Origin of the sequence: Vreelandella halophila, from assembly GCF_019903425.1 — a bacterium.
In the GTDB taxonomy this organism is placed as follows: Bacteria; Pseudomonadota; Gammaproteobacteria; order Pseudomonadales; family Oleiphilaceae; genus Halospina; species Halospina halophila.
In genome coordinates this window covers 167,067-282,409 of sequence record NZ_JACHUZ010000013.1, presented here as the reverse complement: position 1 = coordinate 282,409, position 115,343 = coordinate 167,067, and the positions used below count along the sequence as shown (strand labels likewise).

At 62.4% G+C, this 115,343-nt stretch carries 96 protein-coding genes (2 of these 96 cut by a window edge); 55 read left to right on the top strand and 41 right to left on the bottom strand.

All coding sequences use genetic code 11. From position 1 onward, the window contains the following. Positions 1–865 carry the 5' portion of an isovaleryl-CoA dehydrogenase gene (locus H4I92_RS05520; RefSeq protein ID WP_077529656.1) on the bottom strand. It extends 821 nt beyond the left edge of the window, so the window shows 865 of its 1,686 coding nt (coding positions 1–865); the start codon lies at positions 863–865; its stop codon lies beyond the left edge, outside the window. After that, positions 862–1,494 (bottom strand): TetR/AcrR family transcriptional regulator, encoded by a 633-nt coding sequence (locus tag H4I92_RS05515; protein ID WP_077529655.1) that lies wholly within the window; start codon positions 1,492–1,494, stop codon positions 862–864. Before H4I92_RS05515 ends, H4I92_RS05520 begins: the two co-directional genes overlap by 4 nt. A gap of 311 nt (positions 1,495–1,805) precedes the next feature. On the opposite strand from H4I92_RS05515, the gene hemB reads away from it, so the two are divergent. Genes hemB through H4I92_RS05500 form a run of 3 tightly spaced genes read left to right on the top strand, consistent with a single transcriptional unit; the run spans position 1,806 to position 6,233 of the window. After that, positions 1,806–2,819 (top strand): porphobilinogen synthase, encoded by a 1,014-nt coding sequence (gene hemB / locus H4I92_RS05510; protein ID WP_281247509.1) that lies wholly within the window; start codon positions 1,806–1,808, stop codon positions 2,817–2,819. A 9-nt stretch (positions 2,820–2,828) separates the two neighbouring features. Further along, positions 2,829–4,931 carry a polyphosphate kinase 1 gene (gene ppk1, locus H4I92_RS05505; protein WP_077529654.1) on the top strand — a complete coding sequence of 701 codons (2,103 nt, stop codon included), beginning with the start codon at positions 2,829–2,831 and terminating at the stop codon, positions 4,929–4,931. Between the two features lie 3 nt (positions 4,932–4,934). Beyond that, entirely contained in the window at positions 4,935–6,233 is a 1,299-nt protein-coding gene (locus H4I92_RS05500; RefSeq protein WP_077529653.1) for a DUF945 family protein, read from the top strand. On the opposite strand, the gene ggt is transcribed toward H4I92_RS05500, so the two are convergent. From ggt to H4I92_RS05475, 5 genes are read right to left on the bottom strand one after another with little or no spacing between them, the layout of a single operon-like run. Beyond that, the gene (ggt, locus tag H4I92_RS05495; RefSeq protein WP_077529652.1) at positions 6,225–7,919 is read right to left on the bottom strand and encodes a gamma-glutamyltransferase; all 1,695 of its coding nucleotides are present in this window, start codon (positions 7,917–7,919) and stop codon (positions 6,225–6,227) included. The two genes, H4I92_RS05500 and ggt, sit on opposite strands and share 9 nt — an antisense overlap. Before the next feature lie 11 nt (positions 7,920–7,930). Next, on the bottom strand, positions 7,931–8,419 hold the full coding sequence (coaD, locus tag H4I92_RS05490) for a pantetheine-phosphate adenylyltransferase (protein ID WP_077529651.1): 489 nt from the start codon (positions 8,417–8,419) through the stop codon (positions 7,931–7,933). A gap of 18 nt (positions 8,420–8,437) precedes the next feature. Next, complete coding sequence (locus H4I92_RS05485) at positions 8,438–10,036, bottom strand: GMC family oxidoreductase (RefSeq protein ID WP_077529650.1); 1,599 nt, start codon at positions 10,034–10,036, stop codon at positions 8,438–8,440. A 31-nt stretch (positions 10,037–10,067) separates the two neighbouring features. Beyond that, positions 10,068–10,685 (bottom strand): hypothetical protein, encoded by a 618-nt coding sequence (locus H4I92_RS05480; RefSeq protein WP_077529649.1) that lies wholly within the window; start codon positions 10,683–10,685, stop codon positions 10,068–10,070. A gap of 14 nt (positions 10,686–10,699) precedes the next feature. Further along, on the bottom strand, positions 10,700–12,145 hold the full coding sequence (locus H4I92_RS05475) for a coniferyl aldehyde dehydrogenase (RefSeq protein ID WP_077529648.1): 1,446 nt from the start codon (positions 12,143–12,145) through the stop codon (positions 10,700–10,702). Between the two features lie 162 nt (positions 12,146–12,307). On the opposite strand from H4I92_RS05475, the gene H4I92_RS05470 reads away from it, so the two are divergent. Continuing rightward, positions 12,308–13,000, top strand: a complete 693-nt coding sequence (locus tag H4I92_RS05470; RefSeq protein ID WP_077529647.1) for a TetR/AcrR family transcriptional regulator — start codon at positions 12,308–12,310, stop codon at positions 12,998–13,000. On the opposite strand, the gene yihA is transcribed toward H4I92_RS05470, so the two are convergent. Then, positions 12,992–13,624 (bottom strand): ribosome biogenesis GTP-binding protein YihA/YsxC, encoded by a 633-nt coding sequence (yihA, locus tag H4I92_RS05465; RefSeq protein WP_245800853.1) that lies wholly within the window; start codon positions 13,622–13,624, stop codon positions 12,992–12,994. The genes H4I92_RS05470 and yihA overlap by 9 nt on opposite strands. A gap of 125 nt (positions 13,625–13,749) precedes the next feature. Here yihA and H4I92_RS05460 point away from each other — a divergent pair, with 125 nt between their 5' ends. The 6 genes from H4I92_RS05460 (at position 13,750) to H4I92_RS05435 (ending at position 20,159) form a co-directional block, all read left to right on the top strand. Then, complete coding sequence (locus tag H4I92_RS05460; RefSeq protein ID WP_077529645.1) at positions 13,750–14,358, top strand: c-type cytochrome; 609 nt, start codon at positions 13,750–13,752, stop codon at positions 14,356–14,358. Positions 14,359–14,448: 90 nt separating this feature from the next. Next, complete coding sequence (locus H4I92_RS05455) at positions 14,449–15,078, top strand: thiol:disulfide interchange protein DsbA/DsbL (RefSeq protein ID WP_077529644.1); 630 nt, start codon at positions 14,449–14,451, stop codon at positions 15,076–15,078. Positions 15,079–15,080: 2 nt separating this feature from the next. After that, complete coding sequence (locus tag H4I92_RS05450) at positions 15,081–15,929, top strand: endonuclease/exonuclease/phosphatase family protein (RefSeq protein WP_077529643.1); 849 nt, start codon at positions 15,081–15,083, stop codon at positions 15,927–15,929. A 93-nt stretch (positions 15,930–16,022) separates the two neighbouring features. After that, complete coding sequence (locus H4I92_RS05445) at positions 16,023–16,688, top strand: GTP-binding protein (RefSeq protein WP_077529642.1); 666 nt, start codon at positions 16,023–16,025, stop codon at positions 16,686–16,688. Beyond that, on the top strand, positions 16,675–17,898 hold the full coding sequence (locus tag H4I92_RS05440) for a sensor histidine kinase (RefSeq protein ID WP_077529641.1): 1,224 nt from the start codon (positions 16,675–16,677) through the stop codon (positions 17,896–17,898). The genes H4I92_RS05445 and H4I92_RS05440 overlap by 14 nt, the downstream gene beginning before the upstream one ends. A 14-nt stretch (positions 17,899–17,912) precedes the next feature. Then, positions 17,913–20,159: an ATPase, T2SS/T4P/T4SS family gene (locus tag H4I92_RS05435; RefSeq protein ID WP_077529640.1), complete on the top strand. Its 2,247-nt coding sequence runs from the start codon at positions 17,913–17,915 to the stop codon at positions 20,157–20,159. Between the two features lie 6 nt (positions 20,160–20,165). Here H4I92_RS05435 and H4I92_RS05430 read toward each other — a convergent pair whose 3' ends face one another. From H4I92_RS05430 to H4I92_RS17005, 3 genes are read right to left on the bottom strand one after another with little or no spacing between them, the layout of a single operon-like run. Then, positions 20,166–20,708 (bottom strand): response regulator, encoded by a 543-nt coding sequence (locus H4I92_RS05430; RefSeq protein ID WP_077529639.1) that lies wholly within the window; start codon positions 20,706–20,708, stop codon positions 20,166–20,168. 4 nt (positions 20,709–20,712) lie between these two features. Then, a complete protein-coding gene (gene nosR / locus H4I92_RS05425; protein ID WP_077529638.1) occupies positions 20,713–22,041 on the bottom strand; it encodes a response regulator c-di-GMP phosphodiesterase, NosR family in 1,329 nt (442 codons plus the stop codon). Continuing rightward, positions 22,038–23,366 (bottom strand): sensor histidine kinase, encoded by a 1,329-nt coding sequence (locus H4I92_RS17005; protein WP_077529637.1) that lies wholly within the window; start codon positions 23,364–23,366, stop codon positions 22,038–22,040. The genes nosR and H4I92_RS17005 overlap by 4 nt, the downstream gene beginning before the upstream one ends. Positions 23,367–23,655: 289 nt before the next feature. On the opposite strand from H4I92_RS17005, the gene H4I92_RS05415 reads away from it, so the two are divergent. Then, a complete protein-coding gene (locus H4I92_RS05415; RefSeq protein WP_179105629.1) occupies positions 23,656–26,061 on the top strand; it encodes an EAL domain-containing protein in 2,406 nt (801 codons plus the stop codon). A 43-nt stretch (positions 26,062–26,104) separates the two neighbouring features. On the opposite strand, the gene rpmG is transcribed toward H4I92_RS05415, so the two are convergent. The 3 genes from rpmG to radC all read right to left on the bottom strand — a co-directional run bounded on the left by rpmG (position 26,105) and on the right by radC (position 27,345). Further along, entirely contained in the window at positions 26,105–26,260 is a 156-nt protein-coding gene (rpmG, locus tag H4I92_RS05410; protein WP_077529635.1) for a 50S ribosomal protein L33, read from the bottom strand. 10 nt (positions 26,261–26,270) lie between these two features. Further along, positions 26,271–26,507, bottom strand: coding sequence for a 50S ribosomal protein L28 (rpmB, locus tag H4I92_RS05405; RefSeq protein WP_077529634.1), 237 nt, complete (start codon positions 26,505–26,507; stop codon positions 26,271–26,273). Positions 26,508–26,670: 163 nt separating this feature from the next. Continuing rightward, positions 26,671–27,345 (bottom strand): RadC family protein, encoded by a 675-nt coding sequence (gene radC, locus H4I92_RS05400; protein ID WP_077529633.1) that lies wholly within the window; start codon positions 27,343–27,345, stop codon positions 26,671–26,673. A gap of 145 nt (positions 27,346–27,490) precedes the next feature. On the opposite strand from radC, the gene coaBC reads away from it, so the two are divergent. From coaBC to argB, 4 genes are all read left to right on the top strand, one after another. Continuing rightward, positions 27,491–28,696: a bifunctional phosphopantothenoylcysteine decarboxylase/phosphopantothenate--cysteine ligase CoaBC gene (coaBC, locus tag H4I92_RS05395; protein ID WP_077529632.1), complete on the top strand. Its 1,206-nt coding sequence runs from the start codon at positions 27,491–27,493 to the stop codon at positions 28,694–28,696. Positions 28,697–28,719: 23 nt separating this feature from the next. Continuing rightward, positions 28,720–29,181 carry a dUTP diphosphatase gene (gene dut / locus H4I92_RS05390; RefSeq protein WP_077529631.1) on the top strand — a complete coding sequence of 154 codons (462 nt, stop codon included), beginning with the start codon at positions 28,720–28,722 and terminating at the stop codon, positions 29,179–29,181. A 1,387-nt stretch (positions 29,182–30,568) separates the two neighbouring features. After that, the gene (locus H4I92_RS05385) at positions 30,569–32,032 is read left to right on the top strand and encodes a phosphohexomutase domain-containing protein (RefSeq protein ID WP_143512610.1); all 1,464 of its coding nucleotides are present in this window, start codon (positions 30,569–30,571) and stop codon (positions 32,030–32,032) included. A gap of 23 nt (positions 32,033–32,055) precedes the next feature. Next, the gene (gene argB, locus H4I92_RS05380; protein WP_077529629.1) at positions 32,056–32,952 is read left to right on the top strand and encodes an acetylglutamate kinase; all 897 of its coding nucleotides are present in this window, start codon (positions 32,056–32,058) and stop codon (positions 32,950–32,952) included. On the opposite strand, the gene H4I92_RS05375 is transcribed toward argB, so the two are convergent. Continuing rightward, entirely contained in the window at positions 32,939–33,391 is a 453-nt protein-coding gene (locus H4I92_RS05375; RefSeq protein ID WP_077529628.1) for a PilZ domain-containing protein, read from the bottom strand. The genes argB and H4I92_RS05375 overlap by 14 nt on opposite strands. 181 nt (positions 33,392–33,572) lie before the next feature. Here H4I92_RS05375 and H4I92_RS05370 point away from each other — a divergent pair, with 181 nt between their 5' ends. From H4I92_RS05370 to H4I92_RS05350, 5 genes are all read left to right on the top strand, one after another. Continuing rightward, complete coding sequence (locus H4I92_RS05370) at positions 33,573–34,943, top strand: hypothetical protein (protein ID WP_077529627.1); 1,371 nt, start codon at positions 33,573–33,575, stop codon at positions 34,941–34,943. A 1-nt stretch (position 34,944) separates the two neighbouring features. After that, the gene (gene argE, locus H4I92_RS05365) at positions 34,945–36,114 is read left to right on the top strand and encodes an acetylornithine deacetylase (protein ID WP_077529626.1); all 1,170 of its coding nucleotides are present in this window, start codon (positions 34,945–34,947) and stop codon (positions 36,112–36,114) included. Next, complete coding sequence (gene argA, locus H4I92_RS05360; RefSeq protein WP_143512609.1) at positions 36,111–37,418, top strand: amino-acid N-acetyltransferase; 1,308 nt, start codon at positions 36,111–36,113, stop codon at positions 37,416–37,418. Before argE ends, argA begins: the two co-directional genes overlap by 4 nt. 95 nt (positions 37,419–37,513) lie before the next feature. Continuing rightward, positions 37,514–40,342, top strand: a complete 2,829-nt coding sequence (locus H4I92_RS05355) for a DUF1631 family protein (RefSeq protein ID WP_077529624.1) — start codon at positions 37,514–37,516, stop codon at positions 40,340–40,342. An 81-nt stretch (positions 40,343–40,423) separates the two neighbouring features. After that, complete coding sequence (locus H4I92_RS05350; RefSeq protein ID WP_077529623.1) at positions 40,424–41,293, top strand: phosphoribulokinase; 870 nt, start codon at positions 40,424–40,426, stop codon at positions 41,291–41,293. Positions 41,294–41,302: 9 nt separating this feature from the next. Here the strand turns inward: H4I92_RS05350 and H4I92_RS05345 are convergent, their stop codons facing one another. The 5 genes from H4I92_RS05345 to H4I92_RS05325 form a co-directional block, all read right to left on the bottom strand. After that, positions 41,303–42,283 carry an alpha/beta fold hydrolase gene (locus H4I92_RS05345; protein ID WP_077529622.1) on the bottom strand — a complete coding sequence of 327 codons (981 nt, stop codon included), beginning with the start codon at positions 42,281–42,283 and terminating at the stop codon, positions 41,303–41,305. Beyond that, on the bottom strand, positions 42,283–43,146 hold the full coding sequence (locus tag H4I92_RS05340) for an SDR family NAD(P)-dependent oxidoreductase (protein WP_077529621.1): 864 nt from the start codon (positions 43,144–43,146) through the stop codon (positions 42,283–42,285). Before H4I92_RS05340 ends, H4I92_RS05345 begins: the two co-directional genes overlap by 1 nt. Then, positions 43,143–44,711, bottom strand: coding sequence for a flavin-containing monooxygenase (locus H4I92_RS05335; RefSeq protein ID WP_077529620.1), 1,569 nt, complete (start codon positions 44,709–44,711; stop codon positions 43,143–43,145). Before H4I92_RS05335 ends, H4I92_RS05340 begins: the two co-directional genes overlap by 4 nt. 166 nt (positions 44,712–44,877) lie before the next feature. Continuing rightward, positions 44,878–45,669 carry an adenosylmethionine decarboxylase gene (gene speD / locus H4I92_RS05330; protein ID WP_077531671.1) on the bottom strand — a complete coding sequence of 264 codons (792 nt, stop codon included), beginning with the start codon at positions 45,667–45,669 and terminating at the stop codon, positions 44,878–44,880. A 317-nt stretch (positions 45,670–45,986) separates the two neighbouring features. Next, entirely contained in the window at positions 45,987–46,406 is a 420-nt protein-coding gene (locus H4I92_RS05325) for an OsmC family protein (protein ID WP_077531670.1), read from the bottom strand. 305 nt (positions 46,407–46,711) lie between these two features. On the opposite strand from H4I92_RS05325, the gene crp reads away from it, so the two are divergent. Both crp and H4I92_RS05315 read left to right on the top strand, forming a co-directional pair. Then, positions 46,712–47,353 carry a cAMP-activated global transcriptional regulator CRP gene (crp, locus tag H4I92_RS05320; protein ID WP_077529619.1) on the top strand — a complete coding sequence of 214 codons (642 nt, stop codon included), beginning with the start codon at positions 46,712–46,714 and terminating at the stop codon, positions 47,351–47,353. Further along, complete coding sequence (locus H4I92_RS05315; protein WP_077529618.1) at positions 47,353–47,967, top strand: glutathione S-transferase family protein; 615 nt, start codon at positions 47,353–47,355, stop codon at positions 47,965–47,967. Before crp ends, H4I92_RS05315 begins: the two co-directional genes overlap by 1 nt. An 18-nt stretch (positions 47,968–47,985) precedes the next feature. Here the strand turns inward: H4I92_RS05315 and H4I92_RS05310 are convergent, their stop codons facing one another. From H4I92_RS05310 to H4I92_RS05280, 7 genes are all read right to left on the bottom strand, one after another. Further along, positions 47,986–48,447: a group I truncated hemoglobin gene (locus H4I92_RS05310; protein WP_077529617.1), complete on the bottom strand. Its 462-nt coding sequence runs from the start codon at positions 48,445–48,447 to the stop codon at positions 47,986–47,988. Beyond that, on the bottom strand, positions 48,447–49,331 hold the full coding sequence (locus H4I92_RS05305; protein WP_077529616.1) for a DUF3034 family protein: 885 nt from the start codon (positions 49,329–49,331) through the stop codon (positions 48,447–48,449). The genes H4I92_RS05310 and H4I92_RS05305 overlap by 1 nt, the downstream gene beginning before the upstream one ends. Then, positions 49,328–51,682 (bottom strand): putative bifunctional diguanylate cyclase/phosphodiesterase, encoded by a 2,355-nt coding sequence (locus H4I92_RS05300; RefSeq protein ID WP_077529615.1) that lies wholly within the window; start codon positions 51,680–51,682, stop codon positions 49,328–49,330. The genes H4I92_RS05305 and H4I92_RS05300 overlap by 4 nt, the downstream gene beginning before the upstream one ends. Next, positions 51,682–52,347 (bottom strand): methylamine utilization protein, encoded by a 666-nt coding sequence (locus H4I92_RS05295; RefSeq protein ID WP_077529614.1) that lies wholly within the window; start codon positions 52,345–52,347, stop codon positions 51,682–51,684. Before H4I92_RS05295 ends, H4I92_RS05300 begins: the two co-directional genes overlap by 1 nt. 99 nt (positions 52,348–52,446) lie before the next feature. Next, positions 52,447–53,244 carry an indole-3-glycerol phosphate synthase TrpC gene (trpC, locus tag H4I92_RS05290; RefSeq protein ID WP_077529613.1) on the bottom strand — a complete coding sequence of 266 codons (798 nt, stop codon included), beginning with the start codon at positions 53,242–53,244 and terminating at the stop codon, positions 52,447–52,449. Next, positions 53,241–54,281 carry an anthranilate phosphoribosyltransferase gene (gene trpD / locus H4I92_RS05285; protein WP_077529612.1) on the bottom strand — a complete coding sequence of 347 codons (1,041 nt, stop codon included), beginning with the start codon at positions 54,279–54,281 and terminating at the stop codon, positions 53,241–53,243. The genes trpC and trpD overlap by 4 nt, the downstream gene beginning before the upstream one ends. 6 nt (positions 54,282–54,287) lie before the next feature. Further along, positions 54,288–54,881: an anthranilate synthase component II gene (locus H4I92_RS05280; protein ID WP_179105628.1), complete on the bottom strand. Its 594-nt coding sequence runs from the start codon at positions 54,879–54,881 to the stop codon at positions 54,288–54,290. 658 nt (positions 54,882–55,539) lie between these two features. Between H4I92_RS05280 and hsdR the strand changes: the two genes are divergently transcribed. The 6 genes from hsdR (at position 55,540) to H4I92_RS05250 (ending at position 66,390) form a co-directional block, all read left to right on the top strand. Next, positions 55,540–59,064 (top strand): type I restriction-modification system endonuclease, encoded by a 3,525-nt coding sequence (gene hsdR, locus H4I92_RS05275; RefSeq protein WP_077529611.1) that lies wholly within the window; start codon positions 55,540–55,542, stop codon positions 59,062–59,064. A 188-nt stretch (positions 59,065–59,252) separates the two neighbouring features. Next, positions 59,253–60,875, top strand: coding sequence for a class I SAM-dependent DNA methyltransferase (locus H4I92_RS05270; protein ID WP_077529610.1), 1,623 nt, complete (start codon positions 59,253–59,255; stop codon positions 60,873–60,875). Beyond that, a complete protein-coding gene (locus tag H4I92_RS17050; RefSeq protein ID WP_077529609.1) occupies positions 60,872–62,509 on the top strand; it encodes a restriction endonuclease subunit S in 1,638 nt (545 codons plus the stop codon). Before H4I92_RS05270 ends, H4I92_RS17050 begins: the two co-directional genes overlap by 4 nt. A gap of 22 nt (positions 62,510–62,531) precedes the next feature. Then, positions 62,532–64,166 carry an ATP-binding protein gene (locus H4I92_RS05260; RefSeq protein ID WP_077529608.1) on the top strand — a complete coding sequence of 545 codons (1,635 nt, stop codon included), beginning with the start codon at positions 62,532–62,534 and terminating at the stop codon, positions 64,164–64,166. Positions 64,167–64,171: 5 nt separating this feature from the next. Beyond that, a complete protein-coding gene (locus H4I92_RS05255) occupies positions 64,172–65,026 on the top strand; it encodes a hypothetical protein (protein WP_218668149.1) in 855 nt (284 codons plus the stop codon). 224 nt (positions 65,027–65,250) lie between these two features. Then, positions 65,251–66,390: an XRE family transcriptional regulator gene (locus H4I92_RS05250; protein WP_077529606.1), complete on the top strand. Its 1,140-nt coding sequence runs from the start codon at positions 65,251–65,253 to the stop codon at positions 66,388–66,390. A gap of 43 nt (positions 66,391–66,433) precedes the next feature. On the opposite strand, the gene H4I92_RS05245 is transcribed toward H4I92_RS05250, so the two are convergent. Then, positions 66,434–67,620 (bottom strand): IS3 family transposase gene (locus tag H4I92_RS05245; protein WP_143512608.1). Its coding sequence is split into 2 segments (ribosomal slippage): positions 66,434–67,362 and positions 67,362–67,620, totalling 1,188 coding nucleotides; the frame shifts between segments, so codons are not numbered across the junction. Positions 67,621–67,650: 30 nt separating this feature from the next. On the opposite strand from H4I92_RS05245, the gene H4I92_RS05240 reads away from it, so the two are divergent. Continuing rightward, positions 67,651–68,139 (top strand): DUF4411 family protein, encoded by a 489-nt coding sequence (locus H4I92_RS05240; protein WP_077529604.1) that lies wholly within the window; start codon positions 67,651–67,653, stop codon positions 68,137–68,139. 86 nt (positions 68,140–68,225) lie between these two features. Here the strand turns inward: H4I92_RS05240 and trpE are convergent, their stop codons facing one another. Next, positions 68,226–69,707: an anthranilate synthase component I gene (trpE, locus tag H4I92_RS05235; RefSeq protein ID WP_077529603.1), complete on the bottom strand. Its 1,482-nt coding sequence runs from the start codon at positions 69,705–69,707 to the stop codon at positions 68,226–68,228. Positions 69,708–70,029: 322 nt separating this feature from the next. Between trpE and H4I92_RS05230 the strand changes: the two genes are divergently transcribed. From H4I92_RS05230 to fhuB, 4 genes are read left to right on the top strand one after another with little or no spacing between them, the layout of a single operon-like run. Next, the gene (locus tag H4I92_RS05230) at positions 70,030–70,803 is read left to right on the top strand and encodes a siderophore ferric iron reductase (protein WP_077529602.1); all 774 of its coding nucleotides are present in this window, start codon (positions 70,030–70,032) and stop codon (positions 70,801–70,803) included. Then, positions 70,784–71,554 carry an ABC transporter ATP-binding protein gene (locus H4I92_RS05225; RefSeq protein ID WP_077529601.1) on the top strand — a complete coding sequence of 257 codons (771 nt, stop codon included), beginning with the start codon at positions 70,784–70,786 and terminating at the stop codon, positions 71,552–71,554. The genes H4I92_RS05230 and H4I92_RS05225 overlap by 20 nt, the downstream gene beginning before the upstream one ends. 18 nt (positions 71,555–71,572) lie before the next feature. After that, the gene (locus tag H4I92_RS05220) at positions 71,573–72,490 is read left to right on the top strand and encodes an ABC transporter substrate-binding protein (RefSeq protein ID WP_077529600.1); all 918 of its coding nucleotides are present in this window, start codon (positions 71,573–71,575) and stop codon (positions 72,488–72,490) included. Then, positions 72,490–74,493 carry a Fe(3+)-hydroxamate ABC transporter permease FhuB gene (fhuB, locus tag H4I92_RS05215; RefSeq protein ID WP_143512607.1) on the top strand — a complete coding sequence of 668 codons (2,004 nt, stop codon included), beginning with the start codon at positions 72,490–72,492 and terminating at the stop codon, positions 74,491–74,493. Before H4I92_RS05220 ends, fhuB begins: the two co-directional genes overlap by 1 nt. Before the next feature lie 56 nt (positions 74,494–74,549). Here fhuB and H4I92_RS05210 read toward each other — a convergent pair whose 3' ends face one another. From H4I92_RS05210 to H4I92_RS05190, 5 genes are all read right to left on the bottom strand, one after another. Then, positions 74,550–76,766, bottom strand: coding sequence for a TonB-dependent receptor (locus tag H4I92_RS05210; RefSeq protein ID WP_077529599.1), 2,217 nt, complete (start codon positions 76,764–76,766; stop codon positions 74,550–74,552). Positions 76,767–76,839: 73 nt separating this feature from the next. Continuing rightward, a complete protein-coding gene (locus tag H4I92_RS05205) occupies positions 76,840–78,183 on the bottom strand; it encodes a lysine N(6)-hydroxylase/L-ornithine N(5)-oxygenase family protein (protein ID WP_077529598.1) in 1,344 nt (447 codons plus the stop codon). Next, complete coding sequence (locus H4I92_RS05200; protein WP_077529597.1) at positions 78,180–79,898, bottom strand: IucA/IucC family protein; 1,719 nt, start codon at positions 79,896–79,898, stop codon at positions 78,180–78,182. Before H4I92_RS05200 ends, H4I92_RS05205 begins: the two co-directional genes overlap by 4 nt. Before the next feature lie 12 nt (positions 79,899–79,910). Then, a complete protein-coding gene (locus H4I92_RS05195; protein WP_218668148.1) occupies positions 79,911–80,888 on the bottom strand; it encodes a GNAT family N-acetyltransferase in 978 nt (325 codons plus the stop codon). Then, a complete protein-coding gene (locus H4I92_RS05190; protein ID WP_077529596.1) occupies positions 80,881–82,614 on the bottom strand; it encodes an IucA/IucC family protein in 1,734 nt (577 codons plus the stop codon). The genes H4I92_RS05195 and H4I92_RS05190 overlap by 8 nt, the downstream gene beginning before the upstream one ends. 87 nt (positions 82,615–82,701) lie before the next feature. On the opposite strand from H4I92_RS05190, the gene H4I92_RS05185 reads away from it, so the two are divergent. Then, positions 82,702–83,019: a DUF3301 domain-containing protein gene (locus tag H4I92_RS05185; protein ID WP_077529595.1), complete on the top strand. Its 318-nt coding sequence runs from the start codon at positions 82,702–82,704 to the stop codon at positions 83,017–83,019. Positions 83,020–83,078: 59 nt separating this feature from the next. Here H4I92_RS05185 and H4I92_RS05180 read toward each other — a convergent pair whose 3' ends face one another. Next, positions 83,079–83,969: a sirohydrochlorin chelatase gene (locus H4I92_RS05180; RefSeq protein WP_077531665.1), complete on the bottom strand. Its 891-nt coding sequence runs from the start codon at positions 83,967–83,969 to the stop codon at positions 83,079–83,081. Between the two features lie 208 nt (positions 83,970–84,177). Between H4I92_RS05180 and H4I92_RS05175 the strand changes: the two genes are divergently transcribed. From H4I92_RS05175 to H4I92_RS05160, 4 genes are all read left to right on the top strand, one after another. Then, positions 84,178–85,146 carry a helix-turn-helix transcriptional regulator gene (locus tag H4I92_RS05175; RefSeq protein WP_077529594.1) on the top strand — a complete coding sequence of 323 codons (969 nt, stop codon included), beginning with the start codon at positions 84,178–84,180 and terminating at the stop codon, positions 85,144–85,146. A 108-nt stretch (positions 85,147–85,254) separates the two neighbouring features. Further along, positions 85,255–87,405: a TonB-dependent siderophore receptor gene (locus tag H4I92_RS05170; RefSeq protein WP_077529593.1), complete on the top strand. Its 2,151-nt coding sequence runs from the start codon at positions 85,255–85,257 to the stop codon at positions 87,403–87,405. Positions 87,406–87,479: 74 nt separating this feature from the next. After that, complete coding sequence (locus H4I92_RS05165) at positions 87,480–88,448, top strand: ATP-binding cassette domain-containing protein (RefSeq protein WP_077529592.1); 969 nt, start codon at positions 87,480–87,482, stop codon at positions 88,446–88,448. Next, positions 88,445–89,209 carry an ABC transporter permease gene (locus tag H4I92_RS05160; protein WP_077529591.1) on the top strand — a complete coding sequence of 255 codons (765 nt, stop codon included), beginning with the start codon at positions 88,445–88,447 and terminating at the stop codon, positions 89,207–89,209. The genes H4I92_RS05165 and H4I92_RS05160 overlap by 4 nt, the downstream gene beginning before the upstream one ends. Positions 89,210–89,215: 6 nt before the next feature. Here H4I92_RS05160 and gph read toward each other — a convergent pair whose 3' ends face one another. Further along, positions 89,216–89,902: a phosphoglycolate phosphatase gene (gph, locus tag H4I92_RS05155; protein WP_245800851.1), complete on the bottom strand. Its 687-nt coding sequence runs from the start codon at positions 89,900–89,902 to the stop codon at positions 89,216–89,218. Then, on the bottom strand, positions 89,899–90,576 hold the full coding sequence (gene rpe, locus H4I92_RS05150) for a ribulose-phosphate 3-epimerase (protein ID WP_077531664.1): 678 nt from the start codon (positions 90,574–90,576) through the stop codon (positions 89,899–89,901). Before rpe ends, gph begins: the two co-directional genes overlap by 4 nt. Before the next feature lie 83 nt (positions 90,577–90,659). On the opposite strand from rpe, the gene H4I92_RS05145 reads away from it, so the two are divergent. Next, positions 90,660–91,724 carry a DUF3530 family protein gene (locus H4I92_RS05145; protein ID WP_077529589.1) on the top strand — a complete coding sequence of 355 codons (1,065 nt, stop codon included), beginning with the start codon at positions 90,660–90,662 and terminating at the stop codon, positions 91,722–91,724. Between the two features lie 197 nt (positions 91,725–91,921). On the opposite strand, the gene H4I92_RS05140 is transcribed toward H4I92_RS05145, so the two are convergent. Further along, a complete protein-coding gene (locus H4I92_RS05140; protein ID WP_077529588.1) occupies positions 91,922–93,025 on the bottom strand; it encodes an NnrS family protein in 1,104 nt (367 codons plus the stop codon). A gap of 127 nt (positions 93,026–93,152) precedes the next feature. Between H4I92_RS05140 and can the strand changes: the two genes are divergently transcribed. Together can and H4I92_RS05130 are read left to right on the top strand one after the other, a co-directional pair. Continuing rightward, positions 93,153–93,824 (top strand): carbonate dehydratase, encoded by a 672-nt coding sequence (can, locus tag H4I92_RS05135; RefSeq protein WP_245800850.1) that lies wholly within the window; start codon positions 93,153–93,155, stop codon positions 93,822–93,824. A gap of 37 nt (positions 93,825–93,861) precedes the next feature. Further along, positions 93,862–95,040, top strand: coding sequence for an MFS transporter (locus H4I92_RS05130; protein WP_077529587.1), 1,179 nt, complete (start codon positions 93,862–93,864; stop codon positions 95,038–95,040). Here H4I92_RS05130 and H4I92_RS05125 read toward each other — a convergent pair. Continuing rightward, entirely contained in the window at positions 94,991–97,645 is a 2,655-nt protein-coding gene (locus H4I92_RS05125; protein ID WP_077529586.1) for a nitrate reductase, read from the bottom strand. The genes H4I92_RS05130 and H4I92_RS05125 overlap by 50 nt on opposite strands. A 300-nt stretch (positions 97,646–97,945) precedes the next feature. Between H4I92_RS05125 and H4I92_RS05120 the strand changes: the two genes are divergently transcribed. The 12 genes from H4I92_RS05120 (at position 97,946) to H4I92_RS05065 (ending at position 112,108) form a co-directional block, all read left to right on the top strand. Next, complete coding sequence (locus H4I92_RS05120; RefSeq protein WP_077529585.1) at positions 97,946–98,572, top strand: ANTAR domain-containing response regulator; 627 nt, start codon at positions 97,946–97,948, stop codon at positions 98,570–98,572. Then, positions 98,565–99,728, top strand: a complete 1,164-nt coding sequence (locus H4I92_RS05115; RefSeq protein ID WP_179105627.1) for a CmpA/NrtA family ABC transporter substrate-binding protein — start codon at positions 98,565–98,567, stop codon at positions 99,726–99,728. The genes H4I92_RS05120 and H4I92_RS05115 overlap by 8 nt, the downstream gene beginning before the upstream one ends. A gap of 297 nt (positions 99,729–100,025) precedes the next feature. Beyond that, positions 100,026–101,405 carry a CmpA/NrtA family ABC transporter substrate-binding protein gene (locus tag H4I92_RS05110; RefSeq protein WP_077529583.1) on the top strand — a complete coding sequence of 460 codons (1,380 nt, stop codon included), beginning with the start codon at positions 100,026–100,028 and terminating at the stop codon, positions 101,403–101,405. A gap of 18 nt (positions 101,406–101,423) precedes the next feature. After that, positions 101,424–102,416 carry an ABC transporter permease gene (locus H4I92_RS05105; protein WP_077529582.1) on the top strand — a complete coding sequence of 331 codons (993 nt, stop codon included), beginning with the start codon at positions 101,424–101,426 and terminating at the stop codon, positions 102,414–102,416. 17 nt (positions 102,417–102,433) lie between these two features. Beyond that, complete coding sequence (locus H4I92_RS05100) at positions 102,434–103,285, top strand: ABC transporter ATP-binding protein (protein ID WP_077529581.1); 852 nt, start codon at positions 102,434–102,436, stop codon at positions 103,283–103,285. Between the two features lie 244 nt (positions 103,286–103,529). After that, positions 103,530–104,738: an NAD(P)/FAD-dependent oxidoreductase gene (locus H4I92_RS05095; protein ID WP_077529580.1), complete on the top strand. Its 1,209-nt coding sequence runs from the start codon at positions 103,530–103,532 to the stop codon at positions 104,736–104,738. A 33-nt stretch (positions 104,739–104,771) separates the two neighbouring features. Beyond that, complete coding sequence (gene nirB / locus H4I92_RS05090; RefSeq protein WP_077529579.1) at positions 104,772–107,309, top strand: nitrite reductase large subunit NirB; 2,538 nt, start codon at positions 104,772–104,774, stop codon at positions 107,307–107,309. Between the two features lie 11 nt (positions 107,310–107,320). Then, positions 107,321–107,686: a nitrite reductase small subunit NirD gene (gene nirD / locus H4I92_RS05085; protein ID WP_077529578.1), complete on the top strand. Its 366-nt coding sequence runs from the start codon at positions 107,321–107,323 to the stop codon at positions 107,684–107,686. A 154-nt stretch (positions 107,687–107,840) separates the two neighbouring features. Then, complete coding sequence (locus H4I92_RS05080; RefSeq protein ID WP_077529577.1) at positions 107,841–108,500, top strand: OmpW/AlkL family protein; 660 nt, start codon at positions 107,841–107,843, stop codon at positions 108,498–108,500. A 184-nt stretch (positions 108,501–108,684) separates the two neighbouring features. Next, positions 108,685–109,278, top strand: a complete 594-nt coding sequence (locus H4I92_RS05075; protein ID WP_077529576.1) for a LemA family protein — start codon at positions 108,685–108,687, stop codon at positions 109,276–109,278. A 14-nt stretch (positions 109,279–109,292) separates the two neighbouring features. Continuing rightward, positions 109,293–111,212: a M48 family metallopeptidase gene (locus H4I92_RS05070; protein ID WP_077529575.1), complete on the top strand. Its 1,920-nt coding sequence runs from the start codon at positions 109,293–109,295 to the stop codon at positions 111,210–111,212. A gap of 77 nt (positions 111,213–111,289) precedes the next feature. After that, positions 111,290–112,108: a UDP-2,3-diacylglucosamine diphosphatase gene (locus tag H4I92_RS05065; RefSeq protein ID WP_143512760.1), complete on the top strand. Its 819-nt coding sequence runs from the start codon at positions 111,290–111,292 to the stop codon at positions 112,106–112,108. A gap of 9 nt (positions 112,109–112,117) precedes the next feature. Here the strand turns inward: H4I92_RS05065 and H4I92_RS05060 are convergent, their stop codons facing one another. Both H4I92_RS05060 and H4I92_RS05055 read right to left on the bottom strand, forming a co-directional pair. Further along, positions 112,118–113,365 carry an NAD(P)/FAD-dependent oxidoreductase gene (locus H4I92_RS05060; RefSeq protein WP_077529573.1) on the bottom strand — a complete coding sequence of 416 codons (1,248 nt, stop codon included), beginning with the start codon at positions 113,363–113,365 and terminating at the stop codon, positions 112,118–112,120. A 47-nt stretch (positions 113,366–113,412) separates the two neighbouring features. Next, positions 113,413–113,571 carry a hypothetical protein gene (locus H4I92_RS05055; RefSeq protein ID WP_179105626.1) on the bottom strand — a complete coding sequence of 53 codons (159 nt, stop codon included), beginning with the start codon at positions 113,569–113,571 and terminating at the stop codon, positions 113,413–113,415. An 11-nt stretch (positions 113,572–113,582) separates the two neighbouring features. Here H4I92_RS05055 and ubiU point away from each other — a divergent pair, with 11 nt between their 5' ends. Both ubiU and H4I92_RS05045 read left to right on the top strand, forming a co-directional pair. Next, entirely contained in the window at positions 113,583–114,578 is a 996-nt protein-coding gene (gene ubiU, locus H4I92_RS05050) for a ubiquinone anaerobic biosynthesis protein UbiU (RefSeq protein WP_077529572.1), read from the top strand. Further along, a protein-coding gene (locus H4I92_RS05045; RefSeq protein WP_338072762.1) for a U32 family peptidase crosses the window boundary here: on the top strand, positions 114,575–115,343 show its 5' portion. Its footprint extends 131 nt past the window's final position; only the first 769 of its 900 coding nucleotides appear in the window; it begins with the start codon at positions 114,575–114,577; its stop codon lies beyond the right edge, outside the window. Before ubiU ends, H4I92_RS05045 begins: the two co-directional genes overlap by 4 nt.

Below are 115,343 nucleotides of genomic sequence, written 5' to 3'. Positions count from 1 at the left end.
CGCGCAGCTCCGCCTCGCTGGAGGCGTTGGCGACGTTGCCCATCTTGTTCTTGAGGCGCTGGATCTGCATCGTATTCTTCGTGCCGTCCGGGCGCCAGCGCGGCATCAGGAAACAGCTCAGGCCGCCGGGGGCCTGGGCCAGAACCAGGAAGGCATCGCACATGGGGGCGGAGACGAACCACTTGTGACCCACGAGCTGGTATGCCTTGCCTGCGCCCTCTTCCGCCAGCGGGTAGGCCTTGGTGGTGTTGGCGCGCACATCGGAGCCGCCCTGCTTTTCGGTCATGGCCATGCCGATGGTGACGGCCTGTTTTTCCGAGACAGGGACGTTGCGAGGATCGTAGTGGCGGTTGAGGATCTTCGGAAGCCAGGTTTCCGCCAGCTCCGGCTGTTTCTTCAGCGCCGGAACACAGGCAAAAGTCATGGTAATGGGGCAGCAGTGGGCCGCCTCCACCTGGCTGTGCATGTAGTAGCGGGCCGCCCGGGCGACGTGGGCGCCTTCACCGGGGTCGGTCCAGGGGGCGCTGTGCAGGCCGCCTTCCAGCGCCATGGTCATCAGCTCATGGTAGGCGGGGTGGAAGCGCACTTCGTCGATGCGGTGCCCAAAACGGTCGTGGGTATGGAACTCCGGCTTGTTGGCGTTGGCGCTGTGGCCGAGTTCGATGACATCCGAGCGGCCGGTGATGGCGCCGTAAACGTCCAGTTCGCTTTCCGCCCTTGCGGCGCCTTCGCGCCGGACCGCTTCCTGGAGGGCACGGTCCTCGCGGTAGAGGTTGTAGTCTTCCAGTGCCGGCGGCTGGTTGAACACCTCGTGGGTGTCCGCCAGAAAGGCGCCGTCCTGGTTGCTCTCGAAGGGTGCGTTCATTGTTGTTGTCCTCCCGGTGCGCGTACGGCTTGCAGGCAGAGCCGTACGACGTCATGGATCAGTTGTTCGGCGCTGTCCCTGTCGAGTCCGTCGGCGGCGGGTGACAGGGGGCCGACCAGTGCTTCGGCAATGGCACCGACCGTGGCGGCACTGCTGAGTTTCGAGTTCTGGTCCGGGCGGAAGCATCCCTCGCGCATGCCCCGGATCAGGGTCTGTTCAAAAAGTTCCGCGTAAGCTTGGCGGTAACGCAGGCGTTCCTCATCGACCAGGGGGCCCACCGGTTCAGCAATCAGCGCCCATGCCATGGTGGGCGAACGGATGGCTCTCCTGGCAAAGACTTCCAGGGCTTCAGCCAATGCCTTATCGGCAGGGGCTGAGGTATTCAGCGCCTCACCGACACGGTTGACCTCCACTTCAGTGGCGTGCCGGAAGACTTCCGCAAACAGGTCGCTCTTGGAGTCGAAATGCCGGTAGACAGAACCAATCGCAACACCAGACTCCTCCGCAACCCGCGCTACGGAGGCGGCACCGAAGCCGCCTGATGCAACCAGTTGCTGGGTAATATCCAGGATGCGCTGGCGCGTGGCTTCCTTGCGAGCCCGCATGCGTGGCGTTTCGCGATAGGCCATGAGTGCTCCTGAATCCGGGCATTCCAGAATAATTGAACTAGAGTTCAGTTCTTGCGTCAAGTTCTGTCAATCAGAAAAGGAAGCGGTAAAAAAGCCGGGCTCGGGGAGCCCGGCTGAACGGTACTTCAAGGGATAGAGGTCGGGTGCTGCAGGCAACCGGCCTGACTTTCAGTCTAGATGCGTGACTCCAGCCCGACACTGCCTGCAACAAAAAAACACATCCTCTGGCTGGCAGGAATCCTGCCCGGCTGGTGGGTGCTCTCTGGCATAATGGAATCAATAACGGGACGATCTGGAACAGGAGGCAAGCAGTGACCCACCAAAGCCGAGAATTCCCCGCAACCCGCATGCGCCGCAACCGTCGCGATGGGTTTTCCCGCCGGCTGGTGCGTGAGACGCGCCTGGGCGCGGATGACCTGATCTATCCGGTCTTCGTGTTGCCGGGAGAGGGGCAGACGGAGCCGGTTCCCTCAATGCCGGGGGTTGAACGCTACAGCATTGACCAGCTCCTGATTCATCTGGAAGAGGTGGTGGATCTGGGTATACCGGCAGTGGCGCTGTTTCCGGTCACTCCGCCGGAACTCAAGAGTGAGGATGCCGCCGAGTCCTGGAATCCTGACGGCCTGGCGCAGCAGGCGGTGCGGGCGATCAAGCAGCGCTTCCCGGAGCTGGGCGTCATGACGGACGTGGCGCTGGATCCGTTCACCAGTCACGGCCAGGACGGAATCATTGATGACAGTGGCTACGTGCTCAATGACGAGACACTGGTGGCGCTGGTGCGCCAGGCCGTTTCCCATGCCCGTGCCGGGGCGGACGTGGTGGCGCCTTCGGACATGATGGACGGGCGCATCGGTGTGATCCGCGAGGCGCTGGAAGATGAAGGTTGTGTGAACACCCGGATCATGGCCTATTCTGCGAAGTATGCCTCCAGCTACTATGGGCCCTTCCGGGACGCGGTGGGCTCAGCGGCCAACCTGGGTGGTGGTGACAAGCGGACCTACCAGATGGATCCCGGCAATCTGGGTGAGGCGCTGGAAGAGGTGGCTCTGGACCTGGGAGAGGGCGCGGATATGGTCATGGTCAAGCCCGGCATGCCCTACCTGGATGTAATCAATCAGGTGCACAATGAATTCCGGGTACCAGTGTTCGCCTATCAGGTCAGTGGTGAGTACGCCATGCACATGGCGGCCGGCGAGAAGGGCTGGCTGGACGCCGATGCGGTGATGATGGAGAGCCTGACCGCCCTGCGCCGCGCTGGCGCCGATGCCATCCTCACCTATTTCGCGGTCAGGGCTGCACGCCTGCTTAGGGGCACCAACGGATAAGGACGCATCATGAACCAGGCGGTTACCGATACCAGTGGCCTGCAGCTGCCGGACCTGAAGGCGCCGGAGAACTATTTCAATCGCGAGCTCAGCCACCTTCAGTTCAATTACCGGGTGCTGCGCCAGGCCTGCGACGAGAGTCATCCGCTGCTGGAACGGCTGATGTTCTGCTGCATCTTCAGCAGCAACATGGACGAGTTCTTCGAGATCCGCGCCGCCGGCCTGCGCCAGCAGCTCAAGTACGGCCGGGAAGTGCCGGGTCCGGATGGGCGCGCGCCCCAGCAGACGCTGAACGAGATCTCGGAGGTTGCCCACCGTTACGTAGCGGAACAGTACCGGATCCTGAACGAACGGATCATTCCCGAACTGCGCGAGCAGAACATCCACTTCGTGCGCCGCCGCGACTGGACCCGGGCCCAGGCGGACTGGGTGGCCCGCTACTTCCGGGACGAGATCATGCCGGTGGTGAACCCCATCGGCCTGGATCCCTCCCACCCGCTGCCGCGCCTGGTCAACAAGAGCCTTAACTTCGTTGTGGAGCTGGAAGGCAAGGATGCCTTCGGTCGTGAGACGGGGATGGCTATTGTACCGGCCCCCCGTTCGCTGCCCCGTCTTGTGCGGCTGCCGGACGAGGTCTGCGAGAGTGGCGACAACCTGGTGTTCCTGTCCTCGATGATCCACGCGCACGCCAACCTGCTGTTCCCCGGCATGCGCATCAAGGGCTGCTATCAGTTCCGCCTCACGCGTAACGCGGACCTGGAGCTGGAGGATGACCTGGAGGACCTGGCCTCGGCCCTGCGCGGTGAGCTGCTGAGCCGGCGCTTCGGCGATGCGGTGCGCCTGGAGGTGGCGGACAACTGCCCGCGCCACCTGGCGGATTTCCTGCTGCGCCAGTTCGGCCTCACCGAGCGCGAGCTCTACTGGGCCAATGGGCCGGTGAACCTGGCACGCCTGACTGCCGTGAGTGAACTGGTGAACCGGCCGGACCTGCAGTACGCGCCCATGACGCCGGGGCTCCCCAAGACCCTCAAGGGCCGCGACAGCACCCTGGATGCCGTTCGCCAGCAGGATGTGTTGCTGCTGCACCCCTATGAGAGTTTCTCGCCGGTGGTGGATTTCCTGCGCCAGGCGGCGCGGGACCCGCAGGTGCTGGCCATCCGCCAGACCCTCTACCGCACCGGCGCGGACTCCGAGATGGTGGAGGCGCTGGCCGAGGCGGCACGCCGGGGCAAGGAAGTGACAGCGGTGATCGAGCTGCGGGCCCGCTTCGACGAGGCCGAGAACCTGGAACTGGCCAGCCGGCTCCAGGAGGCCGGCGTAATCGTGGTCTACGGGGTTGTGGGCTACAAGACCCACGCCAAGATGATCCTGATCGTGCGCCGTGAGAACGGCCGCCTCAAGCGCTATGTGCACCTCGGCACCGGCAACTATCACGCGGGCAATGCCCGTCTCTACACCGACTACAGTTTCATGAGCTGTGACGATGCCCTGGGTGATGACGTTAACAAGATCTTCCAGCAGCTTACCGGTATGGGCAAGACCCTGCGCATCCAGAAGCTGCTGCATGCGCCCTTTACCCTGCATCAGCGAGTGCTCGAGCTGATTGAGCGTGAGACCACGAACGCCCTCGCTGGCAAGCGTGCCCGCATTATCGTCAAGGTCAATGGCCTGACCGAAGCGGAGGTGATTCGGGCCCTGTACCGGGCGTCCTGTGCGGGCGTCCAGGTGGACCTGATCGTACGCGGGATCTGCTGCCTGAGGCCCGGTGTGGAAGGGCTGTCGGAGAATATCCGTGTGGTCTCCATCATCGGCCGCTTTCTGGAGCACAGTCGCGTCTACTGGTTCGCCAATGCCGGTGAGCCGGAGGTGTACTGTTCCAGCGCTGACTGGATGGAGCGCAACCTGATCAACCGGGTCGAGACCTGCTTCCCCGTCGAGGATCGACGGCTGGCGCGACGGTTGCGGCGCGACCTTGAAGTCTACCTGCGGGATAACGCCCAGAGCTGGGAGCTGCAGCCCGATGGCAACTATCACCAGCGCCAGCCGGCGGCGGGCGAGAAGCGGGTGGCCTCCCAGCAGGCCCTGATGCAGCGCCTGACGGGGTCCAGTTGAACCATGCGCTGGCTGCCCCTGATCGCCCTCGCATTACTGGTCGGCATTGCCGTTGGTGCCCCCTACGGTGTGGGCGCGCTCACGGAGTCCGGGTTCCGCTCGATGGTGCGGGATCTGGAGGGAGAGGGCCGTGACTGGCGCCTGACCGGCCTGGATTACGAGCGTGGCTATCTCAACGCGGTGGCTCGGTATGAACTGCGCTGGCGCATGGACAATGGTGAGGAGCAGGTGCTCCCGCTGGTGACGCGCTTCAGTCACGGGCTGACGGATGTCCGGGCGATGACCCGTCTGCCGGACGAGACCCTTGAGTCCATCGCGTCCCTGATGCCCGAGGGGATGGAACCAAGGCTCCGTGTGGAGGTCGGGATTGGTGGTTCCGCAGACCTCCGGTTGCGTATTCCCGGGCTGGACTGGGGGCCGGATACGACGGTCCCGGCGCTCGCGGGTTCCGGGGGCAAGGTTGCGCCGGTTGATCTGCATGGGGAATGGTCCCCGGGCAATGAACACCGGCTGACCATGGAGTGGCCCGGGCTTTCCATGGACCTCGGGGATGCGCGCATCGAGGTGAGTTCCGTTACGCTGGACCACCGCCTCAGTCCCCTTGGCGAGCGCCTCTGGCAGGGCCAGAGCCAGCTTGATGTGGCCTCGCTGACCGTGGACCCCGTTCTGGACGATCCGATCATTGCGGACAAGGTCCGCTTCCGCTTCCATTCCGGGACACAGAAGGGCTACCTGGACGCAAATCTGGAAGCGGTGATCAGTGAGCTCCGTAACGCCGGCCGTTCCTTTGGCCGCCAGGCACTGTTGCTGAAGGCCGAGCGCCTGCACGCGGGCACCCTCGATAACGTGGTGGACAGTTTCATGGCCCTGCGCGCGGCGGAAGCGGCAGCCGGGGGCGGCAACGCGGAGCGGGGGCAGGACCTGATGGATAGGTACGAACGGCTGTCGGAGAACCTGCAGACGCTCTCTGCTCGCGGGGGGCGCCTGAGCCTGGAGGAAGTGCTGCTGACCCTGCCGGACGGCACCGTGGAAGGCGAGGGGTTCATAGAGTATCCGCGCCTGCCGGCGTCGGAGTGGGATCAGCCGGTGAGCCTGATCCGGCATGCCAGTGCCGAGGGCGTCCTCAACGTGGATCGCGGCATGGTCTGGGCGCTGCCGAGGGTGGCGCGCCGTGTACTGGCCCGGCTTGAGCGCGAGAATGTGGTGACACCCCGGGACGGCCGCTATCACCTGGATCTGCGCCTGGAATCGATGCAGCTCCGGGTGAACGACGACCGCTTCGAGGTGCCTCCCTTACTCTGAGGCCACGGCCTCGTGAATGAGTCCGGCGCTGCCGATGCCGCGCGGGTCGGCGGCGCCCCGGATGATATCCGAGCGCCTGTTCCTCTGGATCAGCTGCATATTGCCGTAGGTGCGCTCCACATCATGCAACTCATGCCCCATGGCCCGCAGCGCCTGTTTCTCGGCCGGCGAGAAGGTCTCCGGCTCGTGCTCGATCCGGTCCGGCTGGTACTGATGATGGAAGCGCCTGCCGGCGACCACGGCGTCCGGGTCCATGCCTTCCAGCACATCCAGGGCGGCCAGGAAGTTCATCGTGATGATCCGGCTGCCACCCGGTGCCCCTAGGGCCGTTACCCGTTCCGGGCTGCGGATGATCAGTGGACTCATACTCGATAGCGGGCGCTTGCCGGCTTCCACCTGGTTCGCCTTGCCGCCGACCAGCCCCCAGGCATTGGCATGGCCGGGGCGGATGCTGAAGTCGTTCATCTCGTTGTTGAGGACCACCCCGGTATCCGCGGACGTGACCCCTGAGCCGAAAGGGTAGTTGATGCTGAGGGTCGCGGAGACGATATTGCCCTCGGCGTCCATGACCGACAGGTGGGTCGTGTGACGGCCATCGGTGCCGGGTCCTCCGAGGTCGGCGCTGGGGGTGGCCCGGTCCGGGTTGAGGCTGCTCGCCAGTGTCCGCAGGTAGGCGGGATCCCGCAGCCGCTCACGGGGAATCTCGGTGTAGGCTGGGTCGCCCATGTGCACGGCCCGGTCCCGGTAGGCCCGGCGCATCATCTCGGCCAGCCAATGGACGCGGGTTACCCGTTCCGCGTCCTCGGGTACCGGGCGCTGCTCCAGCATGCCGAACAGCTGGGCCAGGGCCATGCCCCCGGAGGACGGGGCCGGCGCGGTCAGAAGGGTGGCATTGCCGTAGTCGATGCGCACCGGGGCGCGCTCGATGAGGTCGTAATCGGCCAGGTCGTCCAGGGTCCAGATGCCGCCTGCTTGGCGGGCATCTGCTACCAGCTGTTTCGCCACCGGCCCCCGGTAGAAGCCCGAGCGGCCCTCCCGGGCGAGGGTTTCCAGTGTTCGCGCCAGGGCCGGTTGCCGGATCGCATGGCCTTCTTCCGGGACATCACCATCGTCAAGGAAAAGCGCCCGGGTTCCGGGGTAATCGCGCATGACCTCCAGCCGGAATCCGGCAAGGTTGCGGTAGCGTTCATCCACCGGGAAGCCTTCACGGGCCAGGCGTATGGCCGGCTCCAGGCTGCGGGTCAGCGGCAGCCGGCCGTATTCCGAGGCCATGTGGTCGAAGGCCGCGGGCTGGCCTGGAATGCCGGCGGCAAGGGCGCCGTTCAGCGAGGGCTTGTCTTCCCGGACCTCACCCTCGTCATTGAGGTAGAGCTCGGGGTGGGCCTCGCCGGGGGCTTCCTCCCGGGCATCGATGACGACGGACTCGCCGTTGGCCTGCTGGATGACCCAGAAACCGCCGCCACCAATGCCCGAGCTGTAGGGTTCCACCACGCCCAGGGCGGCGGCGGTGGCGATGGCCGCGTCCACCGCATTGCCACCGTTCTCGAGGGCCTGGAGCCCGGCCTCGGTGGCCATCGGATGCGCCGAGGCCACGCCGGCGTTGGGCTCGGGGGTGCCGAAATGGGCACACCCGGCAATCAGCAGCGCCGCCAGCGCTGCCGTGAACAGGCTGCCGATGCGTCTCATGGTGTGGCTCCTCAGCCGTTATGCTGCTGGAAATGGCGGTGGAGGCTCCCGGAGACTTCCGGGTCGACAAAGCCGCTGACATCCCCGCCGAGACCGGCAATCTCCCGGATCAGGCTGGAGGAGATGAACGACAGGTGGTTGGCGGGCGTCACGAAGAGGCTTTCGACGCCGGGCGCCAGTTCCCGGTTCATGTCCGCGAGCTGGAATTCGTACTCGAAGTCCGAGGCGGCGCGCAGGCCGCGCAGGATGATGTTGCCGCCCTGTTCCTTCACGAAGTCCGCCAGCAGCTTGCTGAAACCGACGACGCGGACGTTGGGCAGGTCCGAGAGGACGTGTTCACAGAGCCGGACCCGCTCCTCCAGGGACAGCAGGGGACCCTTCTTGGTGCTGGCCGCCACGGCGACCACGACTTCGTCGAAAATGTGGGATGCGCGTTGGACCAGGTCCGTGTGCCCGTTGGTAACGGGGTCAAAGGTGCCCGGGTAGATGGCAGTGTTCATCAGCGTTTCTCCAATGCCTTATGCGTTGCTCTGGAGTCGCCCAGCCAGTCTGTGGCTGTTGCGTGCTGCCAGAGCATACACGGTCAGCTGCGGATTCGCACCCAGGCTGGTGGGGAAGATCGACGCATCGTGCACGGAGAGATTGCTCAGGTGATGGTGCTCGCTCCAGCTGTTGACCACGCTGCGGGTCGGGTCGTCGCCCATGGCGCAGCCGCCCATCTGGTGGGCCGTGAACAGCCGGGCCCGCAGTTCCGCCAGGGGCAGCTCCCGGATACCCTGTTCGGCTTCCTTCCAGCTGCGCCAGTAGGGCGCATCCATGTGCACGGGGCGCACGGCCTCGGCGCCGGCGGCGAACTGCACCTCGGCCATGCGCAGCCAGGCATGGCGGAAGGCGGACCAGAGCGAGTCGCTGATGGGGTAGTGCAGCTGCGGACTCCCGTCGTTGCGCAGGGTGACGGTGCCGCCCTGGCTGTCTTCGTTGAAGCCATCGCGTAGCAGGGCGATGATGGACTGGGTCTGCGGGAAGTGGCGCGCCTGTTCGATCATGGCCTCGCCGTGGTCCGGCAGCACGGCCGCGGCCATCACCGGGTGCAGCGGCGGCACCTCCAGCTTGTAGCCGGGGCTTCCGGTGACGCCATCGCGCCAGAGGAATTCGTCCGAGTAGATGGACTGGGGCGCGCCGTAGTAGGGCTCCACGGTCTCCGGCATGCGGGCCACGGTAGCGTTGACCGGATGCAGGAAGGTGCGGCGGCCGATGCGGCCATGGGGGTCCGGCACGTCCGAGCGCAGCAGTAGGCCGGGGGAGCCGATGGCGCTGCCGGCGACCACGAAGTGCCGGGCACGGATGCGCATGCGCCGGCCTGTGACGGTAACACCGTCCGCACCGAGGGCCGTACCCCGGAGTTCGTGCACCCGGTCCCCCTGGTGGTCGAGCCGGTCCACGCGCAGCGAGTGGATCAGTGTTGCGCCGTCACCGAGCGCTGACGGCACGCTGGTCACGAGCGTGCCCTGCTTGGCGTTGGTGGGGCAGCCCATACCGCAGTAGCCCAGGTTCCAGCAGTTGCGCACATTGCGGGGAATCGTCTTCCAGTCCCAGCCCATGCGTTCACAGCCGTCGCGCAGGATGTCGTTGTTGCGGTTGGGATCCACGTTCCAGGGGTGGATGTTCAGGGCCTGTTCACGGTTGGCGAACCAGGGGGCCAGGGTTTCCGGATCGCAGTCCTGCACGCCGTGGACGCTTTGCCAGTGGTTGAGGGTCTGCTCCGGTGTCCGGAAGCTGGACGTCCAGTTGACGGTGGTGGAACCACCCACGCACCGGCCCTGGAGAATGGCGATGCTGGCGTCGGCGGTGGCGCGGGTCATACCTTCCTGGTAGAGCCGGCTGTAGGCCTTGTGCTCGTCCATGGTGAAGTCTGGGTCGTGATACAGGCGGCCCTCTTCCACCATGATCACCTTCAGGCCGGCGCGCGCGAGCACTTCCGCCGAGGTGCCGCCACCTGCGCCGGTGCCGATAACGGCCACATCCGCCTCAAGTGAGCGGTCTTCCTCGAGCAGGGCCGCGTCCATCACGTCCCAGCCGTCATCAATGCCTTTGCCATACAGGTTGAAATTGGCCATTGGGGCTCCGTGTCAGTATTGCCGGGGTCGTTCAGGCGGATGCCCTCTGCATCTGGGGCAGTGCGTCGTAGGTGTAGGCGGGTGGTCCGGGGTAGCCCATCTGTTCCCAGTGCGTTGACTGACCGTACCAGGCCGCATTGCTCACCTGTACCAGCCCCAGGTAGGCCCGGTTGAAGACATCAAACATACTGCCCCGCCAGCGCTGGAGAAAGGCCTCTGCCTGATCTCCGGAGACGTTGGGCCAGTAGGAGGAGACCCGGGCCAGGGTCAGTCGGGTGATGGACGATTCCAGCAGGTCGAACAGCTGGCGGAACTGGCGCTGGTTGGGTGGTCCCATGGCGTGGAAGGCCTGGTCCATGGCAACCAGGGTGTTCGACAGGGCACTGTTTCTTGCTTCCGCCTCCTGTGGCATACCGGATCCCACAATGGCGGGCAGCAGTGCGGCCATGACAACCCGGTCTTCCTCGGTCATGAAATACCATCGCCGGCCGGGCGCGCCGGTGGTGGCCGGAATCATGGGGTCGTGGGTGGGGCGTGCGGAGCAGCCGGCGAGACCGGCCAGAACCAGAGCACCGCCGGCAGCTACGCCGCCCTGGAAGCCAAGGCGGAGGAACTGGCGGCGATCCGGATCCGGGGCAGCGGAATCCATGGGGAAGGCTCCTGTCAGCGGATGAACAGCTTGTAGATCACCCTGTGCATCAGCGTGCCGTGTGGGGCGTGAATGAACTTACCGCTGTTGAGCCGCTGCTTGCTCATGACGCCCCTTGGATTGCTGAAGGTTATGAAGCCTTCGCGGCCATGGTACGCGCCCATGCCGGAATGGCCGACGCCCCCGAACGGCAGGTCATCCTGACCCACATGTACCAGGGTATCGTTGATGCACATGCCACCGGAGTGGGTCTGCTCCCGTACCCGGCGTTGCTCGCTGTGGTCATAGCCGAAGTAGTACAGTGCCAGCGGGTTCGGGCCGCCGTTCACGTACTCCAGGGCATCCTCGAGCCGGTCATAGGGAACGATCGGCAGGAGTGGCCCGAAGACCTCGTCCTGAAGCGCCTGCATGTCTGCCGTGGCACCCAGGATCAGGTGCGGCGGCAGCTTGCGGGTGTCCTCTCCGAAGTACTCGTTGCCCGGGTTGATCTGGATGATGTCGGCACCCTTGTCCCGGGCGTCTTCCAGCACGCCAGTCAGGCGTTCGTGCTGGCGCTCGTTGATGATGCTGGTGTAGTCCGGGTTGTCCTTGATCGTGGGGTACATCGAGGCGACCGCGCTGCGGAAGCTGTCCACGAAGCTGTTCACCCGGTCCCGCGGGCAGAGGATGTAGTCCGGTGCCACACAGGTCTGGCCGGCGTTGATGCACTTGCCGAAGGCGATGCGTTCGGCCGCATCCTTCATGGGCACTTCCCGGGAGATGATGGCGGGCGACTTGCCACCCAGTTCCAGGGTCACCGGGGTGAGGTTCTCGGCGGCCGCCTTCATCACCATGCGCCCGATCGGCGTGGAACCGGTGAACAGCAGATGGTCGAACGGCTGTGAGGAGAAGGCCTGAGCCACGTCCGCCTCACCATTGATGACAGTCACCAGGTCGGACGGGAAGGTCTCGTGCAGCAGCCTCTCGAGCAGGGTCGAAGTGGCCGGTGTGAACTCGGAGAGCTTGAGCATCACCCGGTTGCCGGCGGCCAGTGCCGCGGTCAGAGGGCCGGCAGCCAGGAACAGCGGGTAGTTCCAGGGCACCATGATACCGACGACACCCAAGGGTTCGTAGTGCACCTCGTTGCGCGCCGGCTGGAAGAGCATGTGTACCTTGCGCTTCTCGGGCTTCATCCAGCTGCCGAGATGGCTCAGGGAGTAGTTGATGTTCTGGACCGAGGGCATGATTTCGGCCAGCAGGGTTTCGTCCCGGGAGCGGCCCCCGAAGTCTTCGTTGATGGCATCGCACAGCGCATCCTGATTGGCAAGCAGCACACGCTTGAGCCGCTTCAGGTGCTCCCGGCGCTCGGTACCGCTCGGCATCGGCTGGGCCCTGAAAGCCTCGCGCTGGGCGTTGAACGCACGGCTGATCTGCTGGATCTGCTTCCGGTTATCCGTCAGCTGAACAACATTGGCGACCATGGCTGCTTCTCCTGTATTGTCCGGGAGTTCTGCCGCTGCCCCTTCCGCGGGATCTGTGCTGGCAGATCTAGAGCATGTACTCTAGGATCAATATTAGAGCATCTGCTCTAGCAGTCAATACAGTAACGCCGACAGTACGCGTCAGCAGGGCACAGAAACGCCATGAAAACCCGTGACCGGATTCTCAAAGCCAGCCTCCAGCTGTTCAACGAACAGGGCGAACGCAATGTGACCACCAACCACATTGCCGCGCATCTGGGTATTTCGCCGGGCAACCTCTATTACCACTTCCGCAACAAGGCGGACATCATCTACTCGTTGTTCGTGCAGTACCGGGGGCTGGTGGATCGTTACCTGAAGGTGCCGCGGAACCGCACGCTTACGGTGGAGGACAAGATGTTCTATCTGGAATCCGTGTTTGATGGTCTCTGGCACTATCGTTTCTTCCACCGCGACCTGGAGTACCTTCTGACCATGGACGAGCGGCTGCGCCACGACTATCGTGAGTTCACCTTCCACTGCCTGGGCGAGATCCGCGCGGTGCTCAAGGGGCTGCAGGAGGCGGGTATTCTGCGCCCCCACTCCGAGCAGGAGCACGAGGCCATGGCCCTGAATGTATGGCTGGTGGTGACCAACTGGATGGCGTTCCTCAAGACAGCGAGTGCCGACGGCCGCCGCGACGGCAATACCCAGAGGGAGCTCAAACAGGGCATCTATCAGGTGCTCACCCTGGAAATGCCGTATCTCACGGAGGCGTATTACGAGCGCGTGGCGGCGATCCGGGAGCAGTACCGGCCCGATCTCAGCGTCATGGCGGAGGGTGCCCGGGAGGAGGAGTCCGGTCTGTCAGTCTGACCCCGGTTCAGCGTCAAGCAGCCAGTCACTGAGGTGGTTGCGGGCCGGTTCCACACCCTGCCCCTTGAGGGCCGAGAATGGCTGGATGTGGTGAATGCACTCAACGCCTTCGAGGTCCCTCCGGACGCTCTCAACCTGGTTTCGCGCCGGGTTGCTCTTGAGCTTGTCGGCCTTGGTCAGCAGCAGCATCATCGGCAGCCCGTGGTGCTCGCACCACTCGATCAGCATGGCATCGAACTCCGACAGTGGGTGGCGCAGATCCATGATCAACGTCATGCTTACCAGCGACTGGCGGTGGGCCAGGTAGTCGCCCAGATGTTTCTCCCATTCCTTCTGGGTATTGCGCGAGACGCGCGCGAAACCGTAGCCGGGCAGATCCACCAGCCGGGTGCCGGGCGTACTCAGTGAGAAGAAGTTGATCAGCTGGGTGCGGCCCGGCGTCTTGCTGGTCCGGGCCAGGCCGCCGATCCGGGTGATGGCATTGATGGCGCTGGATTTGCCCGAGTTGGAGCGCCCGGCGAAGGCCACCTCGCGCCCGGTGTCCTCGGGGCACTGGTCGAGCCGTGCGGCGCTGGTCAGAAATCGGGCGCTGTTGAAAGCGATGCGGGTCGAATGTCCAGTCACGGCGCGGCCTGCGTCCATTGATTTCAGTCAGTGGTGAAACATGTATAATACCACACCAGTTTGCGGGGCCGGTGCCGTTTGAGGCGCCGGCCGAACGGACAATGTGTAATCCGAGTGGTGTCACGATGAGAAAACTGCTGATCGGTCTTGTACTTACGTTTGGTCTGGCCGGACTGGCCCAGGCGGCCGACCCCGGCGCCGGGGAAGAAATCGCCCAGAACCAGTGTGTTTCCTGCCATGGGCAGAATGGCGTTGAACCGCTGCAGCCGAATTACGCACGGCTGGCTGGACTGGGTGAGGACTACCTGTTCAAACAGCTGAGCGCTATCAAGAGCGGCGATCGCAATGTGCCGGAGATGATGGGCATTGTGAGAGGCCTGGACGAGCAGGATATGCGCAACCTGGCGGCCTACTACGACCAGCAGGAGATGCCCCGTGGCGAAGCGAACCCGGAGAAGGTGGACGCCGGCGAATCCCTGTACCGCGGTGGTGATCTGTCGCGCGACGTGGCGGCCTGCATTGCCTGTCACGGCCCGAAAGGGCTGGGCAATGAGCCTGCCGGTTACCCCCGGCTTAGCGGTCAGTCCGCGGAGTATGTGGTCAAGTCCCTGAAGGACTACCGCTCCGGTGACCGCGTCTACGGTCCGAAGAGCCAGATCATGGGTGACATCGCCAGCAAGCTCAATGACGATGAGATCGAGGCGGTTGCGGAGTACATCGAAGGGCTCTACTGAGGCTTTCCGCGGAACCGCTACTTGCCGACTCCTGCAAAGTTCGCTTCAATGGGAGGCGTTTTTCACTTTCTGTGACCGCAGGAGAACGGCATGCTTCATCGCAGCCTGATCGCACTTTCCGCCTTCCTCGCCATGGTACCAGCCGCACTGGCTGCGGAATGGGAGGAAGGCACCCATTATCAGACCCTTTCCGAACCTGTTGAGACCCGTTCCGGAGACCAGCTCGAGTTGGCTGAGGTGTTCTGGTACGGCTGTCCTTCCTGCTACCGCATGCAGCCGGTCATCGAGGAGTGGAAACAGACCAAGCCCGATGATGTGAACCTGCGCCATGTGCCCGCCTCCCTGCGACGTGACTGGAAGCCCCACGCCAAGGCGTTCTACACCGCGCGTGAGCTGGGTGTTGTGGACGAGATCCATTCCGAGCTGTTTGATGCGCTGGCCGGCGAGCGGCGTAACCTGAATGATCTTGATACGATCGCCGCCTTCTTCGAGGAGCAGGAAGTGGCGGAAGCCTCGGAGGTCCGTGATGCTTGGGGCAGTTTCGCGGTTGATACCGCCATGCGCCGCGGCCACCAGTTCCAGCAGGGGGCTCGGGTGAGCGGTACCCCGACGCTGGTGGTCGAGGGGAAGTATGTCATCTCCGTCAGGGCGGCCGGCAGCTACGAGAACATGCTGGCCATTGCCGATCACCTGCTGGAAAAGGAACGCTCCGGCGACTGACTGTGTATCCGAAGCTGCGTGACCAGGTCCGGCGTCTGGCCGCCCCCGGCCGCTCCCGGGGAGCGGCCTCGACGTCCGGCAGCGCTCCCTCCCTGGCCGAGACGGGCCGGATAAGGCTGCTTACCTTCAATATTCAGGTGGGCATTGCCACTGAAGCCTATCACCACTACTTTACCCGCAGCTGGCAGCATCTGCTGCCTCATTCCCAGCGCCGCGACAACCTGGATCGCATTGCGGAACTGTTGCTGGACTACGATGTGGTGGCGCTCCAGGAGTGCGATGGTGGCTCGCTACGCAGTGGTTTCGTCAATCAGGTCCAGTACCTGGCAAACCAGGGCGGCTTCCCCTACTGGCGTCAGCAACTCAACCGCAATCTCGGGCGTATCGCCCAGCACAGCAACGGCATCCTCAGCCGTTACCAGCCCCTGAAGGTGGAAGAGCACCGCCTGCCGGCCCTGATTCCGGGCCGTGGCGCCATGATGGCGTTCTACGGCAACCCGGAGGATCCGCTCGTTCTGGTGCTGATGCACCTGTCCCTGAGCAAGGGCGCGCAGAACCGGCAGTTGGGTTACATCCGGGAACTGATCGCCCCCTACCGCCATGTGGTACTCATGGGCGATATGAATGCCCATGCCGAGCAGCTGCTGACCCATTCCCCACTGCGCTCGGCGGAACTGATCCCGCTGCCGGATTCCGCGATGAGCTTTCCCAGCTGGCGCCCTGAGAAAGCGCTGGATCACATCCTTGTCAGCCCGAGTCTGGATGTGCATGACACCCGCGTTGTGAACTACCCAGTGTCAGATCATCTGCCGATCAGTATGGAAATCGAGATTCCGGGTTACTCCGGATAAGCGGGGCCAGCACCGGGCCTGGTCTTTCTGGGCAGGATCCCCTGATGGGCTATACTTGAGGAGTCGGCGATACTCTCTGGCCCGGGGCGGAGCATGGCGGAATTCGATGAGGAGCGGAATCAGCTCCGGATCAAGCTGGTCTACTATGGTCCGGCCCTGAGTGGCAAGACGACGAACCTTGCCGCTCTCCATGATCTGCTTCAGCCGGATCTCAAGGGCGATATGATGGTGCTTGAGACCCGGAATGACCGCACGCTGTTTTTTGATCTTTTCCCCCTGGGTTTTGAGTTGCCTTCCGGGCTGACCGTAACCTTCAAGCTTTATACCGTGCCTGGACAGGTCGAGCATGACAGCACGCGCAAGGCCGTCCTCTCGCGTGCGGACGGTGTGGCATTCATCGCCGACTCCCAGCGCACCCAGGAACAGAACAACCTGGAGTCCTTCCGGAACCTGAGCGAAAACGCCAACCGTGTGGGGCTGGATTTCGGGTCTCTGCCGCTGGCGGTCCAGTTCAACAAACGGGATCTTGGGGACATCGTATCCAAACCGGACCTGGTTGCCCGGTGGCAGAGCAGCCCCTGGTGGCCGATCAAGCTGGCGACCGCCCTGGAGAGCAAGGGGGTTCTGGAGACGTTCCAGCTTCTTCTGGAGCGCACCTGGCTCGCGCTTGATCGCGAATACGCGCTCGGAGAACACCATGGCCTTGATAGCGCGGCATTTGTGCGGAACGCACTGGGGCAGAACCATGTCGCCAGTTGAGCCCGGGCCCGTTGACTTTGGCGAGCTGGAAGCGACGCTGGAGCAGCTCGGCTGGGATGATCTGATGAGCGAGCGCGAAACGGCGTTGCTGGCGAAGTCGCTGTCGCAGGTTGCGGGGGCGCCGGTTGCCATCGTTATGGCCGCCGGTGAAAAGCCGGCGGCGCCCATCCGCCATCAGCTTCAGACCGTGGCCTGGGTCAGTGCGGATCTTGATACCGGTCTGCTCCAGGGGCTTGCCCGTACGGCGGAACGGGTGCTGTACCAGGCTTCCCGCTATTACCTGGCGGCCAACCTGCACCTGGATGTGGTCCAGCGCAACTACGATGAGCTCCAGCAGCAGCATGCCCAGGTCCAGGCGTCCGAGGCCCGTTACCGCCAGCTTTCCGAACAGTTGGAAGAGCGCGTTGAGGCGCAGGTGGCACAGATTGAGGACCGCCAGCGGCGCCTCTATGCCTCGGAAAAGCTCAATGCCGTGGGGCGTCTGGGGGCGGGGATTGCCCATGAGATCAACAATCCCATCGGGTTCATCCGCTCCAACCTGCACTCGGCCAAGGATTATCTGGGCACATTCGCTGAACTGTCGAAACGGCTGCGCACGCTGCCCGGAGGTGAGGAGCTGGCGCGGGAGCTCGACCTGGACTTCGTGGTCCCAGACTTCCAGGACCTGATTGATGAGTCCATTGACGGCTCCGGCCGTGTTGCGGCGATTGTGAGCGCGCTGCGGCGCTTCGCGGGCACGGATGAAAGCGGCGCCTCTTCTGTCTGTATCAATGAGTTGCTGCAGGGCGTCTGGGCGGTGGCGGAAGGAAGCCTTGGGGGCATGACGGTCGACTGGGCGCTGGATGAATCCGTGCCGCTGGTTCAGGTGGATCGGGCGGGGATCAGTCAGGCCTTCTACAATCTTATGGAGAATGCCTCGCTGGCAGCGGAGCGGCCGGTAGGGATGGTTGTTGAAACTGAGAGGCGTGAGCAGGGTGTGCGCGTGCGGATCCGGGATGACGGTGACGGGATGGCCCCGGAGGTGATTGCCCGGGCCTTTGATCCCTTCTATACCACAAGGTTGGTAGGAGCTGGCGCCGGTCTTGGCCTGAGTGTCTGCCGTGACACCATCCGGGCCCACGGGGGCGGGATTGATATCAGCAGTGAACCCGGTTCCGGAACCGTCGTGTCCGTATGGCTGCCGACAAACCCATCTGCTGGTGACAGCTGAACCAGGCGCGTTGCATGCCCGAGTTTGACCAGTATTTTCTCTCCAACAGCAAACAGTCCGGTGAGGATGAGCCGCCCACTCCGGAGGCAGGCCAGTATCGGCTGCTGTTTGTGGATGATGAGCCCAATGTGCTGAGCTCCCTGCGCCGGACCTTTCACCGTGAGAACTATGAGATCCAGTGTGCCGCCAGTGCCGAGGAGGCTCTGGCACTGGTGCGCTCCCGGCATTTCCACCTGATGATTACCGATTTCAAGATGCCCGGCATGAATGGTGCGGATCTGCTGCGGGAAGTCCGGGACATTTCGCCGGACACCCTACGCATCATGCTGACCGGGCACGCGGATACCCAGGCGGTGATGACCGCCATCAACGAGGGGGCGGTCTATCGCTTCATCCTCAAGCCCTGGAATGATGACGACCTGCGCGTGACGGTGGCCCTGGCGCTGGAGCAATATGAGCTGCGGGAAAAGAACCGCCATCTGGAGAAGACCACCAGTCGCCAGAAGAAAGACCTAGACGTCTTCCGCAAAATGAACCAGCAGCAGCGCAGCCAGCTGGCGCTGATGCTGCACAAGCACGGACTCATCAATCGCCAGCAGGTTCAGGAAATCTACAAGATCCAGCAGGCGCGCAAGGTGGCGACCATCCGGCTGCTGCTTGAGAAGGAGTGGGTCACCCGGGAAAAGGTCTACAGTCTGCTGCGCGACGAGCTGCTCTTTGATGAGGTCTCACTGGCGGAATTCGCGGTTGATCCGGAAGCCCTGGACCTGATCCCCGCGGACGTCTGCCAAGGCCAGCTTCTGCTGCCCCTGCGGGTCAGGGGGCGGCGCCTGGTGCTCGCCATGGCGGATCCGCTCAACCAGCCGCTCATCGAGGAGCTGTCGTTCGCCATTGGGCTCAAGATCGAGCCGGTGCTGGTGCGGGTGGATGAACTGGAGGAGCGGCTGGGGCAGCTGTTCGGTGAATCCCGGGAAGGCCTGGAGGAGCTCGAGTCGGTCTTTGGCGCCAACGATCCCGGCGACACCATCGAGCTGGTCATCGAGGATGATGACTCCGATGTGGATCTGGAGGGGCTGCTTTCGGACACGCAGCAGCCCTCGGCGGTGCGTGTGGTCAACGCCATCGTCATGGAGGGGCTGCGCCTGGGGGCAAGCGATATCCACATCCAGCCGCGTACCAATGTGGTGGTGGTCCGGTACCGGATTGACGGGGTTCTGCAGGACAAGATCCGTATCCCGAGCACCCTGCAGATGAGTATCGTCTCGCGGATCAAGGTGATGTCTGAGCTGGACATCACCGAAAGGCGCAGGCCCCAGGATGGACGTCTGACCGTGAAGACACCCATGAAGATTGTGGACCTGCGGCTGTCGACCCTGCCCACGCTCAATGGTGAGAAGGTGGTCATGCGGGTGCTCGACCGCAATTCCAGCATCAAGAACATCGACCAGCTGGCGCTTTCGGATCTCAACCGGCAACGGCTGCTCAACGTCATCACCCGGCCCCAGGGCATCATCCTGGCCACCGGCCCTACCGGCAGCGGTAAGACCACAACCCTCTATGCCATGCTCCAGCATCAGGCCACGCCGGAGAAGAACTACGTCACCATTGAGGATCCGGTGGAGTTCTACATGGACATGGCGGGCCAGGTGCCGGTCCGGGAAAAGGTAGGGCTGGATTTCGCCTCGGTGCTCAGGGCCATCCTGCGCCAGGACCCGGACGTCATACTGCTGGGTGAGATCCGCGACCGGGAAACTGCGGAGGTGGCGTTCCATGCCGCGATGACCGGTCATATGGTCTACTCAACGCTGCACACGAATTCGGCCATTGCCTCCGTCGCCCGTCTCCTGGACCTGGGCCTGAAACCCTATGTGGTGGCCTATGGGCTGGAATGCGTGATCGCCCAGCGGCTGGTGCGCCGGCTGTGCCCGTATTGTCGTGAACCCAGCACGCCCGATCCGGAAGTCCAGAAACTGCTGGGGCCAGCCTTTGCCAGCCCTGGTCTCTATGACCATGCCTCCAGAGGCTGTGACCGGTGCCATCACCAGGGATTCAAGGGGCGGGTCGCCCTGCATGAGGTTCTGACCGTGACCGAGTCCATGCGCCACGTGATCGCCTCGGGCGGGGCGGTGCGCGACATGGTGGAGCAGGCGGAAAGTGATGGTCTGGTCACACTGGCTGCGGACGCCCGCTACCGCGTTGAGGCGGGCGAGACGAACCTGGCGGAAATCCTGCGGGTGCTGGGCAGTCAGATCGACATCTGAGGTCGTTTAATCCTCGTCTGACAGCGTGATGAACCCGTCCTGGTCCCGCTCGACCCGCGTTATCCCCGGTGCTTCCGACTCCAGGCGTTCCAGTTCCTTCTTCTGGGTTTGCAGTTCGCGCTGCTGGCGCCGGACGGTTTCCGCCAGCCGCTGGTTTTCAAGCGCCATCTCCTTGTAGCGCAGGGCATTGTCCAGAGTCACCAGAAGATCCTCATTGGACCATGGCTTGAGGATGAAGCGGTACACTTCCGAGTCGTTCACCGCGTTGACCACGCCTTCCAGGTCGGCCTGACCGCTGAGCACGATCCGCAGCGCGTCAGGGTGGGACTGCTTGAACTGGTTCAGCAGCGTGACACCGTCAATGCCGGGCATCCGGTAGTCGGAGATGACCAGATCAAGCTGGTGGTGCCTGAGGTCGGCATGGGCGGTGCGGGCATCAGTGCAGGTCAGGGTGATCCAGTCCCGGTGACGGAAAAGGCGTACCAGGGCGTTCAGGATCTCCGGTTCATCGTCGATCAGGGCAATGACGGGCTTGTTGTCCTCCGACATGGGCTCACTCCTCGTTGGTGTGGACGTCCCCGGCCGGTACCGTCACGGACACCTTGAGGTGTCTGCGGTCCTCCCAGCTCATCCGGCTGAGGCGCTTGATGGCGCTGTCATTGAGCACCGTTCCCTTGACCATCAGCAGGATGCCGTTGGCGCTGACGATGTCACGTGTCAGTTCCATGCCCGGGCGCAGCTCCGAGATGGGGAGCATCATGCCGGTTCCGTCATTCTGGGGTTCCAGCGTGAACTGATTGACGATGGGCTCAAGCGCGGCCAGAACTTCCGGGTCATAGAACCGGCCGGAACGCTCCTTCATGCTGTCGTAGGCCTCTACGGGAGTGACGGGCGGGTCCCGGAGCAGCGGCGTCTGCTGGCCCACGAAGTCCCTTGCCACCCGGATAATGCGCGCGCCCTGGGGGATATCCTCACCAGCCAGCTCATCGGGATAGCCTGTGCCGTCCATTTTCTCCATGTGGGCACGGATCAGTTCCGCGCAGGGGCGCAGCGCCCTGATCGGCATCAGTGCCATTTCACCCAGTGTGGGGTACTGACGGTACTCGGCCAGATCCCGGTAGGTCAGCTGGGTTTCGGAGCGCCCCAGGACATCATCGTTCAGGCTGAGCTTGCCCACCTCGTGAAGCAGGGCTGCATAGTAGATGTAGCGGACCCGGGCCGTGTCCAGCTCCAGGTGCTGGGCAATGCGCCGGGCAAGGTCCGCGACCTCCCGGGAGCGGCCTTTTACCAGATGGGGGCGGCTGGCAATCACGGATGAGAACACGCGTACGAAGGAGTCGTAGCTGTTCTCGAGCTGGCGGAATGCTTTCTGCAGATCCGCAGTACGGGATTCAAGCGCGCGCGTACGGTCGCGCACCCGTTGCTCGAGATCCTTGTTGAGATTCTGGAGCTCCCGGTTCTGTTCCCGGGTCTGGTCGATCAGCTTCTTTTTCTGGCGTTCCAGCTTGCGGATGCGCAGGCCCTCTTCGATGGCCTCGATCAGTGCCTCGTCATCCCAGGGCTTGGAGACGTAACGGTTGATACCGCCCTGGTTGAGCGCATCAATGGTGGCGCTCATATCCGCATACCCGGTCATCAGGAAGCGCACGCTGAACGGCCAGCGCTTCCGCACCTCACTCAGGAACTGCGCACCGTCCATCTCCGGCATGCGCATGTCCGAGATGACCAGATCGATGGGGTTGTGCTCCAGGATCTCCAGGCCCGCCGCGCCGCTGGCCGCAAACCAGCAGTCGTAGTCGTGGCGGCGCATGAGGCGCCGGAGCGAGCTCAGGATGGGTTCTTCATCATCGACAAACAGGATGCGGAAACGGTATTCGCTCATTCCACACCCTCGTTCAATGTCTGCCTGATGGGCAGGACCACGCTGAAGGTGGTTCCCTCGCCGGGGGTGCTGGAAACGGTCAGGTCGCCCTGGTGGCTCTGGACAATACCGTAAGACAGCGACAGCCCCAGGCCGGTGCCCTTGCCAACCGGCTTGGTCGTGAAAAACGGTTCGAAGAGCCGGCCCAGGTTACCTGGCTCTATACCTTTACCGGTGTCGGCGATCCGTACTTCGATGTTGTCCGCATTACGCTGCTCTGTCGAAATGGTTATGAGGCCCTGCTCCTCGATCGCCTGGGCCGCGTTCACCAGCAGGTTCAGAAACACCTGCCCCAGCTGGGAGTCTACTCCCGTGATCGAGGGAAGCTCGGCAAAGTCGGTTTCAACCGTGGCTTTGTACTTGATCTCATTCCGGGCCACGGCGAGAGCCTTGTTCAGGCACTGGTGGATATCCAGGGATTCCATTTCGCCGGTATCCGTGCGCGAGAAGTCCCGCAGGGAACGGATGATCTTTTCCACCCGCTCAATACCGTCCCGGGACTCCTCCAGCAGTGAGGGCAGATCCTCGCGGATGAATTCGAGGTCATGGGTGTTGCACAGGGACTGGAGCTCCGGAGACTGGAACCTGTCACCCAGCGCCTCTGCAAACGCATCGTTCAGAGCCAGAAGGGATTCGGTGTATTCGCGCAGGGATGACAGGTTGGAGCGCACATAACCGATGGGGTTGTTGATCTCATGGGCGACACCGGCCGCCAGTTGGCCGATGCTCGCCATCTTTTCGGACTGCATCAGCTGGTCGCGTGCCTGCTTGAGCTCGCGTATCAACGCATCCTGCTCTTCCTGGCGCTGTCGCAGCGCGGCATTGCTTTCCGCCAGTTCCTCCAGCAGGGTATTTTTGTCCATGGCGCTCATGGTTTCCTGTATAAGCCGGTTGGCGTTGAGCTCGTCCTCGCGCGTGAACGGCCCACTGCCAGCATTGCGGACCAGTACGAGTGTCAGCGTGTGGTGGTCACCCTGGCGATAGGGGAGGCTCATGACGGGCAGTGGCTGGGAGTTGTTTCCCCGGAGGCAGTGGCAGCTTCGGGGGGTGTCCGGAGTCAGGATGCCGTAGCCCTGTCCATCCCACGCAAGCACCTCCTCCAGGTCCAGCCCCCGGCTGATCCAGGAAATATACTGGGTGGGGTCCAGAGCGATGCCACCGGCATGGCCGTCACACAACAGGCACGCACGGGTCAGCAGTTCCCGGTGGAATTCCGGCTGTTCCCGACGGACATGCCGAAGCCATTCATGGATCTCCGACCAGAGGTAATGCTGGTACGTACTCATGGGCGTGTGTCCGGCCGCTGATCATGGTCTTCTAACACGCAGTTTATATGCTTTTATCCATTCTGCTCGGTGTTGGTGTAAATGGTCTGTTTCCGCAAGTGATGTTTTGCATTCCGGGGGCATGAGTGGTGGTCCGGGACTACACTTGTGATAACGGAAATGGAGACAGCGCCATCAGACCATGAAACACGCCGCTTCGTTCCCTCGTCTGCTGTTTTGGGGCCTTGACCGGTCCGAAGCCGGGCGCATTGCCAGAGCCTGTTCGCTTGCAGGGTTCCCCGGGGCTGAGATGGCATCAGCGTTGAGCCATGAATCCCTGGTGGAGCTGCTCGATAACGGGGGAATCGATCTTCTGGTTCTGCGCGAAGATGGGAGTGATCAGGCTGTATCCCGGCGCGTCCTGACGGATCAGCTGCTTGCAGAACACCCGGCAACCGCCTTCCTCGTTCTCGGTGACAGCGAGCTTCCAGAGGCCCTGGACGGCCGCTTCAATGTGCGGTGCCTGTCGGGGTCGGAAGGGGATGAGGGGCCTGTGGTCGAGGCACTGGCGCAGCTGCTCAATGAAATCCGGCTCTGGCAGCGCTCAACCCTGTTCCATGCCTGTGTTGAAGCCAGCGCCAACGGCATCGTTATCGTCGATGCCCGCTCCGATGACATGCCCATTGTCCATGTGAATCAGGCGTTTTCCAGGATTACTGGCTATGCGCCGGATGAGGTCCATGGGCGCAACTGCCGCTTTCTCCAGGGCAGTGATCGCAAGCAGCCCGGGGTTGACCAGCTGCGAATGGCCCTGCGGGCCGGCGAGGCCGCGCTCGTGCAGATACGCAACTACCGCAGGGATGGTTCCCGGTTCTGGAACGAACTCCAGGTTTCACCAGTGTGTGAGAATGGCGGCCAGATTACCCACTATGTCGGGGTCATCAATGATGTGTCCGCGCGCATGGATGCGGAGTCGGCGCTCGCCTACCGCACCAGTTATGACGGTCTCACCGGGCTTCCCAATTTTGAGCGGTTCAAGAGCCGCGTTGCCCAGGCGTGCGAGGAATCAGGCCATCACCGGCATGCCGTGGCACTGACGCTGTTCAACATAGATAACTTCAAGGCAATCAACGCTGCCTTCGGGGCCGGGGCCGCTGATCAGCTGCTCAAGGCCGTGGTGGACCGGGTGATGCCATTGCTTGGGCGCAGTGATCTTCTGGCGCGCCTGAGTGCTGATGAGTTTGCGATTCTCCAGAACGACGTGATGGGAAGCCACGATGTGAGCTCCCTGGTGGATTCGGTGGTTTCAGTGCTGGCCATTCCCTTCCGGCTCGAGGGGCAGGAGATGTTCGTTACTGCCAGTGCGGGTATCGCATGGACCGGCGAGAACGGTGCGGGAGCTGATGAACTCATGAGCCATGCGAGCCTGGCCCTGCGGAATGCCAAGCAGTGTGGCGGTGGTGGTTACCGTTGGTACAGCATCCTGCTTGCTGAAGAGGTGGAGTGGACGCTCAGGCTCCACAATCAGCTGCAGCACGCGTTGAGCGAGGAGCAGTTTGAGCTCTATTACCAGCCGGTTGTGGAGGCGCTGAGCCAGGAAATTGTCGGAATCGAGGCACTCCTGCGCTGGCACCATCCGGAACAGGGTATGTTGTGCCCCGGCGATTTTCTCCAGGCAATTGAAACCGGCGGACTCATGGTTGAGGTCACGGACTGGGTGCTCAGGCGAGCCTGCACCGATCTCATCCACTTCATGGAGGAAACCGGGCGTATGCTCTGGGTTTCCGTGAACATCTCACCCAACCATTTTGTGCGTGGCGATGTGGTCTCCTCGGTCAGGGAGGCACTTGAGAGCACTGGCCTTGCCCCCTCCTGTCTGAACCTGGAGCTTGTTGAGTCGACATTCCTGTCGTTTGATGAACCGGTGCGCAGGGCGCTTGATGAAATCCGTACCCTGGGCATCGGCCTGATGATTGACGATTTCGGCGCCGGCTTCTCGAGCCTGAATTACCTCAAGCAGGTTCCTGCCTCGCGGATCAAGATTGACCGGTCCTTTATCCGGGATGTCGTGTCGGACAGCGCCGATGCCGCAATTACGCGGGGTGTTATCGCCCTGGCCCACAAACTCAACCTGCAGGTTGTGGGGGAAGGGGTTGAGGACCGCTTCCAGCTGGCATTCCTGCTCCGTAATCACTGCGATCTGGTACAGGGGTTTCTGCCGGGGCCGCCCATGCCACTCGATCAACTCCGGACCTACCAGCTGAGCGGGGAAGCCCAGGCGGCGTTTGCGGAGGTGAACGGGCGTGAATCCGGTGAGCAGGATAGCCGCCGATTGCTGATCCTTGACGATGAGCCGAACATTCTCAGGTCGCTTAAGCGGCTTCTCAGGCGGGATGGGTATGAGATCCATACGGTGACGTCAGCGCAGGAAGCGCTGAACCTGCTTGCCCTTTACGAGTTCCAGGTGGTTCTGTCGGACCAGCGCATGCCGGAAATGACGGGGACGGATTTCCTGAGTCGCGTCAAGGAGCTCTATCCGGACACCATCCGTATTGTCCTGTCTGGCTATACCGATCTGGATTCCGTGACCGATGCGGTGAATCGGGGGGCGATCTACAAGTTCCTGACCAAGCCCTGGGACGATGAGCAGTTGCGGAGCCAGATACGACAGGCGTTCCTGCATCATGCCGCGGCTCTGGAGGATACGGAAAGCTAAAGGGGAGTGCCCCACCGGTGGTGGTGGGGCAGGCGGGAACCGCTTACTTCAGCTTGGTTTCCTTGTACGGAACGTGCTTGCGGACAACCGGATCGTACTTTTTGATCTCGATCTTGTCCGGGGTGTTCCGCTTGTTCTTGGTCGTGGTGTAGAAGTGACCCGTGCCGGCACTGGAAGCCAGTTTGATCTTCTCGCGCATGATGTTCTCCTCAGACCTTCTCGCCGCGGGCACGCAGGTCTTGCAGGACCGTCTCGATACCCTTCTTGTCGATGGTACGCAGACCCTTGGTGGAGACGCGCAGCTTTACGAAGCGCTTCTCGCTTTCCACCCAGAAACGATGGGTCTGCAGATTGGGCAGGAACCGCCGCTTGCGATGGTTCATGGCGTGTGAAACGTTGTTACCGGTGGCCGTGCGCTTACCGGTCACCTGACAGACTCTGGACATATTAGGCCTCCAACTGAGCGTTGGTCATAATGATTGAAATCGAATCCCGCGCCCGGTGGTGCCCCGCAGCCTTCGTTGCACCCGCTGACGGCTCGCGCCTGACGCTCCCGGAAAAGGCCGGTTTTATACCAGAAAAGGGCGCCCGACGCAAAAATTTTCGCTTTCAGAGGTGGCCTGTCTCCGCCATGGAGGTGACCTCATTGTGCCCCACAATCATGTGGTCCAGCACCCGTACGTCGATCAGGCCCAGCGCTGAACGCAGTCGTTCCGTGAGATTGACGTCCGCGCTGCTGGGTTCGGCCACGCCGGAGGGGTGATTGTGAGCCAGGATCAGGGCCGCTGCGTTGGTCTCCAGTGCCCGGCGGACCACCTCGCGTGGGTAGACAGCGGCTCCGTCGATGGTCCCGGTGAACAGCTCCTCGTAGCGGATCACCCGGTGGCGGGTATCCAGGAACAGGCACGCGAATACCTCGTGGTGACGCGTCACCAGTTTCGACTTCAGGTAGCTCCGGGTGGCTGCCGGCGAGGTGAGAGGTTCGCCGTTGGTGACCGGTGATTCCATGACCCGCTGCGCCATGGTCAGCGCGGCCTGCAGCTGGGCGTACTTGGCGGTGCCCAGTCCCGGCGTCTGGCAGAAGCGCTCCGCCGAGGCGCCGGTAAGTGCGCGCAGGCTCCCGAAGCTGTTGAGCAGCTCGTGGGCCAGCGTCATGACCGGCCGGCCGGCGCTGCCCGTGCGCAGGAAGATGGCCAGCAGTTCCGCGTCCGTGAGGCTGTCCGGGCCGAGGTTCAGCAGCTTTTCACGCGGGCGTTCGGTGACGGGGAGGTCTTTCAGTGACATGGCGACTCCTTCGCTGATGGTTCCTGATCCGTCAGGGTACCGCCGGCTAGCGGTGATTGAAGAGTCTAGCGTCCTGGCTTACGGCTGCCAATACTGAGGCTGGATCTGGTATCTTTAACGGCAAAACGGATCCCCAGAGGCGACAGTGGGCAAACAGATTCTTCTAGGCGTAACCGGTGGCATCGCCGCCTACAAGAGCGCGGAGCTGGTGCGCGAGCTGCGCCGCCAGGGGCATGAGGTGCAGGTGGTGATGACCAGCGGCGCTCGAGCCTTTGTGCAGCCGCTGACCTTTCAGGCCCTGAGCGGCCACCCGGTGCGGGAGAGCCTGCTCGATCCGGAGGCGGAAGCCGGCATGGGGCACATCGAGCTGGCGAAATGGGCGGATCTGGTGCTGGTTGCCCCGGCCTCGGCGGACATCATGGCGAAGCTGGCCTGTGGGCTGGCGGATGATCTGCTCACGACCGTTTGCCTGGCCACGGAAGCACCCATCGCGCTGGCCCCGGCCATGAACCAGGCCATGTGGCGCAATGCCCGCACGCAGCGCAACCGCAGCCTGCTGGTGGAGGATTCCCAGTTCCGGCTCTGGGGGCCGGAAGCCGGGGACCAGGCCTGTGGCGACACCGGGCCAGGGCGGATGCTGGAGCCGGAGGTGCTGGTGCAGGAAGTGGCCGCCCTGCAGGAGCAGCCGCTGGCGAATCTGCGGGTTGTGATCACCGCTGGGCCCACGCGCGAGGCGCTGGATCCGGTCCGCTATATCTCCAACCACAGCTCTGGCCGCATGGGCTTTGCCCTGGCGGAGGCTGCTGCCCAGCAGGGGGCGGACGTGACGCTGGTGGCAGGCCCGGTTGAGCAACCCACGCCCACTGGCGTTACCCGTATTGATGTGACATCCGCCCGGGAAATGAAGAACGCCGTTGACTGGGCGGTCGCCGCTGGCACGGACTGGTTCATCGCCACGGCGGCGGTGGCGGATTACCGGCCGCTGGCGATAGCGGACCAGAAAATGAAGAAGCAGGCCGGTGCCGACGCCCCTGTCATCGAACTGGAAGAGAACCCGGATATCCTGGCCGGGGTGGCAGGGCGCACCGAACAGCGACCGCTGACCATTGGTTTTGCCGCCGAGACCCGCAACCTGGCCGACTACGCCCGTGACAAGCTCAGCCGTAAGGGGCTGGACCTGATCGTGGCCAACGATGTGTCCACGCCCGGTCTCGGCTTCAACAGTGACAGTAATGCGGTTGAGGTGTTCTGGGGGGGCGGCAGCGAGCGGTTCGAGGCGCGCCCGAAACGCGAGCTGGCCCGGGACCTGATCCGCCTTTTCCATTCACACCAGAACAGTCGTCCAGCCTAACCTGAAAGGAGCACCTGCCTGCCATGGCGAACCGATCCATTGAAATCCGGGTTCTCGACGAACGCCTGGGCAACAGCATTCCCATGCCCGACTATGCCACTGCCGGCTCCGCGGGGCTGGACCTGCGGGCCTGCCTGCGGGAACCCCTGACCCTGGAGCCGGGCCAGACCGAGCTTCTGCCCACGGGGATGGCGGTGCACATCGCCGACCCCGGGCTGGCAGGGATGATCCTGCCGCGCTCCGGCCTGGGGCACAAGCACGGTATCGTACTGGGGAACCTGGTCGGGCTGATCGATTCGGACTACCAGGGCGAGCTGATGGTTTCCTGTTGGAACCGGGGGCACACGACCTTCACCATCGAGCCCGGTGACCGTATCGCGCAGTTCGTTGTGGTCCCCGTGGTGCAGGCGGATTTCCGGGTGGTCGAGACCTTCAGCGCCTCCGAACGGGGCGAGGGAGGTTTCGGCTCTACCGGGGGCCAGTAGTAGGATGCAATCATCGGGCAGCCATCTATACTGGCCCTCAGAGCCCTCCCAGACCCAAGGATGACATCATGAAATTCCGACTCAGAAAGGCCGCTTCAGGGCCGGAATCCGAATCGGGCGGTGCCCGCTCCTTTTCCCTCTCCCGTGTACCGACGCTACAGTCGCTGGTTGCCGTTACCGGTCTGGCCCTGGCGGGGGTGCTGTTCAGCTTCTTTCTGGTCGCCCCGGCTGAGCAGACGGTCCAGCAGAACAATACCCGCGAGCAGGCGGATGTGCTCAAGGCGCGCTTTGACCAGCATCTGAATTACCTGCATGACGTGGTCGGCTCCTTTGCCGCCCAGGAGTCCATCCGGACCGCTGCCGGTGGCAGTGATGATCGCGAGGATGCCGCGCGGATCCTCCAGGATACCCTGCCCGCCGCGGAAGCGGTTTTCCTGTTTGAACCCGGGGATGTCAGCCAGCCTGAGGATCGCGACTGGGAGCTGGGTTTCGCCAGTATCGACCTGGCACGCCAGGCCGAGCGCGAAGGCGACACGCGCATGGATGCCTTCCAGCGGGATGGCAGCTGGTTCGTTCAGATCGCGGCGCCGGTTGGCGATGCCGGTGGTGGCAGCCTGCTGGTGATTTTTGACGACTCGGTGATGGATCCGGTGCTCTCGGGAGCTGGGGTCCTGGAAGGCCGCGTGGCACTGCGTCAGCGAGTGGATGGGCGTGATGTGCCAGTATTCACCCGTGGCAGTGGCCAGGGCGGAGGCGTGGCCCGGGATCTCGCAGTCAGTGGCTGGTCGGTGCGCTATGTGCCTACCTCCGGGACACTGGAACTGGTCGCGCCGATGGCACTCTGGGGCCTTCTGGCTGTGGTGGCGGTGGTGATCGTTGCGGGCATCTGGCTGGTCTTCGGTCAGCTGCAGAAGCAGCTCCGCCAGGACGTGTCCGGGCTCAGCCAGTGGGCCCAGAAAGCGTTTTCGGGAGAGCGGGCGAAGCCGCCGGAGCTGCGCATTCCCGCCGCAAGGGCTCTGGCCGAGACCCTGCAGCGGCTGGCAAGGGAGCGCCCCACCGAGCCCCCCGAAACGGGCGGTGCCGGGCGCAGGAGGGCGGCATCAGGCGGCGCGGCAACGGCGCCGGCGAGCGGGCAGGAGCCGNTTGGGGAGGGCGGGGGAGGCCGCGGGAGCTGCGCATTCCCGCCGCAAGGGCTCTGGCCGAGACCCTGCAGCGGCTGGCAAGGGAGCGCCCCACCGAGCCCCCCGAAACGGGCGGTGCCGGGCGCAGGAGGGCGGCATCAGGCGGCGCGGCAACGGCGCCGGCGAGCGGGCAGGAGCCGGAGACCGCCGGGGAATCCAGTAGTGACAGCGAGCCGTTGTTCGGGGATGATGCGCTCGACATTGACATGCTCGATGGAGACGAGGACGTGCTCGGACTCGGAGACAGCGACAGTAGTGGAGGCAGCATGGGTCTTAAGGAAAGCTCGGCGGTAACAGTGGATGTTCCGGATTCCATCTTCCGGGCCTATGACATCCGGGGTGTGGTGGGCGACAGCCTGACTCCGGAGATTGTTGAGACCATCGGCCGGGCCATTGGCAGCGAGGCGCTGCAGCGCCAGCAGCAGAGCATCTGTGTGGGCTACGATGGGCGCCACTCCAGTCCCGATCTGGCTGAGGCGCTGACACGCGGCATCCTGGCCACGGGCGTGGATGTGATCCGTATCGGCCGGGTGCCGACACCGGTCCTGTATTTCGCCACCCACCATCTGGAGACCGGTTCCGGTGTGATGATCACCGGCAGCCACAACCCGCCGGAGTACAACGGCCTCAAGATGATGCTCGGTGGCGATACCCTGGCGGGGGATGCCATCCAGGCCCTGCTGACACGGATCCGCAACCACCAGCTGGAGGACGGCCAGGGCCAGCGCAGTGAGCGTGATGTACGCAAGGCCTATATCGATACCATCGTCGGTGATATTGCCGTGGCCGCGCCACTGAGAGTGGTGGTTGATGCCGGTAACGGTGTGGCCGGGGAACTCGGTCCCGAACTGATCCGTGAACTGGGCTGCGAGGTGACGCCGCTGTACTGTGATGTGGATGGTGATTTCCCCAACCATCACCCGGATCCGGGCAAGCCGGAGAATCTCGAGGCCCTGATCGAGACCGTGAAGAAGGAAGGAGCGGATCTGGGCATCGCCTTCGACGGCGACGGCGACCGCCTGGGCGTGGTCACCAACAGCGGCAAGATCATCTGGCCGGACCGCCTCCTGATGCTGTTCGCGCGGGATGTGGTCTCGCGCAACCCGGGTGCTGACATCATCTATGACGTCAAATGCTCGCGCCGTCTGGCCAGTGTGGTGAACGAGTACGGTGGCCGGCCGGTCATGTGGAAGACTGGCCACTCCTGGATCAAGGGTAAGATGAGGGAGATGGGTGCGCTGCTGGCGGGTGAGATGAGCGGGCATATCTTCTTCCGCGAGCGCTGGTACGGGTTTGATGATGGCCTCTACGCTGCGGCCCGCCTTCTGGAGATCCTTGGGATCGAGGACCGGGAGGCGGACGCCATCTTCGAGGAGTTTCCCGAGGACGAAAGCACCCCCGAGATCAACCTGGCGGTTGCCGATGACGACAAGTTCGCACTGATCGAGCGCCTTGCCAGCGGCGGTGATTTCGGCGAGGCGAGTATTACCGACATTGACGGCCTGCGTGTGGACTACCCGGATGGCTGGGGGCTGTGCCGTGCCTCCAACACCACGCCCAACCTGGTGCTGCGTTTCGAAGCGCAGAACGTTGAGGCACTGGAGCGCATCAAGGGTGTGTTCCGGGAGCAGCTTGGCAAGGCGGAGCCGTCACTGAAGATTCCGTTCTGAGCATTCAGGAGACAGAGCATTCCATGACCATGGATCGTGACACGGCCATGCAGGTGGCCTCGGTACTCAGCAAGGGCCTGCCCTACATCCAGCGCTTCACCGGCAGGACCATCGTCATCAAGTACGGTGGCAATGCCATGGAGAACGAGGAGCTCAAGAACAGCTTCGCCCGGGACATCGTCCTGATGAAGCTGGTAGGCATGAATCCCATCATCGTTCACGGCGGTGGTCCCCAGATCGGGGAGCTGCTGGAGCGGCTGGAGATCCATTCCGAGTTCATCAACGGCATGCGCGTAACCGACAGCGAGACCATGGATGTGGTCGAAATGGTGCTGGGAGGCCGTGTGAACAAGGAGATCGTGTCGCTGATGAACCAGCACGGTGGGCGTGCGATCGGCCTGACCGGCAAGGACGCTAGCCTGATCCGGGCACGGCAGCTGGAAGTCCGGGACCCCTCCCCGGAGGTCACCCGCTCGGAGATCGTCGACATCGGGCATGTGGGCGAGGTGGTGTCCGTGAACACCGAGGTCATCAACATGCTCACCGCCAGTGATGTGATTCCGGTGATCGCGCCCATTGGCGTGGGTGATGACGGCAAGGCCTACAACATCAACGCCGACTCCGTGGCCGGTCACGTGGCCGAGGCGCTGCAGGCGGAGAAGCTCATTCTCCTGACTAATGTGGCAGGGCTTCAGGACAGAGAGGGCAATGTGCTGACCGGGCTCACCGCCGAGCGGGTGGACGAGCTGATCGCGGACGGCACCATCCAGGGCGGTATGCTTCCCAAGATCCAGTGTGCGCTGGATGCCGTCAAAAGCGGGGTGACCTCCGCCCACATCATCGATGGGCGTGTGGCGCACGCCACGCTGCTGGAGATCTTCACAGACGAGGGCGTGGGCACCCTGATCACCCGGACCTGAAGGTTCCCTTCTCTACTGGTGCGAAGTAGGGGGCGTACTGCCGGATCCACTCCGCAGCGGCTTCATCCAGGGTCAGATAGCGTCCCTGCTGGACCACCTGGTCAAGGCGATACTGCTGGATGTGGCAGGCCTGCTCGACCAGCCGCATGCGGTAGGCGTCCGCGCTGTCCTCGAAGGCGACTCCCACCTCATAGTGACCACCACAGGCTTCGCACCAGGCGACACGGCCGTCCATGCTGGCGGCCGGAGTGCAGCAGCTGATGGTGATGCGTATCGGCGTGCCAGTACGCCATGGTCGATCCGAGGAGAACGCGACCCCACCGAGGCTCAGGTTGCGCAGCTCCTGGCGGTAGTGCTCGCCCTCGCGTGGCTCAACGTCAATCGGCATGTCGATGGGATGCCGGATGAACGTCCGGCCTGGATGCTGGTGCGCATTCATGGCGTCTCCTGATGAACGGTGACAGTTACCATCTGCCTCCTGCCCCTACTATAGTGAATTCCATAATTTTTGCGTCAGCAGAGGGGCGGTTTGTGCGACGGTTGCCGCATTATCGCCAATTGATCAGGTACGATACGATGATCAGCACGTTCTGCCACGCCATGACCCCGGATGGTCGACCATGAAACGAATCTTCGGCGCCCTTGTGATTCTGCTGTTCTTGGCCGCAGGCGCCTGGTACACGACGCTCTGGTACGGCGCACGGACAGCCGCTTCGGAACTGGAGGATGCTGTCAGCCCCTGGGGCAACCTCCACTGGGACGCGGTTCGCCCAACCTGGGATGGCCGCGTGACGCTCCAGGGAGTGCGGTGGCACTGGTTCGACATCACCCGGCCGGTACGCGTCAAACAGGTCACTCTGGAAACACCCGGGATGCTGGCACTGCCGGCCTGGCTTCTGGGGGGCGAGCAGCCTTCCCGGTGGCAGTTGCGTGTGGATGACATGGAGCTGGTGGTCGAGCCGGATCTTTTCCGGCCCTGGGCCCGCAGTCGTCGGGCGCTTTCCCTGAAGCACCATCCCCTGCACTTCCACGGCTGCGGTGAGCAGCCGGCGCTGACGCCCGCGGATCTGCTGCGCATGGGTGTGGACCGGATCAGCGGTGACATCGAGCTCCAGGACACGGGGAGTGGTTCCGGCGAATACCGCTACCGGGCGGAAATGGATGCCGGTCGTCTTGGAAGTCTTTCCCTGCTCTGGCAGGCGGACGACCTCAAGGTGCCGGTGGTCTCGGGCGGGAGTGGTGTCCCAGCCTTCCCGCGGAAGGCGGAACTGGTCGTCCGGGATGCCGGGCTGATGCGGCGCCTGTCCTCCTTCTGTGCGGCAGCGGAGGATGAACCGGTCGGGGAATGGGTCAGCCGCGCCTCCAGTCACTGGAACCAGGCCATGACCGGTCAGGGCCTGGCGCCAACCGAGGCCACTACCGAACTCTACCGGCAATGGCTCCTTGAGGGAGGCGAGCTGGCTTTTACCTGGGCGCTGGCTGGCGAGGGCTGGCCCGGTAACGGAGTCTCGGCGGCGCAGTGGCGTGAGACAACGGGGCTGCAGGTTGTCCATAACGGCCGCGAGCTGGACGACATCGGGTTCAGCCTGAGTGAACCCAGCGACCCGCCGGAGGAGACGGAGCGCGCTCCATTGGTGCAGATGGATGAGCCCGCCCCGGAGCCGGCCTTCCGCGAGTCCGATACGGAGCGAGCCGGTGCCTGGATCGACCGCCGTGTACGCCTCAGGCTGAGCTCGGGCCGGAAGGTGGAAGGGCAGCTCGTGGCCCTGGAGGAGGAGCAGCTGCATATACGGCGGGCCCTGGAGGGCGGCTCGGTGGTGGCGCCTTTCCCGGTAACAGAGGTTGAACGGTTTGAAGTCTGGCGGCGTGCCGATGACATGGGCCGGCCCATATCCGATGGCGACAGCGGACCGGGGCTGGAGGACTTCCTGAACCCGGATCTCGGGAAGATGCAGCCGATTCCGTCGGCATCCGACTCACGGGAGAACTGATATGCAGCGGCCGATTCCGGATATCCGGGGGATGCTTGGCGAGTTGGTTGCCATGCCCTCGATCAGCAGTGTGAGCCCGGAGTGGGACCGCAGCAATGAAGCGGTGATCACCCGCCTAGCCCAGTGGCTGGGGGAGCTGGATTTCCGGGTGGAGACCATGCCCGTGCCGGGAGCACCGGGCAAGTTCAACCTGATCGCCACACGAGGTGAAGGGCCGGGCGGACTGGTGCTCTCCGGCCATACGGACACTGTGCCCTTCGATGACCAGCGGTGGCAGAGTGATCCCTTCGCGCTTACCGAGCGTGATGACCGCTGGTACGGCCTCGGTACCTGCGACATGAAGGGCTTCTTCGCCCTGGCGCTGGAGGCGGCTTGGCGCACGCGCGGGCAGGACATGGCGGAACCGCTGGTGATCCTGGCCACGGCGGATGAGGAGAGCGCCATGGGCGGGGCCCGGGCCCTGATCGAGGCCGGTCGCCCGAAGGCACGGCACGCGGTGATCGGAGAGCCCACGGAACTGCGCCCGGTGCGCATGCACAAGGGCATCATGATGGAACGGCTCGTGTTCCGGGGGCAGTCCGGCCACTCCTCCAATCCCGCGCTGGGGCGCAATGCCCTGGAAGGGATGAATGAGGCACTCACGCGCATTCTGGCGTACCGGGATGAGCTGCAGAGGAATCATCGCCATCCCGGATTCCGGGTGGACTACCCTACCCTGAACCCCGGCCACATCCATGGTGGTGACAACCCCAACCGCATCTGCGCGGAGTGCGAGCTCCACTTTGATCTGCGCCCGCTGCCGGGGATGGACCCCGGGGCCCTGCGCCGGGGCATTCTGGAGCGGGTGGGGCCGGTGGCGGAGCAGCGCGGGCTCAGTTGCACCTTTGAGCCCCTGTTCGATGGCGTCCCCCCGTTCGAGGAGCCGGAAACCGCCCGGTTGGTGGGAATCTGTGAGCGTCTGACCGGGCATGCGGCGGAAGGCGTTGCTTTTGCCACCGAGGCCCCCTTCCTGCAGCAGTTGGGGATGGAGACCCTGGTGCTGGGGCCGGGCTCCATCGACCAGGCCCACCAGCCGGACGAATTCCTGGCCCTCTCCCAGATCGAGCCCATGGTGACTATACTGACCGGTCTGATTGAACAATGCTGCGCCAAGGGAGGAGAATCGGGGTGAGTGACCAAGACTGGCTGTACTGGTTCCGCCATTCCGCACCCTACATCAATGCCCATCGCGGCCGGGTGGTGGTCATCACCCTGGGCGGCGATGCGCTGGCCCATCCGAACCTGACCACCATCATCCATGACATTGCCCTGCTTGCGAGTCTGGGGGTGCGCCTGGTGGTGGCCTTCGGCGCGCGCCCGCAGATCCGCGAGCGCCTGGATGAGGCGGGGGAAACCTCCGGGTATCAGGGGCGGCTGCGCGTGACCACTGAAACCCAGCTGCCGCTGGTGCTTGAGGCGGTTGGACGGGTCCGGGCGCTGCTGGAAAGCCACCTGTCCATGGGCGTGGCCAACTCGCCCATGCACGGGGCCCAGATCCGGGTGGCCAGCGGCAATTGGATCACTGCCCGCCCCATCGGTGTGATTGAGGGCGTGGATCATGGCTATACCGGGCGGGTACGCCGTGTGGACGCTGCCAGCATCCGCGAGCAGCTGTCGCTGGGGCAGGTAGTCCTTCTACCACCCCTGGGCTACTCCGCCACCGGCGATGCCTTCAACCTCTCCCATGAGGAAGTGGCCGGAGAAGCTGCGGCAGCACTGGAGGCGGACAAGCTCATCCTGTTCAGTGGCCGCAGCGGCATCCCGGATGCCGGCGGTGAGCTCATACGTGAAGTCAGCGTTGCCCGCGCCCGGGAACTGCTCAATGAAGGGCATCTGGACGAGGACGACGCGGCCGCCCTGGATGCTGCGGGCAATGCCTGCGACCGCAATGTCCGCCGTGCGCACATCATCAGCTATGGGCGTGAAGGCGCACTGCTGGAAGAGCTGTTCACGCTCGATGGTCTCGGAACCCTCGTGACCGACGACGACTACGAGCACATCCGCTTCGCCACGCCGGAGGATATTAACGGCATCCAGGAGCTGATCCAGCCACTGGAGGCCAGGGGTATCCTCGTCAGTCGGCCCCGGGACCTGATCGAGACCGAAGTGGACCGCTTCCTGGTGGATGAGCGCGATGGCCGTGTGGTCGGTTGCGCTGCCCTCTACCCCTATCCTTCCAGTGCCATGATGGAGCTGGCATGTTTTGCCGTGAGCCCGGACTACCAGGGCGGGGGGCGTGGTGACCGCATGCTTGCCATGGTTGAGCGCCATGCCCGGGCGGAAGGGTTGGGAGAGCTGTTCGTGCTGACCACGCAGACCTCCCATTGGTTTGCGGAGCGCGGATTTGAGCTGGTTGAGCCGGATTCCCTACCACCGGAAAAACGGCGCGACTATGACACAGGTCGCAATTCGCGGATTTTTGTAAAGCAACTCTGACCTGCGGATTACCGCGACACGGAAACCCGTAATGGTCTCTCCATGTGGTATCAACATAGGCTGCTACCGTGATCGGAAATGCAGGGAACAACCTCATGGAAAGGGGAAAAGCAGGACTGCTCAACAGTAATACCGACCGAGGGGATACGCGTCGGCATAATATCCGACTCGCTGTACGGGCCCTGACACCCCAGGGACTTTCCTGGCTCTGTCAGGTCACCGATTTTTCCTCGGAGGCAGTCTCAGTACGTTACCCCGCCTCTCGTGAACCCGCGGTACGCAGCTGGCTGGACGCGGGCGGTTACAGCATCCGGCTCCAGTTCCATCATGGGAGTCTGGAACGCTGGCAGGCGATCGATGGGCATGTGCTCCAGTCCGGGCCGGGTTTTCTGGTGATCGGCTTTGCCGATGATGCCCTTCAGGGGTTCGAAGCGCTCCTGGCCCGGGCCGGGCTGGGCCCGTCCCGCCGAACGCAGGCCCCGGACGTGGTTCCGAGCAGGGCGCCTTCCGTTAACACTCGCGGGCGCCAAGCGGAAGTGGCGGTGCGGCAGGCGGTGATCCCCCCGACGCCGTCTCTGATCGAATCCGAAACCATGCGCCATGAGGCTCTGGGTGGGCTTGCCCTGCACGAGGCCATTGCCCGTCTTTATCAGGGCAGCAAGTCGGATGCAGGCGATTTCCCGGGAGCGCTGGTTCCGGAACTTATCCGGGTGATGGGTGAGAACCCCCGTATGACCGGGCGCGGACGGACGCTGCTGGACTGGCTGACGCCGTTGATTGAACGGACTCTGGCGCGGACTCCTGAAGCCCTGTCTCACAGCGACCACCCCTTGCGGACGCTGCTCAACCGGATTGGCGACCTTGAAACCGCGGACCACGAGAGTCCGGGCCCCTGGCCCGAGGCGCTGCTGCGGGCGCTGCGCTCACCGAAGGGGAAAGATGAAGAGGCAATGACCGAAGCGGTCAGGGTTCTCGGAGCGGAATTACAGCAGCGCGATGACGCCTACCAGCGCAATCTGCGACGGGTGACCAAGGCCGTGGCGGGCAGTGAGCGCCTGCGGGAAGCAGAGGCGGCCACTGATAGCGCACTGGACGCCCGCCTGCTGGGAGGGCCAATCCCGCTGGCGGTGTTGCGGTTTGTCGAGAGTGAATGGCGTAACCGGCTGGTGCTCCTGCATCTTCATGAGGGGAACGCCGGGCCCCTATGGTGGAAGGCTCTGGCGCTGCTGGACGCGGTGCTGGCGTACCATCGGTATCCCGGCGAATGCAGCACCGATGACATCAGCGCGCAGCTGGAGGTCATCTGCGGGGGCCAGAGCGACAGTGAATCGGCCCGCGCCATGCTCAGAGTCTGCCTTCAGGATCCGGGCATTCAGGAACTGGTACGCCTGAGTGAGGGATTCGTACAGGGCGAAGACGGGCCAGTTGAGGATGACCGGTTGTTGCAGCAGTGGCGCCCCGGGCTGGAAAGTCTCCCCCTGGGCAGCTGGTTCATTGACGGTCACCCCGATCAACCGCCGGTGCGCCTGGCATGGACCAATGCCAGGCGGCGGCGTTTTGTGCTGGTGACGCCCTCAGGGCGCAAGCAGTACGACTTCAGTCTGTCTGAACTGGCCCATCAAGTGGCGCAAGGTGCGCTCATCCCGGTAAAACGCCAGGACCAGTCGCTTGTGGATGAGGCTTTGGGGCAGCTGCTGGAGCAGCTCTATGAGCGCCGCATCCTGGAGCATACCCGGGACCCGGATACCGGACTGGCGGATCGGGAGACGTTCCTCGGATGGCTGGAACGGGTCTTGCACTCGGCACCGCTGGACCGTGAACAGGCACTGGTGGTTCTGGCGTGGGACAGCCGTGGTGATACGGCAGCCCTGGTGGCGGAAGTGCGTCGGGAACTCGGGGATGGCCGTATGATCGGGCGGGTCGGCGCGCGCCGGATGGTATTCCGGTGCCGGCGCGAGAATCTGGAATCCTGGCTGGTGATGCTGATGCAGCGCTTCAATGCGCTGGTCTCGGATGCCGGCAGTCATGTGTGTGCCGGTGTTGCCGTGGGTGATCCGGCTATAGTGACGGCGGCCCGCTGGTATGAGCTGGCGGAGGAGGCCGCCAGGCAGGCGCCGTTTGAATACCCTCCCGCCTTCCGTTTTGCCAGTGTTCCCGCCGAGCGCAGCCGCTATATTCGCGGGTTGGTGGATAGGCTGGCGGGCAATGGTCGGCTGCGGCAGGAGGAGCTCATGCTGCAGGCCCAACGGATTATCCCTCTTCACGGATCAACCCGCATGGCGGCGCAGTATGAGTTGCTGATGACGCTGCCCGACGAGCACGGCAACCTGATGATGGCCCGGGAGCTGATCCCGCTGGCGGAACGCTTCGCCGGTTCCCGGAACCTTGATGAATGGCTGATGCAGGCTGTTCTGGACTGTCTCTCCCGCCCGATGCAGACGCTGCCGGAAGCGGATCCGGGGATCTGCATCCCGGTACTCGGCTATACGCTCACCGAACCCGGTCTCGTGCGCTTCATCCACGAGGTATTCCGGATCCAGCCCTGTCCCGTGCACCGTCTCTGGTTCTGTATCTCCGATGCTGATGCTCTGGCGGATCCGGACACGGTGGCACTGTTCATGCGCGAGGTGCGGGAGCTGGGATGTCGCATCTGTCTGGATGCGGATGAAACGGATGCCGGGCTGGCGTATCTGGTCAGGCGATTGCCCGTGGATCTGATCCGCGCGCGCACCAGAACGCCGGAAGAGGATGGGGGGGGGCATGAGCTCAGGCTCAGGGCGGTGGTGACGGCCGCCCATCAGTTGGGGGCGGAAGTGATTGTCTCGGGAGTCAGCCGTTCGCAGCGGATCGAGCGCCTGCGAGAACTCGGGGTGGACTATGCGCAGGGCAGCGCTATTGCCCGGCCCCGATTGCTGCACCATTGAGGCTTGCCAGCCGGTGATACCCCATGCACCATAGCGGATTCCCGAAATTGGGACTCCCAGTGCAGAGCGGGCCATTCGATCATGTCCAGCCAGTACCCGATCATTGCGGTCACCGGATCCTCCGGTGCCGGCACCACGACTACCGGGCGTGCCTTCAGCAAGCTGTTTGTCAGCGAGGGCCTGAATGCGGCCACCGTCAGCGGGGACAGCTTTCATCGCTATACCCGGGAGGAGATGGCACGTGTTGCAGAGCGTGGTGACTATGGTGACTTCAACCACTTCAGCCTTGAAGCCAATCATATCGACAAGCTGGAAGCTCTGTTCCAGGACTTCGGCAGCACTGGTACCGGGCAGTATCGGGAATACGTGCACGATGAGGACCGTGAACTGATCGCCGCGGGTCATGAACCGGGCAGTTTCACGCCCTGGCAGAATCTGCCGTCGGACTGCGACCTTCTGTTCTATGAGGGACTGCATGGTGGCGTGCAAACTGAGCAGCACGATGTGGCCGGCCATGTGGATCTGCTGGTCGGCGTCGTGCCGATCGTCAATCTTGAATGGATCCAGAAGATTCATCGGGACACCCACCATCGGGGCTACAGCCAGGATGAGGTGGTGGAGACGATCGTCAACCGCATGGACGACTACGTCCAGGACATTGTCCCCCAGTTCTCCAACACCCACATCAACTTCCAGCGCGTTCCAACGGTGGATACCTCGAATCCCTTCGTCGTGCGGGAGGTTCCCTCCGCGGATGAGAGCATGATTGTGGTTCACTTCCGCCACTACGCGGATGTGGATTTCCAGCGGCTGCTGCAGATGATTCCGGGGAGCTTCATGTCACGGCAGGATACGCTTGTGATTCCGGGGCCCAAGCTGCCTCTGGCCATTGACCTGATCCTCAGGCCCCGGATTCTCGAGCTGATGGAGCACAAGCGCTACGCCTGGTAGCGCCCGCGCTCAGCCGTGGTCACGCAGGAAGCGGCGAACCAGCCGGCCGGTCTGCAGTGGCGCCTCCAGCATCGGCAGATGACCGATACCCCGCAGCACCGTCACCTCCGCATTGGGCAGCAGCGCGCCGTAGTGGTGGGCGCATGAGACATCCAGAACCTGGTCGCGTTCGCCCCAGATCACATGGGCCGGCGCCTGGATCCGTTCCAGAAGCTCCGGGATGCGTTCGCGGGGCTGCATCATGTCCATGAACAGGTGCTGATTAACCGGGCGTCGATGGCGCATTTCCGGACCCATCGCCAGAGGCATGACGCGGCTGAAGACCCCGCGGCCCCGCCAGGTGGCATAGCGGAAGAGCGTGCGGGTTTCGTCCGCGTTGCCAGGGATCAGCGGGTTGCGACCCTCAATGAGCTGGGTTTCCATGGGGCTGTGGCGGGCGCTGCCCATACCGGCGGCGTTCATCAGCACCAGCCCGGCTACCCGTTCCGGGTGGTTGGCGGCCAGGGTGGCACTGACGGCACCACCCATGGAGGAGCCGATCCAGAACGCCGGCGGCAGGGTGAGATGCCTGGCCCATTCCGCCATGCGCCGGGCCTGGACCTCATAGGTGTAGCGGGCGCCCGCGTGGTAGCTGCTCTGGCCGAATCCGGGAAGATCCGGCAGGTAGAGGGTCATGCTGCGGCGCCGGATGGCTGGGATCAGACTGGCCCAGTTCTCCTTGCTGGCGCCGAAACCATGAAGCAGCACTACCGGTGTGCCGTGCCCGGAGCCGATGCGCCAGTGCTGGATTCGGTGCCCGTCGATCTCGATGCTTTCCGCCTGGATGCCGGGAATCCAGCCACTGATGGCCTGAAGCTTCTGCCAGGGGCTGGAGGAGGGCTGCCAGCGGTCCAGGGTTTCCCGGTCCGGCTGGGCAGAGGGCGCCTTCAGGTAGGAGTCGCTGACTTCCTGAAGGGAGTCGAGTATTGCGTTGAAGGTGGTCGCTTCCATCAGCTTCTCCGTGCTGTGTTCTGGCGTTGGCGGTTGAACTTCAGTGCACCGGTTACGAGACTCTGGTAGCCGGCGGGCATCAGCCGCTGCATCCAGTCCGCGGCATAGGCCTCCCCGCCGATCAGCAGCCGGCGGCGGTCACGCTTCACAGCCTTCAGTATAGCCTGTGCAGCGTCATCCGCGGTGGTGCGGAACAGCTTCTCGAAGTTGGCCGTCAGCGTACCCGTCTCCTCACCCATGAGATCGGACATGCTCTCGTCCATGCGTGCGGTGCGGGCAATGTTGGTTTTTATGCCGCCGGGATGCACGCAGGTGGCAGAGACATCGCCGTCTTCCATGTCGAGTTCCTGGCGCAGTGATTCGGTGAGCCCGCGCACCGCGAACTTGGTGGCGTTGTACGCACTCATTCCGGGCTGGGCGAAGAGGCCGAAGATGCTGGAGATGTTCACCACATGGCCGCCGCCCGGGGCTTCCTTCAGGTGCGGCAGGAAGGTTTTGGTGCCGTAGAGCACGCCCTTGAAGTTGATATCCAGGATCCAGTTGTAGTCCGTGTAGCTGGATTCGGCCACCGAGCCCGCATGAGCCACGCCGGCGTTGTTGAAGATCAGGTTGATCTGGCCGTGGTCGCGGGCCACCTCTTTTGCCCAGTTCTCCACCTCGCGGCGCTTGGCCACGTTCACCGTGGCGCTGGTCACGTTCACGCCCTGGTGCTCGCAGAGGCGTACGGTTTCGGCCAGGTCTCCGGTGTTCACGTCACTGAGTGCAAGGTGACAGCCCTCGGCCGCCAGCGCGCGCGAGAGGGCCCGGCCGATGCCGGAGCCTGCACCAGTGATGGCGGCCACCTTTCCGGAAAAGGACTTCATGCGGGCTGTTCCTCCAGGTCGGTTGTTGCGGTTGCTGTTGTCTCTCCGGTGGCTTCGCCCCCTGGTTGCTCGCCGGCCTTGCCGGCCTGGTAGGCGGCGGCATCGAACTGGCGGGTCTGGCGGCTGAAGCGGAAGGTGAAGTCCGGCCACAGGGCGACATTCTTGCCCGTCTCCGGATGAATATACCAGCTGGTGCAGCCGCCATCATTCCAGATGGAGCCATCAAGGCGGCTCTGAAGCCGCTTGTTGTAGCTCTGCTGGGTCTTTTCCTTCACATCCACCCAGTCGATATCCTTCTGCTCCATGGTCCGGATGGCATCCAGGGCGTACTGGATCTGGGACTCGATCATGTAGACCATCGAGTTGTGACCGAGACCGGTGTTCGGGCCCATGATCATGAACAGGTTGGGGAAGCCGGAGATGGCGGCGCCCTTGTAGGCCTCCGGCCCGTCCTGCCACAGCTCCTGCAGGTCCTGCCCGTTACGGCCCTTGATCAGGCCCTTAGGGACCGGGTCGGTGGACTTGAAGCCGGTGCCGTAGATGAGCACGTCGATCTCGCGGTGCTGGCCGTTCTCCGTGACGATGCCTTTCTCGGTGATCTCCTGGATGCCGTCGGTGACCACGTCCACGTTGGGCTGGTCCAGCGCCGGGTAGTAGTTGTTGGACATCAGGACCCGCTTGCAGCCGAACTCATAGTCCGGAGTGACCTTGCGCTGCAGCTCGGGATCGCTGATCTGGCGGCGGATATGGGACTTCGCCATATACCGGGCTGCCTTGAGCAGCCTGGGGTTGATCAGCATGGGGACGACACGGCTCTCCAGCATCCAGTAGAGCGCCTTGCGCTCCAGTTGCTGGACCATTGGCAGGCGACGGAAGATGTCACGTTCCTTCTCGCTGATCTCGCGGTCCGGCTTGGGCATGATCCAGGGCGCGGAGCGCTGGAACAGGTACAGCTGCCCGGCGTCCTTCTGGACTTCCGGCACGAACTGGATGGCGGAGGCGCCGGTGCCGATTACGGCCACGCGCTTGCCGGTCAGGTCGTAATCGTGGTCCCAGTCCTGGGAGTGGAAGGTCTTGCCCTGGAAGCGGTCCGTGCCCGGAATGTTCGGGTAGGCTGGAATCGACAGGGCGCCCATGCCGGAGACCAGCACGCTGGCGGTGAATTCACGCCCCTGGTTGTCCTTCAGCTGCCACAGGGCCCGGGATTCGTCCCATTTCGCCTCGGTCAGCGGGGTGTTCAGGTGGATGTGGGGGCGGATCCGGTACTTGTCGGCGCAGTGCTCCAGGTACTGGCGGATCTCCTCCTGGGGCGCGAACATCCGTGTCCACTCCGGGTTCGGCTCAAAGGAGTAGGAATAGACGTGGGACTGAACGTCGCAGGCGCAGCCCGGGTAGTGGTTCTGGCGCCAGGTGCCGCCGATGCCGTCGTCCTTCTCGAAGATGCGGAAACTGTGACGGCCCTCGCCCTTGAGCCGGATGGCCATGCCGAGTCCGGAGAAGCCGGAACCGATGATGGCCACCTGGGTGTGTTTGGTCGCGATGGTGCCGTGTTGTTGTTGGGCCATGGGCGTTCTCCCTGCTTGCCTGTATACATCTGTCTACAAACGTAGACGATTGTATACTTCAATGTAAAGGCTTTCACCAAAAAAGTGACATTAGGCAATGTAACGATTTGCAGGGATGCGCCCATTGGCACCCGGGACCGGGCGCCGGGTCAGCAGGGACAAGGGGCTATGGGAGGTTGCGGGAGTAGAAGATCTCCAGCATTTCCTTCTGCAGGCGCTGGTGGATGTCGTTGGCTTCCTGTTTGTCCAGGTCGGCTGCGTTCACGCCGAAGACGTAGTTGTCGAGGTTGAATTCGCGCAGGATCATCTTGGTGTGGAAGAGGTTATCCTGGTACACGTTCACGTCCATCATCTGGTACGCGGCGCGGGTGTCCTCGGTGAGGTAGTCCTGGATGGAGCTCATCTCGTGGTCGCTGTAGTGTTTCTTGCCGTTCACGTCCCGGGTGAAGCCGCGCACGCGGTAGTCGACAGTGACGATGTCGGAGTCGAAGCTGTGGATCAGGTAGTTCAGCGCCTTCAGCGGCGAGATGAGGCCGCACGTGGAGACGTCGATGTCCGCCCGGAAGGTGCTGATGCCTTCGTAGGGGTGGCTTTCCGGATAGGTGTGGACGGTCACATGGCTCTTGTCGAGGTGGCCGACCAGGGTTTCCGGCAGCGGGCCGGGGGAGGCGTCGCTGATGTTGCCTTCCGGGGCTTCCTCGTGCTCGGCGATGAGCATGGTGACGCTGGCACCGTGGGGGTCGTAGTCCTGGTGCGCGATGTTGAGGATGTTGGCGCCGATGATCTTCACCACGTCGGTGAGGATCTGGGTCAGGCGTTCGGCGTTGTACATTTCATCGATGTATTCGATGTACGCTTGGCGCTGTTCTTCGGTGCGCGCGTAGCAGATATCGTAGATATTGAAGCTGAGGGACTTGGTCAGGTTGTTGAAGCCGTGAAGTTCCAGTTTGGGTTCCATCGGCATGCCCCTCCACTCTCTTGCACACGGTGCCGGTAAAGCCGCGTATTATGCCTGCGTCGCTCTGGGCTGAACACCATTGGTTTGCTCAGGGATTTCCCGGACTGATTCTGCCCTCTGCCACAAGAATGCGGATGCTTCTGCCGGTTTCAAAGGCTGCGGGATAACTTTCCGGGAATCGCCACAAGTACATCCATGTAGGCTGCGCGGTGGCCATCCATGGCCACCGAGCTTCCCTCCAAGTCATCCCGCAGCCTTTGAACCCCGAGTCCTGCAGGTAGCGCTAGCTCATTCCTTTGGCTCGAGACCCTTGGTCTCTATTCTTCATGAATAGTGTAGTCATGCGTGATCTCAACCCCGGCCTTCTCCAGCATGATCGAAGCCGAGCAGTACTGCTCCGCCGAGAGCTGGATGGCACGGGCAACGCGCTTTTCGTTCAGATCCTGTCCGGTCACGTGGAAGTGGATGTGGATCTTCGTGAAGACCGAGGGCACCGTGTCCGCGCGCTCGGCGGTGACTTCGGCGCGGCAGTCGGTGACGTTCTGGCGGGATTTCTGGAGGATGCTCATCACGTCGAACGAGGTGCAGCCGCCGAGGCCGACAAGCATCATCTCCATGGGCCGGGCACCGTGGTTCTCACCGCCGTGGTCGGGCGGGCCGTCGAGCTGGATGTCGTGGCCGGAGCCGGTGGTGGCGCGGAAGCTGGCGGCGCCAGTCCAGTTGATTGTAGTACTCATACCCATAGTGGTGGCGCTCTCCCATGACGTTGAAAGAGGTGTGGTCGGGGATTGTCATACGGGAAACTCGGTGGCCATGGATGGCCACCGCGTAGCCTACAGGGAAGTACTAGTGGCGGTTCCCGTATGACAATCCCCGGCCGCGCCTCACGCTGCAAGCACAAAAGGCTACCACAGGGCGAAAAGCATGGGTTAAGCCATTGGAACGACGAACCCCTTGTGCTGTTCTATACTGGGTGCTATCAAAAGGGAAATGTCCCTCGGGGGCAGAACGGAAACGACCATAACAAAATCAGGATGCCATCATGACCAGTATTGCCAGACCCGTCGACAACAAGACCAAGCACCTGGACTACTTCCTGTCCCAGTGCCACCGGCGGCGTTACCCGGCAAAGAGCACCATCATCTACGCTGGCGACAAGAGCGACTCATTGTTCTACATCGTCAAGGGCTCCGTCACCGTCATTATCGAGGACGACGAGGGCCGTGAGATGATCATGGCTTACCTCAATGCCGGTGACTTCTTCGGCGAAATGGGCCTGTTCGACAACATGGACTCGCGCAGCGCCTGGGTTAAGGCCAAGACCGAGTGCGAGGTCGCGGAGATCAGCTACACCAAGTTCCGCGAAATCTCCCAGGAAGACCCCAAAGTGCTCTATTTCATCGGCGAACAGATGGCCTCGCGCCTGCGCCAGACCACCCGCAAGGTGGGCGACCTGGCCTTCCTCGACGTGACCGGCCGTGTGGCGCGCACGCTCCTCGACCTGTGCGAGGAGCCGGACGCCATGACGCACCCTGATGGCATGCAGATCAAGATCACCCGCCAGGAAATCGGCCGCATCGTGGGCTGCTCCCGCGAGATGGTGGGCCGCGTCCTGAAAACCCTCGAAGACCAGGGCCTCGTGCAGGTCTCTGGTAAAACCATGGTTGTCTACGGAACCCGATGATGAAAATCTACGAGATGAAAAAGGCGCCCAACCCGAGGCGCGTACGTATGTTCATGGCCGAGAAGGGCATTCTCGACCAGGCGGAATTCGTTGAGATGGATCTTCAGCAGGGCGAGAACCTCACGCCCGAGTTCGCACAGAAGAATCCCATGAAGAAGGTGCCGGTACTGGAGCTCGACGACGGCACCTGTATCTCTGAGACCATGGCCATCTGCCGCTATTTTGAGGAGCTTCACCCGCAGCCGCCACTGCTGGGCAAGGATGCACTGGACAAGGCAAAAGTTGAGCAGTGGCTTCGTTGGCTTGAGCTCTATTTCTTCATGCCCACCGGCATGTGTTTCCAGCATACCAGCGGTGTTTTCAAAGACCGCATGACTCCGATACCGGAATGGGGCGAGGAATGCCGCAAGGGTGTGGAGAAGTTTATGCACTTCCTGAACAAGCACCTGGAAGGGCGCGAGTTCATCGTGGGAGACCATTTCACCGCAGCGGACATCAGTGCTCTGTGCACCGTCGACTTCAACAAGGTCAACAAGATCGGTATCCAGGCCGACCAGACGAACCTTCAGGCTTGGTACGAGCGCATCTCCCAGCGCGAGTCCGCACAGGTCTGACGGCGCCGGCGCCCGCGCCTACCGGGTAGGCGCGGCTTCCGCCGGCACGTCCACGATGTCCTCATGCAGCGGCACCAGCCGCTCCAGCAGCCGGTTCTGTGCCCAGGTGGGCATGCCTTCTTCTTCCATTGCTCGCACCAGCTGTTCCGCTAGGGCGTTGAACTGGGTATCGCTCACGCCCATGCCGGCGTGGACCGAGCGCATGTCGTTGCCACTGTAGCTGCAGGGGCCGCCGCTGAGCTGGCACAGCTGATCGCTCAGGTTGCGGTGGAACCGCCGGACGTCGATGCCCTTGAACTGGGAGGCGATGCGCTCGTCATCGGCGATGCGGCCGAGCAGTTCCTTCACGATGGTTTCGATGCCGGAGCGTTCGCCCAGCGCCTGGTAAAGTTCGGAAGACGGCTCCTCGGCATGGGCAGGCATCAGGGTGAAAACACTCAGAAGCAGCACGAGCAGGGTATGGCGGTGGACTGGCATCATCAGAAACTCCCTTCAACGGACAGATAGGCGCCGTCCTGAGATGCCAGTCCGGCGATGTCGCCCAGGTTCACGTAGGCGGCGGTAACCGTCAGTCGCCGGTCCGGGATCCAGGCGACGTAAAGGTCCCACCAGTCGTCCTCCCCGGCAAAGCCGAGGTTGTCCGGCTTCTGCCGGTACTCGCCGCCGATCAGCCAGTCACGGCGCAGGAAGAGGCCGGCACTGGCTTCGGCGACCAGTTCGTGGCTGTCCCGCTGGTCGCCGCCGAAGCCCAGCAGGCCGCCCTGGTTCGCGCGGGTGGCACGGAGGGTGCCGTTGACCACGAGGTTGCGGTCAAAGGGACCGGCGAGAAAGAGTTTGCTGCCACTGAGGTAGACATCGGTGCCGGTGTCGTCCTCGGCACCCACGGCGGCGGGAATCTCGGACACCCGGTGGCGCTTGTGCTGGGCACCGAGGCTCCACTGGCCGTAGGGGCTGTAGATGAGGTCGCCGGCAAGTCGGGCCTTCACACCGAACACATCCTGGGTGAGATCAGATTCACCAAAGGGCTGAAGCGTGGGGGTGAAAGCGAGGGTGTCGAGTGTAAGTTCCTGGCGGGCAAAGCTCAGTTCGATCCGGTTACGCCAGTTGAATGCGGCACCCTGGACATTGAGCGTGTAGTCCTGAGTGTTGGCCCTGGAGAGGGCGACGGTGCCGCCCCATTCCTCGTCGCTGGCGTAGCCGGCCAGGGTTGCCCAGGGGCTGAGCCCGCCACCCGCGCTGCCTTCAATGCTGTTGACGCCGCCCGTGCCCCAGAGGCGGCTGCCGGGTGGGTCCGCGCTGGCCATTGGCGACAGCACCAGGCCAATTCCCAGAGCCAGTATCGGGGGTGTCCAGGCTTTATTCATTCATCGTCTCCGCTGTTGTTGAGCCCCTGCTCCCGTGCCCACTGCTCATAGCGGTTGGCCCAGTCGGGCAGGTCCGCTCCGGGCATCGGCCGGCCCATGAAAAAGCCCTGGGCCTGCTCACAGCCCCATTGCTGAAGCATCTTCCAGCTCTCGAGGTTCTCGATGCCCTCGGCACAGACCCGGAGCTGGAGTCCGTGGGCCAGGTCGATGGTGGATTTGACGATCAACTGGTCCTGTTCCTCGCGATTCATGTTCAGGACAAAAGACTTGTCGATCTTGAGCTCCTGCACCGGGAGCTGGCGCAGCTGGGCGAGGGAGGAATGCCCCGTGCCGAAGTCGTCAACGGAAATGGTTGCGCCCAGGGCGCGCAGGTTCTCCAGGGTCCGGAGTGCCGCGCCGGTATCGCTCATGACGGCGCTTTCGGTGACTTCGAAGGTCAGACGGTCCATTTCGCCTTCCAGGTGCTGGAAATGACCCTGAACCTTCTCCGGCAGCTCCGGATTGGTCAGGTCCAGTGCCGAGAGGTTGATGGCCAGCTTCAGGTCCAGCCCCCTTGATCGCCACTCGCGGGTGTCTTCTGCCGCCATGGTCATGACCAGTTCGGTCAGCAGCAGCGTCTGACCGGAACTCTCCGCCAGGGGAATGAACTCTTCGGGGCTGATGAATCCGAACTCGGGATGATGCCAGCGAACCAGCGCTTCCACTCCGATGAAACGGCCCGTATCCATTGTCACCTTGGGCTGGTAGTTCAGGTGCAGCTGCCGGTTCTGGATCGCATCACTGAGATCCCGGATCAACTGGATCTCGCGCAGGTGTTCCTCGTCGCCACCCGGGGTATAGAGAGCGATATGGTCGGCTGCATGGGATGCGCGCTCCAGGGTCAGGTCCAGCCGCCGCTGTATCTCATCAATGGTGTTTCCCTGTTCCGGAATGCTCAGCGCTGCAAGATCCACATGGATCTGGATGGGGCTGCCGAATATTTCCACGGAGGTCTCGATGCGCTCTTTGAGCCACGACAGACGCTCATGCAGGCCCCTGCCTTCCAGGGAGGGCAGTATGGCAACAAACTGGCTGCCCCCGGTCCGTGCCAGTTCGCCCGGTCTCAGCAGGACGCCGTTCAGCCTGAGCGCGCTGGCAATCAGGGTCTCGTCCCCGAAACGGAAGCCCAGCATCGCGTTGATGGTCTTGATGTCCGGGAGGTTGACGGCAATGACATTGGCCTGTTCACCATTGTCCAGGTAATGCTGGAGCCGTTCCTTGATCGCGCGCCAGTTGGGCAGCCCGGTCAGGCTGTCGTGGGTTGCCGCGTACTCGATGCGCTGTTCATGCTCGAGGATGCTGCTGCGCATGTTCAGCAGTGACCGCAGCAGGATCCGGGGTTCACCGGGCACCCTGATTTCCGGGGGCGCGGCACGGCGGTCTTGCCCCAGGGCCTGGGCAAAACGCGACAGCTTGAAGATGGGGCGCCCGAGCGTACGGGCGGTTACCAGGACGACACCGCTTGCAACCGCCAGGACCACCGCCAGCACGATGGCCATCTCGAGAATAAGCGCGTAATAGCGTGAAAGGGCACTGGCCCGATCCTTGAGGAGCCAAATCCGTGCCGGTGTCCGGTCTATTCCATCGAGACGCATCGAGCGCATGAAGAACTTGTTGTTTTCACGCATGCCAGAGGCTGTTTGCGACGCTGATGTCATCTCAGAGGCAGGCAGCTCCGAGTCGGGCAGGCTGGCGCCGAGGATCCGGTATTCCTTGCCCCTGGTCTGGAATACCACCTCCGTGGCGGTGAGGTCCGCGATCAGCCGGGCGAAGTCGTCATCCAGGCGGAAACCGGCAATCAGCCAGGCCTTCAGTCCACCCCCTTCAATCGGCACCATCAGGATCTGGTGGACCTCGTCGCGCCAGCGGGTCACGGCGGATACGCTGCCCTCCTGGCGTGCTTTCCGGAACAGTGCGCCGAAGGGAACCTGGGCGCCATTTTCAAGGTCTGCCAGATTGGCGATCAGTTTGCCTTCCTCGTCCGTGATCATTGCCAGATCGGCGTTGGCCCGCGCGCTGTGATTCTCGAGCGCGCTGGTAATGGTGGGGATGTCCCTGGAGGCGATGGCGGATTTGAGACCGAAGTCCCGGGATACGATCTGAAGGTTGGAAACGAGCAGGTCCGTGCGCGCATCAATCACTTCGTTGGCGACCCTTTCGGCGACATCCAGTTGTTCTTCCGCGCGCGCTTTCTCTTCCTCGAACAGGTTATACATCAGCACCGCCGCCACGCTGGCGCTGGCGAGCACCACCAGTGCCAGCATGGCTAGCATCAGGCGCGCACGGAACCCGGTTTCAGGCAGCAATGCCATCACAGATCCTGGAACTCCTGCTGGAGCTGGTCGAGTTCGTCATCCTCTTCGTCCCTGGGCTCCAGGGTTAGCTGAATGCGCATTGCGGATTCTGCCCCGGGCGTCAGCGTGTGCTGGGTAAGGCGGCCGGTATCGCTGAGGCGCCTGTGCCACACGTTGGCTTCAAGCGGTTGGCTGCCAGCACCGGAAGCCATCTCGAAGTGCGCCTCGCCGCTGGCATCGGTCAGGGCGTAATGGGGGCGGTCCGTGACTATGATGAAGCCCTGCATGTGATCGTGGATGTTGCACCCGAGCTCGACGATACCCGTTTGGTCGAAGTGGATGGGGGATTCCGGCTCACCCGCGTAGAGTTCAATGTTGAAGGTTTTCGCTTCTGAGAAGGAGTAGACGTGATGCTGGGTGTCGTCGCGGTTGGGGAAATTGACTTCCGACCCGGCGGGAATCACCAGTACGCGCGGTTGGAAGGCCCGATCTTTCTGGGCGATGGTAAAGGCGTCCGTTTCGGCACCCCCGGAGCCGGGGAGGGTCACCACGGCGTTCTCGACCGGCTCGCTGCTGCTCTCATCAATAACGGTAATGGTGAGCGGGCTGGCGACGGAGAGCGCAGGAAGAAAGCAGGAGTTCAGCAGGGCGAACCATACCGGGCGGTTCAGAACACGTCTCATGGCCCCACCTTCAGGGATCGTCTGACAGCATGAAGATAGCAGATACACGGAGGGTACGATGCTGGAAAACCCGGCGTTCAGGGCTTTTTGTCAGGGTTTTTAAAAGAACAGCTCACCCAGTTTGTAGCCCGGGCTGCCCGCTCGCATGAAGGACTCGCCCACCAGAAAGGCATGGATGCCGCGCTCGCGCATGGCGGCAACATCCTCGCGTGCGTGGATGCCGCTTTCGGTGATGGTTACCCGATCCGTCGGCACTCGTTGGTGCAGGTCCCAGGTTGTTGCCAGTGAGACGTCGAAGGTGTGCAGGTCGCGGTTGTTGATGCCGAGCAGGGGACTGTCCACCTGAAGGGCCTGGTCGAGCTCAGCTTCGTTATGGACCTCCACGAGTACATCCATGCCCAGTTCGCGAGCGATGCCGGCCAGGTCCTGCATCTGGGCAACAGACAGGCAGGCGGCGATCAGAAGGATGCAGTCAGCGCCGGCGATGCGGCTTTCGTGGATCTGGTATTCATCCACCATGAAATCCTTGCGCAGGACGGGCAGGGTGCAGGCATCGCGGGCGGCGAGAAGGTCGGCTTCGCTCCCCTGGAAGAAATCAGTGTCGGTGAGCACGGACAGGCAGGCCGCGCCGTGAGCCTCGTAGTCGCGCGCGATGGCGGCCGGGTCATAGGGATCACGCAGCACGCCGGCGCTGGGAGAGGCGCGCTTGATCTCGGCGATCACCGCCGGGTCGCCGGCGTCGATGCGCCGCTGCAGGGCAGCAGCGAAGCCGCGCGGGGCCGGCTGGCGCCGCGCCTCGGCACGGCAGTCCTCGAGTGAAAGCCGGCGCTGGCGCTCGGTCACTTCCTCGTGCTTGCGGGCGACGATGCGCTTGAGGACGGTGGGCGTGTCCGTCATCCGTTCTGCTCCATCTGCTGGCTGAGTGCCGCGAGCTGCTCCATGCGTTCCAGCGCCTGACCGCTCTCCATCGCAGCCAGGGCTTTGTCAGCGCCGGCCTGCAGTGATTCCGCCATGTCGCCGGCATAGAGCGCAGCGCCGGCATTGAGCGCGATCATGTCCCGCGCGATGCTGGCCCGTTCGCCCGGGTTGCGGCTCAGGGCCTCGCGGATCAGGGCCAGGGATTCGGCGGCGTCGGCCACCTGGAGTTCAAAGATCGGCTGAGCCCTGATGCCCATGTCCTCAGGGCGGATGTGGTACTCGCTGACCTCGCCATCCTTCAGCTCCGCCACACGGGTGCGGCTGGCAAGGCTGATCTCGTCCAGCCCGTCCTCGGAGTGGACCACGAGGATATGCTTGCTGCCGAGCCGGCGCAGCACTTCCGCCATGGGCACGCAGAGATCGCCGTTGAAGACGCCGATCACCTGGTGCTTCACCTCCGCGGGATTGGTCATGGGGCCGAGGATATTGAACAGCGTGCGGATGCCCAGTTCCTTGCGCGGTCCGACCGCATGTTTCATGGCGGTGTGATGGTTCGGGGCGAACATGAAGCCTACGCCCAGCTCGTGCACGCAGCGGGTGATCTGCTCCGGCGTCATGTTCAGGCGCAGCCCGGCCTGGTCGAGCAGGTCCGAGCTGCCGCTGCGCGAGGAAACCGAGCGGTTGCCGTGCTTGGCCACGTTGCCACCGGCCGCGGCGATAACGAAGGTAGCCGCAGTAGAGACGTTAAACAGGTTGGCGCCGTCACCGCCGGTACCGACGATGTCCACCACATTGGGGACATCCAGCGTGACGCCGGTGGCCAGTTCACGCATGACCTCCACGGCGCCGGTGATCTCGTCAATGGCCTCGCCCTTCATGCGCAGGCCGACCAGGAAGCCACCGATCTGGGCGTCCGTGGCCTCGCCCTGCATGATGGTGCGCATCACGGCTTTCATATCCGCAGTGCCCAGGTCCTGTCGCTCGGCTACCTTCGCGATGGCGGTCTGGATGTCCATGTTGGTCTACCCCCGATTCGGCATGTTCAGGAAGTTCTGCAGCAGCTCGTGCCCGTGGCGCGTCATGATGGACTCTGGATGGAACTGTACGCCCTCGATGGTCAGGGTACGGTGCCGCAGACCCATGACTTCTTCCATGGAGCCGTCCTCATTCTCGGTCCAGGCGGTGATCTCGAGCGCATCATCGGGCCAGTGATCCTTGTCCACCACCAGTGAATGGTACCGCGTGGCCTCGAACGGGTTCGCCACGCCGGCAAAAACGCCTTCGCCCCGGTGGTGGATCATGGAGGTCTTGCCGTGCATGACCTGGCCTGCGCGGATCACCTTCCCGCCGAAGACCTGGCCGATGCACTGGTGGCCCAGGCACACGCCCAGCAGCGGGACGCGGCCGGCGAAGCGGCGCACCACCTCCAGCGAGATGCCGGCCTCGTCCGGTGAACAGGGGCCGGGGGAGATCACGATCCGCTCCGGCGCCATGGCCTCGATCTCGTCGAGGCTGATGGTGTCGTTACGGTGCACCACCACCTCGGCGCCGAGCTCGCCCAGATACTGGACCACGTTGTAGGTGAAGGAGTCGTAGTTGTCGATCATCAACAGCATTGGGCGGCTATCCTTCTGTTTTGACTGAGCCGCCCGGATGATGGGCTGGCTTGTTACTCACAATCTTACTCACGCCGGTTCTGGCTTGCGTTCGCGTTCGTTGACAGGATGTGCATTGTACCACTGAGATCCGTTGAAACGATCACCCGATGCTTGTGGGTGCTATGGCTGTGCCAGTGGTGTGAGTCCCAGGGAGAGCTCTGGGGCCCGTTAGTCTCCCAGTTTTTCAAACACGACGTATGGTGTTTTAGGTGGAAGCCCTTCGTGGGAGTGTCGATTGAAAAGCTGATATTCAAGCTCAAACCGTTTTGCCTCTGGGTCGTCTGTCCCGTGCTTTTTGAATCTGGTTTGGCCTTAATGCCCACGCTTTCGGAGGTGGATCATTTCTGGGGTCACGGTGGGCGTGGGGAGAGCCTGCCCGGTTGAGGGTTCCGACTCGATCCGTTTCACTAGGGTGAGCTTTCCGTCCAAGTAGCTCAAGACAGACATAAGCAACTCGATCGTCCGCTAATTGGCCTTCATAACAAGTACTGATAAAGTTCTCTAAAAGATTCGTAATATAACCACCGTTAATGAGGCACGGCCCTCAAGACTTACTGCCAAAACGACCAATCAATCTCGTCAGAAAAATGAGAAACGGTGCTAGCAGGAGCAAGCAGTGCAAGGCAGCCATAATACCTCAACGAATTTCAGCTTCCTGGCGGAACATGACCCACTGTTCGTTGAGCTTGCCGAAGCAGCAGAGCGCACCTTCTCAAGCGACCCCAATACGACACTGATCAAGCTACGCCAGTTCGGGGAAGCTCTGGCTCAGCATCTGGCCGCGCTTTCTGGCGTCGAATTCGATGAGCAAACCAGCCAATCAGACCTTCTTTACCGCCTGAACCGGGCATTACGCCTGGAACCGCAGGTTAGAGAGTTGTTCCATACGCTGAGAATTGAAGGTAATAAGGCCACACACCAGTTCCGAACCCGCCACAAAGAGGCTATGGATGGCCTGAAGCTGGCCCGGGAACTTGCCATCTGGTTCCACCGCTCCTTTGGCAAAGCCCGTGCCTCCTTCAAGCCAGGCCCCTTCGTGCCTCCGCCCGACCCCAGCGCGCAGTTGCGCCAGCTCCACACCGATATCGAAAAGCTGCGTCATGAACTCCAGCAAACCAACATGGAACTGGACAGTAGTCAGCAACTTAGCGAGCTGGTCGAAAAAGAAAAGACTGAATATGAAGAGCTTGCTCTGGCCATGGAGAAAGAATCCCGGGCTATGGCTGAGCAGGCCCGTGGCCATGAAAAAACGCTCAGGCAACAGCAGCAGGAGTACGAGGAAAAAATCAAAGCCCTGCAAGATCAGCTCAAGCAGCAGGGCGAAAAAAGCGTTATCGAGCGGCGCCAGCAGGTGGCAAGCAAGACCAAGGCGGCCAGCGACACCCTGGCGCTCAATGAAGAACTGACGCGTATTCTCATTGACCAGCAGCTTTATGAATCCGGTTGGGAAGCAGATAGCCAGGAACTTACCCACCAGAAGGGCGCACGCCCGGAAAAAGGTGTAAACCGTGCCATCGCTGAATGGCCGACCAACAAGCACGGCGAGAAAGGTCGAGCGGACTACGTACTGTTTGCGGGGCTTACCCCCATTGCCGTCGTGGAAGCCAAGAAAGAAAACGCCAACGTGGCCGGAAAAATCCCGCAGGCGGAGCGTTACTGTAAAGGAATGAAGGTAGAGCAGCCTCTGGTGTCAGCGTGGGAACTGGCAGGCAGGACCATTGCTTGGCCTGCCGATGAAGACGGGCATTTCATCGTGCCGTTTGTGTATTCCTGCAATGGCAGACCCTATGTACCACAACTGGCTGAACAGTCAGGCACCTGGTTCCGGGATGTACGGGAGCCCAGTAATACACGCCGCGCGTTGTCTCGCTTTCATACACCAGGTGGGTTGCTGGGGCTTCTCCAGCGCGATAAAGAACATGCCGAAAAGCTGTTAAAAAACGAACCCTTTGGTTATCTGAAACTGCGCGATTACCAGCAACAAGCCATTATCGCCACCGAAAATGCCCTGGTTCAGGGCGTCCGCTCGGCGCTTCTGGCCATGGCGACCGGCACCGGTAAAACCCGCACCATCATCGGCCTGATGTATCGCTTCCTGAAAAGCGAGCGCTTCCATCGCATCCTTTTTCTGGTGGACCGAACCGCGCTGGGTCAGCAGGCCATTGATGCGTTCAACGAAGCGCCTTTGGAGCAGAACCAGACCCTCAGTAAGATTTACAACGTCGCTGAACTGGGCGACATGGCCGCCGAAGCCGAAACCCGGGTGCAGGTGGCCACGGTTCAGGCCATGGTGAAACGCATCTTCATGAGCGATGAGTCACCGCCTATTGATCAGTTTGACTGCATCATCATCGATGAGGCCCACCGGGGCTACACGCTGGACCAGGAGATGACCGAGGGCGAACTGGCCACGCGTGATACCAGCCAGTACATCTCAACCTACCGCCGCGTACTGGACTACTTCGATGCGGTCAAAATAGGGCTCACGGCAACTCCGGCCAAACACACTAGCGAAATTTTCGGCAAACCCGTTTATACCTATTCCTATCGGGAAGCCGTGGCGGATGACTGGCTGATCGACCACGAGCCGCCCATCCGCTATGAAACGCTGCTTACCCAGAACGGCATTCAGTTTGAGAAAGGCAAGCCGGTTGAATTCATCAATATGCAGACGGGCGAGGTCGATACCACGGAGCTGGAAGACGAGCTGAATTTCGAGGTGGATGCCTTCAACCGTCGGGTCATCAACGAAAACTTTAATCGGGTGATCTGCGAGCAACTGGTGCACGAGCTGGACCCGTTCGGCGACGAAAAAACCATGATTTTCTGTGCCACAGACCTGCACGCCGACATGGTCAAACGGCTTCTGGATGACGCCTTCAAGGCACTGTATAACGGTGACTATAACGAAGCCGCCGTGGCCAAGATCACCGGCCAGAGCGATAAGGTTGATCAGCTCATTCGGTGCTATAAAAACGAACGCTACCCCAGCATTGCCGTTACAGTGGACCTGCTCACCACCGGCATCGATGTACCCGAGATCTGCAACCTGGTGTTCATGCGCCTGGTACGCTCCCGCATCCTGTACGAACAGATGATCGGCCGAGCCACTCGCCGCTGCGACGAGATTGGCAAAACCGTATTCCGCATCTACGACCCGGTGGACATCTACGCCGCTTTGCAGGACGTGAACACTATGAAGCCCTTGGTGAAAGACCCGAACATCACCCTGGAGCAACTGGTGGATGAACTTGGCGATGAGCACTGGCTAGAGCAGGCCCTCCACAGCCCCGGCGAGCAGCAGGGCGAATCCCAGGCGGATGTGGTGCTCAGCCAGATGAGCCAGAAGCTGATGCGGGTGCTGCGCAAGGCAGACAACAAGGCCGAAAGCAACCCGGCCCTGAAACAGAAGCTGGGTGAACTCGAGCAGCTCTGGGGAGTAGAACCCAAATCGCTCCACCAGCACCTGAAAAAGCTGGGCCCCCGGCAGGCTTCCGAATTTATCCGCGAGCACAGCGGGCTTTTGGACCAACTAGCCGAGGTAAAAAGTCTGGTGGGCAGTGAGTACATGCCGGTGATTTCAGAGCACGAGGATGAGATCAAGGAGAGAGCACAAAGTTACGGCCCCCATAAAAGGCCGGAAGACTACCTGGACAGCTTCAACCAGTTCATTCATGAGCAGTTGAATCAGTCCTCAGCTCTTTCCGTGGTGGTCAACAAACCCCGGAATCTAACCCGGGAACAGTTGCGGGAAGTGAAACTGCTACTCGACAACCACGGTTATTCCGAAGCCAGACTGCAAAGCGCCGTACGCAATCAGACCAATAAGGATATTGCCGCCAGCATCGTCGGTCATATCCGCCGCGCTGCTCTGGGCGAACCCCTGGTGCCCTTCGAGCAGCGGGTCACCGAGGCCATGGATCACATCTATACCCAACACAACTGGACACGCGCTCAACGCACCTGGCTGGACAGGCTAGCCAAGCAACTGGTGCATGAAGTTATTATCGATCGGGATTTCGTCAATAACCGCTTCGCCGACCACGGTGGTGCCCAGCGGCTGGACAAAGTACTGGGGGAGCAGCTGGATACGGTGCTGGATGAACTGAATGAGGCAATGTGGCCGCAGGAGCGTGCCTGACCAGGCTATGCTGATGACATCGAGATCGCCCTAACCCCTGTCGATTTTTCGCGACTTTTCGACATCACCAAAGCGACATGTTAAGCAAACGACCTTTTCTTAACATGTCGCCCGCAACGTGCAAAGATTTCACCGTTTTCTATACATAAGGCGCTGATAGAGGCTGCGCGCCTTTCAAAGGATCACCTATGACGAACAACGACATCGTCCAGAAACTCTGGAACCTCTGCGACGTCCTGCGGGACGACGGCATCAACTACTCGGACTACGTTACCGAACTGGTGTTGCTGCTGTTCATCAAGATGGTGCATGAAAACACCGAAGCCGGCACCCTGAAAAAGCACCCGCTTCCCGAGGGTTGCCGCTGGAGCGACCTGAACGGAAAATCCGGCATAAACCTGCTGAACGACTACAAACGTATCCTGCTCAGCCTGTCCACCGGTAAAGACGGTGATGGGAATCTGGTGCATGACGATCCACTGATCAGTGCCATTTACGCTGATGCCCAGACCCGTCTACGCGAACCGCGCCATCTGGAGCAGATGATTAGAACCCTGGATCAGATCGACTGGTTCAGCGCCCAGAAAGACGGACTGGGCGACCTTTATGAGGGACTTCTGGAAAAGAACGCCAACGAGACCAAGTCCGGCGCTGGCCAGTATTTCACCCCCCGCGCCCTGATCAATTCCATGGTTCGTTGCATCAAGCCGAGGGCCGGTGAGCATATTCAGGATCCGGCGGCAGGTACAGCGGGCTTTCTGACTGCTGCCCACGAATACATCAAAAGCCAGACCGATGAGCTGTACGACCTGACCAGCGAACAGAAAGCCTTCCAAGCCACCCAGGCCTATGTGGGCATCGAGCTGGTGCCCGGCACCCGTCGTCTGGCTCTGATGAACTGTCTGCTCCATGACATGGAAGGGGACGACGAAGGGGTCGTGCACCTCGGTAACGCCCTGGGCCAGACCGGCGCCGGCCTCCAGAAGGCCGACGTAATCCTGGCCAATCCGCCTTTTGGCACCAGTAAAGGTGGCGACGCCAGCATCACCCGGGACGACCTCACCTACAAAACCAGCAACAAGCAGCTGGCCTTTCTCCAGCACATCTACCGTAACCTCAAACCAGGCGGCCGCGCGGCTGTAGTGTTGCCGGATAACGTGCTGTTCGAAGCCGGCGTCGGCACCGACATCCGCCGGGACCTGATGCACAAGTGCAGCCTGCACACCTTGCTGCGCCTGCCTACCGGCATCTTCTATGCCCAAGGCGTGAAAACCAACGTGCTCTTTTTCACCAAAGGCAGCGCCAGCGACAAACACCAGGAAGAACACTGCACCGACAACGTCTGGGTCTACGACCTGCGCACCAACATGCCCAGCTTCGGCAAGCGCACGCCTTTTAGTGAGCAACACCTAGAGCCCTTTGAAGCGGTGTATGGTGACAGCCCCAACGGAGACAGCGAACGTAGGGAAGGGGAATACAGCTACCACTCCGAAGACATCGAACTGCCCGAACACAGTGAAGAGAACGAAGGCATCGACCCCCGTCTGGCCCACAGCCGCTGGCGCTGTTTCTCACGCCAATGGGTTGCCGAGCAAAAAGGTGATTCCCTGGATATTTCTTGGCTGAAGGATAGTGACAGTTTGGATGCGGCCAACCTGCCGGAGCCGAGCCTCTTGGCGGGTGAGGCGATGGGGGAGTTGGTACAGGCGTTGGAGGAACTGGACGGGTTGATGCGGGAGTTGGGAGCTGAGGAGGAGGAGGCTGATGGGCAGCGAGCCATCATCAGTCAGATGATTGGAGGTAATGAGTGACGGACAGCCAGCAGATCCCTCAACAATGGCTTTCGCTTCAAATTGGAGAGATTGCAGAAGTCGTTGGCGGCGGAACACCTAAAGCCGGTGATCCAGACAACTTTGCTGAGCCCGGAACACAGATTCCATGGCTGACGCCGGCTGACCTGAGCAAGTACTCTGAAAAGTACATCGCTCATGGCTCCAGAGATCTCAGTAAAGAAGGTTACGAGAAGAGTTCGGCAAAGTTAATGCCTTCTGGCACGTTGCTATTTAGCAGCAGAGCACCTATTGGTTATGTTGCGATAGCTGAGAACGAAATATCAACGAATCAGGGATTTAAGAATTTTGTTCTGCCGACCGCTGTCGACTCAAGCTATGGATATTACTTTTTGCGTAGCATCAGAGACGTTGCTGAGAGCGTGGGCACAGGTACTACGTTCAAAGAGATATCTGGAGCAAATGCTAAGAAGTTGCCGTTTTACTTAGCTCCCCTAGCGGAACAAAAAGTCATTGCTGATAAACTCGACACCCTGCTTACCCAGGTGGAAAACACCAAAGCCCGCCTCGAACGCATCCCGCAAATCCTCAAACGCTTCCGCCAGTCCGCGTTGGTTGCGGCGGTGAGAGGGCAGTTGACGGAGGAGTGGCGGGATAAATATGGAATATCCCTGACCGATTGGGTGCATCACACCGTAGGTGAGATTTCCATCGTTGCAACTGGAAAGACTCCAAGCAGAAAGGAACCTAAATATTGGCAAGATGGCGATATTCCGTGGCTAACAAGTAAGAGTACTGGATCAGTCTACACCGAGTCAGCCGAACAGTTCGTGACTCAATTCGCCGTAGAGGACTGCTCGCTCAAGGTTTTTCCACCCGGCACCCTGCTATTGGCCATGTACGGTGAAGGTAAAACCAGAGGTCAAGTCACAGAGTTAAGGCTGGCGGCCACCTGCAACCAAGCCTGTGCAGCAGTTACGGCAGACGAAAAGAAAATACTCGGGAGCTATCTCAAACTCCGACTACTTGAGAATTACGAAGAGACGCGGAAAGCTGCCGCTGGTGGCGCGCAGCCTAATCTGAACCTCAATAAGGTGCGGGCGATAGGCATCGATGTACCAACAAAAAGAGAGCAAGCTGAGATCGTTCGCCAAGTAGACCAACTTTTCGCCCACGCAGACCGTATCGAACAACAGGTCAACAACGCCCTGGCCCGCGTCAACAGCCTCACCCAGTCCATCCTGGCCAAGGCGTTTCGGGGTGAACTTACCGAACAATGGCGCAGCGACAACGCGGAGCTGATCAGCGGCGAAAACAGCGCCGAAGCACTATTGGCAAAGATCAAAGGTGAATGTGAGGCGCTAGGGAAAAAATCCAAACCCAGTCGTGCGGTGGTCAAAAGAAAGACAGGTAGTAGCATGAACAAACAAATCATTAACGTGGCTGAGGCGTTAAAAAAAGCCAATAAGCCACTCAGCGGCCAACAGTTGTTAGCGGCAGCCGGTTACCCGAGTGACAGCAGTACCGCGGATCTAGAAACATTCTTTCTTGATATTCGAAAGGCGATAAACCAAGAAAAATCCATCGTAAAGTTAAAGCGCAGTGACGATGGGCAGGATTGGTTTTCATTAATTGAGGCCACAACTGATGAATAAAGCAAAACCCTAAGGGCAGCCCATGAAAGTTGATAAACTGCATGTTCGCTCGTGCTTTAAGAATCTTGAGAACGTGATCGTGTATTTTGACGAGGACCACTTGATGACGGTGGTGGTCGGCCGCAACGGTTCGGGTAAATCAAATGTATTGGAAGCCTTGGTCGCCATATTCCGAAACCTTGATTTAGGCGAACCCCCGCCGTTCTCCTATGAATTGGTTTATCGACTTGGCGCACCTCACAAGCCAAATCAACCTAGTGATCGATGGTTGGAGGTGGCGATTGATGCAGACCCATCGCGCGGCACGCCAGCAAAACAATACGAAGTGAAAGTCAGTGACCTGCTCAGTGAAAAGCCTGCCGGAAAACTGGTGCCCTTTTCAAAAGTAAAGCGCGATAAAGAAGGTAACGCACCCTACCTGCCTAATTATGTATTTGCTTACTATTCCGGGCCCAGTGATCGACTAGAAGAGCACTTTAAAAAACATCGTACTGATTTCTATCGCCGTTTGCTCGAAGATAAGCTTGATCTAAAAGGTGATATCCGCCCGCTTTTCTACGCCAGACCTTACCATAGCCAATTCGTGTTGCTAGCCTTTTTCCTGTCAGAAAAAGACAGCGCAGAAAAGGTCTTTCTACGTGAGCACTTGGGCATCGAAGGCTTGGACAGTATTCACTTCGTAATGCGCCAACCAGGTTGGGCCAAGCAGAAGGGCGAATTGTTCTGGGGCGCGCGAGGTGTTGTGCGCCGCTTTCTGGATGAGCTAATCCAATACGCATTGTCACCGGTGAAAGTGACTCGACAGGAAAATACCTCCTTAACCGGAAACAACATCCGTAACGAGTTCTTTCATTTGTTCCTCCCAGACGTTAATGCTCTGCGTGATTTCGCCAGAGACCTCAGTTCTGACGAACTTTTCAAGATGCTCGAAAGCACGCTTCTTTCCGATATTATTTCCGAGGTAAGTATTCGAGTGAAGGTTTCCAGTAGCGAAGAGCCTCTCACGTTCCGCGAACTCAGTGAAGGCGAACAGCAGTTGCTCACCGTTTTAGGCTTACTAAAGTTTACCGGTGGAAAAGATTCTTTGTTCTTACTCGATGAACCTGACACTCACCTAAATCCATCATGGGCAGTTAAGTACCTAAAACTCTTACGCGATTTTGTACCCAATCAAGAAACTAGCCATTTGCTCATGGTCACCCATCATCCCCTGGCCATTGCGGAGCTTATGAAGCAACAAGTCCAAGTTATGTGGCGAGATTCCAGTTTTCAGGTACACGCGCAAGAACCAGAGGAAAGCCCCAGAGGCATGGGGTATAGTGGAATTCTCACCAGCGACATGTTTGGACTCCACACGACGTTGGACAACTCAACTGAGCGCCTACTGAGATTGCGTCGTCGCTTTACCGAAAAGTTAGAGCTAACACCGATACAAGCTGGGCGACTAAGGAAAATTGATCGAGCACTAGAGGGCCTCGGTTTTTCAACGGCACATTGGGATGAAGAATATGCTCAATATTTGCACATGCGTCGTGAAGTCGAGCGTGAAGCAGACTCAATTAACGTAACGCCAGAGCTAAAGCGAATTCGCAAAAAGCGTGCAAAAGAAATTGTCCATCGCATGTTGGAGACCGAAGAGCAGCGAAGCCAAGAATGAGACACTTGGATATCAATTTCAATCAGCTCACGCTACCGGAAGGCTGGCTAGAAAGAGGGCAGGAGCTAACGGAGGCGCTGCTAGCAGCCGAGGATGAAAGACAGCGATACGACATAATTGAAAAAAATCAGGATTTTTGGAAAGTTATTAAACCAACTCTAGCCAGATTGTTTAACTATAAGTGTTGGTATACAGAAGCTCCGCAGCAAGGTACTGACGTTGATGTTGACCACTTTCGGCCCAAAAAGCGTGTTCAAGAAACACTGTCAAAGGAAAGCCCGCATGGTGGCTACTGGTGGTTAGCTTTTTGCCTTCAAAATTATCGTCTCAGTTGTATTGTTGCTAACCGTCGCCGCACCGATGTGGAAACAGGCAGAAAAGGAGGCAAGGCGGATCACTTTCCTTTATGCGAAGAAGCCAAACGTGCCGAAGAGCCGAATAGCGATCTGGAAGAAGAGCAACCGGTATTGCTGGATCCACTAAAGGCTACTGATGTGCAGTTGTTGGACTTCAAGCCAGACGGTGAGGCCATGCCTAGGTTTTCCGTAGACAGACACTCACGGAAGTTTATGCGGGCAGACAAATCTATTGAGTTTTATAATATTAATCATTCCGACTTCGTGCGTTGCCGTATTGAGCTGCGCGATAGCATTGACAAGGAAGTAAAATCAGCCGTTAGGTACTTCAACAAACTGGAAATGGGCGATGCCGACAACGACCTGGCGTATGAAGAGGCTATTTGTCGGCTAAGGAAAATGTGCAGCAAAGAAGCTCCATTTTCTAGCTTTTGCATTGCTTACTTAGATAGCTTTCGACACAAGCCAGAATACGACGGTATTCTTGACGCTGTATACATGTAACCAGTACTAAACTATGCATGGCCAGTGAAGTCACCACGTTAACAGGCCCATGGTGGTGATCTGCCCCTTAAAAGCGAAAAGCCCCGATGCTGCCAAGTGAGAAAGGAGCACTGTGACGAAAGTCTAGGGTTGGTCGATGGTGTCGCTGGATTTTCCGCCCTGCTAAACTGTCAATAAGGGTAATCCCAAGGACATATCAGGCTTAAAAGCTAGGGCGAGTGACAATGACCACGGCAAACATCAACCCGGAAATGCTGACTTGGGCGCGGGAGCGCTCTGGCATTCCTGTGCCTGATTTTGCCCGTAAGAACGGAGTTACAGAGGAACGGCTGCAGGAATGGGAATCCGGTAAGCGCAGCCTGACCTTTAACCAGGCCATGCGGTTCGCGGACAAGGCTCATGTGCCGTTTGGATATCTGTTTCTGGCGGAACCGCCAGAGGAAGAGTTACCGATCCCGGATTTGCGGACCGTGGAGGGCCAGGGTGTTCAGCGGCCAAGCGGTGAGTTGCTCGACTTGGTCAAGCTGATGCTGCAACGCCAGGAGTGGTACCGGGAGTATCTTCAGCAGCATTTTTCCGAGCCGAGTCCCTATGTTGGCCGCTCTGCTTCCTCTGACGCTGTGGCGGCCATCGTTAAAGACATGCGGGCATGTCTCGGCGTCGGACCGCATCCAACTAGGGGCAAATGGGAAGATTACTACCGGGATTTGGTCGAACGTATCGAATCCTTGGGTGTTCTCGTTATGCGCCAAGGCAACCTTGGGCACCATACACGTCCGCTACGGGTAGAGGAATTTCGTGGGTTTGCGATTGTTGACGACTACGCACCGATCATTTTCATTAACCACAGTGATGCGCTCGGAGCACGCCTTTTCACGCTGATTCATGAACTCTGCCATGTATGGATTGGCCAGTCTGGAATCTCCGATGGCGAAACTAATACACATCAGCAGCAAGAGGTGCTGTGTAATGCCGTGGCAGCAGAATTTCTGGTGCCAGCGGAGGAATTCCAGGGGCTCTGGCAACAAGACCTTGAGCACTGGGAAGACAACCTGCCACCGCTGGAGGCTCATTTTCACGTTAGTACTTGGGTGCTGGCGCGGCGCGCCTTGACGCTAAACTTTATCTCCAATGAGCAATACAGCCTTTATATCGCTGATCAAAGAGCACAGCACAAAAAGCGGGAAGGGAGTGGTGGCCCCACCTACTATCAAACCAGGAAGGCTCAAATCAGTCGTCCATTTTCCCGTGCCGTGGTGGGCGAGGCGCTAAGTGGCCAGCTCATGTTGCGTGAAGCCGGTGAGCTTCTGGGTGGGATCAAACCAGGTAAGATTGAGAGGTTCGCCAGGGAGTTAGGCGTTTGAGATATTTGCTGGATGCGAATACCTATATTGGAGTTAACCCGTTTCAGTGGACAGGTTCCGATTTGAGTTCATGGGCATGCTCAGCATGCATTCGTTCGTAGTTCACTGGTGACACTTGTCCGATCGCCGAATGGCGACGGTGCAGGTTGTACCAGCCTTCGATGAACTGGAACACTTCCAGTCGCGCCTCGGTCGGATTGCGGAACCGGCGCCGGTCCAGCAGTTCGCACTCAAGTGTGGCGAAAAAGCTCTCCGCCATCGCGTTATCGAAACAGTCACCGACCGACCCCGTCGAGGGACGCACGCCGTGTTCCCGGCAACGGTGCCCGAAAGCAATCGACGTATACTGACAGCCCTGATCGCTGTGATGGATCACGTCTTTAGGCTGACGTTGCCACAGCGCCATCTCCAGTGCATCGAGCACCAGTTCGGTTTTCATATGCGTGGCCATGGCCCAACCAACGACTCGGCGGCTGAAAACATCCAGAACGATGGCAAGGTATAGAAACCCGGTCCAGGTCGGGATGTAAGTGATGTCGGCCACATAGAGCTCGTCAGGTGCACTGGCTGAGAAGTCGCGCTCAACCAGATCCGGCTCACCGCGGCGACGCTCATCACGCACCGTGGTGAATACGCCCTTGCGCCGGCTCACGCCCTGGATAGCGGCCTCGCGCATCAGTCGCGCGACCCGCTTTCGGCCAATGCACCATTGCTCATCCTTAAGATCGGCATGGAGCCGGGGCGCCCCATAGGTGCCGCCCGAGCGTTGATGCAGCGCCTTGAGCCGGACGCTGAGCACTTCGTCAGTGCGCTGGCGCTGTGATGGCCCTCGTTGGCGCCACGCATAGTAGCCGCTGGGGGAGACGCCCAGCACACGGCACATGGTGGCAACGCTGTGAACGGCCCGATTCACTTCGACGAACCGGAAGATGTCGGTGGCACGGTATCGGTCTCCCGAGCGAACCAGGCCGCGGCCTTTGACAGGATCTCGCGTTCTTCCCGCAGGCGCTTGTTCTCCTGGCGAAGCCGGCGCAGTTCTTCCTGTTCAGCGCTGGTGGCGCCGTCATGGCGAACGCCGGCATCACGGTCGGCCTGCGCCACCCAGTTGGTGATGGTCTGGGCTGAGGGTTCAAACTCCTGAGCCAGTTCCGCAGGGCTGCGCCCACTGCGAACCAGATCGATCATCTGTTGCCGGAACTCCGGCGGATATGGGGGTCTGCTTTGTGGCATCCTGTCCTCCCGTTGTTTTCAAAGGATCGGATGTCCACCAAAGCGGGTCAACTCCATATACAGGCTAAAAACCAGTACTACGGCATGGACATTTGCCCTGCCTATTGGGATTGGCTGGATCAGGAGTTTGAGAAAGGCATAATTGCCAGCGTTAACATGATCGGCCGGGAACTGCGGGAAGGCAACGATGAACTTGCCGAGTGGGTGCGCGATAGGCCTGGGCACTTCATCAGCAATGACGACGAACCGACCCAAGAGATTTTTGCTGACATTGCGCAGTCAGTTATGGCTGGTGATTACAATCCAGCTGACCGGGACAATTTCCTGGCGAAAGCAGATCCATGGATCATTGCCAAAGCAAAAACGCTCGGGGCGACTGTGGTAACCCATGAATCGGTGGTAGCCCCGAACGCCCGGAAAGTGAAAATTCCGAATATCTGCCAGCAATTCGAAGTTTCTTGCCTGAATACGTTTCAGTTTCTTCGGGAGCTGAAGGCCAGATTTGTCTTGGGTAGTTAACCCTACGATCGCGGGCTCTGGAGCGACAGGGCCACTGGCCAGAGAAGTGGCAGTTGCATGGTGCTGCTTCTCCGGCCAGCTCTTGATCAGTGGTCGAAGTCCGTCAGGGCCATGTCGGCGGCCCGGAAGATGGCGCGGCCCTTGTTCTGGGTTTCCTTCCATTCAAGGCGCGGCACGGAGTCCGCCACGACGCCCGCGCCGGCCTGGATGTGCAGCGTATCGTCCTTGATGACGGCGGTGCGGATGGCAATGGCCGTGTCCATGTTACCGCTCCAGGAGAGGTAGCCCACGGCGCCGCCATAGACGCCGCGCTTGACCGGTTCCAGCTCGTCGAGGATCTCCATGGCGCGGATCTTGGGGGCGCCGCTGAGGGTGCCGGCGGGCAGGGTGGCGCGCAGTACGTCCATGCAGGACAGGCCCTGGCGCAGCCGGCCGGTGACGTTGGAGACGATGTGCATGACGTGGGAGTAGCGTTCCACCGTCATGGTATCCGTCAGGGTCACCGAACCGGTCTCGGTCACGCGGCCGATGTCATTGCGGCCCAGGTCGATCAGCATCAGGTGCTCGGCGCGCTCCTTGGGGTCGGCCAGCAGTTCCTGTTCCAGCGCCTCGTCCTCCTCGCGGTTCGCGCCACGCTTGCGGGTACCGGCAATGGGCCGGACCGTGACTTCCTCGTCCTCGACTCGCGCCAGGATCTCCGGCGAGGAGCCCACGATGTGGAAGTCTTTCAGGTTGAGAAAGTACATGTAGGGCGAGGGGTTGAGGCAGCGCAGGGCGCGGTAGAGGTTCAGGGGCGGCGCCTCGAAGGCCACGGACATGCGTCGTGAGAGCACCGTCTGCATGACGTCGCCGGCGAGGACGTATTCGCGGATCTGTTCCACCGCCGCCTCGAAATCGTCCTGGGTGAAATCCGAGTGGAAATCACGTTCCTCGATGCGGTTGCCCGTGGCCTCGGAAACCGGGCTGGTGACGCGGGTTTCGCGCAGCTGCTTTTCCAGCTCGTCCAGCCGGTTAACGGCCGCCTCATAGCTGCCGGAGCGGGCGGGGCTGGCCTGGACAATCAGGTGGAGCTTGCCGCGCAGGTTGTCGAAAACCACCACCTCGTCCGAGACCATCAGGAGGATGTCCGGCGTGCCCAGCTCGTCCGGCGGCACGCTGTCGTGCAGGCGCGGCTCGATGAAGCGCACCGTGTCGTAGCCGAAGTAACCCACCAGGCCACCATTGAACCGGGGCATGTCGGGCAGGTCCGGGGAGTGGTAGCGGGCCTGGAAGGCTTCGATGTAGGCCAGCGGATCCTTGGCGGTCAATTCCTCGATCACGCCGTCATCGGATTCGTGCACCACCTGGTGGCCGGTCACCCGCAGCCGCTCGCGGGCCGGCAGTCCGATGATCGAGTAGCGGCCCCATTTCTCACCGCCCTGGACGGATTCCAGCAGGTAGGAGTAGGGGCCGTCGGCCAGCTTGAGATAGGTGCTCAGCGGGGTGTCGAGATCCGCATACACTTCACGGTGAACGGGAATGCGGTTATAGCCTTCACCGGCATAGGCGTCGAACTGTTCGGGCGTCATGGGTCTTTCCTGAAACAAGCATGGGCGTTGTGGAATCGTGGCGTCGGCCACGGGCGCTCAGTGGTGACGGTTCACCATCGCCAGCGCGGGGTCGCCCAGCGTGCGGGGTGCACGATCAGAGTTGCTTCTTTCAGTCCGGCGGTCACGGCCGCTCTCCCGATGGTTGGAATAACAGCGATAGGTTAGCGGAGAGCCCTGGCGGAAGCAACCGCCGCCAGCACGCTCCCCGAATGATACGGATTCGTATTTGCGGTATTCTTTCCATCGCTGCACAATAAGCGGGTATTCTTTCCTTCCGGATTACCGGACCCGCGAGCGCGTTATGCAGGCATCGGATCATTGGGATACATCAGCCTTTCTGGCGCTGGCAGCCCGGATTCATCCGGGGCTGAACGGCATGGCGACGCCTTCTCCCGAACCGGGCCTGTCCCATGGTGCTGACAATACGCCGGTGATCAGCACGGTTCACAGCATCTGGGCGAGCGCCTATCCAGAGGCGGGGCAGCCGTACTCGTCTGTACGCACCTGGACGCTGCTGGTGTGGCAGCCGGTGTTTCTCGCCGTTCTGGGTGTGCACGGCGCCGGTACCGTGGTGCCGGTGGACCGGCTGTGGCAACGGGTGGAGCAGGGTGTGGTGGCCGGCTTCCGGGTGCCGGAGGGCTGGCCCGTAACGCCCACGGAAGAAAGCGAGCGCATTCATGAGGCGGCTGCCCACCTGACGGCAGTGCGGGATGCCCTGCTGGCGGACCTCAGGCGGGTCGTGGGCATCAAGCCGCTGACGGCCAACCGACTGCTGGCGGATATTCTTCTTATGGCACTTCAGCGCATGGCGGTGACCCTGCCCGGATTCAGCAATGAGCGTGTGCAGGCGCTCGGCGAGGCCTGGCTGGCAGCGATGGGGCTGAAGGACCAGAGCCGGTATCTGCCCCTGACGCTCAACAGCGGGCAAGAGGTTCTGGGGCTGGAACGCCGCGCCTGCTGTATGCACTACCGGCGGGACGACGGCTGCTACTGTTCGTCCTGCCCCAAACTGACCCATTCCGAACGCACGCGGCGTCAACTGGAGGAACTGAGCCATGAAGCTGTCGCTGTCTGACATCCGCGTTCATCGGGACGGGCGCGCCATACTCGCCCTGGATGAACTGACGCTTCGTGACGGTGAGTTTACCGCCATCCTCGGCCACAATGGCTCCGGCAAGTCGACCCTGATGCAGGTGATGGCGCGGCAGATGAAACCGGATGGGGGCATGATCCGGCTTGATGACCAGCTCCTCGAGCGTTACAGCCAGCGGGAGCTGGCCCGCCGCATGGCCTTCCTGCCACAGCAGCTGCCGGAGGTTGCGGGGCTGGATGTGCGTGAGCTGGTCCGCCTGGGTCGCTTCCCCTGGCGGGGGCTGGTGCGGCGCTGGCACCGGGATGATGCCGCAGCGGTGGACTGGGCCCTGGAACAGACCAGTATGGCGGATTATGCCACCCACCTGGTGGATGAACTTTCCGGCGGTGAGCGCCAGCGTGCCTGGATCGCCATGCTGCTGGCACAGGAGGCACCGCTTCTGTTGCTGGACGAGCCCACATCGGCGCTGGACCTCTCTCATCAGTACGAATGCATGGCCCTTCTGAGTGACCTCAATCGCTCCGCTGGGCGCGGCGTCGCGGTTATTCTGCATGACGTGAACCTGGCGGCGCGCTATGCCGATCGGGTCATCGCGCTTAAGCAGGGCGAGGTGGCGTTCGACGGCACACCGGAGGCGATGCTGTCATCCGACCTGCTGACCATGCTCTATGGAATCGACATCAACCTGATCGCCCAGCCCGGTACGCAGCGGCCGGTTGCGGTGGTCGCCTGACAGGAGTTTGCTTCACTCATGGATCCGAAACTGAAACAGTGCCTCACCCTGGTTCTGGGCGTTTGCCTGACAGTAACCGCCCATGCGGAGGTCAGCGTAACGGACAGCCGTGGCGAACAGAGGTTCGAGTCGGTTCCGGAGCGCGTGGTGGCCCTGAACTGGTCCATGGCGGAAAACCTGGTGGAGCTGGGCATTGAACCCGTGGGTGTGGCGGATGTGGCTGGTTACCGCAAGTGGGTGGCGCAGCCGGAACTGCCGGAGTCGGTGGTCAATGTGGGCAAGCGCTCGGAACCCAACATGGAACGCATTGCGGACCTGGAGCCGGATGTGATCGTTCTGTCCACCGACCAGGCCGGGCTGGCCGACAAGATGAGCCAGGTTGCGCCGGTGCTGTTCTTTGACGCCTTCCGCAAGGACCACAGCAATGCGGAAAAAGCGCGCGAGATATTCCTCGAGATGGGGCGCCTGTTCGAACGCGAGGACCGTGCGCAGCACCAGCTCGACATGCTGGAGGCCCGGTTCATCTGGCTGCGCGGCCGGATCCGTGATCACTTCGGGGATGAGCTGCCGGAAGTCACCAGCGTCGGCTTTGCCAGCCCTACGGTCGTGCGGGTGTTCGGCAGGAATGCCATGCCCTGGTACGCGCTCCGCCAGCTGGGCCTGGAGTCGGCCATGCCCCAGCCAGCGAGCCAGTGGGGGCAGACCCAGAGGGAAGTTGCCGACCTGAACCAGCTTAACCAGGAGGATGTGCTGCTTTATTTCAAGCCCACGGTGCTGGCGGGGGACCTGCTGGAGAAGCCGCTCTGGAATGCGTTGCCGGTGGTTGAAGCCGGGCGCGTGGCGCCGGTGGATACCAGCTGGGTCTATGGGGGTGCCATGTCACTCCGCTACCTGGCTGAGAACATGACGGATGCCCTGCTGACCATCGAGCCCTGATGCACGCCGCGGCGTCTCTGCTGGCAACAGCGTGGCCCCGCTATGTGCTTGGCTTGGGTGTCATGCTGGCGCTGGTTTTGGGCCATCTTCAGCTCGACGGTGACCTGGGGCTGGCGGAGCAGTGGCGGCTGATCACCGGGAGCCAGCCCAGTGGCTTTGACCAGGTCCGGTTCTATTACACCGCATTGCCACGGGCTCTTCTCGCCATCATGGTGGGGGCCGTGCTCGGGACCGTGGGCAGTCTCCTCCAGCAGGTTACCCGCAATCCTCTCGTATCACCGCTGACGGTGGGCGCCTCGTCCGGCGCCTGGCTGGCACTGGTCGGTGCCAGTGTCTGGCTGCCGGCGCTGGCAACGGATGAGCGCGCACTGGTGGCCATGGTGGGGGCGATGCTTTCGGTAGGGCTGGTCCTGGCCATTGCCGGCCGCAATGGCATCGGCGGGTTGCCGGTGATCCTTGCCGGCATGGCGACTCACCTGCTGATGGGAGCGGCCGCCTCGGCCATCATCCTGCTGAACCAGGAGGCGGCCCAGGGGGTTTTCATCTGGGGGGCCGGCAATCTTACCCAGAATGACTGGAACTGGGTGCAGTGGCTCTGGCCCCGCCTGCTGGTTCTGCCGCTGATGCTGGCACTGGCGCCCCGGCCCCTGACGCTGATGCGGCTGGGGGAGGCGGGCGCACGGGGCCGGGGGTTCAGTTATGGGCCGGTACTGGTCATGCTGCTCATCGGCGCTCTGTGGATTCTTGCCAGCAGCATCACCGCTGTAGGGATCATCGGGTTTCTGGGTCTGATCGCCCCCAATATCGCCCGCTCCATGGGCGCACGCCGTGCTGGGGATGAGCTCGCCTACAGTGCACTGCTCGGGGCGGTGCTCCTGCTGGCTACGGATTCGCTGGCCCAGGCGGCCGGCGACTGGTTCGGTGAACTGGTGCCCAGCGGCACCGCAGCTGCCATGGTGGGAGCGCCGGCCCTGGTGATTTTCGCCCACCGCAAGCTGAGCCATGGCGACCAGACCGCACTGGCCCTGCCCCAGGGCGCACGCCGGACAACCTGGCTGACATGGACGGTGGCCGGTAGCCTGTTGCTCGGTCTGGTTGCCCTGACACTGACCTATACGCCGGGCGCCATGGAGCCGTTGTCCGGTTTTCCCTTTGCCTGGCCCTCGGAGCTGATCTGGTCGCTGCGTGCGCCACGCCTGCTGACCGCATCGGCGGCAGGTGTGGGTATGGCGGTTGCCGGCCTGATCCTTCAGCGCCTGATCCGTAATCCCCTTGCCAGCCCGGATATTCTGGGGATGTCCGCCGGCGCAACGCTCGCGCTGGTTGTCTTTACCGTCTGGACCGGCACCTCCATTTACCACGCCGGGCCGGGGGTCGCCTTCCTGGGCAGCCTGGTGGTACTGGTCGTACTGCTGATCGTGGGGCGGCGGTCCCATTACGCACCCGGGATCGTGATCCTGGTGGGGATTTCGCTCGCGGCCCTGATGGAAGCCCTGGTGCATTTTGTTCTGGCCCAGGGCACGCAGAGCGCCCACATCATTCTGGGGTGGCTCTCCGGATCCACGTACCGGGCCTCTGCCGACAGGGCTCTGATGCTGGCGGCCGGGGTGGCGGGACTGGTCATGCTGGTTGTTGTATTCAATCGCTGGCTGACGCTGATCTCCATCGGGGATCCAATGGCCCGTGCCCGCGGCGTGAATGTGGCCAGGGCCCGGCTGGTGTTGCTGCTGGTGGTGTGCGCGCTCTGTGCGCTGGTAACGGCGCTGATGGGACCGGTGGCTTTCGTCGGCCTGCTGGCGCCGCATGTGGCAGCCCTTCTGGGAGCAAGGCGGGTTCTTCCCCAGCTGGTACTGGCCGCTATGGTGGGAATGGGGTTGATGACGCTTTCCGACTGGCTGGGCCGGACGCTGCTTTACCCGGACCAGTTGCCTGCCGGTCTGATGGCGGCTCTGATCGGGGGGAGTTACTTCATCTTTCTGCTGACGCGGCGGCGTCTGGGGTAGAGCAGCAATACGGGAAGGAGGGAACCCCCGGCTGAACCGGGGGTTGGCCTTGGGGCTCAGTACTCGATGGAGTAGGAGAGGGTGTAGGTGCGGCCACGGCCCTTGAAGTCCGTAACCTCGGGCAGACCGTAGAACAGCTTCGCCCGCTGGCTCCACACAGTGGTGTACTGGTTATCGAACACGTTGTTGATGCCCAGTGTCAGCTCGCCGGCCGGGAGACGCTGTGTGCCCTGGAGGTCGAAGGTTGTCGGACCTTCAATCTCGTTGCCCTGGGCGTCATCGATATCAAAGGCGTGCACGCCCTGGAAGCGGACGCTGGTGTCATCATCACCCCATTGGACATGGGCTGTTGCCTTGGGCAGGCTTGCGTCAGTAACGGTCTGGTCCTGCCAGTCGCCGTCCTGCTTGGTTTCCGATTTCACGTAATGGCCAGTGCCGCCAATCTGCCATTGGGGGGTCAGGCGCCAGGTGCCGCTGGCTTCAAGGCCGTAGGCACGGGTCTTGGAATCCACGACATCCACCGTCAGCCGGTCGGTGATCTCGGTATCCTTATCGGACCATGTGTAGTAGGTCGCGACCTGAGCGTCCCACTCTGGGGTATGACGACGCCAGCCGAATTCCACCTGGTTGGTTTTCAGTGCCGGCAGGTTGTTGTTGTCGAGGTTCAGGAAGTCGGTCAGTTGGTACTGGCCGCTCCCGGAGAGGCCGTACTGCCCCTCGCCGAGTACTTTGCCGGGGTCGGGGATCTCGTTGCCCTGACTGAAGCTGCCCCAGATCTGCTGGTCGTTGGTCAGGCTGTAGATCGCACCAGCATTGAACAGTGTGATTTCATAGTCATTCTTGCCGCCGGGGATCGGTTCAGCGGAGGAGCCGATGCCGTTCTCAATATTGACCCGCTGCTGTACGGGCACAAAGGAACTGACCTCCAGGCTTGCGCGCCGGTGACGGACGCCGGCATCAAGCTTGAGCCGGTCTGTCGCCTGCCATTCCGCCTGCAGGAAACCGGCTGTACCATCCACCCGATAGCTGGGATAGCGCGGGGTGGTGTAGCTGGCCTCGTTCACAAGGAGCCCGGACGCCAGTGCCTGGTTGAGGTCGAAGATCATCTGGTTGGCGTCGAAGTCTTCCCGGTCCAGATCCAGGCCATAGGTCAGCTGCACATCGCCCAGTTCCTTGACGAGCATTGCTTTCAGCGCGTGTTGCTCGGTGTTCTGCTTGGAGGCTCCCACATACGGCATTTCGGTGATGGGCGTATCCGGGTCATCCGCGAGTCGGCCTGGGTAGGGGTGAAAGCTGAGCTCCTCGTTGCGGGTTGAGGCCTGAAGGTAAGCTGTATGGCCGAGGAAATCGGTATCGCGATAGGAGGCGTTCACCAAGTACCGGTCGGATTCAGGCTCACGGTCGGTGGTGAAGCCGTTACGGATTTCCGGGTTGTCGCGACGTGACAGGTTCTGGCCAAGGTAAAGACCCTTGTTGCCGTCGAACTTGGAGTTGTACACCTGTGCCGTCAGGTCCAGGCTCTGGGTGTCACTGAATTCGAACTGCAGATTGCCCATGACGTCGAGCGTGCGGTTGTACTGCAGGTCCGTCTGGGTGATGTCCGGCAGGATGGGGTCACCGTTGCCGTCGTAGAAGGACCCGTTGTCCTGGCCCGCCACGGCGAGACGGCCCTTCACGAAGTCTGTGCCGCCGCTGATGGACTGGCCTGCCCGCAGGTCCCGGTCATTGGAGTTGTTGAAACCGCTGGTGGCGCCCACTTCCGTCTCGAACTGCGGATCGCCGGCTTCGCCCTTCTTGGTGATGATGTTGATGATGCCGCCGGTGCTGCCGCCACCGTAGATGGCGGTGGCGCCTGAAAGCACTTCAATGCGTTCAATGTTGAAAGGATCAATGCTGTCGAACTGGCGGCTCACGCCCCGCGAGGAGTTGAGCGAGACCCCGTCGATCATGACCAGCACGCTGCGCCCGCGCAGGTTCTGGCCGTAGTTGGTGCGGTTCTGGGTGCCGAGGTCCATGCCGGGGACCAGCTTGCCCAGTGTGTCCTTGAGACTCTGGCCACTGTCGAACTGGCGCTGCAGCTCCTCGCCCTCCAGAACCCAGACCGTGCCCGGGACTTCGCTGATCTGGGAGGGGGCCCGGTTGCCCACAACGACCAGCTCGTCAAGGGAGCCCATCGGTTCCTGTGCGAACGCCAGAGGGGCGGTCCCCATCGCGATCCCTGTCATGCACAGGGCTGCGAGGGGCGTTCGGGATAGTCTGTTGGATTGGCGCATGGCAAACACTCCTGATTGTCGGGTTACGCGGGTTGGGGAGGTTAACAGATGGCAACGGTAATGCAAATGATTATCAAAAGTCATTTTTGAGCATGGCGAGCAGGGATTCCCGGTTCGATTCCACGGGGTCACCCAGGGTCTCTTCGCCGCTCCAGTCGACCAGGTCCACCCTTCCGGTTACCGGGAACAGCGTGTCGCCGGCGAGATGGTTGACGATCCGCGCCGAGCGCCAGCACATTAGGCTCATCTGTGGGTCGGCGATGCCGTGGGAATGGCGGCCGGCATTAACCGCGTAGACATGGCGACCTGAGGGTCCGTCCCATCGGGCCTGGAAGTCCGAATCGAGTTTCAGCTGACCCTGGCTGTCCGTTTCCAGTCTCTGTCTGAGGTCGCTGGAGAGGTAGTCCGGGAGTCGTGACTCGAAGCCGGTGCACAGGATCATCCGATCCGTCTGGATGTGCTCCCGGGCGCCATTGAGACCATTATGGAACGCAAGCCGGTAGGGGGCCGGCCCCGTCATGGCTTCCAGGGTCCGGTGCGGCTGCAGCACCACCAGGGGGGAGCAACCACCGGCTATGCGGTGCTCATAGAGACGTTGATAGAGTGCCTCAAGGGTGTCTGGGGATATGCCGTCCGAGGCCAGCTTCTGGTTCCGGACCAGGGCAAGTCGTTGCGACTCGGGCAGTCCATGGAAGGTGTCCACATAGGCCGGCGTGAAATAGTCGTTGGTGAAGGGGGTTTCATCCAGGGGCTCGAAGTTCGGCCTGCGGGAAAGCCAGTGAATGCGCTCCGGGCGCCCCCAGTCGCCCTGCAGGAGGCTCAGGATCACTTCCGCCCCTGACTGGCCGCCGCCGACGATGGTGACGCACTGACCCGTGACATCGGGCTGGCGCAGGGTCAGTTCCATGTTGTGGAAGCAGTCATCGCCTCGCCACGGTCGGCAGGATTCCGGGATGGCCGGGATTTTTCCGGTCCCCAGGCACAGGTTACGGGCCCGGATCGGTTCCGCGTCTTCCTGGAAGTGAACATGGAAAAGATCCCCGTCGAAATCGACGTGCCGGATGTTGTGGCCGAAATGCAGGTTATCGAGCCCGTCCGCCACCCAGGCCATATAGTCCGCGAATTCGGCGCGGCTCACCGCGGGCAGGTCGGCATTCATGAAGGCGTAGAAGCGGCCGTGCTGGACGAGGTAGTTCAGGAAGCTGTTCGGGCTCCAGGGGGCCACCCCGGTGACCAGGTCCTTGAGGTAGGAGGTCTGCAGGCGGACGCCCGGCAGCATCATCCCCGGATGCCAGTTGAACTGGGGCTTGCGGTCGAAAAAGGCCGTGCGCAGTTGTGGGACTTCCCGCAACAGGGCGGCGATACTCAGGTTGAACGGGCCAATGCCCAGTCCGGCAAGATCCAGTGGCTTGTTCATGGCGTCTCTCCTGTCAGCAGGGGATTACTCAGCGGCACACCCAGGTCGGCACTGGGGCGTTCGGCATGGTCCTCGTACCCGAGCCGGAACCGCACCCGGTTGACGCAGACCCGCTCCAGGGTCGGGCGCAGCAGCGGGAACCGCTGGAAGCGCTCGCTCAGTTCCGGGTGACGTTGCTGGTAGGCACGGAGGCGCTCGGCCAGAAGGCTGTAGAAGCGGGTCTCCGGAAAACCCATCTCGTCTTCCAGCAGCGGTGAGATGAACCGCAGAGTGGTGACGAAATGGCCGGTGATGAGGTCATGCACCAGGTATTCCGGGGGCAGGCGCATCAGCCCTTCCAGAAGATGCGCCGGCATGCCCGCCTGTTCCGGCATCGGCTGATCCACGCAACGCAGGTCGCCGTGGAAATCCTTGAGGGCCAGGCGTTGGGGAATGGCGTCCTTCAGTATTAGGCCCAGATTCTGACCATGGGCCACTAGTCCGATGCCGTAGGCACACAGCAGGTGGTAGAGCGGTATCGTCACACGGTCGAACAGGTGGCTGAGCCAGACCTCGGGACTCAGCCCCGAGCGCCTGATCAGGGCGGCGATCAGGGAGCGGCCCTGGCCGTCGCACTGCATCAGTGTGGCCATCAGCATGGGCTGTTCGCCCAAAGCGGTCTTGGCGGTGAGGCTTTCGCGCCAGACCGCGCCGAACATCTCATGATAGCGGTAGGGGGCACCCGCGATCCGGGACTGCTGGGGGTGGGGAATGTGGCTGCCGGCCAGTTCCCTCTGGACTTCCAGTCCTGACCGTGCGAGCTCGGGGTCCGTCCGGCTCTGTTCCCACAACCATTGGGAAAGCTCCGGCCCCAGGGCGATGGGGCCTGCCGGGATACCCCGGTAGCAAGAGGTGTTCAGGACGGTAAGGGCCAGCTTGAGGTCGCAGTTGCCGGGCACACTGGTGTTGCTCAGGGTTCGCAGCGACTGCTGGGGCTGGTAGCAGTGGCCGTGCACGCCCAGATCGCGGATCAGGCCCCTGGCCAGGGCATCGCCGTACTGGGGCTGCAGCCGGTGATCCCACTGCCAGGGGTGCACGGGGAGCAGGGGCCAGTGCCCGGCTCCGCCGGAGCCCCTGACCAGAGCAGCGTGTTCGCCGCTTTCAAGGCACTGTTCGAGTGGTGGGCTTCCTGCATGGGCGCCTGCCAACGAGGGGGCCACGGCCAGCCAGCGCAACTGGAAGCGGTTGCCCGCCTCCGGGCTGTAGGCCTCGAGGTCCGCCTGGCTCCACCCCATGCGGCCCCGGTTGGCCAGTAGTTTGGGGTGGCCGTCCAGAAGCCCCTCCAGCTCCGTCGCGGGAAGCTCCAGCATCTGCTCGGCTGTTAAGCCGGCGAGCCGTTCCTGCTGGATGCGGTCCCCGGCCAGGGTGTTCTGGAGTTCCTCGAGGAAGTTGGCGAGCACGATGTCGGTCATGCCCAGGGAGTGCTGGGCATCCACCACCAGCTGGGTCGCGTTCGTGGCGGGGCGGCCGTCCCGGGTGAGGCTTTCCGGGACCACCCGCAACCACCCCCAACAACTGCAGCGGGCTTGGAAGCCGTAGTCATGCCCCCCGAGGGCCAGGCGATAGCGTCCATTGCCGGTGGGCTCTGGCGAGAGGCATCCCTCGTAGCTGGTTTCACCGATGATCTTGGCCATCAGCCTCTGATTGGTCCGGTTCCATATGGTTTCTCTTTCCATTATCGGCTCCCGTTAGAGTCGTGTTTCACGGAAAAACGCGTCGCGCTCCGTGGCGACCAGGGCGGCGCGCTTATGAGGGAAGTCGAATTCGTAGCATTTGCTCCAGGTGAGGTGCTGGAGCTGCCTGAGCATGGCTTTGTTACCGGCATCCGGTTCGCCATAGAGGGTTGTGGTACGGGGGTCGGTCAGGAAGAGGTAATGGCTGATCGTGTTGAGCCAGACCGGTGTCTGGCCATCCCCGCAGTAGCGGTCCTCGCCGATCAGCACATGAACGCCCTGATCGAACGGGCCGGCGCTGCAGTAGGGGCCGAGGCGATCCTCCGTGACGAAATAGGTTTCGAAATACCCCACCGGGTCACCATCAGCTTCCAGTATCAGTGGAAAGCTGTTGGCCGCTGCACGTCGTTCATCGAGCATGGCGTCCAGTCGTTCGCGGCTGAAGGGGTATTCCCAGAAGCGGGCCACCCGGGGAAGGTTCTGCCAGCGGTGGAAGCGTTCTCCATCCTCTTCAACGGTGGCTGGGCGCAGTTCGAGAACCCTGTCCAGGCCCGGATGGTAGCGTCGGTAGAGAATCGTATCGGGAAGCGTGGGCCGACGGGGGTGAACGACCTCGCCGGTTTGCTCAGGAACTTCCGGCATAACCGGCCACAGGGCCGGGGTCAGCCAGGCTTCCCGGATCTGGTAGAAGGTGGGTCTGTCGATACGGTGGGTGCCGTCCTCCTCAACCTGCCATGCGGGGTGGCACAGTGAGCAGAGTTCCGCAATGCCGACGGTCAGGGCCAGTGAGTCGAGCTCGAGACCACAAAACAGCCGGTCGAGCATCGGGTAGACGAGGCTGGGCTCCGGGACAGAGCCTTCCCAGCCGGTCACTGTCCAGTGTCTTCCCTTATCGCTGAGGGAAAGCTGCCAGGTCTGGCCGCCAGTTTCCAGCTGCACCTGATCACCGCCGGTGCTGGCAGTCAGGTTGATCCTTGGGTTGCTCTCAAACATGGCATTCGGCCTCCGTGTAGAGTGGGTTGTCCAGGGGGTGATAGATGGAAAAGACGTCGCTCAGGGTGTTCTCGTTCAGCGCCCGGAGCGTGCACAGGAAGTTGCCCTTGGCGTGGACTTCAGGGCTCTCGAGCAGGTAACGGATTGCCCGGTCGTCCGGTGGCTGCTCGTCGAGACGCGCCTGCAGCCAGTCGCGCAGCGTCCGGATGAGCCCGGATTCGCTGGTGAGCTGCCCTGCCGCCAGGGATGCGATGACATTGAAGGTGGCGTTGATGAACAGGTAGTAGCAGAACAGTCGGATGCCGAGCTCGTCCGGCAACAGGTTTTCGCTGTCCTCAGCCAGGCTGCCAAGCTCTTCCCCCAGGCGCTGTGACGCCAGGCTGGTGAAGGCCGTACCCTGGCAGTCCCGGAAAAACAGTTTTCTGGGCCAGATCCCGTCCAGTCCCAGCACCAGGTTCTGTTGATGGGCACCAAAGAGAATGCCGAATCGGGATTGAGCTTCCAGCAGGGGAGCCACGGCCACATCCAGGTAGCACCGGAACCACTCATGGGTCCCATGGCTGTCCAGGCCCGCCTGCCAGAGCCGCTGTGAGAGACGGGATTCGCCGCTGCGGGGGTCGTCCTGGAGCAGGGTGGCGAGTACCTCGGTATTGCCGGCTGCGCGGCCATGGAACGGGTTGTCCCGCCAGACAACCAGGGTTTCCGTCAGCGGTTGGCCCTCCGGGCCCCGGATGCCGGCGGCGATGGGTTCCCGCAATACCTCGAAGCACGGCCTGTGTTCGAGCCATTCCCGGACGGGCCCGCTGTCCAGAACCCGGCAGATTTCGGCACCGCGTACCACTTCCTCGGGTTGCAGATGCCGTCTGGAGTTGGTGAGCCATACACTCATTGAGAATTTCAGCATCCAGGGTGACGATTCGCAGTAAATGGCGCGTAACGACGAGGTGGCATACCACTGGGGGGCGCCTTCGCCCAGGTACCGGAGGGCACCAGACTCGCGCATTGGCGCCAGCTCGAGGGATGCCCGCCATTGCCGGTGCTGGAACGGATGGCAGGGGAGTAGGCAGTGACCACTGGGGATCCGGGCCCTTAGGTGATCTGCGTGTGGTTCGGTTTCCAGGAGAGTGTCAGCCCCATGGGTAGAACCGACCCCCTCCGCGTCGCGCCGGAACAGGTGTTCCTGGTCCACGCTGTACCAGACCAGGGGAAATGGGGAGCCGTACTCCGGTGCGTAGCGCCGGGCGTCTCTGTTGTCCATGTTGCCCCTGTCCTTGGGGCAGGGGTGGATGGAGTGACCGCTGAACAGGGCCTGTTCGGCCTTGATAAAGCTCAGTGGTGCCCGGAACAGGTGTTCGAGATCGGGGTTCCGGGCCTCCTGGGCGGCGGCGAGGTTTTCGTAACTTGCATGGACCCGTTGCTGCAGCGCCTCAAGGGCATGGTCGGGGGCCTCCCGTCGGAGCGGTTCGAGGCCCAGGCACCATTCCACGGCCTTTTCAAAGGAGACTGGCTGCTGCTCTCCCTGGTGATCCAACAGCAGGGGGTCGGCCAGCAGGTGGCGGCCGGTCCGGGCCCGGAAGCGACAGGGAACGAGCAGGGATGTATTGTTGGAGCCCTGTATCTCGAAGTAGCCCTGGTCTGCGGTAGCGGCGGGTTCGTGATAACGCGCGATCGCCCATTCGCGGATCAGGGCATTGAAGAACGCGTTCAGTGAGGGATTATGGCGCATCGGTAACCTCGGGTACGGTTGCGATGGCCTTTAACCTATTAGCGAATAGGAATCATTGTCAAATAACATTTTAGGTTTAAGGCGGAAATGCAGCTCGATCTAACAACCCTGTCGATCTTTTTTGCCATTGGGTTTGGGGGCTGGTACTGGTGGCGGGCCCTTGGCACCAAGGAGCTGGCCCTGCAGGCGGCAAGGCGGGCCTGTGAACGCGCGGACGTGGACCTTCTGGACCAGAGCGTGTGCCTGAGCGGGCTGGGCCTGAAGAGGGATCAGCAGGGGCGGTTGCGGTTACGCCGAACGTTCAGCTTTGACTTTACAGCCACCGGCGAGGGCCGCTATCGGGGACGGATCGTACTGCTGGGCGAGCGCACCGAGTCGGTGGAATTCGAGCCGCACCGGTTTTGAAAGCTCGCCAGGGCAGCGTGCCCTGACCCTCCTTTCGCGTCCGGCGCGCGCGGGGTGTATCAGGCTCCCCTTGGAGGCAGATCCAGCAGATAGTGCTCACCGCTGATGGCCTCTTCCAGCCGGTCCGCCAGTATCTCCAGGATGCCGTCGTGCTCGCCGGCCAGGCGCGTGATGCGGGTTGCCAGCCCGCTGTTGCGGGCTTCGGCATCGGCGCAGATGGTGGCCACATCGCCATCCTCGCCAGCATGTTTCCCGGGTGAGAGAAACAGCATCGAGACGATTACAGGCCCATCGTTGAAACCGGGCTCGTCCAAAAGGTTTTCCAGCAACGGTTCATTGAACCGGTACTCGTCGCCCTCCCGTCGTTCCATCGAGGCGGGTGTCACACTGCGTACGCGGTCCTCGAGAAGCGTCGCCAGCTGGCCGGCAACAACGTTACGCACGGCGGTTACTTCCGGGATCGGGCTGCCGTGGTCTGCCAGGACAACGGCTGGTTTTGAGCCGGTGGGCAGCTGCTGGATTTGTTCTTCCACTCCGTCACGCAGAATGCGCGCGAGTCGCAGATCTGTTGGTGCCTGCAGATCGACGAGAGGCGAGGCAACCCGTACCCGTACTTCCGGATGAACCTCCTGCATCTCGCCCAGCCGCTCCGGCAGGTAACCGCTGAGTGCCCGGCTTGGCCCGAAGAAGAACGGCAGAATCACCATGTCTTTCACCCCCTCCTCAGCTCGCCATGTCGCGGCCGGACCAAGCGTTGAGGCGGGCATGCCATCCAGCTTTTCGGCCGGTACCTTGTTGGAGTGCAGCAGGGAGCGGGCTTCCACGGGCATGCCGGTGCGCTCACTGAGTGCCGCCGCCACCCGACGCAGGTTAAGGGTGGCGCCAGGGCGCACTGACCCGTTGTCGACGAGAAAAACCAAGCTTCTATCTGGATTCCGAGCTATTTTCATGGGCGTTGATACGTTATCGGTCCGGTTGGTGATCATTGCTCTGCCAGACTCTATCACGTGGCTTTGCGTCGACGGTGAATACCGCAGGCGGACGGCGACGGGAGCAGAGAGCCTGTACTTTGAGATTCTTTGATGTAAATTGTTATCGTTCGTTTTCTCTGAGTAGTTTCTGCTACGATACCGAGCTTGCGCGGCAAGGGTCTCTCTCATGCAACCTGAATCCAGTGGTCAGCCGTCACGCTCTTTCGGGATCAGGGATTTCCTGGCATTCGGCAAGCATTACGGCATTGATTACCGGTTTCCCGGCACGCCATCTCCCGGTGGGCCGGATACGGACGTGACCGTGGCCCGGGGAAGCATCACCGAGACAGCACTGCCTTCCGGATTCCGTTTCACCCGTTCCGAGCTGGACATCTTCCAGTCTTATGAGTCGGAGTCACTGGGCCATGCTCCCCTACTGATCGTCATCGTGCTTGAGGGCCGTGTCAGTATTTCGGTTGGTGCCATTTCCCGGGAGCTGGAGGGCGGCATGGCAGTCAGTCTCCAATTGTGTCCGGAGTACGCGCTTAAAGCATTCCAGCCGGCCGGACAACGCCTGAAGACCCTGACACTGGCCTTCGATCCCGTCGCCGCAGGGAGTACGGGCACTGTCAGCCCGACATTGAGCGCGCTCCTCCGCAACATCCAGCATCCCTTCCATCTCTGGCGCATTCCTGCCGCGCTGATCCAGCCCATTGAGCAGAGCCTGGTATCATCCCTGGCCGTGCTCCAGAAGAAGCTCTTTCTCGAGGGGCTGGCGCTACAGCTGGCAGCGTATGGTCTTGACGGAGACGACGCTGGCGGCCCGCTACGGCAAGTGCCCCTTTCCCATGAGCAGAAGCGGCTTGAGTCGGTCAGGCAGCTGCTGGCGTTCGCGCCGACAGAGCACTATACCCTCGAGGATCTTGCCCAGCGGGCCGCAATGAGCTCAAGCGGCCTGCGTGCCAAGTTCCGGGCTACTTACGGGACCTCGGTATTTGATTACCTTCGCCAGTGTCGGCTGGAGTTGGGTCGACGTCACCTGGAGCAGGGCTACAGCGTCCAGCAGGCTGCCCACGGCAGTGGCTACCGGTATGCGTCCAACTTCGCGACAGCTTTCCGTCGCTATTTCGGGGTATCGCCCAAGGACCTGACCTGAGCAGTTTTGGCGAGTCGCATAGATGATCTGGCACGCCGAATACCTTTTTATGGATCTAAAGGAGAATAATTCGCATTAGTTGTTTAAAGATTAAGAGAGGCTTGCTGTATGGTTCATCCTTCCAGATTATCGGTTGCCGTAGCGGTGGCTGTCGCCGGGACCGGGTCGGCTCTGCCAATTGGTGCACAGGAAAACCAGGCTGACATTGGCGTTCTGCAGACGCTGGAAATCACGGCACCCCAGGGGGCGACTAAGACGGAGACCCCCTTTGTGGAGACGCCCCAGTCCATTTCCACAATCACTCGCGAGCAGATGGAGGAACAGGGTTCCCAGAGTGTGCAGGAGGCGACACGCTACAGCGCCGGTGTATTCACCAACCAGTATGGGGCGACGGCGAGTCGGTATGATGCGATCAAGCTCCGGGGTTTTGGCAGTGACAGTACGGACAACCAGTACCTGGACGGCCTCAAGGTTCTGAACGACAAGGGAACCTACAGCATCATGCAGGTTGACCCTTACCTCCTCGAGAGCATTGAGGTGGTGAAAGGGCCTTCTTCCGTGCTGTATGGGCGCTCCGCACCCGGTGGTTTGGTTGCTATGACGAGTAAGAGGCCTACCTTCACCCCGCAATACCAGGTCCAGGCGTCCGTGGGGACCCAGGGCCACAGGAGCCTGGGCTTTGACTTCAGCAATGAGGTTGGTGATTCCGGGCGAGCGGCCTATCGTCTGGTGGGCCGCGTCAAGCAATCGGATACCCAGTGGGACTATGTGGAAGAGGAGAGCTACTCCCTCGCACCGTCACTGACTGTGGATCTGACGGATTCAACGACCCTTACCCTGCTGTCCCAGTTCCGAAAGGATCCGGAAGGCGGCTACTACGGATCCCTGCCTGCAGAAGGGACGCTGGAGCCTAGAAATGGCCGGACCATCCCAAATGACTTTTTTGAGGGAGAGCCCTCTCTCGAGGAATTCGATCGGGAACAGATGATGCTGGGCTATCAGCTTGAGCACCGCTTCAATGACACCTGGTCCGCAAGGCAGAACTTGCGTTATATGGACATTGATACCCAGTACGGCCAGGTTTATGCGGAGCCTAATCTCATGGGCCAGAGTTGGGAGGGGAACGAGTTGGAGCGTACGTATTTCGGTGCGGACGAGTCGCTTGATTCCCTGGCCGTGGATAACCAGCTGGTCGCGGACTTTGGCGTTGGAGAAAGTCAGCATAAGGTGCTGGTCGGGCTCGATTATCAGCATGTTGATACGGAGGCCTATTGGACGGCCGGTTATAATCCCGACTACAGTTCCACCTTCCCCTCCATCAATCCATTTGATCCACAGTACGGCAACACGGGTGACATCAACCCATTCCAGGATAATGATCGTCAGCTTGAACAGACGGGAATCTACATTCAGGATCAGGTGGCACTGGACCAATGGCGTCTTACCCTCAGTGGGCGTCATGATTGGGTCGATGTAGCGAACGAGTATGAGACCCTGCTGACTGGTGTCAGTGGCGATGAAGAGCTGGATGAGTCGAAGTTCAGCGGTCGTGCCGGGCTGCTCTATCTGTTTGATAATGGCATGGCGCCCTACATCAGCTACTCTGAATCCTTTAATCCAAGCAGCAACGTCGGGGAGGATGGCGATCTCATCGAACCCACGGAAGGCCGCCAGTACGAAGCAGGACTGAAGTATGAGCCTACCGGTACCCGGGATCGCTATAGCGCGTCGGTGTTCCGGATCGATCAGGACAATGTGGCGAACTACATCCGGGATATCAATGCTTACCGGCCGGTCGGATCGACCCGGTCCGAAGGAGTGGAGCTGGAAGCCACTACCTGGCTGACACGAGGGTGGTCCGCGATGGCGAGCTACACCTACACCGATGTCACGGTCGAGGAGTCCAGCGCTGGAAACGAAGGGAAAACACCGGTTGCTACGCCGCAGCACATGGCATCGATCTGGAGTTCCTATGCGTTCGCTAGTGAGCCGCTCCAGGGGCTGGATGCCGCCCTCGGCCTCCGGTACATCGGCGAAAGCTGGGCAAACGAGGCCAATACACTCGAAGTGCCCGATTACACGCTGGTCGATGCCAACCTGCGCTATGACCTGACGAGCATGGGCATGGAAGGGGTGACAGCCAGCCTGAACGCCAAGAACCTGTTCGATAAGGAATACGTTGGCTCATGCTACAGCGAGTCGGTCTGTTATTACGGGGCTGAGCGGAGTGTCGAGGCTAAGGTAACCTACGACTTCTGAGACAGGCTCGGACCTGTTGCCTCGGACGTGGGAAAGGTATCCTAACCGCTTTGCACCGTATGGGAAGAGCGGCTATGGATGACGCCATTCGCGCCGAAGGCCTGGTCAAGCAATTCGGTGCCACCCGGGCGCTCGATGGGATCGACCTGAGCGTGCCGCGTGGCACCGTTTTCGGTTTGCTGGGCCCCAACGGCGCCGGTAAGACCACGGCGGTCCGGATTCTGGCGACCCTGCTTGCGCCGGATGCCGGGCAGGCCTGGGTAGACGGTTTCGATGTGGTCACTGAGGCCGCCACGGTGCGTTCGCGTATCGGGCTCACCGGCCAGTACGCCTCCGTGGACGAGAAGCTTACCGGCCGCGAGAACCTGATCCTGATTGCCCGCCTGCTGGGCTTCTCCCGGCGGGATGCCCGGGCAAGGGCGGGCGAACTTCTGGCGGAGTTCGGCCTGGAGGACGCGGCCCATCGGCCCGTCCAGACCTATTCCGGTGGTATGCGCCGACGCCTGGACCTGGCCGCGAGCCTGGTGGGCCAACCCCGTATCCTGTTCCTGGACGAGCCCACGACCGGGCTCGACCCGCGCGCCCGCCTGGATCTCTGGAACCTGATCCGCCAGCTCGTAGCCCAGGGCACCACAGTGCTGCTCACCACCCAGTACCTGGAGGAAGCGGACAGCCTGGCGGATGAGATCGTGGTGATCGACCAGGGGCGCGTCATTGCCAGTGGCACCTCGGATCAGCTCAAGGCGCGCATCGGCGGGCAGACCCTGGTGCTGGCGCCGGAGCAGGAATCGGACCTGGCGACCGCACTGTCGATCGTGACAGAGATCGTGGGGCGCGAGCCCGAGGTGGACGGCGCCCGGCTGCAGGTTCCGGCCAGCGACCCGGCACTGGTGCCGGCCGTGGTCCGGCGCCTGGATGAGTCCGGTATCGTGGCCCGGGAGCTGACGCTGCGTGGTGCGAGCCTGGATGATGTCTTCCTGACACTGACCGGTCGCCACGCCAGCGTCGAGACGCCGGCTGATGATGCGGAGGTGGCGCCGTGAGCAGCCTCCAGCAGACCCTGACCCTCGCCTGGCGCTCCCTGCTTCAGCTGCGCCGCAATCCCTGGGAACTGATGGACTTCAGCATCCAGCCGATCCTGTTCCTGCTGCTGTTCCTGTATGTGTTCGGCGGTGCGGTCGCGGGCTCCACGGCGGCCTATCTGGACTTCATCCTGCCCGGCGTGATCGTGATGAACCTGGTGTTCGTGACCGTTTATGTAGGTCACGGGCTCAACACGGACCTCACCCGAGGGGTTTTCGACCGCTTCCGGGCCCTGCCCATTGCGCGCTGGTCGCCACTCGCCGGTCGCATCCTGGCGGATATGGTCAAGCAGGCCTGGTGTGTCCTGCTGTTGCTGGTGGTGGGCTTCCTGCTCGGGTTCCGGCTGGGCGCGCCGGTGAGTGGCGTGCTGGTAATGCTGGCCCTGCTGCTGGTGTTCGCCTTCGCCATGTCCTGGATCATGGTGCTGGTGGGCGTGGTGGCGCGGGATCCGGAACACGTGCAGCTGTTCGGGTTCACGGCGCTGTTCCCTGTGACCTTTCTCAGCAACGTCTTCGTGCCATTGGACACGCTGCCGCCGTTTATCCGGGCGGTGGTGGCAGCGAACCCGGTCTCCCTGTTGGCGGAGGCGTCCCGTGGGCTGCTCAGTGGCGGGCCGGTGCTCGAGCCGGCACTGTGGTCCCTGGTGTGGGCCGGGACGATCACCGTGGTGTTCGCGCCCCTGTCGCTCTGGGCCCTGAACCGGCGGCTGGCGCGCAGCTAGAAGCGTCTAGAGCAGTTCCGTCAGGTCGTTCACGATTCGATCCGGGCCGTAATCCGCGACCGGCGTCCCCTGGCTGTACCCGTAGGTGACCGCCACGCTCGGAATGCCGAGATTGCGTGCCCCGAGGATGTCCGAACCGGAATCCCCGATCATCCAGGCGCTGCCGGTTGAGGCGCCGAGCCGGTCGAGCGCCAGCTGCAGGTGGGCCGGCTCGGGTTTGCGGATGACGGTGCCGTCGTCACCGAGCAGGCTGTCGCCGCTGACAGTGGCCCCGAAGTAACGGGCGATGCCGAGCCGTTCCAGCAGTGGCTCCGTGAACTCGGCGGGCTTGTTGGTGACGATGGCCAGATGGGACTCCCGCCCCCGGGCTGCTTCCAGAAAACGCATGACGCCGGGGTAAAGCTCGCTGTGATGGCCGTTGCAGGTGTGGTAGGCCCTGTAGAACAGGCCCTCGGCATGGTGAACAAACGCCGAGTCTCCGGGCGCGGCAGGGTCGAAGGCATCCGCCAGGGCCCGTTCCACGAGCTTGCGGGCACCGTTGCCCACCCAGAGGCGGGTTTGATCAACACCGGCTGGCGGGCGCTCCAGATCCGCCAGCATGGCATCCACGGCGGCGGCAAGATCCGGGGCACTGTCCACCAGGGTGCCGTCGAGATCCAGCAGCAGCGTATCGGGGAGCTCGGCGCCGTTCACGCTGATCGGGCCTCGGCGATCCGTTCCCGCATATCGGTGATGATGCGGCTGTAGTCGTCCTTCTTGAAGATGGCGGAACCGGCAACAAAGGTATCCGCGCCCGCTGCAGCGATCTCCCCGATGTTGTCTTCCTTCACACCGCCGTCTACCTCGAGGCGGATGTTGCGACCGCTGGCATCGATCTTCCGGCGCGCCTCGCGCAGCTTGTCGAGGGTGCCCGGGATGAAGGACTGGCCCCCGAAGCCGGGGTTCACGGACATCAGCAGGATCATGTCCAGCTTGTCCATTACGTAGTCCATGTAATGCAGTGGCGTGGCCGGGTTGAAGACCAGGCCCGTTTTCAGGCCGGCATCGCGAACCATCTGCAGGGAGCGGTCGATGTGCTCCGAGGCTTCCGGGTGGAAGGTGATGTAACTGGCGCCGGCGTCGATGAACAGGCGGATCAGCTCATCCACTGGCTTGACCATGAGGTGCACGTCGATGGGGGCGGTCACGCCGTGTTTGCGCAGCGCCTCGCAGACCATGGGGCCGATGGTGAGATTGGGAACGTAGTGGTTGTCCATCACGTCGAAATGGACCATGTCCGCACCTGCGGCCAGGACGTTGTCCACTTCCTCGCCCAGCCGGGCGAAGTCCGCTGAGAGGATGGAGGGCGCGATGAGGGGCTCGTTCATGGGAAGATCCGCCATTGTTGATAGACTGTTCCGAAAGGCGGCAGTTTAACGCTTCCGGCTCATTCCATACCACAGGAGGTTCCGTGTTCCGTCGCTCCCTACCCATCGCCCTGATCGGTCTTTGCCTTGGTGTGGCTGGCGTGCCGGCCATCGGTCAGCAGGAGAACGCTGGACAGGCCCCGGAAGGCGAGGGGAATGCAGGGGGTGATGGGGACGAACAGGGGGTTGAGCCGCCCAGCATTACCATGGTCCATTTCGGCCCGGATCATGCGGGCGGGTCGCTGGCCTCGCTCTATCCGGATCAGGCGCTTGAGCTGGGGCAGGGTGAAAACGCCTTCACGGGCCTTCTCAAGCGGGAGGCTACGTCTGAGCGCCACGGTGGTGTCCTGGTTGTGGCGCCCTCCGGCCAGTCCCCTGACCAGGGCGTAGCGGGGGCGGTGCGCACGCAGCTCACCGATGCCGGCTGGCTGACCCTTTCAATCGCGCAGCCGTCTGAGCCGGTGCAGGACCTGCCGGAGCGGGTTCTGGAGCCTGTTCCGGCTGGCGAAGGAAGTGAGGGCGATGATGGCGATGGAGCGCCCCAGAACGGCAATGACACGGAAGGGGATGGCAGCAGTGGAGGGGATCAGGCCGGGGAGGAGGCCGACCCGCCGGATATTACGCTCCGGGTCGCCGGGGACTCAGCCACACCAGAGCGTGGTGATGACTGGCAACAGCGGGCTACGGACCGTCTTGCCGCCGCGGTTGAGGCCCTCCGGAACGAGGACGTTGGTCCGATGGCGCTTGTGGGTATTGGTGACGGGGCGGATCTTGTTCTGCGCTACGCCAGTGCCAACGGGGCCACCTTCCCGCCGGGCCAGTTCGGCATGGTGTGGATCAATGCCCGGCTGAGGCCTCCGTTCAGTGATGGACTGGCCGCGGAGCTGGGTGAGGACTACAGCGTTCCCATTCTCGATCTGTACGACCGGGGTCTTGAGCCCGGGCGGGCCGAGCAGCGCTCGGCCGCCGCCCGGCGGGGCGGTTTTTCGGCCTATACCCAGTCCGCTGTTCCCATCCCCGGAGGTGGGGCGGCGCGTGAGCAGCGGCGGGTGTCCGCACGGATCAGGGGGTGGCTCTCCGATGACCTGAAGTCAGCGGGCGGGCAGTAACCGGCGCCATTGGCATTGAGCCCTCGGGGTTACGGGTTCAGATCCGAGGTGACGTCCTCTGCCTGAACGGATGTGGTCATCAGAATGGCCGCCATGGCCAGGAGAGCACTGATGGGGTGGCGGGTTGCTGGCATTGTTGTCCTCCCCTTCCGGTGTTATTTATTTGATGCTACTCACATAAATCTTTATGGGCAATATTATGAGCGCAGGAGCAGTACCCCCGCGGTGATGGCGTAGGCCAGTGACCAGGCAGCGGCCGCCGTCCAAAGCGGTCCCGGCATGTTCCAGGGGACTGGCCCTGCCGCCAGTCGTGCCAGCGTCGCCACGGCTACGGGTGTCAGGGTGGCGATGAGAATGCCTGATGGCGGTGGCTGGCGGCGGATGGCGTGATAATGGATCCGCAGCATGACCCCAATGGTCAGGGTTCCCAGCGCGCCCACAGTGATGAGGTGCAGCAGTGCCGATGGGTCCCGGCCGAGCAGCTGTGTCATCCCCATGCCCAGGGCGCCGGCCGCCAGCCACAGCGTTCCCAGCGCCAGCCCCAGAAGATCCGGACGGTCCAGGCAGAGCCAGAGCCGCCAGCGTAGTGTACGGATCAGGATCAGGACAGCGGCTGCCAGCAGCAGACTCCCCACCGGCACAAGAGGCAGTGACAGCAGGGTCAGGGCGGCCGCCAGTCCCAGCAGGAGGATCAGTGCGGCCTCGATCCGCGGCTGAACCCGCGCCTCCTGCGTGATGCCACGCTTTTCCAGGGTTCCCGTCACTGCCGGCGCGATCAGGCGCCCGCTCATGAAGGTCATCAGGAGCAGGAGCAGGGTTACTCCGGTCTGCAGCAGCGTGGTGGCCCTTGGGACCGGTATGGCTGGCAGGACCAGCCAGAGCAGGGGCAGGCCGCACAGGCTCACCATCAGTGGCACGAGCATGCGGTTACGCCACTTCTTGGCGGCGTTGAAGCGCGGCACGACCCGCCAGGCCAGCAGTAGCGCAAACGCCGGGCTGAGCAGTTGGCTGAACCAGAACCCGGGGGCCAGGGCGTAGCCGAAGCGGGCTGTGAGCCAGAGCCCGAACAGTGGCGCCAGCCAGCGTATGGGCTGGGGGCCCAGGGTGTATCCGGCGATCACCGCCAGGGCAAAACCGAAAATCATTTCGTGGCCGTGGTGACTGCCAGCCAGACCCGGCGTCCAGCTCCAGCCAGCCAGCATCGCCGCCATGGACAGGGGCAGGGCAATGGCCGCGTAGAAGGAGGCGGCTGGAAAGAAAAAGCGGTGGCTTTTCAGGCGTTTTCCGCGGCTACGAGGCATGCTGGTTCCATTTCTCTAAAAGATTCAATAAATATAAATGTTATTGGTGGAGCCCGCAATCCGGTTCCCCGCAGTTCAGCTGCCCGGTAAGATGGTGCGCACGGTCACAGACGGATTAGGGGGAACCTTGGCAAAAGCACTGAAGCACCTGTTTGATAACAACGCGCAGTGGGTCCAGGACACGCTGGCGCAGGACCCGGACTTCTTTGAGCGGCTCTCCCAGCAGCAGGCACCGGAATACCTCTGGATCGGCTGTGCCGACAGTCGGGTTCCCGCCAACCAGGTGGTGGGGCTGATGCCTGGCGAGCTGTTCGTGCACCGGAATGTGGCCAATGTGGTGGTGCAGACCGACCTGAACCTGCTGTCGGTGCTGCAGTTCGCGGTGGAAGTCCTGAAGGTGAAGCACGTGATCGTCTGCGGTCATTACGGCTGCGGTGGCGTCAAGGCGGCTTATCAGGATGCCCACCTGGGGCTGATCGACAACTGGCTGCGCCACATCCAGAACGTCGCTGCGGACCATCGGGAACTGCTGGCGGCCCAGCCGGATGAGTCCGCGGCCGTCAACAAGCTCTGTGAGTTGAATGTGGTGGCTCAGGTCGCCAACGTCTGCCGCACCACGGTGGTGGCGGATGCCTGGCGGGGTGGTCAGGACCTGTCGGTCCACGGCTGCATCTATGGCCTGGAGGATGGCCGTCTTCGGGACATGGGTCTGGGAGTCCGCAGTACCGGAGAACTCGATGAACAGTGCCAGCAGGCCGTGCAGCGCCTGAGCCAGGGAGCACCCATGCCGCAGGAGTAAGCCTGTTGCGAGGTCATCATCAGCAACGGGAGCCTGCATGAAACTGTTTCTGGCGGTCGCCACCGTCACCGTCATGGGGCTGTTCCAGTCCTCGCTGCTGGCAACCCTGCCCTGGATCATTGAGCGCACCGGCTTGCCGGCCGCCTTCTGGTCGGTGCTGGTGGCCGCCAGCCTGATCCTGGTGGCGGTGAGCAGTCCCGTCTGGGGCCGGCGTACGGACAGTCACGGGGCCCTGCCGATCATGCGCCTGACCATGGGTCTGGTCGTCCTGTGTTATGGCCTGTTGATTGCCGCCATCCTCGCCCTGTCTTCCCCGTTCCTGATTGCGGCTATCGCCATCGCGACGCGCCTGGTGTACGGCATTGCTACAGGTGGCGTCTTCCCGTCGGCCCAGCGTTTCGCGCTGGCGGACAAGCCTGTTGCCCAGTGGCCCGAGACACTGGCCTACATCCAGGCCTCTACCCATGCCGGGCGTGTCATGGGGCCGGGCATCGTGGCGCTGGCGGCGATATGGAGCCTGCCGCTGGGGCTGGTCCTGATTGTTCTGCTCGGTGTGGCTCTCTGGCTCATGCAGTGGTACTTCGCCGCGGGCGTGGCAGCGGAGCCGCCCGGTAACCGCGAAAACGCCGTGGCGCCACCCTGGAACGACGACTGGCCCCTCTATGGACTGGGGTTCGTGATCACCCTCTGGGTGGGGCAGCTTCAGTTCGCACTGGGCCCATATATCCAGAATCTGGCTGACGTTGATTCAGTAACCGCTTCCCAGTGGACGGGAACGGTACTCATGGCGGCTTCTGTCTCCGCGGTTCTTGCCGGGCCCCTGGGCAACCGCTGGCTCTCGCCCATGCCCCGTGTTCTGGGCGGTCTCTGGCTGGGCGTGTTCACCCTGGGTGGCGTATTGCTGGCAGCGTCATCCAGCGTGATCGGAGTGGGTGTCGCGGTGTGCCTGATCACCGCCGGGCTTACCCTGGCCGCTCCCTGGTACGGCAGCATCCTGCGGGCACGGCGCCCGGATGCCCAGGGGCAGGTGTCGGGGCGCCTGATCAGCGTCCACACCATTGGTTTTGGCAGCGGCACGCTGGTCGGTGGCCTGATGCTGGAACTGGTTCCGGATCAGGCCATGGTCGCCTTCTACCTGCTGGGGCCGGTGGCTGGCACCCTGGCGCTTATCCATCACCTGAGGGTTCGGGCAGGGACTGTTCCACCAACTGCCTGAGTTCCGGCACGCAGGAGCCGCAGTTCGTGCCGCAGCCCAGGGCTCTGCCGAGAGCGGATACGGAGTCGCAGCCTTCCGCCAGTGCCTGCTCGATCCGGCGTTCACCAACCTGGTAGCAGGAACAGATGATGGGGCCTGGGTCCGGCTGGTCACTGTCACGCCCTGCCAGTACACGGCGCCGTGTACCGTCATCCAGTTGTGGCGCCTGGAAGAGGCTGTCCAGCCAGTCGAGGCCGGGGAAGTCATTATCGGGTTCCACCAGCAGGACCGCCTGCAACTGCTCACCCTTGTACCAGGCCGCCCGGTAGCGCCCGGCCGCCGGATCCCGCATCTCCGAGTCGGGCGCTCTGCCCAGCCACTGGCGAGCAGTGCCGGGCCAGTCGTGCACAGTGCCGTTGCCGGCCAGGTACCAGCAGTCCGTCTGTGCCATCGGCACCCTCGCCCAGTAGAGTCCGTCCGGCCAGTGTGCCGCCTGCCCGCCGAGTAGCCGTGCATGCCAGCGGGCGTTGAACGGAACCAGTGCAGCCGTGGCGTGCTTGGTCTCCGGCTGGCCGGAGACCGGGTCCGTGACCCGGGAGAACAGCGCGGACGCCAGCCCTTGGGGGGTGAACTGGTGGTTCCAGTGGATCGGCACGAACACCTCCCCGGGACGCATGCCGTCACTGGCTCTGACTCGTCCCAGGTATCGGCCCTGGCCGTTGCTGAGCCAGGCCAGGTCGCCGTCCGCGAGATTGTGGGCGGCAAGGTCGCTCGGGTGGGCTTCGATGAAAGGCTCACATAAATGCTGGAGCAGGCGCGCTGCACGGCCGGTTCGGGTCATGGTATGCCACTGGTCGCGGATGCGGCCACTGGTGACTCTCAGGGGGGTGGTCACCGTGGGCCCTCTTGCCGGTTCCGTGGGCTGGATGGGCACAAAACAGGCCCGCCTGTCCGGCGTGGCGAAGGCGCCGTCCCCGAACAGCCGCTCACGGCCATGGGGATGTGCCGGTGTGACCGGCCACCGGACTGGCGTCATTGCGTCATAGTCGCGGTCGGAAAGGTCCGCGAGCGAGCCCAGGTTGAACTGCTGCTCCGGGCGGCCTGAAAGAGTCGAGGCCCGGGCGTGTTCCCTGAAGATCGACGCGGGGGACTCGTAGTCAAACGCCGCACCGAACCCCATTGCCCTTGCCACGGCGCTGACGATCCACCAGTCCGGGCGTGCCTCGCCGACCGCCGGAATCAGGCCCCGTTGGCGCGAGATGCAGCGCTCGGAATTGGTGACGGTGCCGTCCTTCTCGGCCCATCCCATGGCCGGCAGCACCACATCCGCCAGGGCTAGGGTATCGGTGTCGGCCACACAGTCCGAGACAATGACCAGCGGACACTGCGCCAGCGCATAGCGTGCCCGCTCCGGGTCCGGCAGAGAGACCAGGGGGTTGGTGGCCATGATCCAGACGCACTGGATCTCGCCGCGTTCGATGGCCTCGAAGAGGGCGATGGCTTTGTGGCCCGGTTCCTCTGGCAGGGCCGGGGCCTGCCAGAAATGGGCCAGTGCCTCACGGGCCCCGGGTGTGTCGTAGTCCATGTGGGCTGCCAGCTGGTTGGCGAGCCCCCCAACCTCGCGCCCGCCCATGGCGTTGGGCTGGCCGGTCACCGAAAAGGGCGTGCCGCCGGGCCGGCCAATACGACCGGTGGCCAGGTGGCAGTTGATGATGGCGTTGGCCTTGTCGGTCCCTGAGCGGGACTGGTTCAGGCCCTGGGACCAGAAGCTGGTGGTGCGCTGGGTGACGGCGAACCACTCATAGAAAGTGCGGACGTCATTCACGGCCAGGTCGCACTGCTCGGCGACCGTTTCCGGATCGGGGGCACTGTCGCGGGCCGCCTGGAGGGCGGCTTCCGTATCGTTGCAGTGGGCGTCGACCCAGGCGTGATCCAGCGTGCCGGAGTCCGCCAGCCAGACCAGGAGCCCGTTCCAGAGGATGGCGTCGGTGCCGGGTTTCAGGGCCAGGTGCAGGTCGGCCTGGTCGCAGGAGGCGGTCCGGCGGGGATCGATCACCACCATCCGCCGTCCGGGCCGCTCGGCGCCCGCTGCCTGCATCCGCTGGTACAGGATCGGGTGGTTCCAGGCCGGGTTGGCACCGGCAAGCACCACCAGGTCGGCCAGTTCCAGGTCCTCGTAGCATCCCGGCACCACATCCTCACCGAAGGCACGCTTGTGGGCCGCGACCGCCGAGGACATGCACAGCCGCGAGTTGGTGTCCACGTGTGGCGTGCCGATGAAGCCCTTGGCGAACTTGTTGGCCACGTAGTAGTCCTCGGTGAGGAGCTGGCCGGACAGGTAAAACGCAATCGAGTCTCCACCGCGTTCGTCGATCAGGTGGCTGAGCTCTGCGCCCAGGTACCGGATTGCCTCGTCCCAGTCTGTATCACGCTCCTGGATGCGCGGGCGGGTCAGTCGGCCATGGGAGCCAAGGGTTTCATGCAGGGCGGAACCTTTTACGCATAGCCGCCCGGAGTTGGCGGGATGATCGGGGTCCCCCTGTACGGGGTCGAGCCCGTTACTGTTGGTGGTTGCTTCGACACCGCAGCCGACGCCGCAGTAAGGGCAGGTGGTCTTGCAGCCCATGATGGATGCTCCCTGAACAGAAGAAGCCCGGCCCCGGCACGCATGCTGTGCCGGAGACCGGGCTTCGGTACCCGTGATCTGTGATAGTGTACGCTTTCCCTCTACAAGCATTTCCCATGCCTGCCTGAAATGCCCTCCATTGAGGGGCTGTAAGCCGGGTTCTGTCCTTTTACGGGGCAGGCTGCACTGCGCTGGGGCAGTGGTCGCGGTGAATACGGCGATTCAGGCCCACTCCATGGGCTCCGAGCGCTGGCGTGGCTTTTGCTTAGGATTGGCGCGAATCGATGTTGAGGATGGAGCATGTCAGCGGATCAGAGCGGTGTGCGGGTCATGCTGGTGGACAACGAGCCGGAACGGGCGGCGATGGTGTGTGAAGCGCTGACCTCCGAGGGCTATCAGGTGGTGGGCCAGCGCAGCAGCACCCGTGGCCTGGTGGCGGCCGTTGCCCAGGAGGAGCCCGATGTGGTGATCATCGATATGGATTCACCGGACCGGGATACCCTGGAATCAATGTCCGCCCTCAACGAGCACGCGCCCCGGCCGGTGGTGTTCTTCGCCAGTGATGACAGCGACAGCTACACGATCCAGCAGGCCGTCAACGCTGGTGTCAGCGCCTACATCGTGGACGGGCTTGAGCAGCACCGGGTCAAGCCGATTGTGGATGTGGCGGTGGCGCGCTTCGAGGCCTTCCAGTCCCTGCGACATCAGCTTGAGGAAACGCGAACGGCTCTCGAGGACCGTAAGGATATCGAGCGGGCCAAGGGGCTGGTAATGAAGCAGCAGAACTGTTCGGAAGATGAGGCGTTCCACAGCATGCGCAAACTGGCGATGGACCGGAACCAGAAACTCAGTGACGTGGCCCGCCAGCTGATCGAGGCGCTGGATGGGGGCGAGGGGGCAGGTTCTCCGGAGGCGATGGATGACTGACTCGATAAACGACGCGGAAATGGGTGACAGTATCCGGCTGGGGTTTATTCCCCTTCTGGATGCCGCGCCATTGATCATGGCCGTGGAGGCAGGGTTCTTTGCGGAGGAGGGGCTGGAGGTCAGTCTGCATCGCCAGCCGTCCTGGGCCAGCCTGCGGGACCGTGTTGGCGTTGGGATGCTCGACGGCGCCCAGATGCTCGGGCCCATGGCTCTGGCCATCAATATGGGGCTCGGGGCGCCGCCATGCCCTGTCATCAGCCCCATGGTACTCAGCCGCAACGGCAACGCCATCACGGCCAGGCGAGCGCTCTATGAGCAGCTGGCCGCCACCGGCTTCGATCTCTCGGAACCCTCGGAGGCGGCCCGTGCTCTGGCACGGGTGGTGGCTTCCAGTCATGAACCCATAAGGCTGGGCATTGTCTACGCCTGGTCCAGCCATTATCTGCAGCTGCTCGACTGGCTTGCCAGTGCCGGACTGTCCCCCGGCCCGGGCCTGGAGCTGGTAACGGTACCGCCGCCGGAAATGATGACCGCGCTGGCCTACGGCAGTGTCGATCTGGCCTGTGTTGGAGAGCCGTGGAACTCGCTGATGGAGTACCACGGGTTGGGGCAGATCCTGGCGACGGGGTGTCAGGTCTGGCAGAACGCACCGGAGAAAGTCCTGGGCGTTCGCCGCGACTGGGCGGAGGCCAACCCGGAAAAACTCCGGGCGATGATGCGGGCTGTGATCCGGTGCTGCCGCTGGCTGGATGACCCGGTCAATCGTGAACTCATTCATCGCATACTGGTGCATCCTAACTACCTGGGCAGCGCGATTGAGCCTCTCGGGGATCAGGGGCAATGGCTGTTCCACCCCAGGGTTCATCAGCACTTCTTCCGGCAGAGCGCGAATTTCCCATGGCTCTCCCAGGCGGAATGGCTGCTTTCACGCATGCGGCTGCATACCCAGGGGGATCAGGTTTCGGGGGTGCCCGATCTGGGCAGTATCTTCCGCCCCGACCTCTACCGCGAGGTGGCGGAAAGCCTGAGCCTTGATGCGCCGGTTATGGACTACAAGGACGAAGGGGAGCACCGTCAGCCGTTCGTGGTCGAAGGATTCCGGGGGCAGGTTGAGGTGGCCTCGGATGCCCTGATCGCCGCAGCCGGTCGGGGCTGATCCGCGCCGGTGCACGGGGTCCGCCTGATGCACCTGATTCGGTCGAAGATTCCTGCCTTCAAGGGGAAGGGTTGCAGTAAAAGCCTTTAAAATCAGTGGAAAGAATTGGTGGCATACTTCCTGCTTTATTCCAGGTGTGCCACGGAGAGGTTGACGGTTTGCCATGGCACGGACCGGTGTGGCGGCCGGGTGCAGAAGGAACTGCACTCAAGATTACGAGCATTGCATTGGCAAAGGCGCCTGCTCCCGGACTGGGGGCAGGCGCTTTTTTTTGGTTTGTTGCAGGGGAGATGTCCAATGAACGGGAACAGATGGAGAGGATCCGGAATCGGTACGCTTGTGCTAGCGGGTCTGCTGAGCGCATTACCGGTGGGCGCCGAGGAAATCGGGCCGCCCGAGCAGCCGGATCTTAAACTTGGGTTCATCAAGTTGACCGACATGGCCCCGTTGGCCATTGCCAAGGAGAAGCATTTTTTCTTCGACGAGGGCCTGTTCGTGGACCTGGAGGCCCAGTCCAACTGGCGCGTCCTCCAGAATCGCGTGGCCCGGGGCGAGCTGGATGGCGCCCATATGCTCGCGGGTCAGCCCATCGGGGCCAGCATCGGGGTTGGCGGCAACAAGTCCGACATCGTGACCGCATTCAGCATGGACCTGAACGGTAATGCCATTACCGTTTCGAACGATGTCTGGGAGGCCATGCGCCCCCATGTGCCGAAGCGTGAGGACGGCAAGCCTGCCCACCCGATCAGTGCCGAGGCGCTTGCCCCCGTTGTGGAATCGAGCCTGGACGAGGGCGAATCGTTCGACATGGGGATGGTTTATCCCCTCTCTACGCACAATTACGAGATCCGTTACTGGCTGGCGGCCGGCGGGCTTCACCCCGGGTTCTACGAGCCGCTTGAGGGTGATAACAGCGGCCGCAGCGGGGCAGATGTCCGGCTTTCCGTGACGCCGCCGCCGCAGATGCCCTCCACCATGGAGGCCGGCACCATCCAGGGCTACTGCGTGGGCGAACCCTGGAACCAGCAGGCCGTTGCCAAGGGCATTGGCGTTCCCGTGGTCACCAATCATGACATCTGGCCCCATAACCCGGAGAAAGTCTTCGGCGTGACCCGGGAATGGGCGGAAGAGAACCCGAACACCCACCTGCGCGTGCTCCGGGCGCTGATCCGGGCGGCCCACTGGCTGGACGAGAACGGCAACGCCAATCGCGAGGAGGCCGTCGAGATCCTCTCGGATTCCCGTTACGTGGGGGCGGACGAAGAGGTCATCGCCAACTCCATGACCGGGACCTTCGAATACGAGCCCGGCGACGTGCGCGAGGAGCCGGACTTCAACGTCTTCTTCCGCCACAACGCCAACTACCCCTACTACAGCGATGCCATCTGGTTCATGACCCAGATGCGGCGCTGGGGCCAGATTTCCGAGCGTAAGCCGGATGACTGGTACATGAAGAAGGCGCGCGAAGTCTACCAACCCGCCACCTATGAAAAAGCAGCGCGATCGCTGGTGGCGGATGGCACCCTGGAGGCCTCTGACTTCCCGGATTTCGAAGAGATCGACGGCTTCAAGCCGGTGCAGGATGACTTCATCGATGGCCGGGCCTATAACGGCCGGGAACCCAATGCCTACATCAACAGTTTCGACATCGGCCTCAGCGGCGATGAAACGCCCTGATCAACAGGAGATGGCGTTATGCAACAGACAGCCCCGGTGACACGGATCACCGATTTCATGAAGCAACGGATGGCGGGATTCAATCCCCAGGGGGCCATCAGGGCCCTGACCATGCCGGTACTGGGCGTGCTCGTGTTCCTCCTGCTGTGGCAGATGGCGGCCCAGAACGTTACCACCTCCCTGGGCAGCCTGCCCGGGCCGGCGGGCGTCTGGGAGCAGGCGGGGAACCTCTGGGAGGGTCATCTCGAGGAGCAGCGGCGCGCCGCCGAGTTCATCGAGATGCAGAAGGAACGCAATGCGCAGATCCTGGAGCGCAACCCGGACGCCGAAGTGCGGATCCGCCCCTACAGCGGCAAGGAAACCTTCATTGACCAGATCCTGACGAGCCTGGGGACGGTGTTCTCGGGCTTTGTCCTGGCCTCGCTGGTGGCGATTCCCCTGGGCATTGTCGTGGGGCTGAACCGGTACCTGTACGAGGCGGTGAATCCGGTGATCCAGGTGTTCAAGCCGGTGTCACCACTGGCCTGGCTGCCCATCGTCACGCTGGTGGTATCCGCCACCTACACGGTTGAGGACCCGATGGTTTCGCGCGCCTTCATAACCTCGATGGTCACGGTCTCGCTGTGCAGCCTCTGGCCCACGCTGGTGAACACCATCATGGGCGTGAATGCGGTGAGCCAGGACCTGCGCAACGTCAGCCAGGTCCTGCGGCTGGGTTTTTTCACCCATGTCTGGCGGGTGGTGCTGCCCTCCGCCATACCCATGATCTTCACCGGCCTGCGGCTGTCGCTGGGCATTGCCTGGATGGTGCTGATCGCCGCCGAGATGCTCGCCCAGAGCCCCGGGCTCGGCAAGTTCGTCTGGGATGAATTCCAGAACGGCAGCAGCGAATCACTGGGCCGCATCATGGTCGCCGTGATCGTCATTGGCCTGATCGGGCTGGTGCTGGACCGCGGCATGCTGACGTTGCAGCGCCTGCTCTCCTGGGATCGCGCCAGCGCCACACACTGAACAAGGGAGGTTTCCCCATGAGTCATTCACGTCCCCATCTTGAGCTGTCTTCCGTGGGCATGGGTTTTCCCGTCAAAGGCGGCACCTTCACGGCCCTGGAGGACGTCAATCTCCGCGTCAACGAAGGGGAATTCATTTCCCTGATCGGCCACTCCGGCTGCGGCAAGTCCACGGTGCTCAACATCATCGCCGGGCTGATGCGGGCGAGTCGGGGTGGTTGCCTGCTGGATGGGCGCGAGGTCACCGAACCCGGTCCGGAACGGGCCGTGGTCTTCCAGAACCATTCGCTGATGCCCTGGCTGAGCGCCTACGGCAATGTGGAGCTGGCGGTGCGCCAGGTGTTCCGCCGTTCCATGACGCGCGAGCAGCGCCGGGACTGGATCATCCACAATCTGGAGCTGGTGCACATGGGTCATGCGCTCGACAAGCGCCCGGATGAACTCTCCGGCGGCATGCGCCAGCGCGTGGGCATCGCGCGGGCCCTGGCGATGCAGCCGAAGGTGCTGCTGATGGACGAACCCTTCGGGGCCCTGGACGCGCTCACCAGGGCGCACCTTCAGGATTCGCTGATGGAGATCCAGCGTGAGCTCAACAGCACCGTCATCATGATCACCCACGACGTGGACGAGGCGGTATTGCTGTCCGACCGCATCGTGATGATGACCAACGGGCCGGCGGCGAGCATCGGCGAGGTTCTGGATGTTCCGCTGGAACGCCCTCGCGATCGGGTGGCGCTGGCGGACTGCCCCGAGTACAACCGCTGCCGGCAGTCGGTGCTGAGCTTCCTCTACGAGAAGCAGCAGAAGGTAACGCCCATGCCCCAGCGAACCGCCCGTCCAGCATCGGATGCGGACGCTGTTAACGCCTGATTCTGGTGCACTGGCGCGCGGGCGTGCACCAGCAGGGTTCCGGTTGCGCCCCCGCGTTGAGTCGATTTGTGCTTCAAGTAACTGATCTATAGGGGTATTCAATGTTGGCATGCAACCTGCTACCAGAAGGGTGTGTCTGAAGACACGGACATTGCGAATCAACAGGGCACTGGCGCCTGATCGGTCTTCCTGCGGGAAGGTTGGCAGGCGCCTTTTTTATTGGGGCAGGGCCCCGGAGGCAGGAATGGGCGGAAAGCTCGTCATCATCGGACACGGCATGGCCACGCAGCGGCTCCTGGAGTTGCTGGCGGAGGAGCGCCACGGCTGGCGTGTAACCGTCATCAGTGACGAACCCGGGCCGGCCTATAACCGGATACTGCTGTCGCCCTGGATGGCCGGGGAGACCACTGCGGAAGCGCTGCCGCTCGCAGAGCCGGGCTGGTACGCGCGACAGGCCCTCCATCTGCACCGAGGGGATGGTGTGGCCTCGATTGACCGTGTTTCCCAGGCCGTGATTACCCGGGCTGGTCACCGGATTCCCTATGACCGGCTCGTGATCGCCACCGGCTCCCGCCCGGCAATGCCGGATATTGAGGGAATCGAGCTGGAGGGCGTTACCGGTTTCCGGACCCTCGAGGACGCCCGGTGGATGGCGGAGCGCGCCCGGAAGGGTGGCAATGCCGTGGTTCTTGGTGGCGGTTTTCTGGGCCTGGAAGCCGCTGAAGGCCTGAGGGCACAGGGGATGACGGTGTCCGTGGTGCATCGGGGGCACTGGCCCCTGAATCGGCAACTGGACGAGACCGCCGGCGGCATGCTCGCGGATGCGCTCCGGCGGCGCGGCATGGCCCTGCATCTGGCCAGCGGCGTGGATCGGATCGAAGGCGATGGACAGGTCGAGGCGGTTCGCCTTTCGGATGGCCGTGAACTGCCAGCGGATCTGGTGGTGGTTGCCGCCGGGACCCGGCCGAATCGGGAAGTGGCCGAGCATGCCGGGCTGGAATGCGACCGGGGCATCCATGTGGACGCCACACTCACTACCAGCGATGAGCGCATCCAGGCGCTGGGTGAATGCTGTCAGTTCCGGGATCACACCTATGGCTTGGTCGAGCCGGTCTACCGGCAGGCGGCCGTTCTCGCCGATCGGCTCTGCGGCGGGCAAAGGCTCTACGACGAGGCGCCGGTGGCCACGCGTCTCAAAATCAGCGGCGTCGAGGTGTTCTCGTGCGGGGAGACGGAACCCCGTGATCGGGAGACCGAGTCCATCCTCTATCACGACCGCCGCGGCGGCGAATACCGCCGCCTTCTCCTGAAGAACAACCGCCTTGTGGGTGCCGTGCTCTATGGCGACGCATCGATGGGCCCCTGGCTCTTCGAGCACCTGAGCCGGGGAACGGATCTCAGTGCCTGGCGCGCGAGCCTGGCATTTGGCGAAGCATACTGCGAGGCGGCCTGAGATGCCGCCCGCTGGCAACCGGAGGAAAGCGTCATGAGACAACAGAACCTGATCGTGATCGGCAACGGCATGGTTGGCCACCACTTCCTGGAGCAACTGGCCGAGAGCGGCCAGGCGGACGGCTTCCATGTGACCGTCCTGGGGGAGGAGCGGCACATCGCCTACGACCGCGTGCACCTGTCCGAGTACTTCCAGGGCAAGTCCGCCGATGACCTGGCGTTTTCCACGGCGGACCAGTACGCCCAGTGGGGGTTCGAGCTGCGGCTGAACACGGCGGCCACGGCCATCGACCGCGAGGCCCATACCATCACCCTGGACAGCGGTGAAACCCTGCCGTACGACAAGCTCGTGCTGGCCACCGGCTCCTATCCCTTCGTGCCCCCGATCGAGGGCAATGACCGAGAGGACTGCCTGGTCTACCGGACCCTGGACGATCTGGATGCCATCCGCGAGGCCGCATCCCGGTCGAACACCGGTGTGGTGGTCGGCGGTGGCCTCCTGGGTCTGGAGGCGGCCAACGCCCTGCGCGAGCTGGACCTGGACACGGCCGTGGTGGAGTTCGCGCCCCGGCTGATGCCGGTTCAGGTCGACGAAGAGGGCGGCGGCATCCTGCGCGAGAAGATCGAGGAACTGGGCGTTCAGGTGTTGACCGGCCGCGTGACCCAGCGCATCGAGGCGGGCACCAATGCCCGGCACCAGATGGTCTTCCAGGATGACCGGCTGCTGGAGACGGACCTGGTTGTATTCTCCGCCGGCATCCGTCCGCGCGATGAACTGGCGCGCGACGCCGGCCTGACCATGGGCGAACGCGGGGGCGTCGTGATTGACGATCACTGCCGCACCAGTGATCCCGACGTCCTCGCCATCGGTGAGGTGGCGCTGTGGAACGACAGCATCTTCGGCCTGGTCGGCCCGGGCTACCAGATGGCCAAGGCCGCCCTCGACACCCTTACCGGGGGCGACCGGGCCTTCACCGGGGCGGACATGAGCACCAAGCTCAAGCTCATGGGCGTGGACGTGGGTGCGATCGGTGATGCCCACGGCAACCAGAACCCTGGGGCGCGCTTCTACCGCTACACCAACGGCATCGCCCAGGAGTACCGCAAGCTGGTGGTCTCCGCCGACGGCAAGCAGCTCCTGGGTGCGATGCTGGTGGGGGATAACAGCTATTACGACACCCTCCTCCAGTATGCCCTGAACGGCCTGGAACTGCCGGACAACCCGGAATCCCTGATCCTGCCGGCCAGCGAGGGCGGTGCCCCGGCGCTGGGCGTAGATGCCCTGCCGGAGACCGCCGGCATCTGTTCCTGCCATAACGTCACCAAGGGCGACATCGTCCAGTACGTACACGACGGGTACACCTCGGTCGGGGACGTTAAGGCCGCGACCAAGGCGGGTACCGGCTGCGGTGGCTGCGCTGGCCAGCTCAAGGAGATCGTCGACCACGAGATGGCGGCGTTGGGTATGGAGGTGGACAACAGCGTCTGCGAGCACTTCCAGTACACGCGCCAGGAGCTCGAGCACATCATCCGCGTCGAGGGCATCCATGATTTCCATACCCTGCTGAAGAATCACGGCCATGGCCTCGGCTGCGACATCTGCAAGCCGGCGGTGGCCTCGATCCTGGCTTCCACCTGGAACGAGTACGTGCTCAACCCGGAACACGTGGGCCTGCAGGACACCAACGATACCTTCCTCGCCAACATGCAGAAGGACGGGACCTTCTCCGTGGTGCCCCGTGTCGCCGGCGGCGAGATCACGCCGGATAAGCTGATCACCCTGGGCGAGGTGGCCAAGGAATTCGAACTCTACACCAAGATCACCGGCGGCCAGCGGGTGGACCTCTTCGGGGCCAAGCTCAATGATCTGCCCTCCATCTGGCAGCGTCTTGTGGATGCCGGTTTTGAAACGGGGCATGCGTACGGCAAGGCCCTGCGGACCGTGAAGAGCTGCGTGGGCAGTACCTGGTGCCGTTACGGCGTGCAGGACAGCGTGCAGCTCGCCATCGACCTGGAGCACCGCTACAAAGGCATCCGCGCGCCGCACAAGATCAAGTTCGGGGTCAGCGGCTGCACCCGCGAGTGTGCCGAGGCCCAGAGCAAGGACTTTGGCGTGATCGCCACCGAGAACGGCTGGAACCTCTATGTGGCGGGCAACGGCGGCATGCGGCCGCGCCACGCCGATCTCTTCGCCCAGGACCTGGACACCGACTCGCTCATCCGGTTCGTTGACCGGTTCATGATGCTCTACATCCGGACCGCGGACCGGCTGCAGCGCACCGCGCGCTGGCTGGAGAACCTGGAAGGCGGCCTGGATTACGTCTACGACGTGGTCGTCAACGACTCACTGGGCATCGCCGAAGACCTGGATAACCAGATGGCGCGGCTGATCGAGAACTACCAGTGCGAATGGAAGACCACGCTCGAGGACCCGGAGAAGCTCAAGCGCTTCCGCCAGATGATCAACGACGACGGCGACGACCCCTACGTGGTCACGGTGGAAGAGCGCGAGCAGCCGCGCCCGGCCACGGCCGAAGAGAAGCTGGAACGCATTCCGGCGGTATCCGTCTGAGGAGGATTCATATGACACAGCAGAATGAATGGACCCATGTGGGCAGTAAAGCCGACCTGGTACCGGGCGCGGGCATTGGCGCGCGCGTCGGTGACCGCCAGGTGGCCATCTTCCATATTCCGGAGCTGGAGCAATCCCTGTTCGCGGTGGACAACTACTGCCCGATCTCCGGCGTGAACATCATCGCCCGGGGAATCGTGGGCGACATCCAGGGCGAGCCCGTAGTGGCGACGCCGCTGTACAAGAAACATTTCTCGCTGCTCGATGGCCGCTGCCTGGAGGATGACAGCCACCGGCTGCGGACCTACGCCGTGCACCTGGACGGTGACCAACTGCAGCTCGCGCCGCAGGATCAGGGCCAGGGCGCTGCGGCCTGAGCCTGGGATCCTGCGGGGAAACTGGAAGGGGTTCTGTTCGGCGGAAAGGGTAGTTTTTGACGAAAATCAAATTCAAAAACAATGAGATAGGTCAATCCTTTTTGGTCCGTAATGGGCGTAAACTGGTGCCATATCCAACGGCAGGAGCCCGACCATGAAAGTGACCCCTATTCGTCAATCCCTCATCGCTGCCCTTTCCATCAGTGCCATTGGCGCAGCTGCCCCTGTTTTGGCCTACGACAAGGGTGACACCATTGTCCGTGGCGGTATTGCCAGCGTGGTGCCTGGTGGCAGCTATTCCTCCGTCGCGGGGGGGGCTTTTGACCTTCGTGTGGATTCGGACATCCAGGCGGGTGCCAGCATCAGTTACATGATGACGGACAACATGAGTGTGAACCTTCTGGCCGCCACGCCCTTTGAGCATGATATCGAGGCCAGCCAGCTTGGTGGCTCAAGCGTTGGTTCAACCAAGCACCTTCCCCCTACGGTGACAGTCTCGTGGTTCCCTCTTGCCGGCCAGGGGCTTGCCTTTAAGCCCTATGTGGGGGCAGGGGTAAACTATACGACCTTCTGGGATGAAAAGCTGAACAGCACCGGTAAAACTGCAACTGGCGCGCAGGACCTGAGCTTGGACGACTCTGTTGGCTTCGCGGCTCAGGTGGGCGTGGATGTTCCGCTGGATGAAAACTGGAGTGTCGGTGCAGCGGCCTATTACGCGGATATTGAGACGGATGCCAAGCTCAACGGCGCCGACATCGGTACGGTGGAGATTGATCCCATGATTTACCGCCTCCATGTCGGCTACAGCTTCTGAAGACAGCGCCTTTGTGAGCGGGCGTCAATCGACGTCCGTTCATGCTCTTCCCTTACTATTCCTGCCTATCCTGCTCCATGGGTGATCATTCCACTTATCCCGGAAAGGATTCGATAAACTGGCGTTATCGTGATTTTTCCTCTTTAATCCAGCTCAGGATCCGGACCTGAGGAGGATTGAGCGTATGGATACAACCACCCTGATCGGCCTGGCGGTGATCGTTCTGGTCGTCGGCTACGCGATCTACATCTACAACCACCTGGTCACGCTGAAGAACCGCTTCAAGAACGCCTTTGCGCAGATTGACGTCCAGCTCAAGCGCCGGCATGACCTGATCCCCAACCTCGTTGAAACAGCGCAGGGGTATCTCACCCATGAGCGTGAGACGCTGGCCCGGGTCACGGAAGCCCGCAGCGGGGCCATGCAGGCCCAGGATAATGCCCGGAAGGATCCGGGGGACGGCCAGAAGATGAACGGCCTCGCCAGTGCCGAGAACATGCTCACTAAGGCCCTGGGCGGTCTCTACGCGGTGGCGGAGAACTACCCGGACCTCAAGGCCGACGAGACCATGCAGCAGCTCATGGAGGAGCTGTCCTCCACGGAGAACCGCATTGCCTTCGCGCGCCAGTCCTTCAACGATTCGGTGATGGACTACAACACCTACCGGGAGAAGTTCCCCAATAATTTCATGGCCGGGTTCTTCGCCTTCAAATCCGCCGGGCTGCTGGAGTTTGATACCGAGGCGCTGAGCGAACCGCCGTCCGTTTCCTTCAGCTGAAGGGTTAGCCCGCCATGCGCTTTTTCGAACGCCAGGACAGGGCACGGCGCCAGTCGCTGGTGCTGATCCAGCTGTTCCTGCTGGCCGTGAGCCTTATCATCCTGGCGGTCTCGGCCGTGCTCTACGGCTTCTACGTCTTCTGGGTCCACTACCCGGTACCGTTCCTGGAGTGGCTCCTGTCAGAGCCCGGCTGGCTCGTGACCGGCACCGTGGCGGCCATCGTGGCCATGGGGTCGCTCTACCGTTACGCGGACCTGCGCCGTGGCGGCGAACGGGTTGCGCGTATGGCGGGCGCGCGACCGGTCGCGGCGGGTACGGCCGACAGTGGCGAGCGTCAGCTGCGCAACGTCACCGAGGAAATGGCCCTGGCCAGCGGGGTTACGGTGCCCCAGCTGTTCGTGATGGACCAGGAATCGGCCATCAACGCCTTCGTGGCCGGCTACCAGCCTAACGAGGCGGTGCTGGTGGTAACCCGGGGAACGCTCAATGAGCTAAGCCGCGATGAACTCCAGGGCGTCGTGGCCCATGAGTTCAGCCATATCCTCAACGGCGACATGCGCATCAACGTGCGGCTGATCTCGATGCTGGCAGGCATCCTGCTGATCGGTCAGCTGGGCCAGTACCTGGTGCGGTTCGGCATCTGGGGCTGGAGCGGCCATCACCACCGGCGTCGTTACGATGGCACCCTTGTGATGGTGGGCGCCGTGCTGGTGATCGTGGGTTACGTCGGGCTTTTCATGGGGCGTGTCATCAAGTCCGCCGTCTCGCGTCAGCGTGAGTACCTGGCGGATGCCGCCGCTGTCCAGTTCACCCGCAACCCGGAAGGGATCGGGGGAGCGCTGTACCGGATCGGGGTGGCCGACGCCGGGTCGCAGCTCAGGGCCACCAGTCATGCCGAGGACCTGAACCACCTGTGTTTCGGGGAAAGTGTTTCACTGGCACGGCTGCTGGCATCCCACCCGCCCATTGAGGCACGGCTCAACGCCATTGATGAAACCCTGCTGGTACGCATGAAATCCCGTAACCGCAAGGCGGCGCGGGAGCAGGGCGAGGCGCCGCCATCCGCGCTGAGCGGGGAAGCTGCCGCCATGGGATTCTCGGGGGCGGGTGGCCTTGATATCGGCAGTGGTGCCGCGTCGGTGGGGGCGCTCAGCGAGTCCGGCACCTGTCATGTCCGCTCGCTGCTTGCCGCGCTGCCCGGTGGCCTGAACCGGCAGCTGCACGGCGCCGAGGGCGCGGTTCACCTGTGCCTGGCTCTGGCGCTGGAGGAGGCGGATCACGTGTCCCTCGACCAATGGCTCCCGGAGCTGGAGCCCGTGGGGGCGGTGGCGATTGACCCGCTTCTGGTGCGCCAGATGATCCAGACACTGCGCGACCTGGGCCCGGCCTATCGGTTGCCGCTGGTGGAGCTGTCGCTGCCGGCACTGCGGGAACTGGAGGCTCCGGCGAAACGCCAGTTACTGCGGGACATGGAGCAACTGATCCGGGAGGATCGCGGCGCCCGCCTGCACGACATCGCCATCCTGGGCTTCCTCAAGCATCATCTCGGAAGACGGGCGGGTCGCAACCGGAAAGTTGTCCATCGTCGCTACGGGCCGGTCATGCCGGATATCCGCCGGCTGTTGTGGCTGATGGCATCGGCGGGTACCCGCGCCGATGCCGGGCCCCTGTACCGAGAAGCCATGGCGGGGTTCGAAACGGAGGCGCAGCCGCCTTCCGGCGAGGGCACCGGTGCCCGCAGGCTGCTGCAGTCGCTGGGGCGGCTGGACGGGCTGCCGGCGATGCTCAAGCCCGCCATCATTGATGCCTGTGTTCACTGCATCCAGGACGACGGGCGGGTCAGCCCGCGCGAGTACGAGCTGCTGCGCATCATTGCCGATCAACTCGACTGCCCCATGCCGCCGTTGCCGCCCGGTGAATCGTCACCGGATTGAAATCCCCCGGTCACCCTCCGGTCATTACCGGTCCGCACCATTGAACATGAATGGCATGCAATGAACCGGGGGTGGCCGTGTACCGATATCGAACCGTTTTCATATCCGACCTGCACCTGGGGTCGCCGGACTGCCAGGCGTCCTACCTGCTCAGCTTCCTCGATACCGTGGAGGCCGAGCGGATCTACCTGGTGGGCGATGTCATCGACCTGATTGCCATGCAGCGACGGGTCTACCTGCCTGAGAGCCACCTGGCCGTCATCCGTCGCCTGGTGACGCTGGCGGCGGAGGGCCGCCAGGTCATCTACGTGCCCGGGAATCATGATGAGTTCATGCGCTCGTTCTGCGGGCAGTCCCTAGCCGGGATCGAAATGCGCCTCGCGGACTGGCATACCACGGCGGACGGTCGGCATTTCCGGGTCTGTCACGGTGACGAATTCGACCATGCGGTGCGCTGCAGTCCGCTGCTGTGGCTGGTCGGCAACCCGATGCACGGGGTGCTGGTGCGCCTGAACCGCTGGCTGAACCACTGGCGTCGAGCCCGGGGCAAGGGCTACTGGTCCCTGGCGGCCTATATCAAGCAGCGGCTTGCCCGTGCGCGTGCCTACATTGCCCGCTTCGAGCAGGCGGCACTGACGGCGGCGGGTCGGCAGAAGGCCGATGGCACCATTTGCGGTCACATCCATTCCGCGGGGTTCCATCGGGGTCGTGAGGGGCTGTACTGCAACGACGGCGACTGGACCGAACACTGCACGGCCCTGGTCGAGGACAGTGGTGGCCGGCTCAGCCTGCTGCACTGGTCCGAAGAGCCCCGGGTGCTGGCGTATGAGCCGGGCCCCGAGCATGCCCCGGAGCCGGCGGTGGGCAGCGGGGTTGCCGCCAACCGCGTCGCCTGATCTTCCGGGTCAGCCCGCCTTTTTCAGGGGCCTGTGGGCAATATCGGGTTCTTTGCCCCGCAGCATCTGGTTCCAGTAGAACGGTGGCAGCAGGTGCTTCTTGACCACCCAGTAGAACCGGGACTCCTTGAACGGGCTCAGGGGCAACGTGGGGGTGACCACGCCGTCGTACATGAACTCGGCCAGCATCACCTTGCCGTAGGCGGTGACCAGCGGGCAGGAAGTGTAGCCGTCGTACTGCGCCGACAGCGCCTGCCCGTCCATCCGCGCCAGCAGGTTCTTCACGGTGACCGGCGCCTGCTTGCGCACGGCCGCGGCGGTCTTGGAGGTGGGCAGGGAGCTGGCATCCCCAAGTGAGAACACATTGGAGTACTGGTTGTGCTGGGTGGTGCCCTTGTCCACGTCCACCCAGCCATCGGCATTGGCCAGTGGGCTCTGCTTCACGAAGTCCGGTGAGCTCTGGTGCGGTGTTACATGCAGCAGGTCGTAGGGCTGTTCCACCTCGGTGGCTTCCCCGTTGGCGTCCTTGGTGGCGAAGCGGGCCACTTTGCGCTCGGCATCAATGGCAATCAGGTCATGGCCCAGATTGACGCCGATGCCGTAGCGGTCCATCACCTTCTGCAGGTGGGGCACGAAGTCCGGCACGCTGAACAGGGCACCGGCGCCGCTGTAGAACTGCAGGTTGCTCTCCGGGCTGAGGTTGTTGCGGCGCAGGTGGTCCGCCGCCAGATAGGCGATCTTCTGCGGTGCACCGGCGCACTTCAGCGGGGGCGGCGGCTGGGTGAAGATGGCATTACCACCACGGAACTGGCGCAGGCATTCCCAGGTGTAGGGCGCCGTTTCCGGACTGTAATTACTGCATACGCCGTTGCTGCCCAGGGCTTCGCGCAGCCCGTCCACGCGATCCCAGTCCAGCTTGATGCCGGGGGCGACAACCAGGTGTTCATACTGCACCTGGCGCCCGTCCTCAAGCGTGAGCTGGTTGCTGTCCGGCTCGAAGGTGGCAACGGCGGACTGGATCCAGTTGGCTGTTTCCGGCAGCGTCTCCTTCTGGGCGCGGCGGGTGCTGTCCATGTCGTAGGTGCCGCCGCCGACCAGGGTGAATGCCGGCTGGTAGTAGTGCACTTCCGAGGGTTCCACCACGGCCACATCCAGCTCAGGGCGCTGGCGGAGCAGGGACGCGGCGACGGTGGTACCGGCTGTGCCGCCGCCGACGATCACCACCTGATGGCTGAGGGACTGGGAGGGAGTGTTCATGGGACCTCTCATTCTGGTTCTGGTTAATGATGCTTTGTGATTGCTGCTTATAGTAACGCCTTTTCTGAGATCATAAATTGATAAAAACAAAAACCGTAAGTTTGTTTTGGAATATACAAATCAGACAAGTGCATGGTGAAACCGGTTGACGGATTCGGTGGCGGCAGCGTGCGGGTAGCGCCATCATGCCTTTTGCCGTCAGCCATCGGAGGCATCCATGGAACTCGTCTGCCCAGCGGGCAGCCTGCCCGCTCTCAAGGTTGCTGTTGATGCGGGGGCGGATGCTGTCTACATCGGCTTCCGTGACCACACCAACGCACGCCAGTTCGCGGGTCTCAACTTCACCGAAAAGCGTATGCGTGAGGGGATGGAATACGCCCGCCAGCGTGGCACCCGCGTGTTCTGTGCCCTCAATACCTACCCGCAGCCCGCGGGCTGGAAGCACTGGACGGCAACCCTGGACCGGGCCGCCGACCTGGGGTTTGACGCCCTGATCCTGGCGGACATGGGGCTGCTGGATCACGCGGCCCGCCACCACCCCGGTATCCCGCGCCATCTGTCAGTACAAGGCTCGGCCACCAGCCATGAGGCCCTGCGGTTCTATCACCGGGAGTTCGGTATCAGCCGCGCGGTCTTGCCACGGGTTCTGTCCATGGACCAGGTGCGGCAGGTGGCGGAACATTCCCCGGTGGAGCTGGAAGTGTTCGCCTTTGGCAGCCTCTGCATCATGGCGGAGGGGCGCTGTTACCTGTCCTCCTATCTGACGGATGAATCCCCGAATACCTGCGGCGCCTGCTCACCCGCCAAGGCTGTGCGCTGGGAAGAGAAGGGCGATGAGCTGGAAGCCCGGCTCAATGGTGTGCTGATCGACCGTTTTGCAGGCCACGAACAGGCGGGCTACCCGACCCTGTGCAAGGGGCGCTTCGAGGTGGAGGGGGCCGTCTATCACGCCATCGAGGAGCCCACCAGCCTCAACACCATGGATCTGCTTCCGGAGCTGCACCGCCTCGGCGTTTCCGCGGTCAAGATCGAGGGGCGCCAGCGCAGCCCCGCCTACAGTGGTCAGGTGGCCGGCACCTGGCGGGCGGCAATCGACCGTGTGAAGGCGGATCCCGAGACCTTTGAGCCCGCCCCGGAGTGGCAGCACACCCTGGGCGAACTGTCCGAGGGTGGCCAGACCACACTGGGCGCATGGACCCGGAGCTGGAAATGACGATGAAACTCTCACTGGGGCCGATCATCTGGTACTGGCCCCGCCAGGATGTGCTCAACTTCTACGCGGAAGCGGCGGAATGGCCGGTGGATACCATCTATCTGGGCGAAGTGGTGTGTTCCCGCCGTCGCGACATGAAGGTGGCGGACTGGTTGGATCTGGCCCGTGACCTGCGCGATTGCGGCAAGGAGGTAGTGCTTTCGAGCCAGACGCTGATCGAATCCGAGGCGGACCTGCGCACCCTGCGCCGCATCCGGGACAACGGCGAGTTCCTGGTCGAGGCCAATGACCAGAGCGCGCTGAATATGGTGATCGAGGCCGGTCTGCCGTTTGTGACGGGGCCCTCCGTGAACCTCTACAACACCGCCACGCTTCAGGTGCTTCTGCGCCGGGGCCTGCAGCGTTGGTGTCTGCCGGTGGAACTGAGCCGCGATACGCTGGCGGACATGCAGTCCGCCCTGGATGAGCAGTCCCTGCACGCACCGGTGGAGGTCTTTGCCTGGGGCTTCCTGCCGCTCGCCTGGTCGTCGCGCTGCTTCACGGCGCGCTATTACGGCAAGCCCAAGGACCGCTGCGAGTTCGTCTGCCAGCAGCATCCGGATGGGCTGGCCCTGAAATCCCGGGAGCATCAGGACGTGTTCCGTCTCAACGGCATCAGCACCCTGTCCGGCGCCCGCTATGACCTGATGCGTGAGCTGCCGGACATGCAGCGGCTGGGCGTGGATACCGTGCGCCTGAGCCCGGAATACGAAGGCATGGCGGATG

What these genes read in the sequence shown, in the direction of transcription:
- H4I92_RS05515 (WP_077529655.1), bottom strand. Translation starts at nt 1,494, where the DNA reads ATGGCCTATCGCGAAACGCCACGCATGCGGGCTCGCAAGGAAGCCACG.
- ppk1 (WP_077529654.1), top strand. Translation starts at nt 2,829, where the DNA reads ATGAACCAGGCGGTTACCGATACCAGTGGCCTGCAGCTGCCGGACCTG.
- H4I92_RS05500 (WP_077529653.1), top strand. Translation starts at nt 4,935, where the DNA reads ATGCGCTGGCTGCCCCTGATCGCCCTCGCATTACTGGTCGGCATTGCC.
- ggt (WP_077529652.1), bottom strand. Translation starts at nt 7,919, where the DNA reads ATGAGACGCATCGGCAGCCTGTTCACGGCAGCGCTGGCGGCGCTGCTG.
- coaD (WP_077529651.1), bottom strand. Translation starts at nt 8,419, where the DNA reads ATGAACACTGCCATCTACCCGGGCACCTTTGACCCCGTTACCAACGGG.
- H4I92_RS05485 (WP_077529650.1), bottom strand. Translation starts at nt 10,036, where the DNA reads ATGGCCAATTTCAACCTGTATGGCAAAGGCATTGATGACGGCTGGGAC.
- H4I92_RS05480 (WP_077529649.1), bottom strand. Translation starts at nt 10,685, where the DNA reads ATGGATTCCGCTGCCCCGGATCCGGATCGCCGCCAGTTCCTCCGCCTT.
- H4I92_RS05475 (WP_077529648.1), bottom strand. Translation starts at nt 12,145, where the DNA reads ATGGTCGCCAATGTTGTTCAGCTGACGGATAACCGGAAGCAGATCCAG.
- H4I92_RS05470 (WP_077529647.1), top strand. Translation starts at nt 12,308, where the DNA reads ATGAAAACCCGTGACCGGATTCTCAAAGCCAGCCTCCAGCTGTTCAAC.
- H4I92_RS05460 (WP_077529645.1), top strand. Translation starts at nt 13,750, where the DNA reads ATGAGAAAACTGCTGATCGGTCTTGTACTTACGTTTGGTCTGGCCGGA.
- H4I92_RS05455 (WP_077529644.1), top strand. Translation starts at nt 14,449, where the DNA reads ATGCTTCATCGCAGCCTGATCGCACTTTCCGCCTTCCTCGCCATGGTA.
- H4I92_RS05445 (WP_077529642.1), top strand. Translation starts at nt 16,023, where the DNA reads ATGGCGGAATTCGATGAGGAGCGGAATCAGCTCCGGATCAAGCTGGTC.
- H4I92_RS05440 (WP_077529641.1), top strand. Translation starts at nt 16,675, where the DNA reads ATGTCGCCAGTTGAGCCCGGGCCCGTTGACTTTGGCGAGCTGGAAGCG.
- H4I92_RS05435 (WP_077529640.1), top strand. Translation starts at nt 17,913, where the DNA reads ATGCCCGAGTTTGACCAGTATTTTCTCTCCAACAGCAAACAGTCCGGT.
- H4I92_RS05430 (WP_077529639.1), bottom strand. Translation starts at nt 20,708, where the DNA reads ATGTCGGAGGACAACAAGCCCGTCATTGCCCTGATCGACGATGAACCG.
- nosR (WP_077529638.1), bottom strand. Translation starts at nt 22,041, where the DNA reads ATGAGCGAATACCGTTTCCGCATCCTGTTTGTCGATGATGAAGAACCC.
- H4I92_RS17005 (WP_077529637.1), bottom strand. Translation starts at nt 23,366, where the DNA reads ATGAGTACGTACCAGCATTACCTCTGGTCGGAGATCCATGAATGGCTT.
- H4I92_RS05415 (WP_179105629.1), top strand. Translation starts at nt 23,656, where the DNA reads ATGGCATCAGCGTTGAGCCATGAATCCCTGGTGGAGCTGCTCGATAAC.
- rpmG (WP_077529635.1), bottom strand. Translation starts at nt 26,260, where the DNA reads ATGCGCGAGAAGATCAAACTGGCTTCCAGTGCCGGCACGGGTCACTTC.
- rpmB (WP_077529634.1), bottom strand. Translation starts at nt 26,507, where the DNA reads ATGTCCAGAGTCTGTCAGGTGACCGGTAAGCGCACGGCCACCGGTAAC.
- radC (WP_077529633.1), bottom strand. Translation starts at nt 27,345, where the DNA reads ATGTCACTGAAAGACCTCCCCGTCACCGAACGCCCGCGTGAAAAGCTG.
- dut (WP_077529631.1), top strand. Translation starts at nt 28,720, where the DNA reads ATGGCGAACCGATCCATTGAAATCCGGGTTCTCGACGAACGCCTGGGC.
- H4I92_RS05385 (WP_143512610.1), top strand. Translation starts at nt 30,569, where the DNA reads ATGCTCGATGGAGACGAGGACGTGCTCGGACTCGGAGACAGCGACAGT.
- argB (WP_077529629.1), top strand. Translation starts at nt 32,056, where the DNA reads ATGACCATGGATCGTGACACGGCCATGCAGGTGGCCTCGGTACTCAGC.
- H4I92_RS05375 (WP_077529628.1), bottom strand. Translation starts at nt 33,391, where the DNA reads ATGAATGCGCACCAGCATCCAGGCCGGACGTTCATCCGGCATCCCATC.
- H4I92_RS05370 (WP_077529627.1), top strand. Translation starts at nt 33,573, where the DNA reads ATGAAACGAATCTTCGGCGCCCTTGTGATTCTGCTGTTCTTGGCCGCA.
- argE (WP_077529626.1), top strand. Translation starts at nt 34,945, where the DNA reads ATGCAGCGGCCGATTCCGGATATCCGGGGGATGCTTGGCGAGTTGGTT.
- H4I92_RS05355 (WP_077529624.1), top strand. Translation starts at nt 37,514, where the DNA reads ATGGAAAGGGGAAAAGCAGGACTGCTCAACAGTAATACCGACCGAGGG.
- H4I92_RS05350 (WP_077529623.1), top strand. Translation starts at nt 40,424, where the DNA reads ATGTCCAGCCAGTACCCGATCATTGCGGTCACCGGATCCTCCGGTGCC.
- H4I92_RS05345 (WP_077529622.1), bottom strand. Translation starts at nt 42,283, where the DNA reads ATGGAAGCGACCACCTTCAACGCAATACTCGACTCCCTTCAGGAAGTC.
- H4I92_RS05340 (WP_077529621.1), bottom strand. Translation starts at nt 43,146, where the DNA reads ATGAAGTCCTTTTCCGGAAAGGTGGCCGCCATCACTGGTGCAGGCTCC.
- H4I92_RS05335 (WP_077529620.1), bottom strand. Translation starts at nt 44,711, where the DNA reads ATGGCCCAACAACAACACGGCACCATCGCGACCAAACACACCCAGGTG.
- speD (WP_077531671.1), bottom strand. Translation starts at nt 45,669, where the DNA reads ATGGAACCCAAACTGGAACTTCACGGCTTCAACAACCTGACCAAGTCC.
- H4I92_RS05325 (WP_077531670.1), bottom strand. Translation starts at nt 46,406, where the DNA reads ATGAGTACTACAATCAACTGGACTGGCGCCGCCAGCTTCCGCGCCACC.
- crp (WP_077529619.1), top strand. Translation starts at nt 46,712, where the DNA reads ATGACCAGTATTGCCAGACCCGTCGACAACAAGACCAAGCACCTGGAC.
- H4I92_RS05315 (WP_077529618.1), top strand. Translation starts at nt 47,353, where the DNA reads ATGAAAATCTACGAGATGAAAAAGGCGCCCAACCCGAGGCGCGTACGT.
- H4I92_RS05310 (WP_077529617.1), bottom strand. Translation starts at nt 48,447, where the DNA reads ATGATGCCAGTCCACCGCCATACCCTGCTCGTGCTGCTTCTGAGTGTT.
- H4I92_RS05305 (WP_077529616.1), bottom strand. Translation starts at nt 49,331, where the DNA reads ATGAATAAAGCCTGGACACCCCCGATACTGGCTCTGGGAATTGGCCTG.
- H4I92_RS05300 (WP_077529615.1), bottom strand. Translation starts at nt 51,682, where the DNA reads ATGGCATTGCTGCCTGAAACCGGGTTCCGTGCGCGCCTGATGCTAGCC.
- H4I92_RS05295 (WP_077529614.1), bottom strand. Translation starts at nt 52,347, where the DNA reads ATGAGACGTGTTCTGAACCGCCCGGTATGGTTCGCCCTGCTGAACTCC.
- trpC (WP_077529613.1), bottom strand. Translation starts at nt 53,244, where the DNA reads ATGACGGACACGCCCACCGTCCTCAAGCGCATCGTCGCCCGCAAGCAC.
- trpD (WP_077529612.1), bottom strand. Translation starts at nt 54,281, where the DNA reads ATGGACATCCAGACCGCCATCGCGAAGGTAGCCGAGCGACAGGACCTG.
- H4I92_RS05280 (WP_179105628.1), bottom strand. Translation starts at nt 54,881, where the DNA reads ATGCTGTTGATGATCGACAACTACGACTCCTTCACCTACAACGTGGTC.
- H4I92_RS05270 (WP_077529610.1), top strand. Translation starts at nt 59,253, where the DNA reads ATGACGAACAACGACATCGTCCAGAAACTCTGGAACCTCTGCGACGTC.
- H4I92_RS05260 (WP_077529608.1), top strand. Translation starts at nt 62,532, where the DNA reads ATGAAAGTTGATAAACTGCATGTTCGCTCGTGCTTTAAGAATCTTGAG.
- H4I92_RS05250 (WP_077529606.1), top strand. Translation starts at nt 65,251, where the DNA reads ATGACCACGGCAAACATCAACCCGGAAATGCTGACTTGGGCGCGGGAG.
- H4I92_RS05240 (WP_077529604.1), top strand. Translation starts at nt 67,651, where the DNA reads ATGTCCACCAAAGCGGGTCAACTCCATATACAGGCTAAAAACCAGTAC.
- trpE (WP_077529603.1), bottom strand. Translation starts at nt 69,707, where the DNA reads ATGACGCCCGAACAGTTCGACGCCTATGCCGGTGAAGGCTATAACCGC.
- H4I92_RS05230 (WP_077529602.1), top strand. Translation starts at nt 70,030, where the DNA reads ATGCAGGCATCGGATCATTGGGATACATCAGCCTTTCTGGCGCTGGCA.
- H4I92_RS05225 (WP_077529601.1), top strand. Translation starts at nt 70,784, where the DNA reads ATGAAGCTGTCGCTGTCTGACATCCGCGTTCATCGGGACGGGCGCGCC.
- H4I92_RS05220 (WP_077529600.1), top strand. Translation starts at nt 71,573, where the DNA reads ATGGATCCGAAACTGAAACAGTGCCTCACCCTGGTTCTGGGCGTTTGC.
- fhuB (WP_143512607.1), top strand. Translation starts at nt 72,490, where the DNA reads ATGCACGCCGCGGCGTCTCTGCTGGCAACAGCGTGGCCCCGCTATGTG.
- H4I92_RS05210 (WP_077529599.1), bottom strand. Translation starts at nt 76,766, where the DNA reads ATGCGCCAATCCAACAGACTATCCCGAACGCCCCTCGCAGCCCTGTGC.
- H4I92_RS05205 (WP_077529598.1), bottom strand. Translation starts at nt 78,183, where the DNA reads ATGAACAAGCCACTGGATCTTGCCGGACTGGGCATTGGCCCGTTCAAC.
- H4I92_RS05200 (WP_077529597.1), bottom strand. Translation starts at nt 79,898, where the DNA reads ATGGAAAGAGAAACCATATGGAACCGGACCAATCAGAGGCTGATGGCC.
- H4I92_RS05195 (WP_218668148.1), bottom strand. Translation starts at nt 80,888, where the DNA reads ATGTTTGAGAGCAACCCAAGGATCAACCTGACTGCCAGCACCGGCGGT.
- H4I92_RS05190 (WP_077529596.1), bottom strand. Translation starts at nt 82,614, where the DNA reads ATGCGCCATAATCCCTCACTGAACGCGTTCTTCAATGCCCTGATCCGC.
- H4I92_RS05185 (WP_077529595.1), top strand. Translation starts at nt 82,702, where the DNA reads ATGCAGCTCGATCTAACAACCCTGTCGATCTTTTTTGCCATTGGGTTT.
- H4I92_RS05180 (WP_077531665.1), bottom strand. Translation starts at nt 83,969, where the DNA reads ATGAAAATAGCTCGGAATCCAGATAGAAGCTTGGTTTTTCTCGTCGAC.
- H4I92_RS05175 (WP_077529594.1), top strand. Translation starts at nt 84,178, where the DNA reads ATGCAACCTGAATCCAGTGGTCAGCCGTCACGCTCTTTCGGGATCAGG.
- H4I92_RS05170 (WP_077529593.1), top strand. Translation starts at nt 85,255, where the DNA reads ATGGTTCATCCTTCCAGATTATCGGTTGCCGTAGCGGTGGCTGTCGCC.
- H4I92_RS05165 (WP_077529592.1), top strand. Translation starts at nt 87,480, where the DNA reads ATGGATGACGCCATTCGCGCCGAAGGCCTGGTCAAGCAATTCGGTGCC.
- rpe (WP_077531664.1), bottom strand. Translation starts at nt 90,576, where the DNA reads ATGAACGAGCCCCTCATCGCGCCCTCCATCCTCTCAGCGGACTTCGCC.
- H4I92_RS05140 (WP_077529588.1), bottom strand. Translation starts at nt 93,025, where the DNA reads ATGCCTCGTAGCCGCGGAAAACGCCTGAAAAGCCACCGCTTTTTCTTT.
- H4I92_RS05130 (WP_077529587.1), top strand. Translation starts at nt 93,862, where the DNA reads ATGAAACTGTTTCTGGCGGTCGCCACCGTCACCGTCATGGGGCTGTTC.
- H4I92_RS05125 (WP_077529586.1), bottom strand. Translation starts at nt 97,645, where the DNA reads ATGGGCTGCAAGACCACCTGCCCTTACTGCGGCGTCGGCTGCGGTGTC.
- H4I92_RS05120 (WP_077529585.1), top strand. Translation starts at nt 97,946, where the DNA reads ATGTCAGCGGATCAGAGCGGTGTGCGGGTCATGCTGGTGGACAACGAG.
- H4I92_RS05115 (WP_179105627.1), top strand. Translation starts at nt 98,565, where the DNA reads ATGACTGACTCGATAAACGACGCGGAAATGGGTGACAGTATCCGGCTG.
- H4I92_RS05110 (WP_077529583.1), top strand. Translation starts at nt 100,026, where the DNA reads ATGAACGGGAACAGATGGAGAGGATCCGGAATCGGTACGCTTGTGCTA.
- H4I92_RS05105 (WP_077529582.1), top strand. Translation starts at nt 101,424, where the DNA reads ATGCAACAGACAGCCCCGGTGACACGGATCACCGATTTCATGAAGCAA.
- H4I92_RS05100 (WP_077529581.1), top strand. Translation starts at nt 102,434, where the DNA reads ATGAGTCATTCACGTCCCCATCTTGAGCTGTCTTCCGTGGGCATGGGT.
- H4I92_RS05095 (WP_077529580.1), top strand. Translation starts at nt 103,530, where the DNA reads ATGGGCGGAAAGCTCGTCATCATCGGACACGGCATGGCCACGCAGCGG.
- nirB (WP_077529579.1), top strand. Translation starts at nt 104,772, where the DNA reads ATGAGACAACAGAACCTGATCGTGATCGGCAACGGCATGGTTGGCCAC.
- nirD (WP_077529578.1), top strand. Translation starts at nt 107,321, where the DNA reads ATGACACAGCAGAATGAATGGACCCATGTGGGCAGTAAAGCCGACCTG.
- H4I92_RS05080 (WP_077529577.1), top strand. Translation starts at nt 107,841, where the DNA reads ATGAAAGTGACCCCTATTCGTCAATCCCTCATCGCTGCCCTTTCCATC.
- H4I92_RS05075 (WP_077529576.1), top strand. Translation starts at nt 108,685, where the DNA reads ATGGATACAACCACCCTGATCGGCCTGGCGGTGATCGTTCTGGTCGTC.
- H4I92_RS05070 (WP_077529575.1), top strand. Translation starts at nt 109,293, where the DNA reads ATGCGCTTTTTCGAACGCCAGGACAGGGCACGGCGCCAGTCGCTGGTG.
- H4I92_RS05060 (WP_077529573.1), bottom strand. Translation starts at nt 113,365, where the DNA reads ATGAACACTCCCTCCCAGTCCCTCAGCCATCAGGTGGTGATCGTCGGC.
- H4I92_RS05055 (WP_179105626.1), bottom strand. Translation starts at nt 113,571, where the DNA reads ATGGCTGACGGCAAAAGGCATGATGGCGCTACCCGCACGCTGCCGCCA.
- ubiU (WP_077529572.1), top strand. Translation starts at nt 113,583, where the DNA reads ATGGAACTCGTCTGCCCAGCGGGCAGCCTGCCCGCTCTCAAGGTTGCT.